Below are 83090 nucleotides of genomic sequence, written 5' to 3'. Positions count from 1 at the left end.
CTTCTCATAAAAAATGCCCCTAAAAAGTGTATAACTTTTTGGGGGCAGTCCAAAATCAGAGGTTTCAAATTTTATTAAGGATTTGAAAATTAAGCTTTCAAATATCTTGCGTAAGCATAACCTTCTTCTCCGTCAGCAGTTTTGATTTTCCACCAGTCGTCAGAAGATTGCTCAACCAAAGTTACAACTTCACCTTTAGCCGCTTTTCCAACAATCGAAGCTTCAGTTGAAGGCTCTTGTCTAATGTTAAGGTTAGATTCGTCTGTTGCAACAGTTAAAGAAGCACCAGCTGCCAATCCGGAAACCTGAACATCAATATTGATATCAGTTGCCGTATAAGAAGGGTCAATTGCACCTAAAGCATTCCAAACAGAATCTTTAGAAGCGCTATTTGTTGCTTTTCCAGTGATATAAAGAACACCGTCTTGCTCCTGAACAGAAAGGTCAGAAAGTCCTGCTGACTGAGCTGCAGAAACTACACTTGCATATTTGTCTTGTAAACTCATTTGCGATTATTTTACAGTGATTTTGTTATCGTATTTACCAATCTTAAGCGCATCTACAGACTCTTTTACTTTTCTTGCATTCGCAGAAGTTGTAGAACCAGTCAATGTCAATGTGCCTGCAACATCTTCAGCTTTTACGCCTGGGATATCTTTAAGAGCATCATTTACTTTTTGTAAAACGGCCGCGTCCACAGTGTTTACTTCGACAGGCGCTGCCACAGGAGCAACAGTTGCCATATCGTGAACGTCTTTCACGCCTTGTACTTTTTTAAGCGCTTCGATTGCTGCTTGTTTGTCAGCTTCGGTTGCGAAAACTCCACTTAGGTGAGCTTGTCCTTCTTTCACTTCCACAGTAGTTCCAGGATAAGCTGTGATTACTGTAGTTGCTTGTGAAGTCAGTTCCGCATCAGAAACTTTTTTCTTACAAGAAACAGCTGTCATTGAAACCATCAAGGCAAGAGCAGCAATTTTGATTGTTTTTCTCATAGTGTAAAAATTATTTTTAATTGTGTTTTAATTATTATTAAATCTTGTGCCAAAGCAAAATGAATTGACTTTGGTTCTGTTTAAATTTTAAACTTTCGATTTAAGTAAAATTAAAAACTTTTTTGATGCGACAATGAGAATTACATAAAATTAACTGAGATTTATATATAGAAAGGTGTATTCTCACTTTCCCGAATGAAAATAAATGCGGAGAATGTTGAAAATGTGTCGGTTTTTGAAGAATCAATAAGAATTTTGACGTAATAATTAGATAATGATAAGTTATTTTAGAAAAGATTATTTATTCAGACCCAAATAATTTTCCATTAAAGGTATGAGTGCAACAATCACAATATGGTTTCATATCTTTTGCTTGAAGTTGCGGATTAGTTAATTGTAAAATCCCATTATTATCAACATATAAACCAGAAAAATAAGAGGATTCACCAATTCGAATAAAATCTTTTTTGTCTTCTTCGGTTAATGCAACTTGCCAAAATATCGGCTCACTTTTATCCAATCTTGATTTTGCTTCACTAAAAACTTCATTCCAATCAGAGCCAACTTTTGATAATAGAAATCTATAAAGAGGAGTGTAATCCAAACCACGTTCTTTTTTACCAGACATTTTTCCTTTAGTTAATTCTAAGTTTTCTTTTTTATGCCTTGCATCTTTAAAATCCCCACCAAAATTGTGATGAACATTAAAAGTGGTAGTATTAACTTTTCTAGATAATTTAGATTTCTCCTTATTCATAATTACTTTATCCTCAAAAACTCCTTCGCCAACTCAATCATTTTCGGGTCACCAGTGTATTTTCCTTTTTCATCAGATAATTTCACTGTCGGAATCCATTCATTATTAATGCCTTTTACACTAATTAGCTTCATTACAATATTCATTGGTTTAAGACCAACATCATTCGTTAAATTGGTTCCGATTCCGAAAGAAATACCGATTCTTCCTCTGCAGTAGTTGGTGATTTCTTCCACTTTTTCGAGATTCAAGCCGTCTGAGAAAATAATGTATTTGAATAGCGGGTTGATGCCGTGTTTTTGATAGTGAGCAATGGTTTTATCAGCAAATTCAAACGGGTCACCGCTGTCGTGACGAACGCCGTCAAACAACTTTGCAAATTTCTTATCAAACTGCTGAAAAAAAACTTCGGTCGTATAAGTGTCGGAGAGTGCAACTCCCAAATCCCCGCGGTAAACATCCACCCAATTTTCCAATGCAATAGAATTCGCCATTTTGAAACCAAATTCCGCAGCGTGAAACATAAACCATTCGTGAGCGTGTGTTCCAATTGGTTTTACGTTGTAAAGCATTGCTAAGTGAACATTGGAAGTTCCCGTAAAAGTTGATTTTTTATCTTGAATGAGAGCGTCCATTACCAATCTATGAACTTTGTAAGAATGCCTTCTTCTAGTTCCAAATTCTGCAAACGGAACGCCGAGTTCTGTAAGATGAACCGCTTTTTCTACAGTTTTATTAATGACTTCCTCGTTGGTTTGTCGTTCCATATGATTCATCTCGTAATGAAGTTCGCTGATGAGCGATAGGAGAGGGACTTCCCAAAGAATGGTTCTGTACCAAAGACCTTCAACCGAAACTTTTAGTTCGTTTCCGTTTTGTTCGATTTTTACTTCAGAAGGATCATAATGAAAACCTTCTAAAAAATCAAGATAGGGAAGAGCAAGATACGGGCAGGTCACTTTCAGGTATTTTTTTTCGTCTTTGGTGAGCTTCAATTCTGCCATCGTATTGACAGATTTTCTGAGTTCTTCTGCAAAACCTTCGGGAAAACTGTGTTTGCCTCGGTTGATGAATTCGTATCTTACAATTTCGTTGGTGAATAATTTCACGACTGCATTTTGCATTGTGATTTTGTAGAAGTCGTTGTCCAGAATAGAATTGAGCCTTACCTCGCGCATAAAAATATCATTTACACAAATCTAAGGAATTTTGTTGAGGAGAGTTTTGATTCTGATTGATTTTAATCATTAAAAACTTTAACAGCAAAAGTTCAAAAAAGGAAAATACATTAAACATCATCTTTTTTGAACTTTTGATCAACCAAAAAAGAACAAATGGCTTTTGTGACTTTTGTGGTTTTGGAGCAAACTCTAGATTTGTATAAATTACAATTCTTACTTTTGCAAAAATTTTTTGAAATGATAAAAGTGCTGATGTATTTTGTAGTAGGAACTTTAATTAGTTTTTTCCTGAGACGTTTTACAGGAGAGCAGGCTGATTTTTGGGTAGAGCTTTATGTGGCTTCTGCGTTTGGGATTGGTTGGGGATTGGCTTATTTTGTTGACCACCCGGAATGGTCTTTACCAAAGAAAATGGGGATTTCCTTGATTGGAATTGTTTTCTTGGTTGCTGTTGGATTAATCTTCTTTGATTTCGAAACTGCAGTTCCGTCTATTATCAAATTCTCTACAGTTTTCGTAGCTTATTATATGATTGCAAGCTTCCGAGAAAGCAAATCGTTGAGGTATTAAAATTATTTTTCACCCTTTAGGGTTGAGGTAAAGAAAATGATTTGGATATGTAATTCAAAAGCCGGATTTCGAAAGAAGTCCGGCTTTTTATTTTTTAATGAATCATCAGGAAGCTTACAGTTCCAAGTCCAATAACCAAAAACATAAATGCAAAGAAATTAAACATAAACAGAATGCTACCAATAATGAAACTGATGACGCCGTGCGTGTGATAAACTTTGTAGTGAGCTATGAAGAAGTAGATTATACTATAGAAAAATACAACATTCATCAGTAAGTAAATAATTACACTGATTGAAGTAGGTGTGACAGTTGATAATTTATATAAGAAGGAAAATAATAAAATGGTCAGCAATAAAAAACAGAAATAATGCAGTGTGAAAATCCCGTGGTCAAAATACCACCATTTTTTCTTGTTATGGAAAATCCACAGGAAAAATGCGAAAATAGGAAGGTAGATGAAAAGCGCTTTCGGGAGATTATGAAATGATGTTTCAGCTAATTTTTTCACAATTTCTCCTTTTGTCACGCCTTTTTCTTTTAGTTCAAAAAATTTATGAGCAACAGGAACATTGATGAAATCATAAAACGAAGGATTTTTAACTTTTCCGGAATCATATGATTTTCTGTTTGTATAGCCATTAAACTCAAAATCATCATCCAGCTTTTTACTCATATCAAAGCTATTTTTTAAGTCATCAATTTGCGCAGAATCTTTTAATATGGCATTCACTTTATTGATAGCTACAGAATCTTTACCACGAAAAGAACCTTCAGCCTTGATGCTGTCCAGTATTTTACGAGCATCTTCAACTTGATTGGCTTTGTATTGCTTTTCAGTCTGCGATTCTTTTTCACCTTCGAAATTAATATTGAAAGGTGGAAATACAGCAAACAGGAAAAATGTAATAAAACTGATGAAAATGTAAAGCTTAACCGGTGGAACAAATTTTTGTCTTTTACCTTCCAGATAAGTATTGGTTAATTTACCGGGTTTGAAAAGAAGATTTTTGAGAGTTCCCCAAAATTGCCCATCATAATGGGTGAAGTCTTCTACAAAATGAGTGAATAGATAATGGAAAGGTTGTCTGGTCTCTATGTTTTGTTGTCCGCAATGTGGGCAATAATGTTCCTCAACAATGTGTCCGCAATTTAGGCAATCTTTTTCTTCTCTCAGTTTTCCGTGGCTCATTTTATAGAATTTTCCTCAAAAATATAAAAATCCCGAATTATAAATAAAGCTTACTTTGACAAATTTCAGAAAGTTTTCAGTCCATTAATGATTGGTTAACGTATTAATTTTTAGAAAATTAAAATATTTTTCTGAGGAAAATTTTTCATCCGAGAAAAAATTCATACCTTTGCACACCCTTTGAGGGAAAATTATGTTTAATCGTAAACGATAAATTGTGAATACATTAAGTTACAAAACAGTATCGGCAAACAAGGCTACAGCAAATAAAGAATGGGTTGTTGTAGATGCTGCTGAGCAACCGTTGGGAAGACTAGCTTCTACCGTTGCAAAGATTTTGAGAGGTAAGCACAAAACGAATTACACACCACACGTAGATTGTGGAGACAACGTAATCGTTTTGAACGCTGGGAAAGTTACACTTTCCGGAAACAAGTGGGCAGACAAAACTTACATCTGGCACACTGGATATCCAGGTGGACAGAAGTTTATGACTGCTGAGGAGCTTAAGAAAAAAGATGCTCTTAAAGTATTGGAAAAATCTGTTAAAGGAATGCTTCCTAAAACAAGATTAGGTTCTGCTTTATTCAAAAACCTTTATTTATATGAAGGAACTGAGCACAAACACGAAGCGCAGCAGCCAAAAGTAATCAATGTTAACGAATTCAAATAATTGATATGTCTATAGTACACAAAATCGGAAGAAGAAAAACTTCTGTTGCAAGAGTTTATGTGAAGCCAGGAACTGGTAATATCACTATAAACGGTAAAGATGCTAAAACTTATTTCTGTACGGATGTTTTGGTTTATAAAGTGAATCAACCATTTTTATTAACAGAAACTCTAGGTCAATATGACTTAACTGTTAATGTTTTTGGAGGAGGGATTACTGGTCAGGCAGAAGCTATCAGACTAGGTGTTTCTAGAGCACTATGCGAAATCAACGAAGAATTCAGATTGGCTCTTAAGCCTCATGGATTGTTGACTAGAGATGCAAGAATGGTAGAGAGAAAGAAACCAGGTCAGAAAAAAGCGAGAAAGAGATTCCAATTCTCAAAACGTTAATTTTTTTCAGACATCGGATTTCAGATACTTGGATTACAGACTTTTTTTGGTCAATTATCCTTTATCTAAAATCTATTAATCTAAATTAAAATATTGCCCGTTACGTTTAGCATCCAAACTTTACTCCCATCTAAAGTAAAGTTGATTGCGGAAAAGCGGAAAGTAAACTAACAAAAACAAGAAAACATGGCAAAAGCAAATGTAAAAGACCTTTTAGAGGCTGGTGTACACTTCGGTCACATGACTCGTAAGTGGAATCCAAATATGGCTCCATACATTTTCATGGAGAAAAACGGTATTCACATCGTAGATTTACATAAAACAGCTGTTAAATTGGACGAAGCTTGTACAGCTTTGGAAAAATTAACTTCTGCTGGTAAAAAAGTTCTTTTCGTAGCGACTAAAAAGCAAGCGAAAGAAGTAGTAGCAAAACACGCTGCTGAACTTAACATGCCTTACATCACAGAAAGATGGCCAGGTGGTATGCTTACAAACTTTGTAACTATCAGAAAAGCAGTTAAGAAAATGAACTCAATCGATAAAATGAAGAAAGATGGTACTTTCGAAACTTTATCTAAAAAAGAAAGACTTCAAGTTGATCGTCAAAGAGCTAATCTTGAGAAAAACTTAGGTTCTATCTCTGACATGGTTCGTCTTCCTTCAGCTATTTTCGTAGTTGACATTATGAGAGAGCACATCGCAGTAACTGAAGCTAAAAAATTGGGTATCCCAGTTTTCGGTATCGTAGATACTAACTCAGATCCAAGAAAAGTGGATTTCGTAATCCCTGGAAATGATGATGCTTCTAAATCTATTGATATGTTGTTGAGCGTAGTTTCAGCTTCTATCAAAGAAGGTTTATCTCAAAGAAAAGCAGATAAAGAAAAATCTAAAGAAGAAGGCGAAAAAGTTTCTGCAGAAGCAGATGCTGATTTCGATGCTGAATAATCAATAGATTTTCTACAACATAAAAGCGGTTCAATTATTTGAATCGCTTTTTTTATGAATTATTTGACTTCGTCGAACGACTTCGTTAGGTTTGGGCGCCTTTATCCGCCTTCCGCTCCCAATCTTTTTTGCAGGAAGATTTCAGATTAAATAGAACTCGTAGTACAAGCAAAAAGGATTTCCGCTCAAGTCGGGGCGCAGATTGGGCTTCCAATCAACATCTATCAATCAATAGAAATAAAAAACCTTTCAAAGTCAAACTCTGAAAGGTTTTATTTTATATAATTAATCAAAGAAATATAATTACCCTTTGAATTCTCCCATTGCAATGAATTTCTCTTGACGGTCGTTTACCAATTTCTCAGCAGGTTCTTTAGAAAGTGTTTTGATGTCTTTTAATAAAACCTTTTTCACATTTTCAAAAGTTGCTTTAAGATCATAATGAGCACCTCCAAGCGGTTCTGGTATGATTGCGTCGATCAATTTTTGTTTCAGCATATCTTCCGCTGTCAGTTTCATTGTGGTTGCTGCAGTTTCTTTGTATTCCCAGCTTCTCCAAAGGATTGCGGAACAGTTTTCAGGTGAAATAACAGAATACCAAGTGTTTTCCATCATATAAACCTTATTTCCAACGCCAATTCCTAATGCGCCACCACTTGCGCCTTCTCCAATAATAATTGTGATGATAGGTGTTTTTAATTGGCACATTTCGAAGATATTTCTGGCAATCGCTTCGCCTTGTCCACGTTCTTCCGCTTCTAGGCCAGGATAAGCGCCAGGTGTGTCAACCAATGTCACAACAGGAATCCCGAATTTCTCTGCCAATTTCATCAATCGTAAAGCTTTTCTATATCCTTCCGGATTCGACATTCCAAAACGTCTGTGTTGGCGTTCTTTGGTTGTTCTTCCTTTCTGAGTTCCAATAATCATTACAGTGTTTCCACTAATGCTGGCAATTCCACCAACCATTGCCGGATCGTCACCAAAATTTCTGTCACCGTGAAGCTCTACAAAACTTCCCGCATCAGCCAAACCATTGATATAATCTAAAGTGTAAGGTCTGTCCGGATGTCTGGAAAGCTGAACTCTTTGCCAAGGTGTAAGATTTCCGTATATTTTTTTCTTAGTTTCCTCTATTTTAGTCTTGATCTTTTTGCAGGATTCATCCACGTCAATACCGCTTTCTGTGCCTAGTTGTACACATTTTTCGTACTGCTCGATCAGGTCTTTTACAGGTTGTTCAAATTCTAAATACTCCATATTTTGTTTGGATTAAACCGTTCAAAAATAATCTATTTTTTTTAAATGGATTTCTAATATTAATAAAAAGTCTTCGACAGTCTCAGACTGACAAATTAATTAGTTTAAACTGATTGCTTTTTCTATTCTCGCCAACGTTTCTTCTTTTCCAATGATGTTCATAATATCTGGAACATCAGGACCTTTCAATTCTCCTACTAGAGCAAGACGTAGAGGCATCATCACTTTTCCCATTCCCAAAGAATGTTCTTCTGCAAAATGATGAATTGTTTCTTTCAAATTTTCTGAATCGAATTCTGAAGTTTCTAGTTTAGAAGAAAAATCTTTCAAAATAGCAGAAGTTGTGTCGTTCCATGCTTTTTTCAATGCTTTTTCATCGTAGGAAGTTGGTGATTCAAAAAAGAATTTTCCATCATTATAAATATCAACAACGAAAGTTGCTCTTTCTTTCATCAATGATACGATTTTTAATAATTTTTCATCAGGAAGATTCAAAGCTTTTACTTCTTCAACTTCTTTTAATAAAACTAAAACTTCTTCATTAGACTTTAGTTTAAGATATTCTTGATTAAACCATTTTGCTTTTTGAGGATCGAATCTAGCGCCGGCTTTATGAACTTTGTGAAGGTCAAATTCCGCAATCATTTCATCCATAGAAACAATTTCTTTGTCATTTGCTGGCGTCCAGCCTAACAAAGCAGTCATATTAATGAAAGCTTCTGGGAAATAACCAGATTCTTTGTAACCTTTCCAGACCTCGTCACTTTCAGGATCTTTGAAATCCATTGGGAAAACCGGAAAACCGAATTTTGCGCCGTCTCTCTTGCTTAATTTTCCTTTTCCTTCTGGTTTTAGAATTAATGAAAGATGCGCAAATTCTGGTGCTTCCCAATTCATTGCTTCATATAATAAAACGTGCAAAGGCATAGATGGCAACCATTCTTCACCGCGGATAACGTGAGAAATTTTCATTTCAAAATCATCCACAACGTTGGCGAAATGATAAGTTGGCATTCCATCGTTTTTGATTAAAACTTTATCATCTAGCGTATTGGTATTTACTGAAAAATTTCCTCGGATGATATCTTGAAGGTTGAGAACTCTGTCAATTGGCATTTTGAAACGAACCACATAAGGAACATTTTCATCCAATAATTTCTGAACTTCTTCTGATGAAAGAGAAATGCTGTTTCTCAATTGCTGTCTTGTCTGATGGTTGTATGCGAAAACATCGCCCCTAGCTTCAAAGTCTTTACGGATTGCATCCAATTCTTCAGGCGTGTCAAAAGCAAGATAAGCATAATCGGTTTTTAGGATTTGCTCTTTATATCTGTCATAAATTTCTCTTCTCTCAGATTGTCTATAAGGTGCATAAGGTCCGCCAACTCTTGGGCTTTCGTCAGGAATAATTCCACACCATTCCAAAGAGTTCATGATATAATCTTCAGCTCCCTCTACATATCTTGCAGTGTCTGTATCCTCTATTCTAAGAACAAATTCTCCACCTTGATTTTTAGCGAAAAGGAAATCATATAAAGCAGTTCTAACGCCTCCTAAGTGTAAAGCTCCTGTTGGACTTGGTGCAAAACGCACTCTTACTTTTTTCATATTCAGATAATTATTTTTTTAAGATTATTTATAAATAATCTTATGTCTAAAAAAATGTGGTGCAAAATTAATAAATTTTGAGCGTTTTGCGTTTTGAATTTGGTTAATCTTTCACGAAATAGTATTTTTGAATATTAAAAATATTAGCTATGTTAGAAATAGGAGAAAGACCCTGGGGAAAATATTATGTTTTGGCAGATGAACCAAACTATAAATTAAAAAGAATTGAAGTAAACCCAGGGCAGAAATTATCTTACCAGTTCCATTACAAAAGACAAGAACAATGGACTATTATCGAAGGGAATGCAACTATTGTTTTGGACGGTGAAGAGATTCCTTTGGCTTATGGGCAAAGTATTTTCATTCCACTAGGAGCAAAACATAGAATTATGAATCTTACTGATAAACCAGTTGTTTTCATAGAAGTTCAAACAGGGACTTATTTTGGAGAAGATGATATCGTGAGATTGGAGGATGAGTATGATAGAGAGTAATTCTTTAATAAATAAAAACAAAAAGTGATAAATATTTTTTTATTTATCACTTTTTGTTTTTAATCTTCCCAAATGTATTTTCTATTCTTTCCAAATAGTTTATTTTGAATGTTTTTGAAAGCTAATTTCAATTTAATTGTAGAATAGCTTTTAAGTTTATTGATTTTTTGTTGGTTAAACTTATTTTCAAGTTCTAGTAAGGAAATACGTTTGTCATCATCGGAATATTCAGGTAAAATGAGCTCCTCTATTATATTCAGTCTTTTTTTCATTTTGTTTCCTATGCTTTCCAAAGAAAAATAATTTTTTATATCTTCTTTTGCTTGAATTCCAATTGCTTTTGCATAGTCTTGATTTTCAAAAACGAATTTCATCATTTCCGCAGCATGATATACATCCGGCTCAGACCAAAAATTATTTTTTGGCAAAACACTTAAATCATAATCATGTTTTATCATTTTATATTTTACCAAGAATGAATTATTAACATTCATAAAATCAAGATTGCCAGAATATCCTGTAGCAATAACTGGTTTGCCAAGAGCCATTGCTTCTGCCATTGTCAAACCAAAACCTTCAGAACGATGTAGAGAGATATAACAATCACACTTATTGATCAGAGCTAATAATTCTCCTCGTCTCAACATTTCTTCTTTATAAATGATACTTTTGTTTTTCCCAATTCTATCCAGAACTATTTTCTTTGATTTTGCATGATGATTGGGGATAGAAGTCTTTAATATAAGTTTTACTTTCTCATTGTTTACGCCGAATGCTTTCTCATAAGAATCAATTAATCCTAGAGGATTTTTACGCTCAATAAGACTATTGTAATCAAAAATAAAAAGAAAGTTAAAACAATCAGAAGACATTCCTGTTTCAAAGTTTACATCAATGTCTTCTGGAGCAATATCAATAGCGTGCGGTATGTTTATTACAGGAATTGATGATTTGAGTGAAATAGAATCTAAACAATATTTGGAGCAAGTCCATATCTCATCATAATATTTATAGTATTCAGTATATATTTCAGGGAAATCTTCCATCTCCCAAGCCCAATATCCAATGTTATATTTATCCTTAAAATATTCGGAAGATTTTTCTTGAATAAATCCAGGAATAGAATCCATGTTAACATGAACTATATTAATTGGGAAATTATTTATGTTATCATCAAAGCTTATGGAAGTGTCATTTAATCGATGTTTTAATTTTACATTAAAATTGATTGCTTTAGAAGGAATTCCTGCTTTTTCTAGTGCATTCAGATTATTCCTTATTGCTTCTCCAAAACCTATTTCTGCATTAAAAAAGCCAGACATATTTACTCCAAACACTTGCTTATCTTCACTCATAACTTTTTTATATAAAAATCTCTTTCAGTTTTTCTTCAAAAACAATTTCTTCTTTCAAAACTGTTTTTTTGTAATCTACAAATTTAGTAATATGTTGAGGATAATTCTCAAGAACATTCTTTATTTTGCTTAAAATCTTAGGAATATTGACATTGCTGAAATCAAATTTATATTCTTCAGGAATCATTAGGTCTTCGTAGTAAGCAGAAGAACCGTTCTTTCCTGAAATAATACAGCAATCTTGCGAAACAGATTCTCTCAGCATTTTATCTCTTCCTGGATTTTCTCCAAAATCAACATATAAAAGAGATTTTGCCATCAAAGTTTTTATTTCTTTCGCATTCATATTTTGGATGGGAATCCAAGTCAGTTCCGGAGAATTTTTGATTAATTCTGCAATTTCTTTTTTTCCTTTTTTAGGATTGTATAAAATGTATTTATTAGAGGAATCTTTTAGGATCTCTTGTTCTATTAAAAAGTTTGGATTAATGTAATCACAAACAAAATCGATTTGACTCTTAGGTATTTTATTCTTTTCCAAATACAAACTAGACCTGAAAGATTGTGCCCAATGGAAAACATTTGATAAAGGTTCAAAATGATATTCTTTGTCATTTTGGTCATAGAAAAGTTTTGTAAAAAAACTTTGTTTTCTGATTCTATGATCCATCAGGATTTTATAAAAATCAACACTTAACCACCAAACGATTTTTTGACTTTTAGGATATTTTTTTATCAAAAAAGTCATAGATTCTGGGATAATAAGAATGTTATCAGGATTATCTTTGATAGAAAAGATTTCCTTGGTTTTATAAATGGCGTAGTTTTTAGCTTTGGCATTTATTCTTTTAGGAATATAGTGCATAAAAACATTTTGAATACCTAGCTCAATCAATTTGTTGGATAATTGATGCAAAGCTTCTGGTCCGCCCGTTACTTTTTTCGGAGGACAAAAAATGATGATTTGAGATGTTTTTTTATGCGAAATCATTAAAAGAAAATGTGATAAAATTGATTACAAAATAAATATCAATTTATCAGCTATAATAAGGCTTAATTTTGAAAATTACAATAGCTTATTTTACCAAGTCGTCCACCCAATTTTCAACAAGATATTTATCCAAAATTTCTTTAGGAATATCTTTGTAAGGTGTTTTCAGGAATGATTGCGGAATTTGTATGTTGTCAATGTCTTCAATCACAAAAATATTTTCAGGATTATAAAAATCGTAATTTACAATATCAGGATTGGTTGTAATCAGTTTTTTCTTGAGTCCTAAACTTTCAAAGACGCGGAAGCTTAAACCTTCTTGTTGATTTCTATTAACATCTAGCATTATTTCTGATTCCTCCAACAAGGCAAATATCTCATCAATAGAATAAGTACATTTTGAAAATTCTAAGTATGGCTCATTGTTCTCTTTTGAAGAAAAAATAATGATACGGCTTTTAATTTTCAAATCGTACAAAGCTTTAGCAATTTTTTTGATTATTGGGAATCTTTTGTCATAAGAACTGATGTTAAATACTTTATATTTATAGTGGTTTGATACCTTATCAACTGTTTTATAGATGAAGTTTGGTTTAAAAATCAAACCGAATTTTTCACAATCTTTCTTTTCAAAAGAGAATACTTTGTCGAATAAACTAAGAATATTCTTCGTATTAGGATATCTGCTGATAGAATCATTAATGAGAAGAACAGATTTCTTTGCTTTTTGATTAATATTTTCAATAGTTTGTTTGGAAAGAAAATCGGCTTTGATATAAATAGCGGTATCTATATTATCAAAATCTTTAATCTCATCCATAATGATTTCATTGTAATGAATATGCTTAAGATTTATAATGCCCAAGTTTTTTGTGAAAAAATTGAAAGCTTTATGTGTAAAATCGGGATAAGTATATTCAAAACTATGAAAGTTGACGTGCTTTACCTTATACGATTTTTTTTCCAATGCATCTGCAATGTATTGGTTATAACCCCAATTGTCAAAGGTAATAAGAAGTATATTTTGTCTGTCTTCGTGCATTCTGCCTTTCTATTCTTATGCTATAGTTTTGTTCAAAAACTCCCTTAATTCATTTTTAAAATAAGTTGGTTTGAAATCCAAATAATTGTCTGAATTTTGAACAAAATCGTTTAAATGCAAAAATCTGTCCATTTTTGAATTACTTGTCCAAGCCCAATCTATTAACTGAATTTGTGGCGAAAATATAGTAAATGTAGGAATATTCAAAGATTTGCTTACATTAGTAGCACCTCCTTCATTTCCAATCAAGCATTTGCAAAGACTCGTTACTGCTGCAAATTCTCGTAAGCTTTTGGTCTCAAAATTTGTTATGACTAATTTTTTAGAATCTTCCGAAAGCTTATTGTTTAACTCTTCAAATAAACCCTTTTGAAAAGGCATATAATTGCAAAGAATTATTGAGTTGGGTTTGCAAAGTGAAATATAATTAATGACTTCTGCCATATATTCAATCGGATAAGTTTTTTCTTCTGAACTGCCGAATGTACTTAACATAACTAAATTGTCATCAGTAGATAAGCCATTCTCCGAAAGAATTTTATGAGCATTTTCTCTTTCTTTTTTTGAAAGATAAATTTTGGGGAAGGCTTCTTGGAAATCTATGCCCAAAGATTCTAACATCTGTAATCGATGTTCAATTGCAAATGTTGTATTTTTTGATTTAAGTTTTGTAGCTCTTTTAACCGGAAAAGTATAAAAGAATTGAGTGTAATTTTTGAAAAAACCAATTCTTGTTTTCGCTCCGGAAAGTAGTGCTAAAACCCCAGTTTCTATTTTAGAATAGAGGTCTATAACGATATCAAAGTTCTGGGCTTTTACTTCTGATAGTGTTTTAAGAAAGCTATCTTTAAAAAAAATATATTGATTAATGTAAGGATTTTCAATTAAAATCTGAGCGTGTTTTTCCTCTAGCAGAAAACTGATTTCAGAATCTGGAAATTTATCTTTCAACAAAGGTAAAATTGTACTTGTAACGAGAACGTCACCCATAAATTTTTTCTGTATGACTAATATCTTCATTCTAGCTACCGAAATCCAAAACTGTTTTTTCGATAATCTTTACACAATCCAAAATTTGTTCCTCAGTAATAACCAAAGGCGGAGCAAGTCTGATGATGTTTCCATGAGTTGGTTTTGCCAAAAGTCCATTTTCTTTCAATTTTACACAAAGATTCCAAGCCGTTTTGCTGTCTGGAGTGTCATTAATCAGAATAGCATTTAACAATCCTTTTCCTCTAACTTTTGTAATTAAATCTGTTTTTTGAATTAATTTTTCAATTTCAGAACGGAAAAGTTGTCCCAATTTTTCAGCTCTTTCGGAAAGTTTTTCTTCTTCCACAACATCCAACGCAGCAACCGCTACAGCGCAAGCAATAGGATTTCCCCCAAACGTTGAACCGTGTTGTCCAGGTTTGATAACATTCATTATTTCATCATTCGCTAAAACTGCGGAAACAGGATACATCCCACCAGAAAGGGCTTTTCCAAGAATCAAAATATCTGGCTGAACATTTTCATGATGGCAGGCAATCAATTTTCCGGTTCTAGCAATTCCGGTTTGAACTTCATCAGCAATGAAAAGAACGTCGTACTTTTTACATAAGTCTGAAGCGCCTTTCAAAAATCCTTCTTCCGGAACATAAACTCCGGCTTCTCCTTGGATTGGTTCTGCCAAAAATGCAGCAATATTTTTAGAGTCTTGTTTAAAAACTTCTTCTAAAGTATTCAAGTCATTATAAGGAATTTTAATAAATCCAGGAGTGAAAGGACCATAATTTTTGTTAGCATCTGGATCATTTGAGAAAGACACAATTGTGGTTGTTCTTCCGTGGAAGTTATTCTCGCAGACAACTATTTTTGCTGCATTTTCAGAAATTCCTTTCACTTCATAACTCCATTTTCTGGCTAATTTTACAGCCGTTTCCACAGCTTCGGCACCAGAATTCATTGGAAGAACTTTGTCAAAGCCAAAAAGAGTTGTAATCTTTTTCTCGTATTCACCCAAATTAGAATTGTAAAATGCTCTTGAAGTTAAAGCTAATTTCTTAGCTTGATTCACCAATGCGTCTACAATTTTAGGATGCGAATGACCTTGGTTGACAGCCGAATAAGCGGAAAGGAAGTCGTAATATTTTTTACCTTCTACGTCCCAAACAAAGACACCTTCACCTTTTTCCAAAACTACGGGAAGCGGATGGTAATTGTGCGCGCCATATTGGTTTTCTAGATCAATAAAATATTGAGAATTTTTTTCCTGAACTGCTGTTGACATATCTTTTATTTTTGGTAAAAATAATGAATTTGAATTCAATAATAACTACAAAAAATGCCTAACTGAAAAAGTTAGGCATTTTTATCTATGAGTAGAATAATATTTAGATATGATTATCAAAATTCTTATCCATTACAAAATCTTCCATAAACTTGGTGGTATAATTTCCGGCAAGGAAATCTTCGTTTTCCAAAAGCTGTCTGTGGAAAGGGATCGTAGTTTTTACACCTTCAATATAAAATTCTTCCAAAGCACGTTTCATTTTTGCAATCGCTTCATCTCTTGTCTGAGCCGTCACGATTAATTTTGCAATCATAGAATCATAATTGGAAGGAATTGTATATCCAGAATAAACGTGAGTATCAACTCTTACACCATGTCCACCAGGAATATTAAGTTCTTTAATTTTTCCAGGAGATGGACGGAAATCTGCATAAGGATCCTCAGCATTGATTCTACACTCGATAGCATGCATTTTTGGATAATAATTTTTTCCACTGATTGGCGTTCCAGAAGCTAATAGAATCTGCTCACGAATCAAGTCATAATCAACAACTTGCTCGGTGATTGGATGCTCTACTTGGATTCTGGTATTCATTTCCATAAAGTAGAAATTTCTGTGTTTATCTACCAAGAATTCTATCGTTCCAACACCTTCGTATCCAATAAATTCAGCGGCTTTTACAGCAGCAGCTCCCATCTTTTCACGCAGTTCATCTGTCATAAAAGGGGATGGCGTTTCTTCAATCAGTTTTTGATTTCTTCTTTGGATAGAACAATCTCTTTCGGAAAGGTGACAAGCTTTTCCAAATTGATCTCCAGCAACCTGAATCTCAATATGTCTTGGCTCTTCAATTAGTTTTTCCATATACATCCCGCCGTTTCCAAAAGCTGCAACAGCTTCTTGAATTGCAGAATCCCAATGTTCTTTTAGATCTTCTTCTTTCCAAACCGCTCTCATTCCTTTTCCACCACCACCAGCAGTAGCCTTGATCATAACAGGATAACCAACCAATTTTGCAGTAGCTTTTGCATCTTCGTAAGAATCAATCAAACCGTCTGAACCGGGAACGCAAGGGATTCCTGCTTCTTTCATAGTAGCTTTAGCGGTAGCTTTGTCTCCCATTTTTTCGATTTGCTCAGGAGTTGCACCAATGAATTTGATTCCATTTTTCGTACAGATTCTAGAGAAATTTGCATTCTCTGAAAGAAATCCGTAGCCTGGGTGGATTGCGTCTGCGTTGGTAATTTCCGCTGCCGCAATAATATTAGGGATTTTAAGATAAGAGTCTTTGCTCATTGCAGGGCCAATACAAACCGCTTCGTCCGCAAAACGAACGTGAAGACTGTCCTTATCCGCTGTAGAATAAACTGCAACGGTTTTTATGCCCATTTCTTTTGCCGTTCGCAAGATTCGCATTGCGATCTCGCCACGGTTTGCGATCAATATTTTTTTGAACATCTTTTTAGAAATTTTAAATTTTAAATTTTGAATTTTAAATTAATTTTAAATAAAACTATTTTTCATCTAAAACTATAATTTTTCATCTAAAATTCCTTAAGAAGGATCTACTAAAAATAGTGGTTGATCGTATTCTACAGGAGAAGAATCTTCTACCAAGATTTTCACGATTTTTCCACTTACTTCAGATTCAATTTGGTTGAAAAGTTTCATTGCTTCGATTACACAAACTACTTTTCCTTCTGTTACAGAATCGCCTACGTTGGCGAAAACCTCTTTGTCTGGAGATGGTTTTCTGTAGAATGTCCCAATCATTGGAGATTTGATTGTGATATATTTACTATCGTCAGCAGAACTTGTTGCTTCTGTATTTGCAACTGGGCTAGCAGTATTTGCAACAGGAGCAGAAACTGGTGCTTGATATGCAACCTGAGGAGTTACATAGCTTACAGGCTCGCCTCCTAGTGGAGTTTTGATATAGATTTCGAAGTCTTTATTTTTATATTTTACCTCGGAAACTCCTGCTTTTGCTACAAATCTTACAAGATTCTGAATGTCTTTTATATCCATAAAATTTTTAAATTGTTTTGAACGCCAAATATAATAAAAAACCACTCAAATTGATAAAATCCGAGTGGTTTTTTATGCTAAGTATAAGATTATCAAAGATAATTCTTAGTTTTCTTCTGTTGTTTCTACAGTTTTCTCTACTACAACTTTTCCTCTGTAGTATAGTTTTCCTTCGTGCCAGTGCGCTCTGTGGTATAAGTGCATTTCACCAGACGTTGCGTCTTTTGCCAATTGAGGAACTACTGCTTTGTAGTGAGTTCTTCTTTTATCTCTTCTTGTAGACGACTGTCTTCTTTTAGGATGTGCCATTGTTAGTACTTTTTAAAAATTCTTGCGAATTATATTGTTGTTATTTCTTAATTGTTGTCTTTTAATTTCTTCAAAGCTTCCCATCTTGGGTCTATGCTTTCTTCTTCCTCTTCAATTTCTTTCGGACTGTATTGGTCAAGGATTTTTTGATATTCATCATTGTCTCTTACAGATGGTGCTAATTTTTTCATCGGAATCGATAAAACTACTGCTTCATATATAAGGTTAGCTAGGTTGAAATCACTGTCTTTTTTGTCGATGGTAATGACATCTTCATTACTATCGTCATATTCTTCACCAAATTTTACAAGAATTTTTAAATCATTCTCAATGTTTTCAGAAAATTCATCGTTGCTGATATCGCAAATCAATTGAACCGTTCCTGAAACATTAATATGAAATTCCAAAAACGTTGTATGCTTGTCCAAAAGAACATCTGCAACTATTTTTGGATTGAAAAATTCCTGCTCAGTCTCAAATAAATCAAAGAACTCTTGTTCGATTTCGAATTCGAAATCGTGTTTTCCCGGTTTTAAGCCTATAAAGGCAACGTCATAGTTTCTAATTCTGTCCATAAAAACGGTTTGCAAAAATAATTTATTTTTTTTAAATAACAAAATATTTTTTGGAAATACTTGAACTACAAAAAATTACTTCCCAAAAACTAATTTTTTGTCTAGTTATTTTTCTTTCGGGAGGTCTTCGTCTATCCCGTTATTTGCGTGTGCTGGCTTCAGACGGAGGCGATTGCTCACTAGGTTGTGATATTCTTCTCTGTTTTTGAAAATTTTAATTGCTGTGAAAATGGCTTCCGAAAAAGAAGTTTCATCGGCTAAATTTTTTCCTGCAATGTCATAAGCAACACCGTGATCCGGAGAAGTTCTTATAAAAGGAAGTCCGGCCGAATAATTCACGCCTTCTTCATAAGCGATTGTTTTGAACGGAGCTAATCCTTGGTCGTGATACATTGCAAGGACAGCATCAAAAGCTTTATATTTTTCCGGTTGGAAAAAACTGTCCGCAGGATAAGGTCCAAATGCTAAGGTTCCATTGTTGAAAAGTTCTTTTATCGCAGGCTCAATGATTTCGATTTCTTCTTTGCCAATTACACCGCCGTCTCCAGCGTGAGGGTTAAGCCCAAGAACCGCAATCTTCGGTTTTTCTACGCAGAAATCTTCTTTTAGTGTTGAGACTAATTGCTTGATTTGTTTTTTTAATTTTTCTTTATTGATATTGTTTGCAATCTCAGAAACCGGAATGTGATGTGTGGAAACAGCAACTTTCAAATCTTCAGTTACCATAAACATTACCGCTTTTTTGCCAGCTTTTTCTTCGAAATATCCTGTGTGTCCTGCGTGAGCGAAACCGTATTTCATCATTTCGTCCTTATTAATAGGAGCGGTTACGATAACATCAATCTCGTTGTTGAGAAGCGCTTGTGTTGCGGATTCCAAAGAATCAATCGCCATTTTTGTGGATTCTTCTGTTGGAACACCGAATTCTACATTACTGTTCTCTTTGGTAAGATTTACCATATTGATTTTCCCGCCTTGAGCTTCTTTTGCCGAATTGATGTAATTGAAGTTCGTCTGCAGTTTGAAAACGTTTTTCTGATAAGTAAACAGTTTTCCAGAACCAAAAATTACCGGTGTGAAAAAATCTGTGATGCTTTTGTCTTTCAGAGATTTTAAGATGATTTCGGGGCCGATTCCGTTGAAGTCACCGATGGAAATTCCTACTCTGATTTTATGTTGTTTGGAGCTCATTTGCTTATCTTTGACGTTTAAAATGAATTTTACAAAATTACGTTTTTTTAGGATAGGTTTTTGTAGGAAAACGCTTCAATTTTATAACTAAAGTTGTATTGATGACAAAAACCCCTAGCCCCGATTGTAGTGGAAATCCTTTTCCTTTTCTTTGAAAAGGAAAAGATTGCAACGAAAAGCGGGATTAAGCTCCTGAAAAAATATTAAATCACAAAAAAATGTTCACAGGAATAATAGAAGCGACCGGAAAAGTTGAGAAAATTACAAGAAATGAAAGTAATATTGATTTTGTCTTAAGTTGTCCTTTCACACACGAATTGAAAATCGACCAAAGTCTTGCCCATAACGGATGTTGCCTGACAGTTGTAGAAATAAATAATGATACTTATAAGGTAACAGCTATCAATGAAACGCTGGAAAAAACCAATCTTGGGTTCTGGAATGTTGGAACGGAAGTAAACTTGGAACGTTGTTTGAAATTCGAAGGTAGATTGGATGGGCACGTTGTTCAGGGACACGTAGATAAAACCGGAACTGTGGAAAGTATCGAGGACCAGAACGGAAGTTATTTTATTACAATTAATTACGAAGAGTCTGCAGAATATACGACGGTTCCGCAAGGTTCGATTACTTTGAATGGAACAAGTTTAACGGTTGCAGAAAGTAGAAAAAATCAGTTTTCTGTGGCAATAATTCCCTACACTTGGGAGTTTACGAATATGAAGCATCTGAAAAAAGGTGATGTCGTGAATCTGGAATTCGATATCATTGGCAAGTATGTTGCGAAACTTTTGAAAAAACAAAATGTCATTTAGTGATTATAAAGGTTACCGGTTAAGAAACAGGGTTTTTGTTGGGTTTTTGGCGATTTGCTTCCTTAGTATTTTGACTTCGGCAGTTTTGTCGTTTGTGATTTTGCGCGATAATGCGAAGATGCAGAGCAAAACCGATATGCAGAACAAATCCGAAGCGCTGATGTCTTCTTTGGATTATGCACTCAGTCATTCTATGGTTGAGACCAAAGATATTCCTGCGGTTCTGGAAAACGAAATTTACGAGATTGCAGATATCAACAAACACGACATCATCATCTATGACCTGAACGGAAATTATCTCCTTTCTAACAAAGAACCGAATCTTGTTGCTCAAAAAAAAATGCCTGCCGATGTCATAAAGGCTATCAAGAAAAACGGAAAACAATACGACGACAAGTCTTATGATGAGAAGCTTGAGGCGACGATTGTTTCTTCTTATATGGTTCTGAAAAACAATATGCTGGAAAATATCGCTTATGTTTATTTTCCGTATTATCACAACGAGAGCGCTTATATGATGGTTTTTAAGCACTATTTTGCTTACATCATTGGGATTAATCTTTTGATTGTTTTGTTCAGTATTTGGTTGAGTTGGATTATTTCGAATAATTTGACGGATGCGATTACCCGTTTTACATCCATGATTAGCAGAATCAATTTGTTTGACAAAAATCTGCAACCAATTAAATATTACAAGAATGATGAGCTGAATGCATTAGTGAAAGCTTATAATAAAATGATTTCTGAAATTGCAGACCAAAGGGAAAGGCTAAGTTATACAGAAAAACAGTCTGCCTGGCAGGAAATGGCAAAACAAGTAGCGCACGAAGTTAAAAATCCACTCACGCCAATGAAGCTGATGATGCAGAATTTTGAAAGAAAATTTGACCCCAATGACCCAAATATCACAGCGAAGGTTAAAAATCTAAGCGAGGTTGTAATTGGTCAGATTGATGTCATCAGTAGAGTAGCGAGTGCATTTTCTGAATTTGCGCAGTTGCCACAAAAAAATGACGAAGAAATTTCTCTGAATAAAGAAGTGAAAAATGTGCTGACGATTTTCAGTGATGAAAATATCTTTGTCCACGCCAACCACGATAACATCAAGATGAAGATTGACAAAGATTATCTGGCGAGAATCATTACTAATCTTGTGACCAATGCAAGTCAGGCAAAAGTGGATGATAGAAAATCTGTCATTAATGTTGATTTAGAAAAAATTGAAAAACGAATCAGAATTACTGTTCAGGATAATGGAGTAGGAATTTCTGAAGATAAAATCAATAAAATCTTTGACCCGAATTTTACTTCGAAAAATAGCGGAATGGGAATCGGATTGACAATGGTAAAACGAATGGTGGAAGATTATAACGGAACAATAACCGTTGCGTCAGAAGTTGATAAGGGCGCGACTTTCACAATCTCAATGCCTTCGAATCTATAAATGAAACCTTTCCGATTTCAACAATTTGATATTAATCAAAGTTCCGATGTTTTCCGAGTGGGAACAGATGCGGTTTTGCTAGGTGCTTTGTCAAATGTTATTAATGCAAAACAAATTCTGGAAGTTGGAACTGGAACGGGAATCATTTCTCTGATGTTAGCGCAAAGAAATCCGAATGCGAATATTTTAGCAATTGATATTAATTCTGAAGCAGTCCAAATTTCTCAAAATAATTTTTCTAATTCTCCTTTTTCTGATAGAATCAAAAGTCAACTCCAAGATTTTAAAAATCTTGAAACTGATGAGAAGTTTGATTTAATTATTTCAAATCCACCTTATTTTGAAATTAATAGCTCTGAGAAAGATATTCTAGCGAGACAAAGATTGGAATTAGATTTCTCTGATTTGATTCAAAAAGCTTCACAATTACTTTCTGATGAAGGTTTATTTTCTGTTATTATTCCATTTGATTCTGAAAAAGAATTTACTCAGATGTGTCTTAATAATAATTTATTTCTTCAAAGGAAAATCATCATCAAAGGAATCCAAAACGCTGAACCGAAAAGAGTAGTTTTAGAATATTCTTTAAAACAATCAGAAACAATAGTAGAAAACTTCGTCATAGAAAAATCGCCAAGAGTTTATTCGGATGAATATCTTGAGCTGACAAAAGATTTTCATTTATTCAACAAAAAACCTCTCTGAATTTTCAAAGAGGTTTGTTTTTAGTTTTAGAATTTGAATCTAATGTCTAAATTCTATTCTCTAATTTCTATATTTTATTCGAATAATTCCGCAGTATCCAAAACAGAAACTTCGCCATTCTCGCATCTAATTGCTTCTCCTGGATAATTCTGAATCATATGATAATCGTGTGTCGCCATTACAACTGCGCAATGATTTTCTTCTGCAAGATTTTTCAAAAGCGTCATAATGTCGTTAGAAGTTTCTGGGTCTAAGTTTCCTGTTGGCTCATCTGCAAGGATTAATTCTGGATGATTCAGAAGTGCTCTTGCAATCGCCGCACGTTGTTGTTCACCTCCAGAAAGTTGGTGTGGCATTTTGTGCTTTTTGGTTTTCATTCCAACGCTTGACAAAACTTCATCAATTCTTGTTTCCATTTTGTGTTTGTCTTTCCAGCCGGTTGCTTGTAGGACAAAAAGAAGATTTTTCTCAATGTTTCTGTCAGATAACAATTGGAAATCTTGGAAAACAATTCCTAATTTTCTTCTTAAGTTAGGAACATCAGATTGTTTTAATTTTTTCAAATCAAAGCCTGCGACTTGTCCGCTTCCGCCCTGCAAAGGAAGTTGCCCGTAAAGAACTTTCAGAAGAGAACTTTTTCCAGAACCTGTTTTTCCAATCAAATAACAGAATTTTCCTTTCTTGATATGAAGGTCAACATTATTCAGGACGGTAAAGTTTTTCTGAACAATTTTTGCGCTGCTCAAATCTATAATATCGATACCCGGGTCATTTCTGTGTGGCATAATTTCGGAAATTGAAAGTTTGTGAAAGTCAAAAATAGCAAAAACTTATTTTTAAGCTTTTACTTTTGGGAAATTTTAACAACAAAAATGTCTGAACATTGTCCAGACATTTTGTATATGATAATTTTAAGAAATTATCTCTTAGCGCGAGATGCACTAACAGTTAAGCTCTTTCTGCCTTTCGCTCTTCTAGCTGCCAACACTCTTCTTCCGTTTGGTGTAGACATTCTTTCACGGAAACCGTGCTTGTTTCTTCTTTTTCTTTCAGATGGTTGGAATGTTCTTTTACTCATCACTAATATATTTAGTTCGTAATTTTATTAAATTTTCAGATTGCAAATATAGAAATATTATTTCGAATGACAAATAATTAAAAACTTTTTTATGTTAATTTTTACTTCGAGGCTATATTGATAATTAGGACAGCTTAATCCGCCTTCCGCTCCCAATCTTTTCACTCCACTTTGTTGCGTAAAAAGGATTTCCGCTCAAGTCGGGCTGCAGATTCATCATAAAACAAGATTTATCATAAAAAGTTTACATTCAATTATAAGTCTTCCATCCTTTCTCTATTTTCTGAAAGTCTATATTTGCAGTAGAAAAATAAAAGATGAAATCGCTATACAATCTTTCTATCCATCTAATGATTTTCGGGATGAAAGTCTTTTCGCTCTTCGATTCCAAAACAAAAAAAGGGGTCCGAGGAAGAAAAGAATCTTTGAAAATCGTTCGTGAAAAAATTCAGGGACAAAAAGTGCTTTGGATGCACGCTGCGAGTTTGGGCGAGTACGAACAAGGTTTGCCGGTTCTCGAAAAATTGAAAGAACAATTCCCTGAACATAAAACTCTGGTGACTTTTTTTTCGCCTTCAGGTTATGAAAATGTAAAAAAAAGAAAACAGATTGCCGATGCGATTTGTTATTTGCCTTTTGATAGAAAAAAAGATGTCAAAGAATTTGTTTCCACTTTTGATACGGAGATTTTCTTCACTGTGAAATATGATTATTGGTACAATCTTTTAGAAGAACTGAAAAATCGAGGAACGAAAAATTATGTGATTTCGGCTTTGTTTTATGAGCATCAGGTTTTCTTTGAAAGTTATGGGAAATGGTTTGCAAAACAGCTTCAGAAAAATATCGATTGGTTTTTTCATCAGACAATTAAATCTTTGGCTTTAGCAAAAAAAATTGGATTAACTAACTCTACTGTTTCCGGTGACACAAGATTTGACAGAGTGAAGCAATTTCACGACAGAGATAATCATTTGGAATTTATAGAAGAATTCAAAGCGAATCAAAAACTGATTGTGTTAGGAAGCAGTTGGCAAGCGGAAGAAGATATTGCGCAGGTTTTGGTGAAAAAACTTCCTGAAACCAAAATCGTAATTGCGCCACACGATTTGCACAGAGTTCCGCATTTGAAAAGTCTTTTTCCGAACGCTATATTATATAGTAGTCTGCAAAATTCTCAAACGCCTGATTTTTCAAATTCTCAGATTTTAATCATCGATTCAATAGGGAAATTATCTAAATTGTATTCTTATGCGGATTTGGCAGTTGTTGGCGGAGGATTTCACTCGGCGGGATTGCATAACATTTTGGAAGCGGCTGTTTATGGTGTTCCTGTTATTTTCGGGAATCAGTATAAGAAAAATCCGGAAGCTGATGCATTGATTGAAGCGAAAGGCGGAAAAAGTTTTGATGATTTTGTAGTAGCTTCGGCTTTTATTACAGAAGTGATTAAAAAAGATTTCCAAACCGAAGGCGAAGAAAAATCTTATCTAAAAGAAATGTCCGAAAAAGCCTTTGAATTTGTCAACTCTCAACCGAATTCTACGGAGATTATTGTGAAGAAAATTCTATCTTAAAAATCCTTCACTTTTGATATTTTTTACAATCAATTCAAAATGGTCAGGAATATTCTCACATTTCAGCCAATTGAAATCTAAACCATTATTGACGCAAAGTTTGCTTAAATAAATATTGTTATCAATTTTATCATTGAGATTTTCCAATAATTCATCAAATTCCATCCAATAATCTTCGTCCAGTTTTTTGATTAAAGTCAATGCTTTGAAGATTTTATTAATGAGATAAATGTAAAGTTTGTAAACGTTATCAAATCTTTGCTGACCAAGCTTTTTGTTATGTTCTAAGATTTCATTAATCAGAAATAAATTCAAAGAAACTTCCCCAAATTTATCAGTTGTCACTTTGACGTGTTCGGTGATTTCTGCACTTAGTTTTCTAATGAGTACCAAAAAATATTTTTGATTGCCAATGTATTTAGAAATCTCCAGAATCCTTTCACGGATGTTTTCTTCCATTGTATTTCTTTTATCATCAGTTGTTTCTTCATCGATGAGTTCGAAATATAATTTCTTGGAAAGTAGTTTGTCTTTCTTCAATAATCGGAAAATTAGTTTGTCTTTTTCTTTTGAAGAAAACTCGCTCAAAGCCTGTTTGAATTCTTTTGAATATTCCATTAATTAAACAATTTTGAATATTTGATAAATCCGTTGAATGCCCAATTGGCTGTGTAATACAAAGACTTCAAAGTTGAAAATTTCATATAATCTTTATAAACTAAATATTGGTCTTTCATAATGTTACCTTTATTTCGGGAAACGCTGTTGGGCAACATTCTGTATTTTGACAAAGTTTTTTTCAAAGGTTTTCCTTGCGGGATTTTCTTTAATAATTCTAACCACATTACGTGGTCTTCCCGTTTTGTACCTTCGGGGAAATAGAATTTTCCAACCCTTCTAGAATCATACATCGATGCTAAAAGCGATAATCTGCAAGTTTTCAAAAGATTATTAAAATTAACAATTGTGTCTGCTTCAAAGTCTCCAATTTCTGTAGGATTCAGATTTTCATCACAACGCGAATAAGTGGAATAAGCTAATTCTGCATTTTCGGATTTCATAAAATTGACCATTTCCTCAAGGAAATTGGGTTCCCAAAAATCATCTGCATCCAGAAAAGTGATAAATCTTCCTGTTGCGTTTTTCAAAGAAATATTCCTCGCGTGACCTGCGCCTCCATTTTTTTCAGCTTTGAAAACTTTGATTCGGGAATCGTTTTGTTTTTCCAGAATCTCCACCGAATTATCCGTTGAACAATCATCCGTAATCAGCCATTCCCAATCTTGGAAAGTTTGATTGAGGACAGAATCAATGGTTTCGTTCAAGTATTTTGAAGAATTATAACTCGGTGTGATGATAGAAATTTCAGGCACTTGCGATTTTTTACAAAGATAGATAAAGACAAGAAGATAAAAGAATAAAGAGAAAAGACTTCATTTTTGAGTTTTAATAGCGTTAAAAATTTAAAATTGTCATTTCCTCTCAAAATCTTAACTTTGTGAATCTTAAAAAAAAATTATTCATTATTAATTCTTACTTTATAGAATGTTTTACGACCATCAGCAGATAGAAAAAAAGTGGCAAAAATATTGGGAAGACAATCAAACTTACAAGACTTCCGACTCAACCGATAAACCGAAATTTTACGTCCTAGATATGTTTCCGTATCCTTCCGGAGCTGGACTTCACGTGGGACATCCGCTCGGTTATATTGCTTCTGATATCTATGCGCGATATAAAAGACATCAAGGATTCAATGTTTTGCATCCGGTTGGTTACGATAGTTTTGGACTTCCGGCTGAGCAATACGCTATCCAAACAGGAACGCATCCTGCAATTACAACGGAACAAAATATCACGAGATACGAGGAGCAATTAAGAAAAATTGGTTTCTCTTTCGACTGGAGTAGGGAAGTGAGAACTTCGGATGCTTCTTATTATAAATGGACGCAATGGATTTTTATTCAGTTGTTCCATTCTTGGTATAATAAAAATACGGACAAAGCAGAGTCTATCGAAACCTTAATCCAACATTTTGAGGAAAAAGGAAGCGAAGGATTAAATGCCAATCAAAATGAAGAATTAAATTTCACTGCAGAAGAATGGAAAAATGCTTCTGAAATTGATAAAGGCGCAATATTATTGAATTACCGTTTAGCTTACAGAGCGGAAACAACTGTGAACTGGTGCCCTGCTTTGGGAACCGTTTTAGCTAATGATGAGGTGAAAGACGGAAAATCTGAAAGAGGAGGCTTTCCTGTTTTCCAAAAGAAAATGATGCAGTGGAGTATGAGAATATCTGCATATTCTGAAAGATTGTTGCAAGGTTTGAAAACTTTGGACTGGCCACAACCTTTGAAAGATTCTCAGGAATATTGGATTGGAAAATCTCAAGGAGCGCAAGTTAGATTCTCAACTGAAAACGGAGAAACGATTGAAGTTTTCACAACAAGACCTGATACAATTTTCGGTGCGACTTTTATGGTTTTGGCGCCGGAAAATCCTCTGGTGCAAAATTTAACAACTGAAGAACAAGCAACGGAAATTGCTAATTATATAGAAGAAACTTCGAAAAAAACAGAACGTGATAGAATGGCTGACGTGAAAAATGTGAGTGGTGCTTTCACGGGAAGTTATGCAATTAATCCTTTTAATGGGAACAAAATTCCGGTTTATATTTCGGATTATGTGCTGATGGGTTATGGAACGGGAGCTGTAATGGCTGTTCCTGCGCACGATGAGCGTGACCACAGATTTGCGAAGAAATTTAATCTTGAAATTATAAAGGTTGTAGAATCTGATGTAGATGTTCAGGAAGAAGCTTATGATTCTAAAGATTCGGTTTGTGTGAATTCTGATTTCTTGAATGGTCTTAATTATAATGATGCCAAAGAAAAAATAATTGCTGAAATCGAAAACAAAGGAATCGGTCACGGAACTACGAATTACAGACAGCGTGATGCGATTTTCTCAAGACAAAGATATTGGGGCGAACCGGTTCCTATATATTATAAGGAAGGAATGCCATACACTTTGCCAAATTCTGCTTTGCCTTTGGAACTTCCAGAAGTTGAAAAATATTTACCGACAGAAGACGGCGACCCACCATTAGGAAATGCGAAAATATTTGCTTGGGATGAAGCGAATCAGAAAGTGGTTGATACAGATTTGATTGATGATAAAACTGTTTTCCCATTAGAATTATCAACTATGCCTGGTTGGGCTGGTAGTTCTTGGTATTTCCTAAGATATATGGACCCGAATGATGATGAGGTTTTCTGTAAAAAAGAATTATCGGATTATTGGGGACAAGTTGATTTGTATATCGGAGGAAGTGAGCACGCAACAGGACACTTGTTGTATTCTCGTTTTTGGAATATGTTCTTAAATGACAGAGGATATATTGAACAAAATGAGCCTTTCCAAAAGTTGATTAATCAAGGGATGATTTTGGGAATGAGTGCTTTTGTATATAGAATTGACGGAACTAATCAATATGTTTCTAAAAATTTAGCAAAAGATTACAAAACTCAAGCAATCCACGTTGATGTTTCTTTATTGAAAGGAACAACTGATGAATTAGATACTGAAGCTTTCGAATCTTGGAGACCAGATTACGCTGATGCAGAATTTATTTTAGAAGACGGAAAATACATCACAGGTCGTGAAGTTGAAAAAATGTCCAAATCAAAATACAATGTCGTCAACCCAGATGATATCTGTAATGAATATGGGGCAGACGGTTTAAGATTGTACGAAATGTTCCTTGGTCCATTAGAACAATCCAAACCTTGGAACACGCAAGGTCTAAGTGGAGTTTATGGTTTCCTGAAAAAATTCTGGAATCTATATTTTGATGGCGATAATTTCTCAGTTTCTGAAGAAGAACCAACAAAAGAAGAATATAAAGTTCTGCATACATTAATCAAGAAAGTAGTTTACGATATTGAGAATTTTTCTTTCAATACTTCGGTATCATCTTTTATGATTGCTGTGAACGAATTGCAGAAATTAAAATGTAACAAACGCAATATTTTGCAACCTTTGGCTGTTATTATCTCACCATATGCACCGCATATTTGTGAAGAGGTATGGAATTTGCTAGGAAACGGCATATCTATTGAATTTGAACAATTTCCAATGCTTGATGAAAGCTATCTAATTGAAGATGAGATTGATTATCCAGTGAGCTTCAATGGGAAGATGAAATTTAAGATAAAGTTGGCGTCTGACCTAGGAAAAGAAGAAGTTGAAAAACTAATGATGGAGAATGATGACGTGAAGAAGTTTTTAGGAGATAAATCAGTTAAAAATTTCATCTTCGTTCCAAAGAAAATCATTAATATTGTTATCTGATTTTAGAGAATCTTAAGAGATATTAAGAAAATTTATTATTCTTCGCATTGGAAAATACTGAAATGAGAATCATAAATAATGAAGTGTAATTTTAATTATATTTCCTTAATGTTTTGAAAAGAGATAAAGAATTCATAAAAACCCTGCTTTTATTTAATTAATATTTAAAATAAGTTAATTTAGTAGATAAAAAAAATAGAAGTCAAACCTGAAATAATTTTGCATTTTTCAAAAAATTGACTTTATTTTACACGATAAAATTTAACAATTATAATTTAGTTTTAATATGGAAATGAATGTTTCAAACACAGACGAGCAAGTAGTTGCTAGAAAAAAGGGAGGTCTTAATCCTGCGGTAATTATACCAATTTTATTTGCTATTGGTATTGCAATCTTTTTATTTGTTTTAGGTAATCCATCTAACTTTCAGGAGGATGCACGTACAGCTGGTACAGCTTCAGTAGCATTTGCTGATATCAAAGGGACAGAATTGCACCCACACGGATTAGGAGTTATTTATATGGGAGGAGTTCTTGTTCCTGTGTTGATTACTTTTATGATTATCGTTATTGTTTTCGCTATTGAAAGAGCTATTGTATTGAACAAAGCTTCTGGAAGTGGAAATGTTGATAATTTTGTTGTAAAAATCAGAAGCTTACTTAACAAAAACAAAGTAGATGAAGCTTTAGAAGAGTGCGACAAACAACAAGGTTCTATCGGGAATGTAGTGAAAGAAGGTCTTACGACTTACAAAGCATTAGCTCACGATACAACTCTAGACAAAGAACAAAAAATGGCTGGTCTTAATAAGGCTATTGAAGAGGCTACTACTCTTGAAATGCCAATGTTAGAAAAGAACATGAATATTCTTTCTACATTAGGAACAGTTGCAACGTTGGTAGCGTTATTAGGTACGGTACTAGGTATGATTCGTTCATTCCAAGCGTTGGGAGAAGCAGGTGGAACACCAGATGCTGCTGCATTATCAATCGGTATCTCTGAGGCCTTGATGAATACAGCTTTAGGTATTGGTACTTCTGCAATTGCAATTATTCTTTATAACTATTTTACATCAAAAATTGATGGTTTGACTTACAAGATCGACGAGATCTCTATGAGCATCCAACAATCTTTTGCTGAGTTTCACTAAGAAACTGAGTGTTTTCTTAAAATGTAGTCTTACATTTTAAATTTCATCAAATAGTTAAATAGACAAAATAATGGCGAGAATTAAACCAAAAAGACATGGTGTAGCTCTAGATATGACAGCAATGTGTGACGTAACATTCTTACTTCTTACATTCTTCATTATGACTACTCAGTTCAAAAAGCCCGATGTGGCACAGATAAAACCGCCTTCTTCTATATCAGAGAAGTTACTTCCTGATGCAAGTCTTATGACTGTAAGTGTTACTCCAGATGGTGTATTCTATTTTCAGCCGGTAGATAACGGTTCAGAGAAAATACAACTTTTGGATAAAATGGGAGCGAAGTACAAAATGACTTTTACAAACCCAGAAAAAGCTGCATTTGCAAAAGTAGAAGCGGTAAGCGTACCAATGGGACAGTTGAAAAGTTTTTTGAATCTGCCTGCAGAACAACAAAAAGCTTTCAAAGCAAAAGAAGGTATCCCGATGGATAGTACAAATAAGCAATTAATTGATTGGGTAGAGCAGAGTCTTGCCGTTAATCCTAACTATAAGTTAGCGATTAAAGGAGATGTGACTACAAAATATCCTAAAGTAAAAAGCTTGTTTGAAGGTTTAAGAGATATTGATTTTCTTAAATTTTGGTTGATTACATCACAAGAGACAAATAAAAATTAATCAAGAAATGGCAGAAGTACAAGTAAAAGAGGATTCCGGGAAAGGCGGTAAGGTCCGCTCGAAAAAGCAGAATCCACGTGTAGATATGACACCGATGGTTGATTTGAATTTCTTAATGTTGATGTTCTTTATGTTCACCACAACATTTAGTAAACCTAATGTAATGGATCTTGGTCTTCCGGCAAAACCTAAGGAAAACCAGAAACCACCAGAAACAGAAATCAAATTGAATAATTCAATTTCTATTATCATAGGAAAAGATAACAAAATTTTCTATCACCAACAGGATCAAGCTGGTCTTAACGATCAAACACTTGTTGAAACAAACTTCGATAGAGAAGGTATTACGAAAGTAATTGAGAGAGCAAGAGCTGGAGCATCTGATAAAGAAAAATTCACAGTAATTATCAAGCCAACAGACGATGCAGTATATAAGAATTTTGTAGATATTCTTGATGAAATGGCTATTACCAAAAATGAAAGATATGGGGTTACCGATATCAAACCTTGGGAGTTAGCTATTTACAAAAAGAAAGTTGGGGAGTAATTTCTCACTACAAATATCATATTTAATATTATTAAAATGGCAGACGAAAATTTGAAGTACGATCTTTCTCTTGACGAGATTGTATTTGAAAATAGAAATAAAGAATACGGTGCGTATGATCTTAGAACTGCGTATCCTAAGTTGCTTACAAGATCTTTCTTGATAGGAACTGCTTTCTTTATTCTTCTTGCGGTTTCTCCTCTTATCTATCTTAAAATTCAGCAAATGAATGCTAAAGATAAAGTAGAAGTAGAGGCTGAGTTGGTGAATATCTTGGAAGAAGAACCAATCCTAGAGCAACCTAAAGAAGAAGAACCACCACCACCGCCTCCTCCAAAGGAGCCAGAACAACAAGAGGTGATTCAGAATGTTGTTCCTGAACCTAAGAAGGCACCAAAGATTGAAACACCACCACCACCAATTACAAAACAATTGGAAACAACTACGGGGCTCGCTAACCAAGAAGGAGTTAAGACTCCTGCTTATACGCCACCGCCTCCACCACCATCTAGTGGAACAGGTAAGGTTGCTGAGGTTAAAATTAACACGAACGAAGTTTATGAATCTGTAGATCAAAATGCAGATTACCCAGGAGGATTAAATGGTGTAAGAAGATTTATCGCGGATAATGTTGATACCTCCTCAATGGAAGGAGAAGGTCAATTGACAGTTAAACTTAAGTTCATTGTGGAAAGAGATGGAACCGTTTCAGATGTTAGAGTAACTCAGAAATCTGGAAATAGTGATTTTGACTCAGAAACAATTAGAGTTGTTAAGAAACTTAAAAAATGGACTCCAGCTAAGAAAAATGGAGAAAATGTAAGATCTTATTATTCTATTCCTGTTACAATGCAATTCCAATAAGGATTTAATTTGTAATACTTTATATAAAAGAGAAGTTATTATAACTTCTCTTTTTTTTATTAAATTTGTGATATGTATAAATGGCTTTCTCTAGTTGTAGGATTTCTCTACATTGCTTTCGGTATCTTTGTTATTGCTTACAGATATCTGGAAATCGTAATATCTAATATCGCTTATCCTCTGGGAGCTTTATTAATAGTTTATGGTATATTCAGATTTGTAAGAGCAATATTAGCGCTCAAAAAAGATAATTAAAATGAAAAAAATATTTTTTCTGATTATAGCAAGTTTTGCTATGATGTCCTCTTGTTCAAAAGATAAAGATATTGACAATCCAAATAAAGGTGAAATTACAATTGAAGCTGATGAATCTTTTAAAAGCGTCTCAGAAGCATTAGTTGAACGATATACTGCACTTAATCCAAAAACAAAAATTAATCTTGTTATAAAAAAAGAAGATTTGGGATTGCTTGATCTTTTGGATAAGAAAGTTAGAGTGATTGTAATGTCCAGAGAATTGTCGAAAAAAGAAAAAGAGGCTTTTGACAAAAAGATTGATTTACCTTGGAAACCTGCCAGATTTGCTGCTGATGCTGTTCTTTTTGTGGTTCCAAAAGATTCTCCATTAGAATCAATTTCTATAGATGAAATCTACAATGAACTTTCATCAGACAAAAAAAGATTAATTTTTGATGGGACTAATTCCAGTAATCTTAATTTTATTGCTCAGAAGTTCCATAAAAATCCTTCGGATCTTAAGTTTTCTATCATCAATGGAAATGAGAATGTGGCAGAACAACTTAAAAATTATCCCGATAAAATAGGCGTTATCAGTTATAATACTATTAGTAGACCTTTTGGCAAAGAAGCTGAAAAACTTCGAAATGAGTTGAAAGTTCTTAAAGTAATAAAGGATAACAAAGCTTACGATGTTTATGGCGATAATCTGAAAGATATGACTTATCCATTCACAAGAGTATTATATCTACTTACGAATGAAGCATATTATGGACTGGGAAATGGATTTATTAGATTTTCTTGTCAACAGTTAGGACAGATAGTTGTAGAGAAAGAAGGTCTCCAGCCGTATAATATTTTTAAAAGAGAGGTTCAAATGAGATAATTGAACTTTTAATATTTATTTAACAGAAAGTTTAAATATAAATATTTATTTTGGTCTAAATATTGTCACTAAAAGAATTTTATAGTTACGAAAAATGAAAACAGAGTATATAATGAATTTATCAAAAAAGATTGCTGTAACAGCAGCAGTAGGGTTTTTTACAAGTTTTAGTTTTGCACAATCTGTACAAGACGGTATTAATTTTGTAGATAGCCAAAAATATGCGAAAGCAAAACAAAATTTCACAGACCTTATTAATCAAGATCCTAAAGATGCTAACAATTATTTCTACTTAGGTAATACATTCTTAACTCAATTTGATCCAAATTTTGATTCTGCGCAAGAAAGCTTCAACAAAGGACTTGCTGCAGATCCTAAAAGTTATTTGAATAAACTCGGCTTAGCTTCTGTAAAATTAGGGAAGGGAGATAAGTCTGCAGTTGCAGAAATCCAGCAGATTGTAAAAGACTCTAGAGAAAAAGATGCAGAAGTTCTTTTCCGTGCTGGTGAAGCTTTGACGTTGTTTGAAAAAAATAGTTCTCCAGATTTAGCAATTACATTTTTGAACAAAGCAATTGAAAAAGCAGAGAAAAAAGGTGTCCCTGCTAACTATTATTATTCTCTTGGAGATGCTTATAGAATCAAGAAAGATCCAGGAAATGCAATGACAGCCTATGATAAAGCAGAGGCTGTTGCAAAAAATAAAGCTTCTGTTTATACAAGAAAAGGAACACTTTGGATTGCTGCTCAACAATGGCAACAAGCCAAAACTAATATTGATAAAGCAATAGCTGTAGATCCAACTTATGCACCAGCTTACAAAGCTTTGGCAGGATTTAATATCAAATATCAGAAGAATGCAGAAGCCACTCAGAATTTGATTAATTATACCAAATATGCCGATGAGGATCCATATACACAATTAGAAATTGCTAAACTTTATTTTACAAATGAAGATTATGCTAATGCAAAAAAGACATTAGATGCAGTTTTTGATAAAGTAGATGATGTAATCAAATATAGATTGCGTGCTTATATCCAATATGGAGATGGAGATTATGTAGGAGCTCAACAAAACATTGAGACATTTTTATCAAAAGCAGAAAAAAGTAGAATCCAACCCTCTGATGATGGTTTACAAGGTTTAATTGCTGCAGGATTGGCGAAAGATGAAAAAGATGCTGCTAAAAAAGCACAGTTGGAAGCACTTTCTCAACAAAAAATTGCTGTTGCAAAAGCTGCAAAAGACGAAACATTAAAATGGGACGAGGAACTAGCAAAAGTAAAAGGAGGAATCAATTCAGCTTCTGTAGATCAAGGTCCTACTTCACCAGCAATAGAAGCTCTTAAGAAAAAGATTGTAGAAAATCCTAGTGATACAGATTCACTTTACAAATTAGCTACAGAGTATCAGAACGTTCAAAACTGGGATGGAGCTATTTTAACTTGGAGCAAAATGTCATCTGCTCTTCCAGATTGGGCTCCTGCTTATTACAGTCAAGGTTATGCTTATCAACAAGCCAAAAACAATGATATGGCTAAAGCTTCTTATGAGAAATTTATTTCTCTTGTAAAACCAGCAGAGATCGAAGCTAGTAAACCAAGTTTGGGTTATGCATATTTCTTTGTTGCATTTATGGAAAAAGACACAAATCCTGAAAAGGCTAAACAAGATGTCGCAAAATCTTTGGAGTATGATCCAACATACCAAGATGCTATTAATCTTCAAAATACATTGAATAAATAATTTAGGTTATTAAATTATAAAAACTTCCCAACCTACAAAGTTGGGAAGTTTTGTTTTTAGTAATTTTGTATAAATATTTTAATTATGAAATGTGATTTTCTGGCGATAGGAGCGCACCCCGATGATGTTGAGTTAGGTTGTGGAGGAACAATTATAAAATTAATTTCTGAAGGTAAAACAGTTAGTGTTATTGATTTGACGGAAGGCGAATTAGGAACCAGAGGAACAGCAGAGACACGAGCTCAGGAAGCATCCTACGCCGCAAAAATCTTAGGTATTACTGCCAGAGAGAATCTTAAACTAAAAGATGGGTTTCTTAATAATTCTGAAGAATACCAGCTTAAAATAGTAGAGAAAATTCGAAAGTATAGACCAGAAATTGTTTTGGCAAATGCTATAGATGACCGCCATCCAGACCATGCAAAAGCTGCAAAACTAGTTTCTGATGCTTGTTTCTTATCTGGGCTTAAAAAGATAGAAACGTTTGATAATAACGAATCTCAGGAAGTATGGAGACCTAAGCATATTTTTCATTATATCCAATGGAAAAATATAGTCCCTGAGTTTGTGATTGATATTACAGGATTTATGAACCAAAAAATAGAAGCTTGTTTAGCTTATAAAACACAATTTTACAATCCAGAATCAAAAGAACCAATAACACCTATTGCGACAAAAGACTTCCTAGAAAGCCTGACTTACAGAGCTCAAGATTTGGGAAGGCTTTCTGGGGTTGAGTTTGCAGAAGGTTTTACAACAGAAAAATTGATTGCACTTAAAAATTTTGAAGGAATAATTTGTAATTAAAAGATAAAGTGTTATATTTGCACACGCAAAAACGGTGATTGTAGCTCAGTTGGTTAGAGCGCCGGATTGTGGTTCCGGAGGTCGGGGGTTCGAGACCCCTCATTCACCCACAGAAAAAAAGCATTTCATTTATGAAATGCTTTTTTGTTTTTATATGGTAATCAAGATTATAAAAATAAAAAACGCATTTTATAATGCGTTTTATTTTTAAACTTCGTCGTCTGATTCTATTGTAAAAGATTTTGATTTGAAGTCTTTATCATGTCTTTCAGAGATTACATCTTCGCCTTTTTGTTGGATGATAAAATCTGTTGAGTCATTAAACAATTCTTGAAAGCTTTTGAAATCTTCTTTATAAAGATAAATCTTATGTTTTTCAAAAGTTGCTTCACCATTCTCTCCAAAGTTCTTCTTGCTTTCTGTAATGGTTAAATAATAATCACCTGCCTTAGTCTCTCGCACATCAAAGAAATACGTTCTTCTGCCTGCTTTCAACACTTTAGTGAAAATCTCATTCTCATGTCTTTCCTTATAATCACTCATTGTTATTTATTTTTAAAAATGTGTATTAACAAATATAATAGAATTCTCTGAATTTCAAAATTATTTGTTAAAAAAACGTTTAAAATGAGTGTTTTTCTTAAACTTTTGATAAAATTTAAATTAATATATTAGAATAATTAATCCAAATGCAAAATTTTGTCTGCTCTTTTTGCACTTGATTCTCTGTGAGTTATGATAATAGAAGTAGTGGTTTTGATGTCATTATCGATATTTTGAAGTATATTTTCTTCCGTCTCTGTATCTAATGCAGAAAGACAGTCATCAAATATCAAAATATTAGGCTGTTTTATCATAGCTCTAGCAATACAAATCCTTTGTTTTTGCCCTCCAGAAAGCATTACGCCACGTTCTCCAACCATTGTTTCGTATTGATTCTTGAATTCTTCAATATTTTTATGAACATCTGCTTTTTTCGCCATTTCTACTACCAAGCTGTGATTTGGATTGTCAACAGCAAATCCAATATTATTCTCAATCGTATCAGAAAAAAGATAACTTTCTTGCGGTGTGTAACCGATTTTGTCTCGGTAAAGTTTCAGATTATGGGTTTTTAGATTTTTTCCATCAACGAGAATTTCACCTTCATCTGGGTCGATCAAACGACAAAGAAGTTGTGCGATTGTCGATTTTCCACTTCCTGTTTTTCCCATTATGGCTAGAGATTTTCCCGAGTCAATTTTGAAACTTAAATTTTCAATCGCTTTGATTCCTGTATTTGGATAAGTGTAACTTACATTTCGGAATTCAATTTCACCATTGATTGGATAAACTTCATTGTTTGTATTGACGATTTCTGATTCTACTTCCAAAAACTCATTCACACGTTGCATACTGGCTTCTGCTCTTTGATTGACAGATGTTACCCAGCCAAGCATTGAAAAAGGAAAAATCAACATATTAATATACATAAAGAAATCAGCAATTGTACCAACACTCATTTCCCCAGCAATATATTTTTGCCCGCCAATGTAAAGAATAGCGACATTCAAAAGTCCGATGACAAAAATGATAATCGTGAAAAAGTAAGCTTCTGTTCTAGCCAAATCAAGTGCTTTGTCTTGGTAATCTTTAACCTTGATTCCGTAATTTTTCTCAATATATCTTTCTTTACTAAAGAATTTCACCACACGGATTCCAGAAAAACTATCCTGCACAAAAGTTGAAATTGCAGATTGGCTTTTCTGCATCACTTTCGATTTTTTATTAATGATGTCACTAACTTTATAAATCCCATAAGATAAAATGGGTAGCGGAATTAACGTCCAAAGTGTCATCTGCAAATCCGTCATAAACATATAGACACTTGTGATAATTAATAGAATAATTAAATTCACAACATACATTACTCCAGGGCCAAGATACATTCTAATGGCAACAACATCTTCACTTAATCTATTCAGTAAATCTCCAATTGTCGTCTTTTTGTAATCGGTAATTGAAAGTTCTTGATATTGGCGATAGATTTTGTTTTTCAACTCATATTCGATTCTTCTGGAAGCTACAATGATGGTTTGTCTCATCATAAAAGTGAAAAAACCAGATAAAAGAGAACAACCGATTAGAATTCCGGAATTGATAAAAATGATTTTGAAATAAGCCCAATTATTCTTGACGTTATCAAGAATGCTAAGGTCAGAAGATAACTTGAGAGTTGAGTAGTTTTTCTCTATGATGTTGATTGTCTGTCCGATATATTGGATTTTGTAAATCGCAAAAAAATTACTTAGAATAATAAATAAAAATCCCCAAAAAAGTAAGACGCGATGTTTCCAGAAATATGGATTCAGTGTTTTTAAAGCTTTCATTTTTCAAACTTTGATTTTCCAAAGCCGATGCAAAATTAATAAATAAAATTTTCAAAGCCTTGTTTAAAAATAGATTTGATTTTTCTTAACAAATGATAAGATTTTTTAAATCAAATAGTCTGATAAGTTGACATTTATCAGTAATTTTGCACTCGAAAAATCTAAATAAATGACTCCTAAACCTAAATATGACATTGCTCTAATCGGCGGTGGTATTATGAGTGCAACTTTGGCGGCAATGCTCCACGAGTTTGACCCAAAGCTCAAAATTGTAATTTTTGAAAGACTTGGTGAAGTAGCAAAGGAAAGTTCATCTGCTTGGAATAATGCAGGCACGGGACATTCAGCGTTTTGTGAACTGAATTACACACCAGAAAAGGAAGGTAAAATCGATATCAAAAAAGCAGAATATATTGCTGAACAATTCGAAGTTTCTAAGCAATTCTGGTCTTATCTTATCAACAAAGGTTTGATAGATAATCCGAAAGAATTCATCAATTCTTGCTCACATATGAGTTTTGTTTTTGGAGAAAAAGATGTTGAATATCTTAAAAAAAGATACGCTGCGTTGCAAAAATCGGCATTATTCCAGGGAATGGAATACGCAGATGACCACAAAACTTTAGAAAAATGGGTTCCATTAATGATGCAGAAAAGAATGTCCAGCGACAAACTAGCTGCGACAAAAATGGATCAGGGAACAGATGTGGATTTTGGAAAATTGACTTCAAAACTAATTGATTATTTGAAGGAGAAAGAATCTATAGATGTTTTCACCTATCACGAAGTGAAAGATGTTTCCCCAATGAAAAAAGGAGAATGGAAACTGAAAGTTAAAAATAGAAAAACCCTTACTAAACATAATCTGAAAGCAAAATTTGTTTTCATTGGAGCCGGAGGATATGCTTTACCTCTTTTAGAAAGTTCAGGAATCGAAGAAAGTAAAGGTTACGGTGGTTTCCCAGTAAGTGGACAATGGTTGGTAACAACTAATCCGGAATTGGTAGAAAAGCATAATGCTAAAGTTTATACGCAAGCTACAGTTGGAGCGCCACCAATGTCGGTTCCGCATCTTGACCTTAGAATCATAGACGGTAAAAAAGCCTTGTTGTTTGGCCCATTTGCCGGTTTCTCAACTAAGTTTTTGAAGGAAGGAAGTTATTTGGATTTGCCGGATAGTGTTAATTTCAAAAATATCCGTTCATTATTTGGTGCTTGGTGGCACAATATGCCTTTGACAAGATATCTGATTCAGCAGGTGACAATGAACAAATCTCAGAGAATGTCACATTTGAGAGATTTCGTTAAAGATGCAAAAGAAGAGGATTGGGAATTGAAACACGCTGGACAACGGGTTCAAATCATTAAAAGAGACCGCTTCGAAGGAGGAAGGTTGGAGTTTGGAACCGAGGTTGTGGTGAATAAAGAAGGAAATATTGCATCGCTTTTAGGGGCTTCTCCAGGAGCTAGTACTTCTGCATTTGCAATGATTATGGTTCTTGAGAAATGTTTCGGTGAAAAACTGAAAAACGAATGGCACGATAAACTTCTGGAAATGGTTCCAAGCTATGGAAAAAAATTAGCTGAACATCCAGAATTAATCAATCAAATCAGAGAATATTCTAAAGAAAAATTAGAATTGGAATATTAATTTTGAACTCAATCAAAATGAGTGAAACTATTGTAAAACCTTACATTGCAGAAGAACTTCTTGAGAAAATCCAATCGGAAATTATAGAAGAAAAGCAGGTGATTTTGCACTGTTGCTACAAATCAGAATTTTTTCTGGAGGAGAAAATCAGGATTTGGTCTTCCACTTATTTGGTTGATAGACAATCTGAGCACGTTTCAAAGTTGGTTCATTTTGAGAATATCAGTCTTTTTCCGGATTGGACTGATGTGCCTTTTGGAAAAGAATATTGGTTTACATTAGTTTTCTCGGGGTTGCCAAAAAGTTGTAAAGTGTTTGATTTTATAGAACTGATTCCACAAAATGATGGATTTTTCCAAGAAGGAATTGTGAGGAATTCTTCGGATGTTTATAAAATCAAATTAGATATGTAAGTAAAAAGGTTCAGAAATTTCTGAACCTTTTTGTTTTATTAAGAAAGCTTTTGCATCTCTTGTTTTATCTTTTCCTGAAGCCCTTCCGAAGCAGCAACAAGTGGAAGTCTCAAGTAATTTTTGATAATCCCTTTTTCTGCCAGAATGGTTTTTACACCACAAGGATTACCTTCTGCAAAAATCAATCTGGTGATTTCTACCAAAGAATTATGAATCTTGTAAGCTTCGTCTACTTCTCTTTTGCGAGCCAATTTTACCATTGTAGAAAATTCTTTTGGATAAGCCTGCCCGATTACGGAAATTACACCGTCTCCACCAGCTAAAGTTACTGGAAGCGTATATTCGTCATCGCCAGACATTAGAGAAAAATTCTCAGGTTTTTGTCTCAAGATATCGAAATATTGCAGGATATTAGGAGCGGCTTCTTTTACCATAAAAAGATTGGGGAATTCATTAGCCAATCGTAATGTTGTAGAAGCTTCTACGTTTTGTCCAGTTCTTCCTGGAACATTATAAATGATAATTTTTTCGCCAGTCTCAGCCAAAGCTTTATAATGCTGGTAAAGTCCTTCCTGGTTTGGTTTATTATAATAAGGAGAAACCGAAAGTACAGCATCAAAATCTGATAAATCTGTTTCCTTGATTTGTTTTACAACTTCAGCCGTATTGTTTCCTCCAATTCCTAAAACAAGAGGTAATCTATTATTATTAATCTTAGTGATGTGCGCAACCACCTTTTCCTTTTCTTCCTTGGAAAGTGTTGCAGCTTCTGCTGTAGTTCCAAGAACAACGAGGAAATTGGTTCCGTTGTCTATATTGTAATCTATTAATCTGGTAAGAGAATCAAAATCTACAGAAAGATCTTCATTGAAAGGTGTTACCAAAGCCACACCTACGCCTTTTAACTGACTCATTATTATTTGAAAATTAAATTTCTCAAAGTTAATTTATTTTAAACAAAATTTGAACTTATATAGTCTGAAAAGTAATTTTATTGTTATTGTGGCTGGAAAACATTTATAGAATCATATTCTTTTTGCCAAGTTTTGATAGGGTTTTTATGGGATTTTATAAGCTTGTAATTCTTCAAATCCAACGAGTCTACTTTTTCTTTTGTCATCGAATTTTTGATGAAATAAGTAGCTTTTCCTTTTCTTACTTTTACGAAAATCCCTATAAAATTATAATCATCATCTTTGATGAAAGCCGCTGGCAAATTGATGTAACTAATTTTATTCTTTCTTAAAAACTGATCAAATTTCAAAGTTGATATTTCATCGAAGAAAGTTTTATTTGCCACCAATCCATCCGCAGGAATGATATTAAGATCAGAATAAAAAGCCAATTTTCCGGGAAAATCATAGGTGTAGATTCTTGAATTTTCGGGTAAGGTATTTTTAATTTCTTCAGCAAAAACCTTTACTTCATCTTGTTTTCTGTCAGCAATTTCAGATTTTTCATCCATCAAAGTAAATTGTATACTGAAATTGCTACTCATTTTAAAATATCCAATAAGACAAGAAATTAAAACTCCTGAAATCAAAATAGGATAAACAACGTAATTGGAATTCCTTCTTTTTATTAATAACAATGTGAGGTCTCCAATCAATAAAACCAAAACCAAAGTTTGCGCAACATAATACCATTGCCCAATTTGAGACTGAAAACCAATGTTATAAAGGATTTGGGATAATGAACCTAATGCAAAGAAAAACTTGAGAGAGCGGTACTTTATAGTTTTTATTAATATTAAAAATAATATTGAAATAACATTAATTATTAAGAAAAACTTGCTAATGATCGTTAGATACAGGTTGGGCTGAAGATGTGGGAAAGAACTTTTTATTCTTCCACTAATTGGGACAAGACTTCCAAACCAATAAAAATTGCTTAATAGATAGGTGCCTACGATTAATAAAATTATGATTCCGGATTTTAGAAAAACTCTATAATCCCATTTTCTTTGAACCAAATAATAAATTCCTAAAAATGCTAATGGAAAAACGTTATCCAATCTGCTGAGAAAAACAAGTGAAAATAGGAGTCCAAAAATCCAATCGTTGCTTTTTTGTTTTGATAAAAACCAAAGCAGCAAGCAAAAACAGAACAGATTAAGATGTGCCTCAATAAGATAAAGTGTTCCTAAGCTGAAAAATAAAATACTGATGCAAAAGAATCCTAGAATTTTGCCAACAAGATTATCTGTGAAAAATACTTCTAGCTTTTTGAAACTTAATAACACAAAAAAGACTTGTAAAGCCCAAAGTATATAAACTACATTTTGTTTTGCAAACGGATTGATAAATTCTGCAATGACACAAAAAAGCATCCAAAGTGGGTGATATCCATTTGTAAGATATAAATCATTGAAGTAAGAACCTTTCCCATGAACGATATTGAAAGCAATTTGAGGATAGAAAAAGCCATCATCAGCCGGAAATTTCGCTGGATTGAATAAGAAAAATATTGCTGAAAGACAGAAAAAAATATATAAGATTCCTTTTTGTTGAAGAAAATTGAAAGCCATACACCGCATAAAAACACAAAAATAATGAAAAACAACATTTTGTACTGTTTCTTTTTTGATAACAAACATCAAATGATATATTTTTGTAGATATGTGTAGTGGAATAGGTGTTTTATGATAATCAAATCATTTTGCAAAAGATAATATTCTTGTTCGCAGGTGTTGTCTTTTTAGGTTATTTATCTTCAATATGAATAATAATCAAATCATTCTGTGGCTTCATTTGTAATTATTATGAACTTTTAATTTATTATTTTTGTTTAATGTACAATAGCCTAAAAAAAATTCTGCCCAAAAATTTTTTAATCAAAAACGAATTATTCTTCAGAAGATTTATTAGCATCTTCTATTGGGGAAATAGCCATCAATGTACAATATGTGATAGAAAATTTAGGAAATTTTTATTAAATCAACGAGGGGAAAAACTTTGCCCAGGTTGTGGAAGTATGCCTAGAGATAGACGATTGTTTGCGGAGTTTAAAAAAGAATTTTCCAATCAAGAGAAGATAAGATTGTTGGATTTCTCACCTTCACGATCATTGTATAGAAGATTGAAGCAAACAAAGAACATCCAGTATTTTCCAACGGATTTGTCTACAGATTTTATTTCAGAATATCAATACGACATCACGGATATCCCACAAGAAGACCAATTTTTTGATTTTATATTTTGCTATCATATTCTTGAGCATATTGATGAGGATACAATAGCTATGAAAGAGTTACATCGGGTTTTGAAAATTAAAGGAACCGCTTTTGTCCAAACGCCCTTTAAACAAGGAGAGATTTACGAAGATGCGAGCATTAAGACAGAAGCTGATCGGCTGAAGTATTTTGGGCAAAAAGATCATGTAAGAATATATTCTGTTGATAGCTTAGCAGATCGTTTGAAAAAGACAGGTTTTGAAGTTAAGATAAAAACATTTGGAGAAGATGATTATTTTGGACTTCGAAAAGATGAAACCATCTTGCTTCTAACCAAGAATTAATAGATCTGTAATAGGTCTATTGATTAAATAGTTAGTTTAAAATATCTAAATTCATTAGATTTGTATCCATATTTTCTTGTAATGATAAACAAACTTTTGGGATTCGGACTCATTGGGTTTCTGTTAGTTGGTTGTAAAGCACCTCTTAACATTGCAAACATCCATACCGAAAAGAATATTTATATTACCAGCGACATTGATGAGAATAAGGAAATGGATGCTATTATCCAGCCTTACAAACATGAGTTGGAAGGTAAAATGAATACAAAAATTTCTCATACCAATGTAGAACTTACAAAGTCTGGTGATAACAGTAATCTAGGTAATCTTTTAGCAGATTATACTTTTGAAGGAGCAGATGAGTGGGCAAAGAAAAATAATTTACCAACTGTAGATGCTGCAGTTATCAATATCGGCGGAATAAGAACCATCATTCCAAAAGGTGATATCCTTACCAAGCAAATCTATGAGGTGATGCCTTTTGAGAATGAGATTGTCATTGTCAAAATTAGTGGAAAAGAGTTGGAAGGATTATTTGATTATTATTTGAAAACTCAGAAGAACAACCCTGTTTCGCATCTCGTTATCGAAACTGAAAATGGTAGCTTGTCCAAAAAACTTATTGGTGGAAAAACGATAGATTATAATAAAACTTATTACCTCGCCACTTCAGATTATTTAGCTTTGGGAGGGGATAGTATGTTTTTCTTTGGAAAAGGGGAGCTCATCTCTACGGGAATCAAAATGAGAGATCTTTTTCTGGAAAAATTCAAACAAAACCCAGAAGTTTCGGAGCCTAATGATGTAAGGTTAATTTTCAAAGATAAAAAAGTACAGGACTAATGAAAAGAAAAGAATTCTTAAAATACCTTGGTGGAGGAAGTCTTGCTTTGACAATGGCTCCCAATCTTTTATTAGCAGAGCAATTTGATATTCTGAAAAAAGAATCAGCACATAAACTCACGATTCTGCATACCAATGATCAACACAGCAGGATAGAACCTTTTGACGCTTCTTATACAAAAAATCCCAATCAAGGTGGTTTTGCAAGAAGAGCTTCTTTAATTAATAAAATAAGAAGTGAGGAAAAAAATGTTTTGCTTTTAGATTCGGGGGATATTTTCCAAGGAACTCCTTACTTTAATTTTTTTGGCGGAGAGCTGGAGTTTAAGCTAATGAGTATGATGAAGTATGATGCCTCTACAATGGGAAATCATGATTTTGATAACGGTTTAGAAGGTTTTTTGAAAGTTTTACCCAATGCGAAGTTTCCCTTCATTTGTTCCAATTATGATTTCAAAAATACAATTCTTGATGGGAAAACCGAGCAGTATAGAATCTTCAACAAAGATGGAATCAAAGTAGGAATCTTTGGTGTTGGAATTGAGTTGAATGGTTTAGTCGGAAAGAAAAATTATGGCGAAACTATCTATCATAATCCAATTGAGCTGGCACAGCATTATGCTGACTTCTTGAAAAATGAAAAAAAATGTGATGTCATTATTTGTCTTTCTCATATTGGTTTCGATTACAAAGATGATCCGGAGAAGATTTCGGACAAACATTTGGCTGTGAAGACCTCGGGAATAGATTTGATTTTAGGAGGTCATACACATACTTTTTTGCCAGAACCTATGACTTTTCAAAATAAAGATCATAAAAATGTGATTGTGAATCAAGTAGGATGGGCAGGGATTTTGTTGGGTAGGTTAGATTTTTATTTTGATAAAAATAAGGATGTAAAAAATATTTCTTGGAATAATCAGTTAATAGATGAAAACATACTAGTTTAGAATGAAGAAAAAATTATTGCTTTTATCTCTTTTTATAGCGATTATTACATTTGCTCAGACAAGTAAATGGGGTGATTTGTTCTCGTATAACAATGTTTTAAAAATTAGAGAAGATAATGACCGATTGATTGCTGCTACAGAAAATGGTATTTTCTTCTATTATCCATCAACAGGAGAGATAAAAAAACTGTCCAAAGCCAACGGTCTTCATGATGTTAAGATTGCTGCTTTTGATTACGATGCTACTAAACAAACTGGGATTGTAGGTTATCAGAATGGATCTATGGATGTTATAACGCCCAATGGGATTTATTTTATTGTTGATATTCCATTAGCAACAGGATACAATGGGAGTAAAAAAATTAATCATATTTCTATTAATGGAGATAGAGCTGTAATTTCTGCCGGATATGGAGTTTCTATTTTTAATATTTCTCGTAGAGAATTTGGGGATACGGCATTTTTTGCAAGTGGAGGCGTTTATGAAGCTGTTAATTCGGCAGTTATCAAAGATAATTTTGTATATGTAGCTACTAATTTAGGGTTAAAACGACATGAACTCAATTCTACATTTGCCATTTATTCTGAATGGAATGTAAACCCGAATTTTATACAATCTGGTATTTTTAGAAAAGTAGATGCTAATAATATTATTGCTTTTTCTTCTGGTAATCAGGTTAGGTATGGTGATGGTACTACGTTTTCTAATATACCAAGAACTTTTGGAGATATTCGAGACCTTAGAGTTACAGAAAACCAGATTATTGTTACAGATCAAAATCAGGTTTATGTTTACAGTGTGAATGGTGAACAACAGAAAAATTTCAATGCTAGCGAAGAGTTGAATACGGCAATAATGTATAATAATACATTGTATACAGGGACAAAACTTGATGGGATTTATAATGAACAAAAAGTTAGTTTGAAACCGGATGGCCCTTATAAAAACACATCATACAAACTATCTCTTCTCAATAATCAGATATGGGTGTCTTCAGGTGTAAGAGATGATTATGATATTGCACCAAATCCTTCCCATTTAGGTTATTATCATTTTGATGGATCTAAGTGGATATATCCAAATTATTTTATTCAAAATTCAGATATTACTTTTAATATCATGGATGTTGTTCCTAATCCTTCCAATCCTTCTGAAGTCTTTTTTACCAACTATACGCAAACTAATAGCAAAGGCATCTATAAAATGACAGATGATGTTTTGGCAAAGACTTACCTTACAGAACTTAATAGCTTACCAGCAGGTCCATACATCAATAGACCTTTTGGGTGTGCTTTTGACGATACAAATAATTTACTTTGTTCCGTTTCTCATACAACTAAAGGGGGTGGTTTTTATTACTACAATAGACAATCAGATAATTTTGCATTAACTGATGTTGCAGTAACTTATAATGTTCAAAAGCCATTGGCAAAGGATGGGATGATTTATATTCCTGTACCTTATACACCAGGTGGTATGCTGGTTTATAACTACAATAATACACCAGCTACAACATCTGATGATTCATTTAAGTTTTTAAATAAAAACAATAATTTACCCACTGATAATAGATGTGCAAGCGTTGCATTAGATAAAAATGATGATCTTTGGATTGGTACTAGAGGCGGGCTTAGAGTTTTATCAAATCCAAAATCAGCAATCTTAGAAGATAGTCCACAAACAGACGAGATTATCATAGAAGAAAACGGATTGGCGGAAGAGCTTTTCCGTGATGCTTTGTTATTACAAATAACGGTGGACTCAGGAAATCAAAAGTGGGTTTCGGTTGATGGAGGTGGTGTATTCTACCTAAGTCCTAGTGGAGATAGAACGATATACCATTTTACAAAAGCTAATTCTCCATTACCCAATGATAGTGTTACGGATATCCAAGTAGACGAGAAGACTGGTAAAGTCTATTTTGCAACATTGGATGGGATTATGGTTTATCAAGGTGATGTAACCGAGGTAACTTCCAATTTTGGAGATGTTTTAGTTTATCCAAATCCAGTTGTTTATGCTCAATATAAAGGTAATGTAAGGATCAGAGGATTAGCTTCTAAAACTAATATCCGAATTACAGATGCAGCAGGAAATCTAGTACATTCTGCTGTGGCAAATGGTGGTTATTTTGAATGGAATCTTAACAATCAGCGTGGCGTAAGAGTCGCTTCTGGAATCTATTATGTACTAATGACAAACGAAGATGGAACCGACACTGCAACTGCAAAAATAGCTGTTGTGAATTAAAGAATGACACAAGAAGTTTTTTTACTGTCTTATACAAAATATGGAGATCACGATGCTGTTCTCCATTGTTTTTGTAGAGAAAATGGGTTCGAAAGTTTTTTTGCCAAAGGAATCTACGCGCCTAAAAACAAGAAAAAAGCATTTCTTTTTCCATTGAATGAATTGTTACTTTACACTTCGGAAAAGAAAAAAAATATCCAGAACATTAATAAAATCGAATCTAAAAACATCGATTTATTTACATCTGATATTAGGAAAAGCTCTATTTTGTTTTTTATTTCGGATTTGCTCAATCAAGTTTTGAGGAATGAAAACCAAAACCAAAATATCTATTCAGAGATTTCTCTTTTTCTAAGTCAATTACAAATGGATAATTTCCAATCACATTTGATATTTATTTTCAGATTGTTGAAACAACAAGGTTTACAGCCTTTGTTTTCGGATAAAACTTATCTCAATCCAGAGTCTGGAACCTTCGAAGAGACCGAATCTCATCATTTTTTCAATAAGGATATTTCGGCAATTTGGAAAGAATTAGTTATTTCCCCAAATCCTTATGATATTAAGCTAAATCGATTGGGAAAACAAAATTTACTGGATTCTATTTTAGTTTATTACCATTATCATTTTACAGATTTTCGGGAACCAAAATCTTTAGAAATTATTAAAGAAATATTTTAAAAAATATGATTATTAAAGCAGAATTAGAAGATATTTCAATCATTCAGGATCTTGCAAAAAGATCTTGGGAAGTTACTTATGCCAATATTTTGAAACCAGAGCAGATTGATTATATGTTGGATCTGATGTATTCTAGTGATGCAATTAGAATTCATTTAGAAAACCCAAATTTCCATTATTATTTAATCAAAGAAAATAACGAGTTTCTAGGTTTCATCGGTTTCGAATTTCATCAAGAATTGGGAACAACCAAACTCCATCGCATCTATTTTCTAAAAGAAGCACAAGGAAAAGGTTTGGGTAAAAAAGCCTTGAATTTTATAAAAGAAGAAGTAAAAAAGATTGGTGATAAAAGAATCATTTTAGCTGTTAATAAAAATAATCAAGCCAAAAGTTTTTACGAATCTCAGGGTTTCAAAGTCTATGATGAAGGCGTTTTTGATATCGGAAATGGTTATGTAATGGATGATTATTTGATGGAATTTGTCCTTTAGCAATAACTCCAAAAATATATTGAAAAGCATTTGTTCATTCGCAAGTGCTTTTTTTGTGATTTTAATTTTGATGAAAATTATTAGTTATTTTGAATAAATTATTAATATTCAAAATAATAGTAAAAACTTAAAAACTCTTTTGGGGTTTTAGTTAGCTTGGAATTAGTTTCTATTTGTTTGAATGTTAAATGAATAATTATTTTGTAAAATTTTATTAATTCTGTTTTTAAGTTTTTAATGAATTCAATATTAATTTTTAAGCCTGATTATCTTAATTAATTCTTACCATTCTTTAATAAACGATTAATGATTCTTTAAAGTTCAATATCGGAGATAATTTTAGATTTGTCGCAGAACGAAGTCAAGCTGATGCCTGATAGTAATTTTTCTTCATATACTATTTTTTAAATTTAGAAAGCCGGCTATTTATAGTTGGCTTTTTATTCTCAAAAGAAATATGGATTACTCAAGAACTCAGAAAAACTCTTCCCAATGAGACTCTCTAACTAATCTGCGCCCACTTATTCTTCCCTTTATACTGCCTGATGTAATATTGTTTCATCATTTGATTATCCGGATGATTAAGAAGAGAATCCTGTTCCAATATCTTTTCCACAGCCAGCTTCGAAGCTTTGATAATGGCAGAATCTTCAATCAAACTCAATTTTTTAAAATCCACAACACCACTTTGCTGAGTTCCCAGAATATCGCCCGGGCCACGCAATTCCATATCAACTTCCGAAATTTTGAATCCATCATTTGTCTGAACCATCGTTTTGATTCTCGTTCGGCTTTCTTTGCTCAGTTTATCGTCAGACATCAGGATGCAATAGCTTTGTTCAGCGCCTCTACCAACACGTCCACGCAACTGATGAAGTTGAGACAAACCGAATCTTTCCGAACTTTCTATGACCATTACAGACGCATTCGGAACGTTAACACCAACTTCTATCACGGTTGTGGCGACCATTATTTGCGCTTGTCCGGAAGCGAAAAACTGCATATTGATGTCTTTCTCCGCAGGTTTCATTCTTCCGTGAACCATCGTTACATTGTAGCTTTTGAAGAAATTCATCACGCTTTCCAAACCTTCCATCAGATTTTTATAATCTAGCGTTTCAGATTCTTCAATCAATGGATAAACAAAGTATATTTGACGACCTTTTTCAATCTCTTCTCGGCAAAAATTGTAAACCGAAAGTCGATCTTTTTCCCTTCTGTGAGCGGTAATAATCGGTTTTCTATTAGCAGGTAATTCATCAATCACAGAAACATCCAAATCCGAATAAAAACTCATCGCCAAAGTTCTTGGAATTGGCGTTGCGGTCATTACCAAAATATGTGGTGGAATATTATTTTTTGCCCAAAGTTTCGCTCGTTGTGCGACCCCGAATCTGTGCTGTTCATCGATAATTGCCAAACCAAGATTCTTGAATTTTACTTTATCTTCCAAAATAGCGTGAGTTCCAATCAGAATAGACAATTCACCATTTTCCAATTCTTCGTGGATGATTTTTCTTTCTTTGGTTTTTGAAGAACCTGTCAAAAGTCTGACTTTGATTCCCGTATTTTCTAATAACTCCTGAATTGAATTAAAATGTTGTTGCGCCAAAATTTCTGTTGGTGCCATCAAACAAGATTGGAAACCATTGTCCATCGCAATGAGCATTGTTAATAATGCAACCATTGTTTTTCCCGAACCAACATCGCCTTGCAACAATCTGTTCATTTGGGTAGAACGTTTCATATCGGTTCTTATTTCTTTCAGAACTCGTTTTTGGGCATTGGTTAATTCGAAAGGAAGATTGTTTTCATAGAAATTATTGAAATAATCACCGACAATCGGAAACGGATTTCCGAATGATTTTGTTTTCTGATGAAGCTTTTTGAGTCCATAACCCAACTGAAAGAAAAATGCTTCTTCAAATTTTAATCGTCTGTCAGCTTCTTCGAATTGTTTGAAATTTTTTGGAAAATGAATGTCATAATAAGCATTAATTCTATCCATTAATTTCAAAGATTTCATCAAATAATTAGGTAAATTTTCCGAAATTAAATTGGGTAAATCTTTCAGAAGACTGTAGACGACATTTTGAAAAAACTTATTGTTAATTCCTCGTTTGCTGAGTTTTTCACTTCCGGGATAAACAGGTAAAAGTGTTCCGTACAAAGCTTTTTTTTCATCAGCTTCAATCTCAGGATGAGACATAGAAAAGTTGCCATTGAAGAAACTGACTTTCCCAAAAATGAAAATTTCTTTGTTGAGCGGAATAGCATCTTTCATCCAGTTCGTATATCGAAACCAAACCAAATCCATTGTTCCTGTTTCATCACGAAATTTAGCTGAAAGTCGTTTTTTTCCTTTTTCGTAAACAACTTCTTGGATATCCGTTATTTTTCCTCGTAACTGAATATCCGCATCAGGTTCTTTCGTAAGATTTCCGATTTTGTAGATTTTACTTTTATCAATATATCGGATTGGGTAGAATGTCAACAAATCTTCCACAGTCGAAATCCCCAACACGTTCTTTATCAATTTTGCGCGTTCGGTTCCAATGTTTTTGAGAAATTCTATGGAAGTTTCTAAAGTCAATTAAGGAAAAAATTAATTCCCACGAATTTCGGGAAATAAAATATAACCACAAAAGTCACAAAAGAAAAATGAAATATATTTCAATAATCTATGTGAATTAAAATTTCATTGGGATTTGAAATGTTGAAAAAAACTTATTTTATTTTCGACTTAAACTTAGTCTGATAACTTTCCCATTCTTTTCGAGTCTTGATATTTTTGTACTCGTTGGTTGCAATCATTGTAAAATAGGGTTCAACTTCTTTGGCTTTTAGAGCTCCGGAAAGACTTGTAATTGGGTCTGCTTTCTCATCCAGAAAAACCATTGTCGGGATGATGTTGATGTTCATGTATTTCGAGAATTGATGAAGACCATTCTTGCCTTTTTTACTTTTATAATCTGGATTTGTGAATTTGTGTCCGGCAAAATTAACAACGTCGTTTCCGTCACTTTCAAACTTAACTGCGTAATAATTTTGATTGATTATTTTGGCAATCTCAGGATGATTATAAGTGTTTTTTTCCATTTCTTTACATGGAGCACACCAATCTGCATAAAAATCGATCAGTATTTTTTTAGGTTCTTTTTTCTGAGCTTCCAAAGCTTGAGAAATAGTCATCCAGTGGACTTGAGCAATTCCGAAGAATCCTGTTGTTAAAAGAAATATCAGTATTAGTTTTTTCATTATTGTGTTTTTATATTCTTTTAATTACATTCTTATGGTTTTAGACGTTTCAATTATTTTTTTACTTTACACCTTGCATTAATTTTTTTACAAATGGTGAAATCAAAATTAACAGAACTCCGGCAATCAATGCATATAAACCTAATTGTTTATAGCCATCGGTGTAAGTGATAAGAGCATCATAATTGGTTGCCCCAGATTTTACTTTTGCTAATCCTGCTCCAATTTGTCCTGCGACATATTGCCCGTAAGCGGAAGCTAAGAACCACATTCCCATCATCATTCCTTGCAGTTTTTCTGTGGATAGTTTTGTCATTATCGATAATCCAATTGGAGACAAACATAATTCTCCGAAAGTGATGACTAATAACGCAATTGTGAAAATATTGAGAGAAGTGATTCCTTGAAGAGTCGCGAAAAACTTAGTTCCAAAAAGAACATAATAACCTAATCCTAAGAATATAAATCCTAATCCGAATTTGTTGATTGTATTTGGTTCCAGTTTCTTTTTATTTAACCAGATCCAAAGTAGTCCAACCAAAGGCGCCAAGAAAATAATAAAAAATGCTCCTCCCGAATTATTAACGCCATTTGGGTCTAATCCGAAAAGGTCTTTGTTGAGATTATTCGCAGCGAAAATGCTTAGCGAGCCTCCGCTTTGTTCATAGATTCCCCAGAATAGAATTGAGAAAATAATGAAAATCAAAGCCGCCCAAAGTTTCTTACGTTCCTGTGAAGTTACTTTTGTCATCTCATAAAAAAGATAAATTAGCGTCAATGGTCCGACTGTCCACATAAAATAATCTGTGTATTGCGGAACAGAAACCATTATCATAATCAATGGAATGAAGATTAAAGATAGAATGTAAACGCCATATTCTTTCCATTTTTCAATTGGAGAAAAAGTGCCGTCTTGATTCAGTTTTTGAGGAGCAAGTCCGATTGGACCTAATTGTCTTTGAGTAAAAATAAAATTGATTAAACTCACGACCATTACAATTGCAGCTAATCCGAAAGCGACATTCCATCTTTTATGTTCCGGAATCAAAGCGGAAAACATCTCTCCTTTCCCAATCGCAATACAAAGATAACCACCTAAAAGCGCTCCCAGATTGATTCCTGCATAAAACAAAGAAAATCCTGCATCTGTTCTAGTATCATTGGGTTTGTATAATTTTCCAACCATTGTGGAAATGTTCGGTTTGAAAAAACCTGTTCCTACAACCGTGAAAGAAATTCCTAAAAAGAAATAATCGTGCGGATTGGTAGCAAGAATTATACTTCCAATAATCATCAAAATCCCACCCCAAAAAAGAGATTTTCTGAATCCTAAAATCTTATCAGCAAACAAACCGCCAACAAATGTAAATGCGTAAACAAATGCCTGTGTTGCTCCATATTGAAGATTGGCTTGTTCATCACCAAATTTTAATTGAGAAATCATAAAGAAAACCAGCATTCCTCGCATCCCATAGAAGCAGAAACGTTCCCACATTTCGGAGAAAAAGAGAGACCAGATTTGTTTTGGATATTTGCCTTTGAAGTTTTGAATTTCTTCGAGAGTTAAGTTCATAATTGATGAATGATAATTGATAATTAATTCAATTGTTGATTTAATGTGTCAACAATTGAGATTTATGCCATACGAATTTAACAAAAAACCACCGAATATTCGGTGGTTTGAATTTATAAATAAATGTGAAAGTTTTTACTTCACACCGTGCATCATCTTTTTCAAGAAAGGAGAAATCAATGCTAAAATAATTCCTGCAATTCCACATAGAACAACGAATACCATAAAGAATTCATACAAGTTATGGATTTCGAATCCTGCAAAAGTATGATTGGCTAATGGAATTTGATTTTGAGTAAGCAATTCTGTCTGAGCTGAACTCAAAGTTACTTTTTTGTCCAGTACATCTTGAAGATTAATTCCAAGTTCCTCAGCTTTTTTGAACTTATCTCCAGTTGCAGGCATAATTGAACCTAATGTTCCAGCTAAAGCATAACCCGCAGCATTCGAAATGAAGAAAACACCATAAAGTAAAGAGGCAAATCTCTTAGGTGCTAATTTTCCAACCAATGATAATCCAATTGGTGATAAACAAAGCTCTCCACAAGTCTGTAAGAAATATAGTAAAATCAACCATTTGATAGCCAATAAACCTGAGTTACCCAAATCTTTTACATTGTGTGCAAGGATAAAATAACTGATTGCTATAACAACCAATCCGATGGCTTGCTTCAAAGGCGAAACTGGTTCTTTTCCTGCTCCTCTCAACTTATCCCAAAGGAAACTGAAAGGAACTGCCATTACAACAATAAATAATCCGTTGAAAATCTGAACCATTGACGGTGGCATATTCCAGCCAAAGAAGTTTCTATCCGTTTGATTATCTGCAATGAAAGTCAAAGATGAACCAGCCTGTTCAAAAGCGGCCCAGAAGAAAATCACAAAAAATGAAACGACATAAATAACCAAGATTCTGTCTCTTTCGATTTTAGTAATGGATGAATCCGAAATAATCAATCCAGCCAATGTTAATCCAGCAGAATAAACAAGAGAATAAACAACATTTTGCCCAATTCCGTAATGGAATAAAAGTCCTAATGCTATGAATGCTATAACAGCTCCGATAATTGATTTTTGAGAAAATGATGCAGATTGTGCTTCTCCTTCTTCAAAGTCATCAGCGGTATTGTTTTTTGGAAGTCCTCCAATTGGTCTGCCTTCTGGCGTTACAACATATTTGTTTTTAAGCAATAGGAAAGTAACCGTACCTAAAAACATTGCTAAAGAAGCGGCTAAGAATCCCCATTTGAAAGCGTGGATGTCTCTGATTCCGTCAACACTTTTCACATCTCCTAAAATTGGGCAGATCAATTGACCTAAGAATGCTCCTAAGTTGATTCCCATATAGAAAATGGTAAATGCAGAATCCAATTTGTTCTTTTCTTGTTTTGGATAAAGACTTCCAACCATCGATGAAATGTTTGGTTTGAAGAATCCATTTCCGAAAATAATAATACCCAAGCCTACCCAAAGTAACGTTTTAGCAAGGTCAAGATTTTCTCCAAATAATGTTGCACTAAAGAATAAAATCAACTGTCCAATTCCCATCAGCGTTCCTCCAAGAAGAATACAATATCTATTTCCAAGATATTTGTCCGCAATGAAACCTCCCAACATTGGCGTTAAATAACATAGAGCCAAAAATCCACCATAAATAATAGAGGTTTCTGACTCGATAATTCCAAGGGAATTAATCATAAAAAGCGTCAACAACGCTCTCATCCCATAAAAATTAAAACGCTCCCACATCTCTGTTCCAAATAGAACCCACAAACCTTTAGGATGTTTTGAATTAGTCTTAACTGTATCCATATAAATTAATTGTTAAATTTTCTTAAAGGTAACAAATATAGTTTTTTTTCATCAACGGGAAATGATAGTGATTGTTGTTTCTGAAAGATTTAATAAATGAGATTCTATCAATTTGCTTTAATTTTACCATCTTATGGAAATGAATTTAGAATTTAGAAAAGCAATCGCAGAAGATTCTTCGGTGATTTGGCAAATATTACAAGACGCTATTACAAGGAGAAAAAATGATGGAAGCAGGCAATGGCAAGACGGTTACCCGAACCTTGAAACAGTAAAATCCGATATTGAAAAGGGATTTGGTTATGTATTATTGGTTGACGGAACTGTTGCAGGTTACAGCGCGTTAATTTTCAATGATGAACCTGCTTATAATGATATTGAAGGAGAATGGCTGACTAATGGAGACTTTTTGGTGGTTCATAGAGTTGCGATTTCGGATAAATTCGCAGGAAAAGGATTGTCCAAAAAGATTTTCAGTTTCGTTGAAGACGTTGCGAAAGAGAATAATACCTTCAGTATAAAAGTAGATACCAATTTTGATAATCCTGCAATGTTATCAATTCTAGAGAAATTAGGATATCAATATTGTGGCGAAGTTCATTTCCGAGGAAGTGCTAGAAAAGCATTCGAAAAAGTCCTTGGAAATTAATTTATAACTCATAAAAAAGCGAAATTAAATCAGATTAATTTCGCTTTTTTAATTAGAAGAATAACTTTAATTATAATTAATGTCCGCTTTCTTTCATTATTTTATTTAGTCTTTTCAACATCATCAATCCTAATAAAGTTGCGAAAATCAACAGACCGAAATTAACTAAGAAATAATTGGCTTTGTTTTCGTAATTGTACCAAGTGCTCGCAAGAATTCCCGATAATTTATTCCCAACCGAGTTTGCTAAGAAGAATCCGCCCATCATCAGCGCAGTCAATCTAGCTGGAGATAATTTAGAAACGAATGACAATCCCATTGGCGAAAGACAAAGTTCTCCAATAGTTACAACACCGTATCCGGCAATCAGCCAAAGCGCAGAAACTTTTTCAGCACCATTATTCCCTGCGTAAACCGCTCCAACCATTACTAAACAAGATAAACTGGTGATGAATAATCCTAAAACAATTTTACTTGGTGTCAAAGGTTCTTTTCTTCGTTTTCTCAGCATTGCCCAAACACCAACGATTACAGGTGTTAAAGCAATAACCCAAAATGGATTGATGGATTGGAACAATTCTGTATTATAAAGGAAAACTGTTTTGTCTGTTTTAGCTTCTAATTCGGCTCTTCTTTCTGGAGTAACGTTCCTGAAATAAATATCTTTTCCTGTTTCTTTCAAAGTTTTTCCGTCAGCATCTTTCTGAGAACGAAATTGCTCATCAAAAATCGGAGTTTCTTTATCTGCATAGCTTTTTTCTTCAACCAAATAAAGTGATGCCAAAGGTTTTTCAACCGATTCAGAAACGCTTCTGTCGGTGTAATAGTTGGCCCATCTTGTCAACGCAGTTCCATTTTGTTTGAAAACCGCCCAAAAAAACATACTGATTAAGAATATGGAAAGTAAAGCTCCAATCGCAGGTTTCTCCAATGGATTTGATTTAAAATAAAGAGAAACATAAAAGTAAATCACAGGAACACAAGCGAAAATAAACGCATCCGTATTGGTGCTTCCAAAAATATTAGTTCCCAAAATCATCGTCGGAACAAACCAACCGATAAAGCCTGCAACAATCGCTGGAACAAAAACCTTCATCAGAATTTCGGATAGTTTTGTGTCGCCTTCTTGGCTTGGTTTCATAACCGCTGCGTGTCTGTAATGTTTCATTCCTATTGTGAAAATTACTAATCCAAGCAACATCCCAACTCCGGCCGTAATAAACGCTTCGCCCCAACCAAATTTATTACGCATAAACGCCGCAATAATGTTACAGATAAAAGCTCCAATATTGATTCCCATATAGAAAATGTTGTAGCCAGAATCTTTATTTGCTTTATAAGGTTCTTCGGAATAGAGATTTCCCAAAAGTGTAGAAATTGTCGGTTTAAAGAATCCATTTCCAATAATAATTAAAGCCAATGAACCATAAAACAAAGGCAAATCCTTGAAAACACCTACACCAATATAACCAAGTGCCATCAAAATACCACCCAGATAAATGGATTTGATGTAACCTAAAACTCTATCAGCTAAAAAACCTCCAAGAAATGGGGTAAGGTAAGTGAGCGCTATAAAAGTCCCAAAGATATCATCGGCATCTTTATCAGGAATTCCCAATCCTCCATTTAATCCTTGTGGTTCTATCAAATAGAGAACAAAAATTCCGAGAATCAAATAGTAACCGAAACGTTCCCACATCTCGGTAAAAAACAAAAAGGGTAAACCTTTTGGATGTTTAGTCTTCATAGCTTATTTTTTCACAACGTTCCCAAAAATAAGATTTTAAAATGGATTAGAAAATTTTTCTAACTTTGATATGTCTAAATATTCAGAAAATGGAAATCACGATAAAAGATTTGGAAAACGATTTGAAGACTTTGCCAAAAGAACTTCTTCAACAGGTGAGTGACTATGTTGCTTTTTTGAAGTTTAAATATTCTAAAGATTTTGAATTAGAAGAGTGGCAGAAGGAAGTTTTGGATGAAAGATTAAGATATTTAGAAGAAAATCCAAATGAAACTTTAAACTTTGACAACACAATTGCGGAGTTGAAGAAAAAATATTCCTAAGGTGAAAATTGAAATTAGCAAAAAAGCCTACAACGATATTGAAGAAGCCTTAGAATATTATTCTCAAATAAACTTAGCACTTCCAATCAAATTTCTTGAAAGAATTGAAGAAGCAAAGTCTAAAATAATGAAGTCTGAATTAGGTTTTGAAATTAAGTATAAGACTGTAAGAACTATTTTACTTAAACAGTTTCCATATCATTTACACTATGTTTTAAAAAATGAGAAGGTAATTATTATCGCAATTCTGCACAGTCACATTAATCCGAAATCATATTTATAAAAAAAGCATTCCGATAAAAAAAGCATTCCGATAATTTGGAATGCTTTTTTATTAGAATTAATTTCTACAAATTTTCCAAAATAAAATTCGTCATTTTCTCATAAAGTTGAGGCCTGGTTTGTCCTCCATAGATTCCGTGGTTTTTGTCTGGATAAGCCATAAAATCAAACTGTTTTTTATTCTGAATTAATGCTTCAGAGAACTCCATAGAATTCTGGAAATGAACATTGTCGTCAGCTGTTCCGTGTATTAATAAGAATTTTCCTTTCAACAATTTTGCAAAAGTCGTTGGCGAATTTTGGTCGTAACCTTCCGGATTTTCTTGAGGCGTTTGTAGGAATTTTTCTGTGTAAACGCTGTCATAATATCTCCAGTTCGTAACCGGCGCAACAGCAATTCCCAATTTGAAAGTATCAGCTCCTTTTGTCATTGCCAAAGAACTCATATAACCACCAAAACTCCATCCGAAAATTCCGATTCTGGTTTTGTCAATATAAGATTGATTTCCGAACCATTGCGCCGCCGTGATTTGGTCTTCGGTTTCATATTTTCCCAATTGTTTGTAAATGATTTTTTTGAATTTAGCCCCTTTGTAACCTGTTCCACGTCCGTCAACACAAGCTACAACGTAACCTTTTTGAGCTAACATTTCGAACCAGATTCCGTTTCCGCCGTCCCAAGAATTGGAAACCTGCTGAGAACCCGGACCTGAATATTGGAACATAAATAATGGATATTTTTTGTTAGGGTCAAAGTTTTTCGGTTTGATAATCCAAGCATTCAATTGGTCACCAACAGAGTTCGGAATCGTAATGAATTCCTTCGTTACAAAATTGTCTTTCTGAAGTTTAGAAAGCAATTCATTATTGTTTTGAAGTTCTTTAATTTCTTTTCCATTCGCATCTTTTAGTACAAATTTGTAAGGAGAAGCAGCAGTAGAATTGGTGTTAATAAAATAGTTGAAAGACTTGCTAAAACTTGCAGAGTTATTTCCTTCCGGATAAGAAATCAACGTTGTTTTTCCGGAATTGATATTCAATTTAGAAACGACTTTGTTTAAGCTTCCTTTTTCAGTGGTTTGGATATAAGCTTCTTTGGTTTTCGGGTTGTAACCGTAATAATCTGTGATTTCCCAATTACCTTTTGCTACTTGTTTTTTCAGTTTTCCGGATTTGTCGTACCAATATAATTGTCTGTAACCGTCACGCTCCGAAGCCCAAAGGAAAGAGTTGTCATCCAAAAACTCCAAAGTCAAATTGTCGGTTTCTATCCAAGCATTATCGGTTTCGGAAAATAATTTGGTTAAGTTTCCGGATTTTGTATCCACTTTTATCAAATCCACTTTGCTGTGATGTCTGTTGCTGGTTGCAATGACAATTTCGTTGGCGTCGTTGGTCTGCCAAAGTTGCGGAATGTAATGATTTTCAAAACTTCCAAGATTCAAAGCCGTTGTTTTTGCTGAATTTAATTGATAAAGTTGAGCAGAAACGGTTGAGTTGGTTTCTCCGGCTTTTGGATATTTGTATCGCATCTCCGTTGGATAAAGCGATTTCCCGTAGATTGGAATATAGATTTCCGGAACTTTTGACTCATCAAATCTTACGAAAACAATCGCATCTCCTGCTTTGTTCCATTGGTAATAATCTGCGTGAGAAAATTCTTCCTCATAAACCCAGTCTCCAAGTCCATTAATTATAGAATTTTTCTTTCCGTCAGTTGTAATCTGCGTGATTTTTCCGGAAGTTAAATCTTGATAAAACAAATTATTATCAACAATGAAAGCGACTTTGCTTCCGTCCGGAGAGAACTTCGGTTCCTGAATCCAGTTTCCATTATTAAGTGGCGTTACTTTATTTGATTTCAAATCCTTAACATCAAATTTCCCCAAAAATGAATGTCTGTAAATCTGCTCACTTTCTTTCTGAAGAAGAATTTTGGATTCGTCTGGAGAGAAAATGTAAGACTCGAAACTTCCATCTACAATATTTCCAACTTTCTGGAATGTTTTATAGCTATATTTTGCGATTCCGTCTTTTTCTATAGTGGCGTAGTTTTCACCATCGTTAAGGGAAGCAATTCCAGCAATTCCTTTTCCACGGTAATATCCAGAGTATATTTTGTCTAACGTAATTTCTTGAGCATTAATGTTTTGTGAGAAAACTGCCGTTATCAAAACAACAGAAATAAGGATTTTTTTGTTCATTATCTTTTTATTTTTATTTAAGGAATTCACGAACCTTGCGGTTTCATTTTTCAAATTTTAGAGTTGTAAATATATTTATTTTTTGTCTAATATGTTGAGTTGTAGCCTAACCCTTTCAGAGTTTCAAATTGACTATCGTCTAATCTTTGATTTCTGAAAGGGTTTTTTAACATGGAGTTGTAAATGCGTGAGGGATAGTAGTGGAAATCCTTTTCTGTCCGCCTTAGGCGGACAGAAAAGATTGTAACGGATAGCCCGACCCAAGCTTTGGACTTAGCCTTGGAAAGGGACACGCCCAAAACTGACAACCATCAACTGGAAACTATCAACTAATATTTGTATCTTTGCATCATTATTTTTCTCACTTAAAACGTTTATAGCATGCAACTGTACAACACCTTAAGCGCAGAAGAAAGAGCTCGACTTATCGATGAGGCCGGACAAGAGCGCCTTACATTGTCTTTCTATGCGTACGCCAAAATTGAAGATCCCAAAAAATTTCGTGACGACTTATTTATAGCCTGGAACGCTCTTGACGCGTTGGGTCGTATTTATGTAGCGACTGAAGGTATTAACGCTCAGATGAGCGTTCCTGCGGAGAATTTCGATGCTTTTCGCGATACGCTGGAAATTTATGATTTTATGAAAGGAATTCGTCTGAATGTAGCTGTTGAGCAAGATAATCACTCGTTTTTGAAGTTAACCATCAAGGTAAGAAACAAAATTGTTGCGGATGGTTTGAATGACGAAACTTTTGATGTAACCAATAAAGGAATTCACTTGAAAGCTCAGCAATTCAATGATATGTTGGCGGATCCAAATACAATTGTGGTAGATTTCAGAAATCATTATGAAAGTGAAGTGGGTCATTTTGAAGGCGCCATTACACCGGATGTGGAGAATTTCCGTGAAAGTTTGCCGATTATTAATGAACAATTGCAGGATTTTAAAGAAGATAAAAATCTTTTGATGTATTGTACCGGTGGAATCCGTTGTGAGAAAGCGAGTGCTTATTTCAAACATCAAGGTTTCAAAAACGTCTATCAATTAGAGGGCGGAATTATTGAATATACGCGTCAAATCAAGGAAGAAAATATTGAAAGTAAATTCATTGGAAAGAACTTTGTTTTTGACCACCGTTTAGGAGAAAGGATTACGGATGATATTATTTCTCAATGCCACCAGTGCGGAAAACCTTGCGATAATCATACGAACTGTGCAAATGATGCTTGTCATTTGTTATTCATCCAATGTGACGAATGTAAAGCTGTAATGGAAAATACTTGCTCAACCGAATGTCACGAGATAATCCATTTACCACAAGAAGAGCAGATTGCAAGAAGAAAAGGCTTACAGGTTGGGAACAAAGTATTCCGAAAAGGTAAATCTGAAGCTTTGAAGTTTAAAAATTCAGGAGAATTATCAACGCAAACTTTGGCAAAAGCAAAACCTGAAACTAAAGATATTCGTCAGAAAATTAAAGTTAAAAAGACTTTGGTTGGAAAAGCGGAACATTATTTTACCAAATCAAAAATTGCTCAGTTTTTAATTGAAAATAATGAACTTGCTGTAGGCGATAAAGTCTTGATTTCTGGGCCAACAACTGGTGAGCAAGAAGTTACAATTACAGAGCTTTTTGCAAATAGTGTTTCAACTGAAATTGCTAAAGTTGGAGACCAAGTTACTTTTGAGCTTCCTTTCAGAGTTCGTTTGTCCGATAAGTTGTATAAAATCTTATAAGATTTAAGATGACAAACAACGGTAGAATAGAGTTGATGGCGCCAGCAGGCGATTTTACATCAATGCAAGCGGCTTTGGATAATGGTGCAGATTCCATCTATTTTGGTGTTGAACAGCTGAATATGCGCGCTAGAGCATCAATGAATTTCACCATTGATGATTTACCAGAAATAAGTAAACGCTGCTCAGAAAAAGGGGTGAGAACTTATCTTACACTTAACACAATTATATACGATCACGATTTATCTATTATAAAAATACTTCTTGATAAAGCAAAAGCGGCTAATATTACAGCAGTCATTGCGATGGATCAAGCGGTAATTTCTTATGCGAGACAAATCGGGATGGAGGTTCATATTTCTACACAAATCAATATCACAAATATTGAAACAGTAAAATTCTATGCACTTTTTGCCGACACAATGGTCATGAGTCGCGAATTGAGTATTACCCAGATCAAAAAAATATGTGACCAGATTGTAAAAGATGATGTAAGAGGACCTTCTGGAAATTTGGTCGAGATTGAGATTTTTGGTCACGGAGCTCTTTGTATGGCCGTTTCTGGCAAGTGTTATTTGAGCTTGCATTCAGCTAATTCTTCTGCAAATAGGGGAGCTTGCAAGCAAAATTGCAGAAAAAAATATACGGTTATCGATCAGGAAACAGGTTTTGAAATAGAACTTGATAATGAGTATATGATGTCACCAAAAGATCTTTGTACGATCAGTTTTCTTGATCAGATCATCGATTCGGGTGTGAAAGTTCTGAAAATCGAAGGACGCGGACGTGCTCCTGAATATGTTGCGACAGTTGTAAAAGCTTATAGAGAAGCAATTGATGCTTTTTCAGAAAAGACTTTTTCTCAGGAAAAAGTTACAGAATGGATGTCTAGGCTGGAAACAGTTTATAATAGAGGTTTTTGGAGCGGATATTATCTTGGTCAGGAATTAGGTGAATGGTCCGACAATTCTGGATCTAGCGCCGTTCAAAAGAAAGTTTACGTTGGGAAAGGACGTCATTTTTATCCAAAATCTAATATTGCAGAATTTCTTATAGAAGCTTATGATTTGACTGTGGGAGATAAAGTTTTGATTCAAGGTCCTACAACTGGTTCACAAGAAATGATTATTGAAACCATGCAAGTTGATGAAAAGCCAGAAGCTAACAAAGCGTCTAAATCTGATGTAATTACAATCAAGACAGATTTCCGTGTTCGTCCTTCTGATAGGTTGTATAAAATAGTTCAAGCTTAATAATAAGGAATATTTGCATTGTTGTTTGTCTCTTATTTTTAATTAAAATGGTAATTGTAACACTTCAGCGAGATAAATGTATCGGTTGCAACTATTGTGAAGAGTTTGCGCCAGAGTTTTTTAGGATGTCTAAAAAAGATGGTAAATCAGTATTGTTGAGATCGATTGATAAAAAAGGCTTTTACACGATTAAAACGCCACAACATGAGTCTTTTGAACCATGCGATAGAGCATCTAAAGCTTGTCCTGTGAATATCATTTCAGTTAAAGAAATTTAGGATGAATCTTAGTCTTACAAAAAAGGAACTTCGAACGATTTATAAAGAGAAAAGAATGGCTTTATCACAAGATGAGGTCCGTTTTTTATCTGAAAAAATCTATGAACGATTTGTTTTACAATTTAATATTATTGAAAATCAAAAAGTTAACATTTTTTTACCGATTAAGAAATTCAATGAAGTAAATACTCAGATTTTTATTGATTATTTTTTTAATAATAAAATTCGGGTTTTTGTTCCGAAAATCCAAAATGAAAAATTGATTTCTGTAGAGGTTTTTCCAGATTCAGAATATGAAATTAATAGTTGGGGAATCAAAGAGCCGATTTCTGATATCGATTCAAATGTCGATTTAGATTATGTTTTGACGCCTTTGTTATATTGTGATAGATTTGGAAATAGAATTGGATATGGAAAAGGGTTCTATGATTCTTTCTTTTCTGGGAATTATAAAATTAATAATAAAATCGGATTAAATTTCTTTTCTCCAAAAGAAGATGTCTCCGATGTTTTTGAACTAGATGTGCCTTTAGATGGTTTAATTACCCCCTATGAATATTGTGGTTTTAATTTAAATCATTGAAAATCAATATCGTTAATTTGTAAAAATGTTTACAATGAGATTACAAAGTATTTATTGGTGATTTTTATCAGACCGTCCTACCTTTGTCTTGTAATTATAACACGATAATTCACAAACAACAATATTAATAATTTAAATTTTTAGAAAATGAAAAAGTCATTATTTGTAGCTGCTATTGCTGCTATCGCTCTTGTAGCTTGTAAGAAAACTGATAACGTAGAAGCTGCTGCTGTTGATTCTGTTGACGCTACTGCTGATTCTACTGTTGCAGCAATCGATTCTACTGCAACTGCTACAGTTGATTCTGTAAAAGCTACTGCTGATTCTGCTAAAGCAGAAGTAAAAGCTGACGAGAAAGCTGCTAAAGAAGAAATCAAAAAATAATTAAATCCCAGATTTAATTAAAACAAAACCCGCTATAGAGCGGGTTTTGTTGTTTTTATAGTATCAGAATCTTTCTTGTAGAAATTTGAGAAATAGAATTTGAATTCCTTTTTAAATTTTATAGGAGAAGCTTTCAGCATATATTGCGCTTTTCTATTAACAGTCGTGATATACGTTCTTTTATTGTCATAATATTCGACATCAAAATTGGCAAAATCCAACGTGTCTTTGTCTATAACAGATTTTGAAGTTGTTAGATTATTTACTTTGGCAAACCTCACTTTCAAACTATCCATTTCTTTTAACAAAGGCTTCAGATTATTAGAATCTTTTGTCAGAAAATGGGCTTGCATTTGCGTGTAAATTACTGAATCTATTTCTGTGTCTTTGTTTCCCGAAGTGTAAAGCGTGGATAAATCAAGCAAATCCTGAACTTTTTGAGATGTAATTACATTGGTTGCCTGCAAACTATCCAGTTTTGTTTTGGTATAACTTACATTGTTGTTAGCATTTCTAATTGTTTCCAAAGAGTTCTCTTCGCCTTCATACTTTTTGTTGCAGGATGATATAATTCCAAAAACTATTATCGCAGGAATTATTATGAATTGATATATTTTATTTTGATTTTTCATCGTCAGTAATTTTGAATCTAATCATTACTATTTTTCCGTTTTTCATTTGAGAGTCAATCACTTCCAAGTTTTCAAGAGAAGTTGTGGGAAGCGTAACAAGCGAGATGTATTTTTGTTTATCTAAGGTCTCAATTCCGTAGATGTCACTGTCAACGACTTGATAAATTAGAGCATTGTCACTTATCAATCTATTCAGTTCGCGTGTTTTTTTCTTGAAATCTATGATTGATTTTGAGTAATAATATAACTGAATGGCGTAATCATTCGGCTTCAACTCTATATTTTCTGATTCAGGAGCATTCGTGAGGTCTCTAGTAACAACATCTGTCCTGTAGAAAGGAGAAGAAATTACCATTTTTAAACTTTTACTTTTTGTCTCGTAAACAAAAGGCGAATTTGGTTTTACCTTGAAAAGAATAGGAGACTCATTTTCTCTAATGATTTTCACATCCAGCTCTCCTTTTATAGATGAGTTTCTATCTGCATCAGTAAAAGCATAAGTGTATTTTTTATAGAAGAGATTGTCATAAAAAATCAATACAAGAACTACAGCAAATAAAAATGCCGAAATTCCTAACCAAAGATATCCTCTGACAAAACTCTGCTTTTCACTTTTAAAATTAATATTTTGATTGATTTCATCAAAAGCCTGATTGTCTATAGAAACAAGAGGTTTTGTAATTTTTTCTGAAAGATTGCTTTCTTCAATTTTTATAATTTCAGAAGCTTGTGCTTCGTTTTCAATAGTAGTTTTAGGTTCAATTACACCTCTTTGTTCAGTTGTAATTATAGGGTTTTTCTTTTTAAAGTCAGACCAAGAACTATATCCAGAATAGACAGCTAGAATATTTAGCATATCGATTCGCGGGATTTTTTCCTGAGAATTATTTTTGAAGTAAGTATAAAAAGTTTTCTCACTTATATTTCCTTTAGCCTTTTGTCTAAGATCTTCTTGAAAATAAATAATGTCAATGCCTTTCCATTTGGAAATGTCATCATTTGATGGCGAATGTGTCTCAAGATATTTTTCCTGAACAGCAGTTTTTAATGACTGGAAGTGTGAAAATTCTATACCGCTCAAAATTGTATTTGTTCTTAATTTATTGATTTTCAGTTATACTGATTTGTAAATCGTGTTTTACAAATATATTACAATTAATTTTCAAAACAAAAATATTTTCTCGTTATAATTTTGTGCCGTTCAAATAAGGACAATCTATTAACTAACAATTTAAATTTTTATTATTATGAAAAAGTCATTATTCGTAGCTGCTATCGCTGCTGTTGCTCTTGTAGCTTGTAAAAAAACTGAAACTGTAGATACTGCTGCTGCTGATTCTACTGCTACTGATTCAGCTGTTGCTGTAGTTGATTCTGCTGCTACTGCTGGTGTTGATTCTGTTAAAGCTGCTGCTGATTCAGCTGTTGCTAAAGTAGACTCTGCTGCTGCTAAAAAATAATCTTAACCCAGTTAAGAATTTGAAACCGTTTCTTTCGAGAAGCGGTTTTTTTATTTCTCTAATTTCTGTCTTAGGATTTCATAACAAGTAATCGCTGCGGCATTGCTTAGATTTAGAGAGTCTATTGTTCCTGACATTGGAATTAAAACATTTTCTCCTTTTCCTTTCCAAAAATCACTTAAGCCAGAATGTTCAGTTCCGAATAAAACTGCAGATTTGGTTTTGAAATTTTTCTCTTGAATATTTCTCGCATCTTCACTCATAAAAGTTGTGAAGATATTATATCCGTTGATTTTAAGGAATTCTAAAGTTTCCTCGTTGGAAGCTTGGAAGATATTCATTCCAAAAAGACAACCTACGCTTGAGCGAATGACATTTGGATTATAGAAATCTGTTCTTGGGTCTGTAACAATCAAAGCATTGATTCCGAAAGCTTCACAACTTCTTAGGATTGCACCTAGATTTCCCGGTTTTTCTACACTTTCTAAAATGATGATTGCTGAATCTTGTTTCGGTTTGAACTCGTCAAGATTTCTTTGTTCTAATTTATAAATTCCAATAATTCCTTCCGTTGTTCCACGATAAGCAATTTTTTCGTAAAGTTTTTCCGAAACAAAATGAATTTTGGAATCGGGTAATTTTCCGGTGAAAATACTTTCGCAGATATAATATTCTTCTGGCTGATTCCCGAAATGTAATGCTCTTTCGTTTTCCTGTTGACCTTCTACTATGAAAATGCCTGCTTTTCTTCTGTCCTGATTTTTGGATAGAAGTCGGGTTAGTCTTTTGATTTTTTCGTTTTGAAGGCTTTCTATGAGCATTTTAAGAATTTTTGCAAAGATATTAAAAGACTGTTTAAATTTAACAATGTAAAATTTTATAAACCACATAGGCACATAGTTTTTGTATTGCTTTAAGATAAAATAATTTTAAGATTAGTTCTATTTTATCTTTTTTTAACATTAGGAATTACACTTTTGCTATGTGTCTATGTGGTTGTAAATTAGAACTTGCATTTAAATAGATATAGATGAACTTCCTTCTTCCTACTTCCAGCAAAAAATATATATCTTTGTTTTATGATTTTACGAGGAGAAAATTTAATCAAGGAGTACGGGCCGAAAAAGGTAGTAAAAGGCGTGTCATTGGAGGTTCAACAAGGAGAAATTGTTGGACTTTTGGGACCAAATGGAGCAGGGAAAACGACTTCTTTCTATATGATTGTTGGATTGGTGAAGCCAACTTTGGGCAATGTTTTTCTGGATAAGCAAAATATTACGAAGGATGCGATGTACAAACGTGCGCAGAACGGCATCGGATATCTGGCACAGGAAGCTTCGGTTTTCAGAAAGTTGTCTGTTGAAGATAATATTTTGGGTGTTTTGCAATTGACAAAACTTTCCAAAAAAGAACAACAGAAAAAATGTGATGAATTGATTGAAGAATTCCACCTTGAACACGTTCGTAAAAACCGTGGTGACTTGCTTTCCGGAGGTGAAAGACGTAGAACCGAAATCGCACGTTGTTTGGCTACAAGTCCTAATTTTATCCTTCTAGATGAACCTTTTGCTGGAGTTGACCCAATTGCGGTGGAAGATATTCAGAAAATTGTAAGGTCTTTGGTTGAAAAAAATATTGGAATCCTAATTACTGACCATAACGTACAACAAACGCTAGCGATTACAAATAAAACTTATATTATGTTCGAAGGGAAAATCCTGAAAGAAGGTCTTCCTGAAGATTTGGCAAATGACCCAGATGTAAGGAAAGCTTATCTTGGGGAGAATTTTAGGTTTGAGAAGATTTAAATTTTGCTTTATGAAATCTATGTCTAAGTTTTTTCTGACGTTTGTCTTAATTTTTTCTACATTAATAAAAGTCTATGCACAAAATATTAATCTTGATGAATATGAAATTTATATAAATAATACTTTGATTGCAAAATCTGATTTTCTCAAGAACAGTAATAGTTTGACAGAACAACAGTTTAAAACTTTAGAATTTAAACCAATTACTGATGGAACTAAAAAAGCATATTTTCTGAATGGCAAAATTAGTTCGACTGGAAAAATCCAGAATAAAAAGGAGAACGGAATTTGGGAATATTGGCATTCTAACGGAAATAAAGCACGAGAAGGAGAATTTGTTGATGGAAAGCCAAATGGAACACACAAATATTGGTTTGATGATGGAAGTTTAAGAGCGATTGGAAATTGGAAAAATGGAGTTTATGATGGAGAATGGGAGATGTACAAATTCGATGGTAAAGAGAAAGTCATTCAACATTATAAAGAAGGAAAACTTGTTGAGTAATTATATTTAATTAAAATATTTAAGTCGCAAAGAAAAACTTTGCGATTTTCTTTTTAAATACACTAAATATCTTTTGCGACTTTGCGATAAAAATATTTCATATTCTAAAAATCCTACTGACATACAGCTGTCACAATTGCGCCATAAATTTGTATCAAATAAAACAAACTATTATGAACGCAAACGCAAAAGTCTTAGACTCACAACAACTTTTAATCCATTGGCAAGGACACAGAAATCTTACAAGAAGGGTCATTGAAGCTTTTCCTGAGAAAGATTTATTCGAGTTTTCAATTGGCGGAATGAGACCATTCGCAAAAGTGGCTCTTGAACTTTTGGCAATTGGCGGACCGGCGCTTAAAAGTATCGTTGGACAAACGATTGATGCTTTCAACGAAGAAGCTTTTCAGCCAACTACAAAAGCAGAAATCCTTGCAAAATGGGATGAAGAAACAGAAACGATTAATGAATATTTTTCTCAAATTTCGGAAGAGCGTTTTCAAGAGATGTTCAATCTTTTTGGACAGTATGAATTTCCGATTTATCAGAATATTCTTTATTTCGTGGACAACGAGATTCATCACAGAGGACAAGGTTATGTTTATCTGAGAGCGTTGGGAATTGAACCTCCGTTTTTCTGGGAGAGAGAAAGATAATTTTATATGCTTGATTTGAATTTAAAGTCTGCTTTTTGGCAGACTTTATTTTTTGTTCAATTGGCTAGAAATTTTACTGATTAAATCATTCATCGTATCTTTAAGATAAGCGGGTTCAATGATTTCAGCAAAGTCTGCAAACGTTATCAGCCAACGCGGAAAACCTTCTTCAATCCATTCGGTTTCAAAAGTCATCAGCATTTTTTTATCGCTTTCTTCTTCAGAAATGAGTCCGTAATATTTTTTAGAATTCACGAGAAAAGGCAAGATTTTTTTCTCAACTAAAAGCTTAACGACAACTTTTTGGTTCTTTGATTTTTTTCGATAATCGCCAACGTTTCCATATTCTTGATGAAACGGATTTTCAGTTTTCTCAATTTTTAAAATTCTGTCCACACGAAATTGTCGGAAATCCTTTCGCATCGTACAAAATGCCATCACATACCAATAATTGACTTCATAGAAAATCCCAACTGCTTCGATGATTCTTTCACTAGCCTCATCTTTTACATTTTGATAATGAAATTTCAATTGTTTTTTATCAGCAATACTTTCCAAAATTGTTGGAATGATATTTTTGATATTATCAGATTTCTCAGGTCGATAAGAATAGATGTCAATTTGATTTTCAATATTCTGAACCAGATTCTTCTCCGAATTTCTAATGATCGCTTTTACTTTTTCCATTGCGGAATTGTAATGAGAATCGAGACTTTCGTGAGAAAATTTCTGCATCAATTTTTCGGCAGTAATGAAGCTCAAAACTTCTTCTTTTGTAAACATTACAGGCGGAAGTTTATAACCGTCAACCAAAGAATAACCTGAACCAGCTTCTCCAAAAATCGGAATTCCCGCATTTTCAAGAGTCTTGATATCTCTATAAACCGTTCTGATGCTTACATCAAATTTCTCCGCCAAATCCAGAGCACGGACAATTGATTTAGTTTGTAATTGTGTCAGGATCGATGTGACTCGGTCTATTTTTTTTATGTAATGGTCTTCATTCATTTTTTTGAATTTTCAAAAATCATCAATAGGAATGGGCTTCAGCCCATTTTAAAAAGGAGAATATAAATAGGCTTTAGCCAAAAATTAGTTTAAATTTTAGGCTAAAGCCAAGTGAAAGTCAAATTATAACCATCGGGCTGAAGCCCGACGCAATTGATAACCTTGACATCAAAAATATCATTCATCTTTATAAGTTTTCACGAGTCTATCAAGATTCAGACTTCTTGCAGAAGCATCGAAGATTTCTCGATAAGTTCCGTCTTTTTCATAAAGTTCCTCGTGCGTTCCGTTTTCTACAACTTCGCCTTTTTTCATCACATAAATCATATCCGAATCCAAAATCTGCGACAACGAATGCGAAATAATAATCACAGTTCTGTCTTTTTTAATCGCATCAAGAGAGTTTTTGATTTGTTCCGTTGCAATCGCATCCAGACTTGCCGTTGGCTCATCCAAGAAAATAATCGGTGGATTTTTCAGAAATAATCTTGCAATCGCAATCCTCTGTTGCTGACCTCCGGAAAGTTGTGTTGCATCGTGATTGTAACCGTCCGGTAAATCCAAAATCTGCTCGTGAAGATAGGCTTTTGTCGCCGCTTCTTTGATTTCGTCCAAAGTGGCTTCCAGATTTCCATAACGGATATTATCTTCTATACTTCCTTTGAAAATGTGATTTTTCTGAAGTACCAAACCAAGGTCATCACGTAGATAATCATTATCGAAATCATTCAGGTTATTGCCATCCAAAAGAATTTCTCCCGAATCCGGTTCGTAAAATTTACAAAGCAGATTAATCACGGTCGATTTTCCAGCGCCACTTAATCCAACTAAAGCTGTCGTTTTCCCATTTTCGATTTTGAGAGAAACATTTTTCAAAGCTTTCATTCCGTTTGGATAAGCGAAATTTACATTTTTGATTTCAAAACTGCCTTGGATTGGGATGTTGTTAATGGTTCCATTCGGTTCGGTTTCATCATCGTCATTCAGGATTTCGAAATATCCTTCGGCATAAATAAACGCATCATTCATATCATCATAAATCCTATGAAGCTGACGAATAGGTGCAGAAACGTTGTTGAATAACATAATATGGAGCATAATCGCACCAATCGTCATCTGCTGGTCAAGCACAAGATAAACCGTCAAAAGGATAATCAAAACGACGCCAAATTGCTCAATAAAAGTTTTCAAACCATCGAAAATAAAACTGGTTCGTCTTGTGTACAACTGACTTTCCATCAATTGCATCTGAAGATTGTATTGTTTTCTGCCCTCGAATTTTTCACGAACAAAACTCTTAATCACCATTATCGAATTGATGAGATTCAGAAGTCCGGAAGTTTTTTGTTCCCTTTGATTTCTTAAAGTTCGTCTTACATTTCCTAGTTTTTTCGCTTGTCTCGACGTTACATAAAAGTAAATCGGAATTACAAATGTCGAAACCAAGCCAACATATAGATTTTGCATATACATTACAATCAATGCAATAATCGCAGTTGAAAACAGCGGAAGAATATCGATGAAAAAGTTTTGGACGAGTTTTGTCAAGCTTTCAATTCCTCTATCGATGCGGATTTGCAGTTTTCCTGATTCGTGTCGGTCATCATTATAATAAGCGATTCTGTAAGTCAGGATTTTGTCAATCGCCGCTTGTGCGAGTTCTGAACTGACATTAATTCTAATTTTTTCACCATAAAATTTCTGCCCAAATTGAATAAAAATATTCGCCAATTCTTTTCCCAAAAGTATAACCGAAATCAGAATCAAAACGTGGATTCCTTCCGACATTGGATGAGGAAGTTGTGTCAATTTCGTGACTTCATCAACCGTATATTTTAAAACAATCGGATTGACTTGTGCAAATAAAGCGCCGATAAAAGTCAATGCCAAAGTCCCGAAAACCATCCATTTGTAAGGTTTTATGAAACTTTTCAGCTGATTGAAAATATGGATAAGGTTGGTTGTTTTCTGAAAAGGTTTTTTCATCTTAGAAAGTTAAGGATAAATTTAAAAACCACATAGACACATAGAAAATGCTTAAGAGAATTAAGTTTAAATAGCTATTTGAACTTTTAGAAAAAATTCATTTTAAATTCTATTGTGCCTATGTGGTTCAAAAATAAAAAGGTTAATTTTATCCAATAATATTTCAGAATGAAAATATATACAAAAACCGGCGACAAAGGCGAAACTGGACTTTATGGTGGAAGCAGAATCTCCAAAGCAAGTGCAAGAGTAGAATCTTACGGAAACATCGATGAACTCAATGCTAATATTGGTGTTGCAAAATCTCATATCGAAGATGTAAGTGTCATTAATCAGCTTAAAAAAATTCAGTTTGATTTGTTTACAGTGGGCTCAGAAGCTTCAACTCCGATTGATAAATTGTTTTTAGCTAATGGAAAAGCAAGATTGCCACTCGTGATTTCTGATAAAGAAATTGAAGAACTGGAAAACTGGATGGACGAAATGGAAGAGAAAGTGGAACCTTTGCAATATTTCATTCTACCAGGAGGCGGAAAGGCGGCGACTTTTCTTCACGTAGCGAGAACGGTTTGCAGACGTGCAGAAAGAAGTTTGGTTTTTCTTAATCAATCTGAAGAAGTGAGAGCTGAATTAATTAAATATCTGAATCGTTTGTCAGATTATCTTTTTGTTTTGGCAAGATATGTTTCAAAACTTCATAATGAGCCGGAAGAATATTGGAATCCTAATGATAGAAGTTAGGAAAATGAAATACGCAGTTTTGATTTTTATAATAGGGTTGTTGGTATGTGCCGTTGGAATTCTATTCAAAATTACTCATTGGAGTATTTTTGGTTTTTCAGGTAATATGATGCTGTCAATTGGAACAATTTTGCAAATTATAGGAGGCTTATTGCTTTTGTATAAAGTTTTTTTTGCTAAAAAGCACAATGATTTATAAAATGAAAAAAGCACTTCTTTTCATCAACGGAGATTCTCCGAAAACAATTCCGAATTTGTCAGGTTATGATTTGATTGCTTGTACAGACGGTGCGTTTCATTATTTGAAGCAACTCAAATTTCCTTTGGATAAATTGGATTTTATTTCGGGAGATTTTGATTCGCATAAAATTGAAGAAGAAATTATTCAGCAAGCTCAGAATCATCAATTTGAAATCATTGAAACACCCGACCAAAACAAAACCGATTTTCATAAAGCTTTGGAAATCATTATCGAAAAAGGATTTGATAACATTGATGTTTTTGGTGGAAGTGGAGGAGAGCAGGACCATTTTCTCGGGAATCTGAGTGTTGCTTTTGCATTTAAAGATAAAGTGAATCTTCATTTTTTTGATGAATATTCATCATATTACTTTATTCCGAAAAAATTCACAATTTCTGATGTCAAAGGAAAAATGATTTCCTTGATGCCTTTTCCAATTGCCAAAAATATCGAAACAAAAGGTTTGAAATGGCCTTTGTACAAAGAGGATTTGATTCTCGGCGAAAGAATCGGAACTCGGAATATTGCTGAAAATAAAGATGTTACAATTAAGTATAAAAAAGGTGATTTGCTGATTTTTGTCGGAAATTAATTCATTAATTTTTATAGAATTATTAACGTGAATATTCAGTTTTTTTAATCATTTTTGCATCGTAAAACCAATTAACTTTTTTTAGCCAGAAATGAAAATAAAATATTCTGAACTAATTGACCAAACGCTTTATTTTCCTACAGAAGAATTCAATGTAGAAGAAAATAATCTGAAGTTTCACGACATCAATCTGATGGAAGTTGTGGAAAAATTCGGGACTCCTTTGAAGTTCAATTATCTACCAAAAATATCTCAGAATATAGAAAGGGCAAAGTTTTGGTTCAAAGAAGCTTTTGAAAAGACCGAATACCGCAAAAATTACAGATATTGCTACTGTACAAAATCGAGTCATTTTGCCTTCGTTGTTGAGGAAGCTTTGAAGAATGACATCAGCTTGGAAACATCTTCGGCGTATGATATGGATATCGTGAAATCGCTTTATGATAAAGGGAAAGTTGATAAAGATATCGAGGTGATCTGCAACGGTTTCAAGACTGACGATTATTTGGTGAAAATTTCAGATCTTATTAATAAAGGTTTCGAAAATATAACGCCTATTCTAGATAACTACAGAGAGCTAGATAAACTTACGGAAAGCATTGATAAAACTTTCAATATCGGAATAAGAATTGCATCTGAGGAAGAGCCGAAGTTCGAATTTTATACCTCAAGATTAGGAATCGGATACAAAGATATTATTCCTTATTACAGCCAAAAAATTGCTGAGCATCCGAATGCAAGGTTGAAAATGCTTCACTTTTTCATCAATACAGGAATCAAAGACACGGCTTACTATTGGAACGAATTGTACAAATGTCTTCGTGTCTATGCAAGGTTGAAAAAAATTGCGCCTGAAGTTGATTCATTGAATATTGGAGGTGGTTTTCCAATCAAAACTTCATTGAATTTCGATTACGATTATCAATATATGGTAAACGAAATCGTAACTCAAATCAAGAAATTCTGTGAAGAAGAAGGTGTTGAAGAACCAAATATCTATACAGAATTCGGAAGTTTCACGGTTGGAGAAAGTGGTGGACATCTTTATAAAATTATTTCTCAAAAACGTCAGAACGACAGAGAAAAATGGAATATGATTGACTCGTCTTTTATGACAACTTTGCCAGATACTTGGGCGATTTCTCGTCACTTTATTATGTTGCCACTTAATCGTTGGGATGATTCTTATGAGAGAGTTTTTCTTGGTGGATTAACTTGTGATTCAGATGATTACTATAATTCTGAACAACATACGAACGCGATTTATCTTCCTGTTTTCAATGAGACAAAACCTTTGTATATTGGCTTTTTCCATACGGGAGCTTATCAAGAAACAATTGGCGGTTACGGCGGTGTTCATCACTGTTTGATGCCTCAGCCAAAACATATTTTGATTGATAAAGATGAAGACGGAAATATCACTTACGAATTGTTCCGAGAAGAGCAAAGAGCTGAAGATGTCTTGAAACTTTTGGGATATTAAGTTTTTAGATAATAGACATTTTGATAAAAGATAATAGACAAAAAAGCATCCTGAAAATATCAGGACGCTTTTTAATTTATTTGATTTCTGTGATGAATTCTTCTTTTGGAGTTCTGTATTTTTTCAGATTTACCAGCCAGTCACCGCTTGTATCTCTGTAGCCTAAAGGTAAAATCACAACACTTTTTAAACCTTTTTCAGCGAATCCTAATAATTCGTCTAGAGCTTGATTGTTAAATCCTTCCATTGGAGTTGCGTCCACTTTTTGTTCAGCAGCTGCAGCAATTGCCAATCCAAAAGATATGTAAGCTTGTTTCGCTGCGTGAGTTGCGTGCCATTCGTTGCCAAGTGGTTCGTACATTCCCCAAAGTCTGGTTTTGTAATCGTCCATCGCTTCTTTTGGAATTCCTCTTTCGCTGGTTGTTTTTTCGAAAACTTCGGAGATGCTGTTGTGAGAATAACCATCCCAAGCTGCCCAAACTAAAAGATGAGAACCTCCAGTAATTTGAACTTGGTCAAAAGCAATCGGTTGGATTTTTTCTAATAATTCTTTGTTAGTGATTACGAATAATCTATAAGGCTGTAAACCTGAAGAAGATGGAGCTAACCTTGCAGCTTCCAGGATGTAATCTACTTTATCTTGAGGAACGATTTCTCCGTTCATTTTTTTAGTTGCGTAACGCCAATTCAAGTCTTCTAATAAACTCATTTTTTTATAATTTTTTGATTTGAAGATTCAAAGGTAAATAAGAAAAGTTTATTTTTGTAATTAAGTTACAAAAAGTTAGCGTTACGAAAAAGTAACTTATTTGAAAATCAGATTCTTGTGAATTTGATTTAATGAAAAATTAATATAATCTGAAATAAAAGTTCTTTATGAAAATAAAATGTCCGAAATCAAATCTTGCTGCCGTTCAGGATACGATGGATATCCTGAAAGGAAGATGGAAAATCGCAATCATTGCGGCTTTGTGTTACGATAAAATGCGCTTTTCGGATTTACAGAAAGAAATCGAAGGCATTTCTGCGAAAATGCTGAGCAGCGAATTGAAAGATTTAGAAATCAATCAATTGGTAAAAAGAACTGTTTTGAATACACAGCCAATCAGTGTAGAATATGAATTGACAGACTACGGAAGAACGCTGAAAAAAATCATCGAACATCTTGCAGAATGGGGAATTCAGCATCGTAAACAGATTACGGGAAAAGTTTTGGAAAATGTTATACCTGAATCACACCCAAATTAAATTTCTCAGTAATAGGAGAATGGTTAGCCGCTTCTATTCCCATGCTGATCCACTTTCTAGTATCTATAGGATTGATAATGGCGTCTGTCCAAAGTCTTGCAGCAGCATAAGTCGCTTGGGTTTGACGGTTGTAATCTTTTAATATTTTGTCAAGAATTTCTTTTCTTTCTTCATCAGAAATTTCTTTTCCTTGTTTTTTAAGAGCCGATTCCTGAATCTGAAGCAAAACTTTTCCAGCTTGCGAACCTCCCATAACAGCCAGTTCTGCCCAAGGCCAAGCCACAATCAATCTTGGGTCATAAGCTTTTCCGCACATCGCATAATTTCCTGCGCCATAAGAATTACCTGTAATCACAGTGAATTTTGGAACTACAGAATTAGAAACCGCATTCACCATTTTTGCTCCGTCCTTTATAATTCCGCCGTGTTCGGATTTGGAACCGACCATAAAACCTGTAACATCTTGCAAGAAAACCAATGGGATTTTTCTTTGATTGCAATTAGCAATAAAACGTGTCGCTTTATCTGCAGAATCAGAATAGATTACGCCTCCGAATTGTATCTCACCCTTGCCGCTTTTCACCATTTTTCTTTGATTGGCAACAATTCCTACACTCCAGCCGTCGATTCTTGCGGTTGCACAAATAATACTTTTGCCATAATCGGGCTTGTATTCTTCGTATTCAGAATTGTCGACCAGGCATTTTATGATTTCAAAGGTGTCATATTGTTCAGATCTTAGGGCTGGCATTATTCCGAAAATATTGTCGGGGTTTTCTTTTGGAGGAAAACTTTCTATCCTGTCAAACCCCGCTTTGTCAAAGTCACCAATAGATTTCATGATATTTTTAATTCTATCAAGAGCATCTTTGTCATCTTTGGCTTTATAATCCGTGACACCAGAAATTTCGCAATGCGTTGTTGCGCCTCCAAGTGTTTCGTTATCAATATTTTCTCCAATTGCAGCTTTTACAAGATAACTTCCCGCTAAAAAAATACTTCCTGTTTTATCAACAATCATTGCTTCATCACTCATAATTGGTAGATAAGCGCCACCTGCAACACAGCTTCCCATGATAGCTGATATCTGAACGATTCCTGAAGAACTCATCTTTGCATTGTTCCTGAAAATTCTTCCAAACATCTCTTTGTCTGGGAAAATCTCATCCTGCATTGGCAAGAAAACACCAGCAGAATCAACCAAATAAATAATTGGCAAACGGTTTTCCATAGCAATTTCCTGCGCACGTAGATTTTTTTTACCAGTAATTGGAAACCAAGCGCCTGCTTTCACTGTTGCATCATTTGCGACAACAATACATTGTTTTCCAGAGATATAACCAATCATTACAACCACACCGCCAGCAGGACAACCGCCTTGCTCTTCGTACATCTCGTAGCCTGCAAATGCTCCGATTTCTATGGAATCAGAATTTTTATCAAAAAGATATTCTAAACGTTCTCTAACAGTCATTTTTCCTTGATCGCGTTGTTTTTGAAGCGCTTTTTCGCCTCCGCCCAATTTGATTTTAGACAAAATTTTCTTGGTGTCAGAAAGTTTCAGTTTGTTGATGTCTTCTCTTTTATTGAATTCTAAATCCATAAGGTTTTCTTTGGGCTTAAAGATAAAATTTTTTGATTGATACTAAAATAAGATTCAATATTGTTTTTCTTAGAGTAAACTCATACAATATAATAATCTGAATATTTTATCGTTAGAGGTTTAGAATAAGATGAATTTTAGTTAGTTTATGTTTATTTTTAATAAGTTTTCTTATTAAGAGATCCGTATAGTTTTATACGGATTTTTTATATTATTTGTATTTCAAATCTAATTCTTATAGATAAATGTCCCTTTTTTATTTTAATTTTGCAAATTGAAAAATCAATAGTTCTAATGAAGAATTCTTATTTGCTGAGGTTGCATTTTATTGTGTTTTTGTGGGGATTCACAGCTATTTTGGGAAAATTGATTTTGGCGGAGGCTCAGGTTCTTGTATTTTACAGAATGCTGTTTGCTGCAATCTTTCTTTATTTCTATTTAAGATTAGTAAAAAAAGAAAGTATCAAAGTTTCTAAGAACCTATTATTCAAACTAATTGGAATTGGAAGTGTAATGGCTTTTCACTGGCTGTTCTTTTTTCAATCTATTAAGGTTTCTAATGTTTCCATCGCTTTGTCTTGTCTTTCTTTATCAACGTTATTTGCAGCATTGATAGAGCCTTTGGTTTTCAAAAGAAAACCAGATTGGACAGAGATTATCATTGGAGTCATTATTGTGGTTTGTATTTCTTTAATCTTCAATGCGGAACTTAAATATAAGGAAGGAATCATCTACGGGATTTTATGTGCACTTTTTGGAACCATTTTTTCTGTTTTTAATGGGAAAATATTTGGAAAAACCAGCTCTGGAAATATTATTTTTTATGAGATCGCAGGAGGTTGGTTGGTTATCAGTTTGTTTTTTCTTTTTACAGGACAAATTTCGTCTATCAGCGAAATAAGTTATACAGATATTGCGTTAGTGTTATTATTGGCTTCTGTTTTTACAGCTTATCCCATGTTTGAAAGTGTGAAATTGATGAAATTCATTTCTCCTTTTACATTGATTTTGACAGTAAATCTTGAACCAGTTTACGGGATTATCTTAGCTTTTTTTATCTTCGGAGCATCAGAGCATATGAGTCCTATTTTTTATGGCGCTTCTTTTATAATGATTGCCTCGATTGTAGTGAATGGAATTATAAAATCGAAAAGAAAAAAAGAAGTTGCAATTACAGATTCAGAATCTCTGTAAACACTTGTTAATGAAAAGAATTTTATTTTTTTTACTGATTATTTTGACCCAATTTTCTGATGCTCAAATCATCAGAAAATATTCTAATGAATTCCTGAATATCGGTGCTGGAGCTAGAGGTCTTGCAATGGGAGGTGCTGTAGTTTCTAACCAAGATGACGTCTATTCTCCAATGTGGAATCCTGCTGGTCTGATGAAAATAGATCAGGATTGGCAAGTAGCTGCGATGCATGCAGAATACTTTGAGTCGATTGCCAAATACGATTATCTTTCCTATGCCAAGCCTTTGGATTATGGAAATGGTGTTTTTGCCATTTCATTAGTGAGATTAGGTGTAGATAATATCCTTAATACAACTCAATTAATAGATTCTGAAGGTAATATTGATTATGATAAAATCAGTTCCTTTTCAACTTCAGATTATGCGGCTTTGTTTTCCTATGCTTTTCATCCCAACGGAAATCAAAAATTGGACGTTGGTGCAACCGCAAAAATAGTTTACAGAAATGTTGGGAAGTTTGCAAGTGGCTACGGATTTGGATTTGATGTTGGTGCAATTTACCATACAGATACAGATTGGAATTATGGATTTATGCTAAGAGATGCGACTACAACAGTCAATTTCTGGACAATTAATCAGGCAGAATTATCAACAGTCGTGAATGGAGAGGAGTTCAATCCTGCACCTGCAGACAAGATGGAAATCACAATGCCAAAACTTAATGTCGGTATCAGCAAAACCTTTGAATTCAATAGAGATTTGAAATTATTACCAGAAGCTGGCGTTAATATAGATTTTGCAAAAACTGCAGCTTTAATTTCTACAGATTTTGCAAGTATCACACCTTATGCTGGTGGAGAATTGATTTTCCAAGATATGATTTTTGTGAGATTAGGGTTCAATAGATTTCAAACGATTTCTGACATCGAGGATCTTAAAAGAAAAGTATCTTTCCAACCAAGCGCAGGGATTGGAATCAAATATAAAGGTTTAACTTTGGATTATGCCATCACCAATTCTGGAATTGGTGGTTCAAATTTTTACTCCAATTTCTTCTCTTTGAAGTTGGATATGCAAGGCTTCAGAAATTAATAATATTATTTATAACTTCGTTATTATGAAAAAAATATCCATTTTCTTATCCGTTATTTTTCTTGTATTAATAAAGGCTCAAACAGTTTCCGATTACAAATATATTTTGATTCCACAAGAATTCAATGATTTCAAAGACAACAAAGATTATGGATTAGGTATTATCATGGAAAAATCTTTGAAAGGAAAAAAGTATGTTGTTCTTTCTGAAACCAAAACAAGTTGGCCAGCAGAGGCACTTACGAATCCTTGTAAAGTATTAACAACAGACGTTCTGAATGATAAAAGTATGTTCAGAAACAAAATTATTTTGAATTTTAAAGATTGTAATAATCAAGTTGTTTTTACAGAAAAGGGTAGTAGTACAATTAAAGAATTCGAGCCTGGCTTTCAAGATGCTTTGAAACAAGGTTTGGCTAAAGTTCCTATTTCAAATCCTAGTGCGACAATAGAAAAAATAGCAGAATCAAAGCCTATTGAAGAAATTAAAAAGGTGGATGATGTAAAAGTTGCTCAATCTCCAGCAGCGCAAAAATATAAGAACGGAAGTTTGAGTTTGCAAAGGATTCAAATTGATAATAGTCAATTTATCTTGGTAGATGGAAACAGTTCTGTTCCTTTTGCAACGTTCAGAGCGACAACCAAGCAAGATGTTTTTCGAGTAAAATTAGCCTCTGGTGTTTCTACAATTGGTTATTATGAAAACGGAAATATTGTCATCGAAATTCCAAAAAACAATGATGAATTTTCTAAAGAAGTTTTCTCCGTAAATTAATTTCCACAATTATCGAATATAACAAAAGCTCCAATCTTAGACTGCACCCAAAAGTTTAGACAAAATTAAATAATATTTTGATAGGAAAGAG

84 protein-coding genes and 1 tRNA gene are annotated in these 83090 nt (G+C 33.8%); 47 read left to right on the top strand and 38 right to left on the bottom strand.

Going from position 1 to position 83090, the window contains the following annotated elements:
• Nucleotides 1-89: 89 nt before the first annotated feature.
• The 4 genes from RTY06_RS13345 to pncB all read right to left on the bottom strand — a co-directional run bounded on the left by RTY06_RS13345 (nt 90) and on the right by pncB (nt 2927).
• A complete protein-coding gene (locus RTY06_RS13345; RefSeq protein WP_312825482.1) occupies nt 90-506 on the bottom strand; it encodes an SH3 domain-containing protein in 417 nt (138 codons plus the stop codon).
• A 6-nt stretch (nt 507-512) separates the two neighbouring features.
• Entirely contained in the window at nt 513-992 is a 480-nt protein-coding gene (locus RTY06_RS13340; protein ID WP_312825481.1) for a BON domain-containing protein, read from the bottom strand.
• A 301-nt stretch (nt 993-1293) separates the two neighbouring features.
• Nucleotides 1294-1749, bottom strand: coding sequence for a hypothetical protein (locus RTY06_RS13335; protein WP_312825480.1), 456 nt, complete (start codon nt 1747-1749; stop codon nt 1294-1296).
• A gap of 2 nt (nt 1750-1751) precedes the next feature.
• Nucleotides 1752-2927, bottom strand: a complete 1176-nt coding sequence (gene pncB, locus RTY06_RS13330; RefSeq protein ID WP_312825479.1) for a nicotinate phosphoribosyltransferase — start codon at nt 2925-2927, stop codon at nt 1752-1754.
• 156 nt (nt 2928-3083) lie between these two features.
• Here pncB and RTY06_RS13325 point away from each other — a divergent pair, with 156 nt between their 5' ends.
• Nucleotides 3084-3500, top strand: a complete 417-nt coding sequence (locus tag RTY06_RS13325; protein ID WP_312825478.1) for a hypothetical protein — start codon at nt 3084-3086, stop codon at nt 3498-3500.
• 94 nt (nt 3501-3594) lie between these two features.
• On the opposite strand, the gene RTY06_RS13320 is transcribed toward RTY06_RS13325, so the two are convergent.
• Entirely contained in the window at nt 3595-4692 is a 1098-nt protein-coding gene (locus RTY06_RS13320) for a DUF3667 domain-containing protein (protein WP_312825477.1), read from the bottom strand.
• Nucleotides 4693-4909: 217 nt separating this feature from the next.
• Between RTY06_RS13320 and rplM the strand changes: the two genes are divergently transcribed.
• The 3 genes from rplM to rpsB all read left to right on the top strand — a co-directional run bounded on the left by rplM (nt 4910) and on the right by rpsB (nt 6705).
• On the top strand, nt 4910-5365 hold the full coding sequence (gene rplM, locus RTY06_RS13315) for a 50S ribosomal protein L13 (RefSeq protein ID WP_116032984.1): 456 nt from the start codon (nt 4910-4912) through the stop codon (nt 5363-5365).
• Between the two features lie 5 nt (nt 5366-5370).
• Nucleotides 5371-5757 carry a 30S ribosomal protein S9 gene (rpsI, locus tag RTY06_RS13310; RefSeq protein ID WP_089874983.1) on the top strand — a complete coding sequence of 129 codons (387 nt, stop codon included), beginning with the start codon at nt 5371-5373 and terminating at the stop codon, nt 5755-5757.
• Between the two features lie 186 nt (nt 5758-5943).
• Complete coding sequence (gene rpsB, locus RTY06_RS13305; protein ID WP_116032987.1) at nt 5944-6705, top strand: 30S ribosomal protein S2; 762 nt, start codon at nt 5944-5946, stop codon at nt 6703-6705.
• 303 nt (nt 6706-7008) lie between these two features.
• Here rpsB and RTY06_RS13300 read toward each other — a convergent pair whose 3' ends face one another.
• Complete coding sequence (locus RTY06_RS13300; protein WP_312825476.1) at nt 7009-7965, bottom strand: acetyl-CoA carboxylase carboxyltransferase subunit alpha; 957 nt, start codon at nt 7963-7965, stop codon at nt 7009-7011.
• A gap of 99 nt (nt 7966-8064) precedes the next feature.
• Nucleotides 8065-9573: a glutamate--tRNA ligase gene (gene gltX / locus RTY06_RS13295; RefSeq protein ID WP_312825475.1), complete on the bottom strand. Its 1509-nt coding sequence runs from the start codon at nt 9571-9573 to the stop codon at nt 8065-8067.
• A gap of 149 nt (nt 9574-9722) precedes the next feature.
• Between gltX and RTY06_RS13290 the strand changes: the two genes are divergently transcribed.
• Nucleotides 9723-10067, top strand: a complete 345-nt coding sequence (locus tag RTY06_RS13290) for a phosphomannose isomerase type II C-terminal cupin domain (RefSeq protein WP_116032995.1) — start codon at nt 9723-9725, stop codon at nt 10065-10067.
• Nucleotides 10068-10126: 59 nt separating this feature from the next.
• On the opposite strand, the gene RTY06_RS13285 is transcribed toward RTY06_RS13290, so the two are convergent.
• The 10 genes from RTY06_RS13285 to pdxA form a co-directional block, all read right to left on the bottom strand.
• Nucleotides 10127-11422: a glycosyltransferase family 4 protein gene (locus tag RTY06_RS13285; RefSeq protein WP_312825474.1), complete on the bottom strand. Its 1296-nt coding sequence runs from the start codon at nt 11420-11422 to the stop codon at nt 10127-10129.
• Between the two features lie 7 nt (nt 11423-11429).
• Nucleotides 11430-12413 (bottom strand): hypothetical protein, encoded by a 984-nt coding sequence (locus tag RTY06_RS13280; protein ID WP_312825473.1) that lies wholly within the window; start codon nt 12411-12413, stop codon nt 11430-11432.
• Between the two features lie 85 nt (nt 12414-12498).
• The gene (locus RTY06_RS13275) at nt 12499-13455 is read right to left on the bottom strand and encodes a hypothetical protein (protein WP_312825472.1); all 957 of its coding nucleotides are present in this window, start codon (nt 13453-13455) and stop codon (nt 12499-12501) included.
• Between the two features lie 15 nt (nt 13456-13470).
• Nucleotides 13471-14475: a glycosyltransferase family 9 protein gene (locus RTY06_RS13270; protein WP_312825471.1), complete on the bottom strand. Its 1005-nt coding sequence runs from the start codon at nt 14473-14475 to the stop codon at nt 13471-13473.
• A gap of 1 nt (nt 14476) precedes the next feature.
• Nucleotides 14477-15727 (bottom strand): ornithine--oxo-acid transaminase, encoded by a 1251-nt coding sequence (gene rocD, locus RTY06_RS13265; protein WP_312825470.1) that lies wholly within the window; start codon nt 15725-15727, stop codon nt 14477-14479.
• A 103-nt stretch (nt 15728-15830) separates the two neighbouring features.
• Nucleotides 15831-17189, bottom strand: coding sequence for an acetyl-CoA carboxylase biotin carboxylase subunit (gene accC / locus RTY06_RS13260; RefSeq protein ID WP_312825469.1), 1359 nt, complete (start codon nt 17187-17189; stop codon nt 15831-15833).
• A 96-nt stretch (nt 17190-17285) separates the two neighbouring features.
• Nucleotides 17286-17759: an acetyl-CoA carboxylase biotin carboxyl carrier protein gene (gene accB, locus RTY06_RS13255; protein WP_312825468.1), complete on the bottom strand. Its 474-nt coding sequence runs from the start codon at nt 17757-17759 to the stop codon at nt 17286-17288.
• A gap of 105 nt (nt 17760-17864) precedes the next feature.
• The gene (gene rpmF, locus RTY06_RS13250; RefSeq protein ID WP_116033017.1) at nt 17865-18068 is read right to left on the bottom strand and encodes a 50S ribosomal protein L32; all 204 of its coding nucleotides are present in this window, start codon (nt 18066-18068) and stop codon (nt 17865-17867) included.
• Nucleotides 18069-18115: 47 nt separating this feature from the next.
• Nucleotides 18116-18643, bottom strand: a complete 528-nt coding sequence (locus RTY06_RS13245) for a DUF177 domain-containing protein (protein ID WP_312825467.1) — start codon at nt 18641-18643, stop codon at nt 18116-18118.
• 105 nt (nt 18644-18748) lie between these two features.
• The gene (gene pdxA, locus RTY06_RS13240) at nt 18749-19834 is read right to left on the bottom strand and encodes a 4-hydroxythreonine-4-phosphate dehydrogenase PdxA (RefSeq protein ID WP_312825466.1); all 1086 of its coding nucleotides are present in this window, start codon (nt 19832-19834) and stop codon (nt 18749-18751) included.
• A gap of 218 nt (nt 19835-20052) precedes the next feature.
• Here pdxA and RTY06_RS13235 point away from each other — a divergent pair, with 218 nt between their 5' ends.
• Genes RTY06_RS13235 through RTY06_RS13225 form a run of 3 tightly spaced genes read left to right on the top strand, consistent with a single transcriptional unit; the run spans nt 20053 to nt 22798 of the window.
• Nucleotides 20053-20649: a riboflavin synthase gene (locus RTY06_RS13235; protein ID WP_312825465.1), complete on the top strand. Its 597-nt coding sequence runs from the start codon at nt 20053-20055 to the stop codon at nt 20647-20649.
• Entirely contained in the window at nt 20639-22093 is a 1455-nt protein-coding gene (locus RTY06_RS13230; RefSeq protein WP_312825464.1) for a HAMP domain-containing sensor histidine kinase, read from the top strand. Before RTY06_RS13235 ends, RTY06_RS13230 begins: the two co-directional genes overlap by 11 nt.
• Nucleotides 22094-22798 carry a tRNA1(Val) (adenine(37)-N6)-methyltransferase gene (locus RTY06_RS13225; protein ID WP_312825463.1) on the top strand — a complete coding sequence of 235 codons (705 nt, stop codon included), beginning with the start codon at nt 22094-22096 and terminating at the stop codon, nt 22796-22798.
• A gap of 74 nt (nt 22799-22872) precedes the next feature.
• Here RTY06_RS13225 and RTY06_RS13220 read toward each other — a convergent pair whose 3' ends face one another.
• Entirely contained in the window at nt 22873-23583 is a 711-nt protein-coding gene (locus tag RTY06_RS13220; RefSeq protein ID WP_089874943.1) for a cell division ATP-binding protein FtsE, read from the bottom strand.
• Nucleotides 23584-23717: 134 nt separating this feature from the next.
• Complete coding sequence (rpmH, locus tag RTY06_RS13215; RefSeq protein ID WP_007843334.1) at nt 23718-23876, bottom strand: 50S ribosomal protein L34; 159 nt, start codon at nt 23874-23876, stop codon at nt 23718-23720.
• Between the two features lie 317 nt (nt 23877-24193).
• Between rpmH and RTY06_RS13210 the strand changes: the two genes are divergently transcribed.
• Nucleotides 24194-25450, top strand: a complete 1257-nt coding sequence (locus RTY06_RS13210) for a glycosyltransferase N-terminal domain-containing protein (protein WP_312825462.1) — start codon at nt 24194-24196, stop codon at nt 25448-25450.
• Here RTY06_RS13210 and RTY06_RS13205 read toward each other — a convergent pair.
• Entirely contained in the window at nt 25442-26068 is a 627-nt protein-coding gene (locus RTY06_RS13205; protein ID WP_312825461.1) for a deoxyuridine 5'-triphosphate nucleotidohydrolase, read from the bottom strand. The two genes, RTY06_RS13210 and RTY06_RS13205, sit on opposite strands and share 9 nt — an antisense overlap.
• The gene (locus RTY06_RS13200; RefSeq protein WP_312825460.1) at nt 26068-26823 is read right to left on the bottom strand and encodes a glycosyltransferase family 2 protein; all 756 of its coding nucleotides are present in this window, start codon (nt 26821-26823) and stop codon (nt 26068-26070) included. The genes RTY06_RS13205 and RTY06_RS13200 overlap by 1 nt, the downstream gene beginning before the upstream one ends.
• A 172-nt stretch (nt 26824-26995) precedes the next feature.
• Here RTY06_RS13200 and leuS point away from each other — a divergent pair, with 172 nt between their 5' ends.
• The 10 genes from leuS (at nt 26996) to RTY06_RS13150 (ending at nt 36829) form a co-directional block, all read left to right on the top strand.
• The gene (gene leuS, locus RTY06_RS13195; RefSeq protein ID WP_312825459.1) at nt 26996-29806 is read left to right on the top strand and encodes a leucine--tRNA ligase; all 2811 of its coding nucleotides are present in this window, start codon (nt 26996-26998) and stop codon (nt 29804-29806) included.
• A gap of 286 nt (nt 29807-30092) precedes the next feature.
• Nucleotides 30093-30956, top strand: coding sequence for a MotA/TolQ/ExbB proton channel family protein (locus tag RTY06_RS13190; RefSeq protein WP_312825458.1), 864 nt, complete (start codon nt 30093-30095; stop codon nt 30954-30956).
• A gap of 70 nt (nt 30957-31026) precedes the next feature.
• Nucleotides 31027-31632 (top strand): ExbD/TolR family protein, encoded by a 606-nt coding sequence (locus RTY06_RS13185; protein WP_116033042.1) that lies wholly within the window; start codon nt 31027-31029, stop codon nt 31630-31632.
• 7 nt (nt 31633-31639) lie between these two features.
• The gene (locus tag RTY06_RS13180; RefSeq protein WP_312825457.1) at nt 31640-32179 is read left to right on the top strand and encodes a biopolymer transporter ExbD; all 540 of its coding nucleotides are present in this window, start codon (nt 31640-31642) and stop codon (nt 32177-32179) included.
• 36 nt (nt 32180-32215) lie between these two features.
• Nucleotides 32216-33043 (top strand): TonB family protein, encoded by an 828-nt coding sequence (locus tag RTY06_RS13175; protein ID WP_312825456.1) that lies wholly within the window; start codon nt 32216-32218, stop codon nt 33041-33043.
• Nucleotides 33044-33115: 72 nt separating this feature from the next.
• Complete coding sequence (locus tag RTY06_RS13170) at nt 33116-33298, top strand: C4-dicarboxylate ABC transporter (RefSeq protein WP_312825455.1); 183 nt, start codon at nt 33116-33118, stop codon at nt 33296-33298.
• 1 nt (nt 33299) lies between these two features.
• The gene (locus RTY06_RS13165) at nt 33300-34166 is read left to right on the top strand and encodes a substrate-binding domain-containing protein (protein ID WP_312825454.1); all 867 of its coding nucleotides are present in this window, start codon (nt 33300-33302) and stop codon (nt 34164-34166) included.
• A gap of 112 nt (nt 34167-34278) precedes the next feature.
• Nucleotides 34279-35913 carry a tetratricopeptide repeat protein gene (locus tag RTY06_RS13160; RefSeq protein WP_312825453.1) on the top strand — a complete coding sequence of 545 codons (1635 nt, stop codon included), beginning with the start codon at nt 34279-34281 and terminating at the stop codon, nt 35911-35913.
• A gap of 84 nt (nt 35914-35997) precedes the next feature.
• On the top strand, nt 35998-36720 hold the full coding sequence (gene bshB1, locus RTY06_RS13155) for a bacillithiol biosynthesis deacetylase BshB1 (RefSeq protein ID WP_312825452.1): 723 nt from the start codon (nt 35998-36000) through the stop codon (nt 36718-36720).
• A 33-nt stretch (nt 36721-36753) separates the two neighbouring features.
• Nucleotides 36754-36829 (top strand) — tRNA-His (locus RTY06_RS13150).
• A 98-nt stretch (nt 36830-36927) separates the two neighbouring features.
• Here RTY06_RS13150 and RTY06_RS13145 read toward each other — a convergent pair.
• Nucleotides 36928-37263, bottom strand: a complete 336-nt coding sequence (locus RTY06_RS13145; RefSeq protein WP_116033060.1) for a DUF3276 family protein — start codon at nt 37261-37263, stop codon at nt 36928-36930.
• Between the two features lie 137 nt (nt 37264-37400).
• Nucleotides 37401-39089, bottom strand: coding sequence for an ABC transporter ATP-binding protein (locus RTY06_RS13140; protein ID WP_312825451.1), 1689 nt, complete (start codon nt 39087-39089; stop codon nt 37401-37403).
• A gap of 169 nt (nt 39090-39258) precedes the next feature.
• On the opposite strand from RTY06_RS13140, the gene mqo reads away from it, so the two are divergent.
• Together mqo and RTY06_RS13130 are read left to right on the top strand one after the other, a co-directional pair.
• A complete protein-coding gene (gene mqo / locus RTY06_RS13135; RefSeq protein ID WP_312825450.1) occupies nt 39259-40740 on the top strand; it encodes a malate dehydrogenase (quinone) in 1482 nt (493 codons plus the stop codon).
• Between the two features lie 17 nt (nt 40741-40757).
• On the top strand, nt 40758-41153 hold the full coding sequence (locus RTY06_RS13130) for a hypothetical protein (protein ID WP_116033068.1): 396 nt from the start codon (nt 40758-40760) through the stop codon (nt 41151-41153).
• 38 nt (nt 41154-41191) lie between these two features.
• Here the strand turns inward: RTY06_RS13130 and dapA are convergent, their stop codons facing one another.
• Together dapA and RTY06_RS13120 are read right to left on the bottom strand one after the other, a co-directional pair.
• Nucleotides 41192-42067 carry a 4-hydroxy-tetrahydrodipicolinate synthase gene (dapA, locus tag RTY06_RS13125; RefSeq protein WP_116033071.1) on the bottom strand — a complete coding sequence of 292 codons (876 nt, stop codon included), beginning with the start codon at nt 42065-42067 and terminating at the stop codon, nt 41192-41194.
• Nucleotides 42068-42150: 83 nt separating this feature from the next.
• The gene (locus tag RTY06_RS13120; RefSeq protein WP_312825449.1) at nt 42151-43749 is read right to left on the bottom strand and encodes a hypothetical protein; all 1599 of its coding nucleotides are present in this window, start codon (nt 43747-43749) and stop codon (nt 42151-42153) included.
• Between the two features lie 377 nt (nt 43750-44126).
• Between RTY06_RS13120 and RTY06_RS13115 the strand changes: the two genes are divergently transcribed.
• The 6 genes from RTY06_RS13115 to RTY06_RS13090 all read left to right on the top strand — a co-directional run bounded on the left by RTY06_RS13115 (nt 44127) and on the right by RTY06_RS13090 (nt 49888).
• Nucleotides 44127-44669 carry a methyltransferase domain-containing protein gene (locus RTY06_RS13115; RefSeq protein WP_312825448.1) on the top strand — a complete coding sequence of 181 codons (543 nt, stop codon included), beginning with the start codon at nt 44127-44129 and terminating at the stop codon, nt 44667-44669.
• A gap of 81 nt (nt 44670-44750) precedes the next feature.
• Nucleotides 44751-45512 carry a 5'-nucleotidase C-terminal domain-containing protein gene (locus tag RTY06_RS13110; RefSeq protein WP_312825447.1) on the top strand — a complete coding sequence of 254 codons (762 nt, stop codon included), beginning with the start codon at nt 44751-44753 and terminating at the stop codon, nt 45510-45512.
• Nucleotides 45512-46462, top strand: coding sequence for a metallophosphatase (locus tag RTY06_RS13105; RefSeq protein ID WP_312825446.1), 951 nt, complete (start codon nt 45512-45514; stop codon nt 46460-46462). The genes RTY06_RS13110 and RTY06_RS13105 overlap by 1 nt, the downstream gene beginning before the upstream one ends.
• Nucleotide 46463: 1 nt before the next feature.
• Nucleotides 46464-48713 (top strand): T9SS type A sorting domain-containing protein, encoded by a 2250-nt coding sequence (locus RTY06_RS13100; protein ID WP_312825445.1) that lies wholly within the window; start codon nt 46464-46466, stop codon nt 48711-48713.
• A 3-nt stretch (nt 48714-48716) separates the two neighbouring features.
• Nucleotides 48717-49394 (top strand): DNA repair protein RecO, encoded by a 678-nt coding sequence (recO, locus tag RTY06_RS13095; RefSeq protein ID WP_312825444.1) that lies wholly within the window; start codon nt 48717-48719, stop codon nt 49392-49394.
• 5 nt (nt 49395-49399) lie between these two features.
• A complete protein-coding gene (locus RTY06_RS13090; RefSeq protein ID WP_312825443.1) occupies nt 49400-49888 on the top strand; it encodes a GNAT family N-acetyltransferase in 489 nt (162 codons plus the stop codon).
• Nucleotides 49889-50390: 502 nt separating this feature from the next.
• On the opposite strand, the gene recG is transcribed toward RTY06_RS13090, so the two are convergent.
• The 4 genes from recG to RTY06_RS13070 all read right to left on the bottom strand — a co-directional run bounded on the left by recG (nt 50391) and on the right by RTY06_RS13070 (nt 56531).
• On the bottom strand, nt 50391-52481 hold the full coding sequence (gene recG / locus RTY06_RS13085; RefSeq protein WP_312825442.1) for an ATP-dependent DNA helicase RecG: 2091 nt from the start codon (nt 52479-52481) through the stop codon (nt 50391-50393).
• Nucleotides 52482-52615: 134 nt separating this feature from the next.
• A complete protein-coding gene (locus RTY06_RS13080; RefSeq protein ID WP_312825441.1) occupies nt 52616-53146 on the bottom strand; it encodes a thioredoxin fold domain-containing protein in 531 nt (176 codons plus the stop codon).
• Nucleotides 53147-53207: 61 nt separating this feature from the next.
• The gene (locus RTY06_RS13075) at nt 53208-54719 is read right to left on the bottom strand and encodes a peptide MFS transporter (protein WP_312825440.1); all 1512 of its coding nucleotides are present in this window, start codon (nt 54717-54719) and stop codon (nt 53208-53210) included.
• 135 nt (nt 54720-54854) lie between these two features.
• Nucleotides 54855-56531 (bottom strand): oligopeptide:H+ symporter, encoded by a 1677-nt coding sequence (locus RTY06_RS13070; protein ID WP_312825439.1) that lies wholly within the window; start codon nt 56529-56531, stop codon nt 54855-54857.
• A 133-nt stretch (nt 56532-56664) separates the two neighbouring features.
• Here RTY06_RS13070 and RTY06_RS13065 point away from each other — a divergent pair, with 133 nt between their 5' ends.
• Nucleotides 56665-57180 carry a GNAT family N-acetyltransferase gene (locus RTY06_RS13065; protein ID WP_312825438.1) on the top strand — a complete coding sequence of 172 codons (516 nt, stop codon included), beginning with the start codon at nt 56665-56667 and terminating at the stop codon, nt 57178-57180.
• A 76-nt stretch (nt 57181-57256) separates the two neighbouring features.
• Here the strand turns inward: RTY06_RS13065 and RTY06_RS13060 are convergent, their stop codons facing one another.
• Nucleotides 57257-58927, bottom strand: coding sequence for a peptide MFS transporter (locus tag RTY06_RS13060; RefSeq protein WP_312825437.1), 1671 nt, complete (start codon nt 58925-58927; stop codon nt 57257-57259).
• 89 nt (nt 58928-59016) lie between these two features.
• On the opposite strand from RTY06_RS13060, the gene RTY06_RS13055 reads away from it, so the two are divergent.
• Nucleotides 59017-59250, top strand: a complete 234-nt coding sequence (locus tag RTY06_RS13055) for a hypothetical protein (protein ID WP_312825436.1) — start codon at nt 59017-59019, stop codon at nt 59248-59250.
• Between the two features lies 1 nt (nt 59251).
• On the top strand, nt 59252-59533 hold the full coding sequence (locus RTY06_RS13050; protein ID WP_312825435.1) for a type II toxin-antitoxin system RelE/ParE family toxin: 282 nt from the start codon (nt 59252-59254) through the stop codon (nt 59531-59533).
• A 64-nt stretch (nt 59534-59597) separates the two neighbouring features.
• On the opposite strand, the gene RTY06_RS13045 is transcribed toward RTY06_RS13050, so the two are convergent.
• Nucleotides 59598-61736, bottom strand: a complete 2139-nt coding sequence (locus tag RTY06_RS13045) for a S9 family peptidase (protein ID WP_312825434.1) — start codon at nt 61734-61736, stop codon at nt 59598-59600.
• A 381-nt stretch (nt 61737-62117) separates the two neighbouring features.
• Here RTY06_RS13045 and RTY06_RS13040 point away from each other — a divergent pair, with 381 nt between their 5' ends.
• From RTY06_RS13040 to RTY06_RS13020, 5 genes are all read left to right on the top strand, one after another.
• A complete protein-coding gene (locus RTY06_RS13040; RefSeq protein ID WP_312825433.1) occupies nt 62118-63476 on the top strand; it encodes a rhodanese-related sulfurtransferase in 1359 nt (452 codons plus the stop codon).
• A gap of 8 nt (nt 63477-63484) precedes the next feature.
• A complete protein-coding gene (locus RTY06_RS13035) occupies nt 63485-64729 on the top strand; it encodes a peptidase U32 family protein (protein ID WP_312825432.1) in 1245 nt (414 codons plus the stop codon).
• A gap of 47 nt (nt 64730-64776) precedes the next feature.
• Nucleotides 64777-65007 carry a ferredoxin gene (locus tag RTY06_RS13030; protein ID WP_116033121.1) on the top strand — a complete coding sequence of 77 codons (231 nt, stop codon included), beginning with the start codon at nt 64777-64779 and terminating at the stop codon, nt 65005-65007.
• Nucleotide 65008: 1 nt separating this feature from the next.
• Nucleotides 65009-65590, top strand: coding sequence for a 5-formyltetrahydrofolate cyclo-ligase (locus RTY06_RS13025; RefSeq protein ID WP_312825431.1), 582 nt, complete (start codon nt 65009-65011; stop codon nt 65588-65590).
• Between the two features lie 147 nt (nt 65591-65737).
• On the top strand, nt 65738-65974 hold the full coding sequence (locus RTY06_RS13020) for a hypothetical protein (protein ID WP_312825430.1): 237 nt from the start codon (nt 65738-65740) through the stop codon (nt 65972-65974).
• 32 nt (nt 65975-66006) lie between these two features.
• On the opposite strand, the gene RTY06_RS13015 is transcribed toward RTY06_RS13020, so the two are convergent.
• Together RTY06_RS13015 and RTY06_RS13010 are read right to left on the bottom strand one after the other, a co-directional pair.
• A complete protein-coding gene (locus RTY06_RS13015; RefSeq protein WP_312825429.1) occupies nt 66007-66606 on the bottom strand; it encodes a hypothetical protein in 600 nt (199 codons plus the stop codon).
• Nucleotides 66590-67687 carry a hypothetical protein gene (locus RTY06_RS13010; protein WP_312825428.1) on the bottom strand — a complete coding sequence of 366 codons (1098 nt, stop codon included), beginning with the start codon at nt 67685-67687 and terminating at the stop codon, nt 66590-66592. The genes RTY06_RS13015 and RTY06_RS13010 overlap by 17 nt, the downstream gene beginning before the upstream one ends.
• A gap of 166 nt (nt 67688-67853) precedes the next feature.
• Here RTY06_RS13010 and RTY06_RS13005 point away from each other — a divergent pair, with 166 nt between their 5' ends.
• Complete coding sequence (locus tag RTY06_RS13005; RefSeq protein WP_116033132.1) at nt 67854-68066, top strand: hypothetical protein; 213 nt, start codon at nt 67854-67856, stop codon at nt 68064-68066.
• A gap of 50 nt (nt 68067-68116) precedes the next feature.
• Here the strand turns inward: RTY06_RS13005 and RTY06_RS13000 are convergent, their stop codons facing one another.
• Nucleotides 68117-68887, bottom strand: coding sequence for a TrmH family RNA methyltransferase (locus RTY06_RS13000; protein ID WP_312825427.1), 771 nt, complete (start codon nt 68885-68887; stop codon nt 68117-68119).
• Between the two features lie 258 nt (nt 68888-69145).
• On the opposite strand from RTY06_RS13000, the gene lptB reads away from it, so the two are divergent.
• From lptB to RTY06_RS12985, 3 genes are all read left to right on the top strand, one after another.
• Entirely contained in the window at nt 69146-69874 is a 729-nt protein-coding gene (lptB, locus tag RTY06_RS12995) for an LPS export ABC transporter ATP-binding protein (RefSeq protein ID WP_116033137.1), read from the top strand.
• 19 nt (nt 69875-69893) lie between these two features.
• Nucleotides 69894-70379 carry a hypothetical protein gene (locus RTY06_RS12990; protein WP_312825426.1) on the top strand — a complete coding sequence of 162 codons (486 nt, stop codon included), beginning with the start codon at nt 69894-69896 and terminating at the stop codon, nt 70377-70379.
• A 173-nt stretch (nt 70380-70552) separates the two neighbouring features.
• On the top strand, nt 70553-71035 hold the full coding sequence (locus tag RTY06_RS12985; RefSeq protein ID WP_312825425.1) for a DinB family protein: 483 nt from the start codon (nt 70553-70555) through the stop codon (nt 71033-71035).
• A 45-nt stretch (nt 71036-71080) separates the two neighbouring features.
• Here RTY06_RS12985 and RTY06_RS12980 read toward each other — a convergent pair whose 3' ends face one another.
• Both RTY06_RS12980 and RTY06_RS12975 read right to left on the bottom strand, forming a co-directional pair.
• The gene (locus RTY06_RS12980) at nt 71081-72043 is read right to left on the bottom strand and encodes a YafY family protein (RefSeq protein ID WP_312825424.1); all 963 of its coding nucleotides are present in this window, start codon (nt 72041-72043) and stop codon (nt 71081-71083) included.
• 177 nt (nt 72044-72220) lie between these two features.
• Complete coding sequence (locus RTY06_RS12975) at nt 72221-73948, bottom strand: ABC transporter ATP-binding protein (protein WP_312825483.1); 1728 nt, start codon at nt 73946-73948, stop codon at nt 72221-72223.
• A gap of 249 nt (nt 73949-74197) precedes the next feature.
• Between RTY06_RS12975 and RTY06_RS12970 the strand changes: the two genes are divergently transcribed.
• From RTY06_RS12970 to RTY06_RS12955, 4 genes are all read left to right on the top strand, one after another.
• A complete protein-coding gene (locus RTY06_RS12970; protein ID WP_312825423.1) occupies nt 74198-74770 on the top strand; it encodes a cob(I)yrinic acid a,c-diamide adenosyltransferase in 573 nt (190 codons plus the stop codon).
• 4 nt (nt 74771-74774) lie between these two features.
• Nucleotides 74775-74969 (top strand): hypothetical protein, encoded by a 195-nt coding sequence (locus RTY06_RS12965; RefSeq protein ID WP_312825422.1) that lies wholly within the window; start codon nt 74775-74777, stop codon nt 74967-74969.
• A 1-nt stretch (nt 74970) separates the two neighbouring features.
• Nucleotides 74971-75603, top strand: a complete 633-nt coding sequence (locus RTY06_RS12960; protein ID WP_312825421.1) for a thiamine diphosphokinase — start codon at nt 74971-74973, stop codon at nt 75601-75603.
• 91 nt (nt 75604-75694) lie between these two features.
• Entirely contained in the window at nt 75695-77086 is a 1392-nt protein-coding gene (locus tag RTY06_RS12955; RefSeq protein WP_312825420.1) for an arginine decarboxylase, read from the top strand.
• Nucleotides 77087-77162: 76 nt separating this feature from the next.
• On the opposite strand, the gene RTY06_RS12950 is transcribed toward RTY06_RS12955, so the two are convergent.
• Nucleotides 77163-77795, bottom strand: coding sequence for an NAD(P)H-dependent oxidoreductase (locus RTY06_RS12950; protein WP_312825419.1), 633 nt, complete (start codon nt 77793-77795; stop codon nt 77163-77165).
• 167 nt (nt 77796-77962) lie between these two features.
• On the opposite strand from RTY06_RS12950, the gene RTY06_RS12945 reads away from it, so the two are divergent.
• Nucleotides 77963-78334: a helix-turn-helix domain-containing protein gene (locus RTY06_RS12945; RefSeq protein ID WP_312825418.1), complete on the top strand. Its 372-nt coding sequence runs from the start codon at nt 77963-77965 to the stop codon at nt 78332-78334.
• On the opposite strand, the gene RTY06_RS12940 is transcribed toward RTY06_RS12945, so the two are convergent.
• Complete coding sequence (locus RTY06_RS12940) at nt 78309-79937, bottom strand: carboxyl transferase domain-containing protein (RefSeq protein WP_312825417.1); 1629 nt, start codon at nt 79935-79937, stop codon at nt 78309-78311. The genes RTY06_RS12945 and RTY06_RS12940 overlap by 26 nt on opposite strands.
• Nucleotides 79938-80231: 294 nt before the next feature.
• On the opposite strand from RTY06_RS12940, the gene RTY06_RS12935 reads away from it, so the two are divergent.
• The 3 genes from RTY06_RS12935 to RTY06_RS12925 are packed head-to-tail and all read left to right on the top strand — an operon-like array spanning nt 80232 to nt 82999.
• On the top strand, nt 80232-81131 hold the full coding sequence (locus RTY06_RS12935) for a DMT family transporter (RefSeq protein WP_312825416.1): 900 nt from the start codon (nt 80232-80234) through the stop codon (nt 81129-81131).
• A gap of 10 nt (nt 81132-81141) precedes the next feature.
• The gene (locus RTY06_RS12930) at nt 81142-82224 is read left to right on the top strand and encodes a PorV/PorQ family protein (RefSeq protein ID WP_312825415.1); all 1083 of its coding nucleotides are present in this window, start codon (nt 81142-81144) and stop codon (nt 82222-82224) included.
• Between the two features lie 25 nt (nt 82225-82249).
• Complete coding sequence (locus tag RTY06_RS12925; RefSeq protein WP_312825413.1) at nt 82250-82999, top strand: hypothetical protein; 750 nt, start codon at nt 82250-82252, stop codon at nt 82997-82999.
• Nucleotides 83000-83090 lie beyond the last annotated feature (91 nt).

Source organism: Epilithonimonas sp., assembly GCF_032055105.1.
GTDB lineage: Bacteria > Bacteroidota > Bacteroidia > Flavobacteriales > Weeksellaceae > Epilithonimonas.
This window is presented reverse-complemented; position numbering and strand designations above follow the sequence as displayed.

What these genes read in the sequence shown, in the direction of transcription:
- RTY06_RS13345 (WP_312825482.1), bottom strand. Translation starts at nt 506, where the DNA reads ATGAGTTTACAAGACAAATATGCAAGTGTAGTTTCTGCAGCTCAGTCA.
- RTY06_RS13340 (WP_312825481.1), bottom strand. Translation starts at nt 992, where the DNA reads ATGAGAAAAACAATCAAAATTGCTGCTCTTGCCTTGATGGTTTCAATG.
- RTY06_RS13335 (WP_312825480.1), bottom strand. Translation starts at nt 1,749, where the DNA reads ATGAATAAGGAGAAATCTAAATTATCTAGAAAAGTTAATACTACCACT.
- pncB (WP_312825479.1), bottom strand. Translation starts at nt 2,927, where the DNA reads ATGCGCGAGGTAAGGCTCAATTCTATTCTGGACAACGACTTCTACAAA.
- RTY06_RS13325 (WP_312825478.1), top strand. Translation starts at nt 3,084, where the DNA reads ATGGCTTTTGTGACTTTTGTGGTTTTGGAGCAAACTCTAGATTTGTAT.
- RTY06_RS13320 (WP_312825477.1), bottom strand. Translation starts at nt 4,692, where the DNA reads ATGAGCCACGGAAAACTGAGAGAAGAAAAAGATTGCCTAAATTGCGGA.
- rpsI (WP_089874983.1), top strand. Translation starts at nt 5,371, where the DNA reads ATGTCTATAGTACACAAAATCGGAAGAAGAAAAACTTCTGTTGCAAGA.
- rpsB (WP_116032987.1), top strand. Translation starts at nt 5,944, where the DNA reads ATGGCAAAAGCAAATGTAAAAGACCTTTTAGAGGCTGGTGTACACTTC.
- RTY06_RS13300 (WP_312825476.1), bottom strand. Translation starts at nt 7,965, where the DNA reads ATGGAGTATTTAGAATTTGAACAACCTGTAAAAGACCTGATCGAGCAG.
- gltX (WP_312825475.1), bottom strand. Translation starts at nt 9,573, where the DNA reads ATGAAAAAAGTAAGAGTGCGTTTTGCACCAAGTCCAACAGGAGCTTTA.
- RTY06_RS13290 (WP_116032995.1), top strand. Translation starts at nt 9,723, where the DNA reads ATGTTAGAAATAGGAGAAAGACCCTGGGGAAAATATTATGTTTTGGCA.
- RTY06_RS13285 (WP_312825474.1), bottom strand. Translation starts at nt 11,422, where the DNA reads ATGAGTGAAGATAAGCAAGTGTTTGGAGTAAATATGTCTGGCTTTTTT.
- RTY06_RS13280 (WP_312825473.1), bottom strand. Translation starts at nt 12,413, where the DNA reads ATGATTTCGCATAAAAAAACATCTCAAATCATCATTTTTTGTCCTCCG.
- RTY06_RS13275 (WP_312825472.1), bottom strand. Translation starts at nt 13,455, where the DNA reads ATGCACGAAGACAGACAAAATATACTTCTTATTACCTTTGACAATTGG.
- RTY06_RS13270 (WP_312825471.1), bottom strand. Translation starts at nt 14,475, where the DNA reads ATGAAGATATTAGTCATACAGAAAAAATTTATGGGTGACGTTCTCGTT.
- rocD (WP_312825470.1), bottom strand. Translation starts at nt 15,727, where the DNA reads ATGTCAACAGCAGTTCAGGAAAAAAATTCTCAATATTTTATTGATCTA.
- accC (WP_312825469.1), bottom strand. Translation starts at nt 17,189, where the DNA reads ATGTTCAAAAAAATATTGATCGCAAACCGTGGCGAGATCGCAATGCGA.
- accB (WP_312825468.1), bottom strand. Translation starts at nt 17,759, where the DNA reads ATGGATATAAAAGACATTCAGAATCTTGTAAGATTTGTAGCAAAAGCA.
- rpmF (WP_116033017.1), bottom strand. Translation starts at nt 18,068, where the DNA reads ATGGCACATCCTAAAAGAAGACAGTCGTCTACAAGAAGAGATAAAAGA.
- RTY06_RS13245 (WP_312825467.1), bottom strand. Translation starts at nt 18,643, where the DNA reads ATGGACAGAATTAGAAACTATGACGTTGCCTTTATAGGCTTAAAACCG.
- pdxA (WP_312825466.1), bottom strand. Translation starts at nt 19,834, where the DNA reads ATGAGCTCCAAACAACATAAAATCAGAGTAGGAATTTCCATCGGTGAC.
- RTY06_RS13235 (WP_312825465.1), top strand. Translation starts at nt 20,053, where the DNA reads ATGTTCACAGGAATAATAGAAGCGACCGGAAAAGTTGAGAAAATTACA.
- RTY06_RS13230 (WP_312825464.1), top strand. Translation starts at nt 20,639, where the DNA reads ATGTCATTTAGTGATTATAAAGGTTACCGGTTAAGAAACAGGGTTTTT.
- RTY06_RS13225 (WP_312825463.1), top strand. Translation starts at nt 22,094, where the DNA reads ATGAAACCTTTCCGATTTCAACAATTTGATATTAATCAAAGTTCCGAT.
- RTY06_RS13220 (WP_089874943.1), bottom strand. Translation starts at nt 23,583, where the DNA reads ATGCCACACAGAAATGACCCGGGTATCGATATTATAGATTTGAGCAGC.
- rpmH (WP_007843334.1), bottom strand. Translation starts at nt 23,876, where the DNA reads ATGAGTAAAAGAACATTCCAACCATCTGAAAGAAAAAGAAGAAACAAG.
- RTY06_RS13210 (WP_312825462.1), top strand. Translation starts at nt 24,194, where the DNA reads ATGAAATCGCTATACAATCTTTCTATCCATCTAATGATTTTCGGGATG.
- RTY06_RS13205 (WP_312825461.1), bottom strand. Translation starts at nt 26,068, where the DNA reads ATGGAATATTCAAAAGAATTCAAACAGGCTTTGAGCGAGTTTTCTTCA.
- leuS (WP_312825459.1), top strand. Translation starts at nt 26,996, where the DNA reads ATGTTTTACGACCATCAGCAGATAGAAAAAAAGTGGCAAAAATATTGG.
- RTY06_RS13190 (WP_312825458.1), top strand. Translation starts at nt 30,093, where the DNA reads ATGGAAATGAATGTTTCAAACACAGACGAGCAAGTAGTTGCTAGAAAA.
- RTY06_RS13185 (WP_116033042.1), top strand. Translation starts at nt 31,027, where the DNA reads ATGGCGAGAATTAAACCAAAAAGACATGGTGTAGCTCTAGATATGACA.
- RTY06_RS13180 (WP_312825457.1), top strand. Translation starts at nt 31,640, where the DNA reads ATGGCAGAAGTACAAGTAAAAGAGGATTCCGGGAAAGGCGGTAAGGTC.
- RTY06_RS13175 (WP_312825456.1), top strand. Translation starts at nt 32,216, where the DNA reads ATGGCAGACGAAAATTTGAAGTACGATCTTTCTCTTGACGAGATTGTA.
- RTY06_RS13170 (WP_312825455.1), top strand. Translation starts at nt 33,116, where the DNA reads ATGTATAAATGGCTTTCTCTAGTTGTAGGATTTCTCTACATTGCTTTC.
- RTY06_RS13165 (WP_312825454.1), top strand. Translation starts at nt 33,300, where the DNA reads ATGAAAAAAATATTTTTTCTGATTATAGCAAGTTTTGCTATGATGTCC.
- RTY06_RS13160 (WP_312825453.1), top strand. Translation starts at nt 34,279, where the DNA reads ATGAATTTATCAAAAAAGATTGCTGTAACAGCAGCAGTAGGGTTTTTT.
- bshB1 (WP_312825452.1), top strand. Translation starts at nt 35,998, where the DNA reads ATGAAATGTGATTTTCTGGCGATAGGAGCGCACCCCGATGATGTTGAG.
- RTY06_RS13145 (WP_116033060.1), bottom strand. Translation starts at nt 37,263, where the DNA reads ATGAGTGATTATAAGGAAAGACATGAGAATGAGATTTTCACTAAAGTG.
- RTY06_RS13140 (WP_312825451.1), bottom strand. Translation starts at nt 39,089, where the DNA reads ATGAAAGCTTTAAAAACACTGAATCCATATTTCTGGAAACATCGCGTC.
- mqo (WP_312825450.1), top strand. Translation starts at nt 39,259, where the DNA reads ATGACTCCTAAACCTAAATATGACATTGCTCTAATCGGCGGTGGTATT.
- RTY06_RS13130 (WP_116033068.1), top strand. Translation starts at nt 40,758, where the DNA reads ATGAGTGAAACTATTGTAAAACCTTACATTGCAGAAGAACTTCTTGAG.
- dapA (WP_116033071.1), bottom strand. Translation starts at nt 42,067, where the DNA reads ATGAGTCAGTTAAAAGGCGTAGGTGTGGCTTTGGTAACACCTTTCAAT.
- RTY06_RS13120 (WP_312825449.1), bottom strand. Translation starts at nt 43,749, where the DNA reads ATGTTTGTTATCAAAAAAGAAACAGTACAAAATGTTGTTTTTCATTAT.
- RTY06_RS13115 (WP_312825448.1), top strand. Translation starts at nt 44,127, where the DNA reads ATGCCTAGAGATAGACGATTGTTTGCGGAGTTTAAAAAAGAATTTTCC.
- RTY06_RS13110 (WP_312825447.1), top strand. Translation starts at nt 44,751, where the DNA reads ATGATAAACAAACTTTTGGGATTCGGACTCATTGGGTTTCTGTTAGTT.
- RTY06_RS13105 (WP_312825446.1), top strand. Translation starts at nt 45,512, where the DNA reads ATGAAAAGAAAAGAATTCTTAAAATACCTTGGTGGAGGAAGTCTTGCT.
- RTY06_RS13100 (WP_312825445.1), top strand. Translation starts at nt 46,464, where the DNA reads ATGAAGAAAAAATTATTGCTTTTATCTCTTTTTATAGCGATTATTACA.
- recO (WP_312825444.1), top strand. Translation starts at nt 48,717, where the DNA reads ATGACACAAGAAGTTTTTTTACTGTCTTATACAAAATATGGAGATCAC.
- RTY06_RS13090 (WP_312825443.1), top strand. Translation starts at nt 49,400, where the DNA reads ATGATTATTAAAGCAGAATTAGAAGATATTTCAATCATTCAGGATCTT.
- RTY06_RS13080 (WP_312825441.1), bottom strand. Translation starts at nt 53,146, where the DNA reads ATGAAAAAACTAATACTGATATTTCTTTTAACAACAGGATTCTTCGGA.
- RTY06_RS13075 (WP_312825440.1), bottom strand. Translation starts at nt 54,719, where the DNA reads ATGAACTTAACTCTCGAAGAAATTCAAAACTTCAAAGGCAAATATCCA.
- RTY06_RS13070 (WP_312825439.1), bottom strand. Translation starts at nt 56,531, where the DNA reads ATGGATACAGTTAAGACTAATTCAAAACATCCTAAAGGTTTGTGGGTT.
- RTY06_RS13065 (WP_312825438.1), top strand. Translation starts at nt 56,665, where the DNA reads ATGGAAATGAATTTAGAATTTAGAAAAGCAATCGCAGAAGATTCTTCG.
- RTY06_RS13060 (WP_312825437.1), bottom strand. Translation starts at nt 58,927, where the DNA reads ATGAAGACTAAACATCCAAAAGGTTTACCCTTTTTGTTTTTTACCGAG.
- RTY06_RS13055 (WP_312825436.1), top strand. Translation starts at nt 59,017, where the DNA reads ATGGAAATCACGATAAAAGATTTGGAAAACGATTTGAAGACTTTGCCA.
- RTY06_RS13045 (WP_312825434.1), bottom strand. Translation starts at nt 61,736, where the DNA reads ATGAACAAAAAAATCCTTATTTCTGTTGTTTTGATAACGGCAGTTTTC.
- RTY06_RS13040 (WP_312825433.1), top strand. Translation starts at nt 62,118, where the DNA reads ATGCAACTGTACAACACCTTAAGCGCAGAAGAAAGAGCTCGACTTATC.
- RTY06_RS13035 (WP_312825432.1), top strand. Translation starts at nt 63,485, where the DNA reads ATGACAAACAACGGTAGAATAGAGTTGATGGCGCCAGCAGGCGATTTT.
- RTY06_RS13030 (WP_116033121.1), top strand. Translation starts at nt 64,777, where the DNA reads ATGGTAATTGTAACACTTCAGCGAGATAAATGTATCGGTTGCAACTAT.
- RTY06_RS13025 (WP_312825431.1), top strand. Translation starts at nt 65,009, where the DNA reads ATGAATCTTAGTCTTACAAAAAAGGAACTTCGAACGATTTATAAAGAG.
- RTY06_RS13020 (WP_312825430.1), top strand. Translation starts at nt 65,738, where the DNA reads ATGAAAAAGTCATTATTTGTAGCTGCTATTGCTGCTATCGCTCTTGTA.
- RTY06_RS13015 (WP_312825429.1), bottom strand. Translation starts at nt 66,606, where the DNA reads ATGAAAAATCAAAATAAAATATATCAATTCATAATAATTCCTGCGATA.
- RTY06_RS13005 (WP_116033132.1), top strand. Translation starts at nt 67,854, where the DNA reads ATGAAAAAGTCATTATTCGTAGCTGCTATCGCTGCTGTTGCTCTTGTA.
- RTY06_RS13000 (WP_312825427.1), bottom strand. Translation starts at nt 68,887, where the DNA reads ATGCTCATAGAAAGCCTTCAAAACGAAAAAATCAAAAGACTAACCCGA.
- lptB (WP_116033137.1), top strand. Translation starts at nt 69,146, where the DNA reads ATGATTTTACGAGGAGAAAATTTAATCAAGGAGTACGGGCCGAAAAAG.
- RTY06_RS12990 (WP_312825426.1), top strand. Translation starts at nt 69,894, where the DNA reads ATGTCTAAGTTTTTTCTGACGTTTGTCTTAATTTTTTCTACATTAATA.
- RTY06_RS12985 (WP_312825425.1), top strand. Translation starts at nt 70,553, where the DNA reads ATGAACGCAAACGCAAAAGTCTTAGACTCACAACAACTTTTAATCCAT.
- RTY06_RS12980 (WP_312825424.1), bottom strand. Translation starts at nt 72,043, where the DNA reads ATGAATGAAGACCATTACATAAAAAAAATAGACCGAGTCACATCGATC.
- RTY06_RS12975 (WP_312825483.1), bottom strand. Translation starts at nt 73,948, where the DNA reads ATGGTTTTCGGGACTTTGGCATTGACTTTTATCGGCGCTTTATTTGCA.
- RTY06_RS12970 (WP_312825423.1), top strand. Translation starts at nt 74,198, where the DNA reads ATGAAAATATATACAAAAACCGGCGACAAAGGCGAAACTGGACTTTAT.
- RTY06_RS12965 (WP_312825422.1), top strand. Translation starts at nt 74,775, where the DNA reads ATGAAATACGCAGTTTTGATTTTTATAATAGGGTTGTTGGTATGTGCC.
- RTY06_RS12960 (WP_312825421.1), top strand. Translation starts at nt 74,971, where the DNA reads ATGAAAAAAGCACTTCTTTTCATCAACGGAGATTCTCCGAAAACAATT.
- RTY06_RS12955 (WP_312825420.1), top strand. Translation starts at nt 75,695, where the DNA reads ATGAAAATAAAATATTCTGAACTAATTGACCAAACGCTTTATTTTCCT.
- RTY06_RS12950 (WP_312825419.1), bottom strand. Translation starts at nt 77,795, where the DNA reads ATGAGTTTATTAGAAGACTTGAATTGGCGTTACGCAACTAAAAAAATG.
- RTY06_RS12945 (WP_312825418.1), top strand. Translation starts at nt 77,963, where the DNA reads ATGAAAATAAAATGTCCGAAATCAAATCTTGCTGCCGTTCAGGATACG.
- RTY06_RS12940 (WP_312825417.1), bottom strand. Translation starts at nt 79,937, where the DNA reads ATGGATTTAGAATTCAATAAAAGAGAAGACATCAACAAACTGAAACTT.
- RTY06_RS12935 (WP_312825416.1), top strand. Translation starts at nt 80,232, where the DNA reads ATGAAGAATTCTTATTTGCTGAGGTTGCATTTTATTGTGTTTTTGTGG.
- RTY06_RS12930 (WP_312825415.1), top strand. Translation starts at nt 81,142, where the DNA reads ATGAAAAGAATTTTATTTTTTTTACTGATTATTTTGACCCAATTTTCT.
- RTY06_RS12925 (WP_312825413.1), top strand. Translation starts at nt 82,250, where the DNA reads ATGAAAAAAATATCCATTTTCTTATCCGTTATTTTTCTTGTATTAATA.